General features: G+C 38.3%; 76 protein-coding genes (1 of these 76 cut by a window edge). 41 read left to right on the top strand and 35 right to left on the bottom strand.

The annotated features are described in order from the left end of the window. Nucleotides 1-206: 206 nt before the first annotated feature. Nucleotides 207-974: a YdcF family protein gene (locus D0T08_RS22685; protein ID WP_116985036.1), complete on the top strand. Its 768-nt coding sequence runs from the start codon at nucleotides 207-209 to the stop codon at nucleotides 972-974. A gap of 48 nt (nucleotides 975-1,022) precedes the next feature. Here the strand turns inward: D0T08_RS22685 and D0T08_RS22680 are convergent, their stop codons facing one another. From D0T08_RS22680 to D0T08_RS22670, 3 genes are all read right to left on the bottom strand, one after another. Next, complete coding sequence (locus D0T08_RS22680) at nucleotides 1,023-4,004, bottom strand: DUF2723 domain-containing protein (protein WP_116985035.1); 2,982 nt, start codon at nucleotides 4,002-4,004, stop codon at nucleotides 1,023-1,025. Between the two features lie 189 nt (nucleotides 4,005-4,193). Then, nucleotides 4,194-5,342, bottom strand: a complete 1,149-nt coding sequence (gene dnaJ, locus D0T08_RS22675; RefSeq protein WP_116985034.1) for a molecular chaperone DnaJ — start codon at nucleotides 5,340-5,342, stop codon at nucleotides 4,194-4,196. A 90-nt stretch (nucleotides 5,343-5,432) separates the two neighbouring features. Further along, entirely contained in the window at nucleotides 5,433-5,978 is a 546-nt protein-coding gene (locus D0T08_RS22670; protein WP_116985047.1) for a nucleotide exchange factor GrpE, read from the bottom strand. 149 nt (nucleotides 5,979-6,127) lie between these two features. Here D0T08_RS22670 and nagA point away from each other — a divergent pair, with 149 nt between their 5' ends. From nagA to D0T08_RS22630, 8 genes are all read left to right on the top strand, one after another. Then, the gene (gene nagA, locus D0T08_RS22665) at nucleotides 6,128-7,258 is read left to right on the top strand and encodes an N-acetylglucosamine-6-phosphate deacetylase (protein WP_116985033.1); all 1,131 of its coding nucleotides are present in this window, start codon (nucleotides 6,128-6,130) and stop codon (nucleotides 7,256-7,258) included. A gap of 117 nt (nucleotides 7,259-7,375) precedes the next feature. After that, a complete protein-coding gene (locus D0T08_RS22660) occupies nucleotides 7,376-7,963 on the top strand; it encodes a TetR/AcrR family transcriptional regulator (RefSeq protein ID WP_116985032.1) in 588 nt (195 codons plus the stop codon). A 64-nt stretch (nucleotides 7,964-8,027) separates the two neighbouring features. After that, a complete protein-coding gene (locus D0T08_RS22655; protein ID WP_116985031.1) occupies nucleotides 8,028-8,522 on the top strand; it encodes a PaaI family thioesterase in 495 nt (164 codons plus the stop codon). Between the two features lie 13 nt (nucleotides 8,523-8,535). Further along, entirely contained in the window at nucleotides 8,536-9,282 is a 747-nt protein-coding gene (locus D0T08_RS22650) for an SDR family oxidoreductase (protein ID WP_116985030.1), read from the top strand. Nucleotides 9,283-9,293: 11 nt separating this feature from the next. Beyond that, nucleotides 9,294-9,527, top strand: a complete 234-nt coding sequence (locus D0T08_RS22645; RefSeq protein ID WP_116985029.1) for a DUF2798 domain-containing protein — start codon at nucleotides 9,294-9,296, stop codon at nucleotides 9,525-9,527. Nucleotides 9,528-9,741: 214 nt separating this feature from the next. After that, a complete protein-coding gene (locus tag D0T08_RS22640; protein WP_116985028.1) occupies nucleotides 9,742-10,692 on the top strand; it encodes a sugar phosphate isomerase/epimerase in 951 nt (316 codons plus the stop codon). A gap of 6 nt (nucleotides 10,693-10,698) precedes the next feature. Next, on the top strand, nucleotides 10,699-11,733 hold the full coding sequence (locus tag D0T08_RS22635; RefSeq protein WP_116985027.1) for an Ldh family oxidoreductase: 1,035 nt from the start codon (nucleotides 10,699-10,701) through the stop codon (nucleotides 11,731-11,733). 541 nt (nucleotides 11,734-12,274) lie between these two features. Next, nucleotides 12,275-13,795, top strand: a complete 1,521-nt coding sequence (locus tag D0T08_RS22630; protein WP_116985026.1) for a magnesium chelatase — start codon at nucleotides 12,275-12,277, stop codon at nucleotides 13,793-13,795. Nucleotides 13,796-13,862: 67 nt separating this feature from the next. Here D0T08_RS22630 and D0T08_RS22625 read toward each other — a convergent pair whose 3' ends face one another. From D0T08_RS22625 to D0T08_RS22615, 3 genes are all read right to left on the bottom strand, one after another. Then, nucleotides 13,863-18,467, bottom strand: coding sequence for a T9SS type A sorting domain-containing protein (locus D0T08_RS22625; protein ID WP_158561334.1), 4,605 nt, complete (start codon nucleotides 18,465-18,467; stop codon nucleotides 13,863-13,865). Nucleotides 18,468-18,693: 226 nt separating this feature from the next. Next, nucleotides 18,694-21,324 carry a valine--tRNA ligase gene (locus tag D0T08_RS22620; protein ID WP_116985024.1) on the bottom strand — a complete coding sequence of 877 codons (2,631 nt, stop codon included), beginning with the start codon at nucleotides 21,322-21,324 and terminating at the stop codon, nucleotides 18,694-18,696. Between the two features lie 209 nt (nucleotides 21,325-21,533). Next, complete coding sequence (locus tag D0T08_RS22615; protein WP_116985023.1) at nucleotides 21,534-22,253, bottom strand: head GIN domain-containing protein; 720 nt, start codon at nucleotides 22,251-22,253, stop codon at nucleotides 21,534-21,536. Nucleotides 22,254-22,399: 146 nt separating this feature from the next. Here D0T08_RS22615 and D0T08_RS22610 point away from each other — a divergent pair, with 146 nt between their 5' ends. Then, complete coding sequence (locus tag D0T08_RS22610) at nucleotides 22,400-23,314, top strand: ROK family protein (protein ID WP_116985022.1); 915 nt, start codon at nucleotides 22,400-22,402, stop codon at nucleotides 23,312-23,314. 56 nt (nucleotides 23,315-23,370) lie between these two features. On the opposite strand, the gene D0T08_RS22605 is transcribed toward D0T08_RS22610, so the two are convergent. From D0T08_RS22605 to D0T08_RS22580, 6 genes are read right to left on the bottom strand one after another with little or no spacing between them, the layout of a single operon-like run. Continuing rightward, complete coding sequence (locus tag D0T08_RS22605) at nucleotides 23,371-23,739, bottom strand: DUF805 domain-containing protein (protein ID WP_116985021.1); 369 nt, start codon at nucleotides 23,737-23,739, stop codon at nucleotides 23,371-23,373. 21 nt (nucleotides 23,740-23,760) lie between these two features. Further along, entirely contained in the window at nucleotides 23,761-25,095 is a 1,335-nt protein-coding gene (locus tag D0T08_RS22600) for a DUF58 domain-containing protein (RefSeq protein WP_116985020.1), read from the bottom strand. Then, entirely contained in the window at nucleotides 25,095-26,078 is a 984-nt protein-coding gene (locus D0T08_RS22595) for a MoxR family ATPase (protein WP_116985019.1), read from the bottom strand. The genes D0T08_RS22600 and D0T08_RS22595 overlap by 1 nt, the downstream gene beginning before the upstream one ends. A 9-nt stretch (nucleotides 26,079-26,087) precedes the next feature. Continuing rightward, nucleotides 26,088-27,344: a DUF4350 domain-containing protein gene (locus D0T08_RS22590; protein WP_116985018.1), complete on the bottom strand. Its 1,257-nt coding sequence runs from the start codon at nucleotides 27,342-27,344 to the stop codon at nucleotides 26,088-26,090. Continuing rightward, nucleotides 27,341-28,072 carry a hypothetical protein gene (locus D0T08_RS22585; RefSeq protein ID WP_116985017.1) on the bottom strand — a complete coding sequence of 244 codons (732 nt, stop codon included), beginning with the start codon at nucleotides 28,070-28,072 and terminating at the stop codon, nucleotides 27,341-27,343. Before D0T08_RS22585 ends, D0T08_RS22590 begins: the two co-directional genes overlap by 4 nt. Further along, nucleotides 28,038-29,039 (bottom strand): stage II sporulation protein M, encoded by a 1,002-nt coding sequence (locus D0T08_RS22580; protein WP_116985016.1) that lies wholly within the window; start codon nucleotides 29,037-29,039, stop codon nucleotides 28,038-28,040. Before D0T08_RS22580 ends, D0T08_RS22585 begins: the two co-directional genes overlap by 35 nt. A gap of 106 nt (nucleotides 29,040-29,145) precedes the next feature. On the opposite strand from D0T08_RS22580, the gene D0T08_RS22575 reads away from it, so the two are divergent. Further along, nucleotides 29,146-29,919, top strand: coding sequence for an RDD family protein (locus tag D0T08_RS22575; RefSeq protein WP_116985015.1), 774 nt, complete (start codon nucleotides 29,146-29,148; stop codon nucleotides 29,917-29,919). A 93-nt stretch (nucleotides 29,920-30,012) separates the two neighbouring features. On the opposite strand, the gene D0T08_RS22570 is transcribed toward D0T08_RS22575, so the two are convergent. From D0T08_RS22570 to D0T08_RS22560, 3 genes are all read right to left on the bottom strand, one after another. After that, nucleotides 30,013-31,242, bottom strand: a complete 1,230-nt coding sequence (locus D0T08_RS22570; protein ID WP_116985014.1) for an FAD-dependent monooxygenase — start codon at nucleotides 31,240-31,242, stop codon at nucleotides 30,013-30,015. Nucleotides 31,243-31,383: 141 nt separating this feature from the next. Then, nucleotides 31,384-31,587: a hypothetical protein gene (locus D0T08_RS22565; RefSeq protein WP_116985013.1), complete on the bottom strand. Its 204-nt coding sequence runs from the start codon at nucleotides 31,585-31,587 to the stop codon at nucleotides 31,384-31,386. A 135-nt stretch (nucleotides 31,588-31,722) separates the two neighbouring features. Next, entirely contained in the window at nucleotides 31,723-32,946 is a 1,224-nt protein-coding gene (locus D0T08_RS22560; protein WP_116985012.1) for a 4-hydroxy-3-methylbut-2-enyl diphosphate reductase, read from the bottom strand. A 190-nt stretch (nucleotides 32,947-33,136) separates the two neighbouring features. Here D0T08_RS22560 and D0T08_RS22555 point away from each other — a divergent pair, with 190 nt between their 5' ends. The 3 genes from D0T08_RS22555 to D0T08_RS22545 all read left to right on the top strand — a co-directional run bounded on the left by D0T08_RS22555 (nucleotide 33,137) and on the right by D0T08_RS22545 (nucleotide 38,024). After that, nucleotides 33,137-34,849 carry a capsule assembly Wzi family protein gene (locus tag D0T08_RS22555; RefSeq protein WP_116985011.1) on the top strand — a complete coding sequence of 571 codons (1,713 nt, stop codon included), beginning with the start codon at nucleotides 33,137-33,139 and terminating at the stop codon, nucleotides 34,847-34,849. Between the two features lie 111 nt (nucleotides 34,850-34,960). Beyond that, on the top strand, nucleotides 34,961-37,351 hold the full coding sequence (locus D0T08_RS22550; protein WP_116985046.1) for a TonB-dependent receptor: 2,391 nt from the start codon (nucleotides 34,961-34,963) through the stop codon (nucleotides 37,349-37,351). A gap of 112 nt (nucleotides 37,352-37,463) precedes the next feature. Then, entirely contained in the window at nucleotides 37,464-38,024 is a 561-nt protein-coding gene (locus tag D0T08_RS22545; protein ID WP_116985045.1) for a hypothetical protein, read from the top strand. Between the two features lie 60 nt (nucleotides 38,025-38,084). Here the strand turns inward: D0T08_RS22545 and D0T08_RS22540 are convergent, their stop codons facing one another. Further along, nucleotides 38,085-39,092: a LacI family DNA-binding transcriptional regulator gene (locus D0T08_RS22540; protein WP_116985010.1), complete on the bottom strand. Its 1,008-nt coding sequence runs from the start codon at nucleotides 39,090-39,092 to the stop codon at nucleotides 38,085-38,087. A 274-nt stretch (nucleotides 39,093-39,366) separates the two neighbouring features. Here D0T08_RS22540 and D0T08_RS22535 point away from each other — a divergent pair, with 274 nt between their 5' ends. The 3 genes from D0T08_RS22535 to D0T08_RS22525 all read left to right on the top strand — a co-directional run bounded on the left by D0T08_RS22535 (nucleotide 39,367) and on the right by D0T08_RS22525 (nucleotide 42,373). Next, nucleotides 39,367-40,122 carry an SDR family oxidoreductase gene (locus tag D0T08_RS22535; RefSeq protein ID WP_116985009.1) on the top strand — a complete coding sequence of 252 codons (756 nt, stop codon included), beginning with the start codon at nucleotides 39,367-39,369 and terminating at the stop codon, nucleotides 40,120-40,122. 187 nt (nucleotides 40,123-40,309) lie between these two features. After that, nucleotides 40,310-41,140 carry a 5-dehydro-4-deoxy-D-glucuronate isomerase gene (kduI, locus tag D0T08_RS22530; protein WP_116985008.1) on the top strand — a complete coding sequence of 277 codons (831 nt, stop codon included), beginning with the start codon at nucleotides 40,310-40,312 and terminating at the stop codon, nucleotides 41,138-41,140. A gap of 45 nt (nucleotides 41,141-41,185) precedes the next feature. Further along, nucleotides 41,186-42,373: a glycoside hydrolase family 88 protein gene (locus D0T08_RS22525; protein ID WP_116985007.1), complete on the top strand. Its 1,188-nt coding sequence runs from the start codon at nucleotides 41,186-41,188 to the stop codon at nucleotides 42,371-42,373. 55 nt (nucleotides 42,374-42,428) lie between these two features. On the opposite strand, the gene D0T08_RS22520 is transcribed toward D0T08_RS22525, so the two are convergent. The 4 genes from D0T08_RS22520 to D0T08_RS22505 form a co-directional block, all read right to left on the bottom strand. Then, a complete protein-coding gene (locus D0T08_RS22520; RefSeq protein WP_116985006.1) occupies nucleotides 42,429-44,042 on the bottom strand; it encodes a Na+/H+ antiporter in 1,614 nt (537 codons plus the stop codon). 133 nt (nucleotides 44,043-44,175) lie between these two features. Further along, the gene (locus tag D0T08_RS22515; protein WP_116985005.1) at nucleotides 44,176-46,716 is read right to left on the bottom strand and encodes a TonB-dependent siderophore receptor; all 2,541 of its coding nucleotides are present in this window, start codon (nucleotides 46,714-46,716) and stop codon (nucleotides 44,176-44,178) included. Nucleotides 46,717-46,800: 84 nt separating this feature from the next. Then, complete coding sequence (locus D0T08_RS22510) at nucleotides 46,801-47,793, bottom strand: aldo/keto reductase (RefSeq protein ID WP_116985044.1); 993 nt, start codon at nucleotides 47,791-47,793, stop codon at nucleotides 46,801-46,803. A 77-nt stretch (nucleotides 47,794-47,870) separates the two neighbouring features. Then, a complete protein-coding gene (locus D0T08_RS22505) occupies nucleotides 47,871-48,770 on the bottom strand; it encodes an AraC family transcriptional regulator (protein WP_116985004.1) in 900 nt (299 codons plus the stop codon). A 363-nt stretch (nucleotides 48,771-49,133) separates the two neighbouring features. On the opposite strand from D0T08_RS22505, the gene D0T08_RS22500 reads away from it, so the two are divergent. The 5 genes from D0T08_RS22500 to D0T08_RS22480 all read left to right on the top strand — a co-directional run bounded on the left by D0T08_RS22500 (nucleotide 49,134) and on the right by D0T08_RS22480 (nucleotide 54,443). Next, entirely contained in the window at nucleotides 49,134-50,261 is a 1,128-nt protein-coding gene (locus D0T08_RS22500; protein WP_116985003.1) for a glycosyltransferase, read from the top strand. A gap of 319 nt (nucleotides 50,262-50,580) precedes the next feature. Continuing rightward, complete coding sequence (locus D0T08_RS22495; RefSeq protein ID WP_116985002.1) at nucleotides 50,581-50,985, top strand: response regulator transcription factor; 405 nt, start codon at nucleotides 50,581-50,583, stop codon at nucleotides 50,983-50,985. Between the two features lie 15 nt (nucleotides 50,986-51,000). After that, on the top strand, nucleotides 51,001-52,197 hold the full coding sequence (locus tag D0T08_RS28140; RefSeq protein WP_304465953.1) for a sugar transferase: 1,197 nt from the start codon (nucleotides 51,001-51,003) through the stop codon (nucleotides 52,195-52,197). Between the two features lie 109 nt (nucleotides 52,198-52,306). Further along, nucleotides 52,307-53,224: a glycosyltransferase family 2 protein gene (locus D0T08_RS22485; RefSeq protein WP_116985001.1), complete on the top strand. Its 918-nt coding sequence runs from the start codon at nucleotides 52,307-52,309 to the stop codon at nucleotides 53,222-53,224. An 85-nt stretch (nucleotides 53,225-53,309) separates the two neighbouring features. Further along, nucleotides 53,310-54,443, top strand: coding sequence for a glycosyltransferase family 1 protein (locus D0T08_RS22480; protein ID WP_116985000.1), 1,134 nt, complete (start codon nucleotides 53,310-53,312; stop codon nucleotides 54,441-54,443). 7 nt (nucleotides 54,444-54,450) lie between these two features. On the opposite strand, the gene D0T08_RS22475 is transcribed toward D0T08_RS22480, so the two are convergent. From D0T08_RS22475 to D0T08_RS22425, 11 genes are all read right to left on the bottom strand, one after another. Next, the gene (locus tag D0T08_RS22475) at nucleotides 54,451-55,311 is read right to left on the bottom strand and encodes a beta-1,6-N-acetylglucosaminyltransferase (protein ID WP_116984999.1); all 861 of its coding nucleotides are present in this window, start codon (nucleotides 55,309-55,311) and stop codon (nucleotides 54,451-54,453) included. A gap of 9 nt (nucleotides 55,312-55,320) precedes the next feature. After that, a complete protein-coding gene (locus tag D0T08_RS22470; RefSeq protein ID WP_116984998.1) occupies nucleotides 55,321-56,673 on the bottom strand; it encodes a lipopolysaccharide biosynthesis protein in 1,353 nt (450 codons plus the stop codon). 8 nt (nucleotides 56,674-56,681) lie between these two features. Continuing rightward, nucleotides 56,682-57,923, bottom strand: coding sequence for a glycosyltransferase (locus D0T08_RS22465; RefSeq protein WP_116984997.1), 1,242 nt, complete (start codon nucleotides 57,921-57,923; stop codon nucleotides 56,682-56,684). A gap of 104 nt (nucleotides 57,924-58,027) precedes the next feature. Next, nucleotides 58,028-59,203: a glycosyltransferase family 2 protein gene (locus D0T08_RS22460; protein ID WP_116984996.1), complete on the bottom strand. Its 1,176-nt coding sequence runs from the start codon at nucleotides 59,201-59,203 to the stop codon at nucleotides 58,028-58,030. A gap of 77 nt (nucleotides 59,204-59,280) precedes the next feature. Beyond that, nucleotides 59,281-60,756 carry an O-antigen ligase gene (locus D0T08_RS22455; protein ID WP_116984995.1) on the bottom strand — a complete coding sequence of 492 codons (1,476 nt, stop codon included), beginning with the start codon at nucleotides 60,754-60,756 and terminating at the stop codon, nucleotides 59,281-59,283. A gap of 12 nt (nucleotides 60,757-60,768) precedes the next feature. Then, nucleotides 60,769-62,976, bottom strand: coding sequence for a hypothetical protein (locus tag D0T08_RS22450; protein WP_116984994.1), 2,208 nt, complete (start codon nucleotides 62,974-62,976; stop codon nucleotides 60,769-60,771). Continuing rightward, nucleotides 62,973-63,689 carry a TolC family protein gene (locus D0T08_RS22445; RefSeq protein WP_158561333.1) on the bottom strand — a complete coding sequence of 239 codons (717 nt, stop codon included), beginning with the start codon at nucleotides 63,687-63,689 and terminating at the stop codon, nucleotides 62,973-62,975. The genes D0T08_RS22450 and D0T08_RS22445 overlap by 4 nt, the downstream gene beginning before the upstream one ends. A gap of 371 nt (nucleotides 63,690-64,060) precedes the next feature. After that, complete coding sequence (locus tag D0T08_RS22440) at nucleotides 64,061-65,269, bottom strand: glycosyltransferase family 2 protein (protein ID WP_116984992.1); 1,209 nt, start codon at nucleotides 65,267-65,269, stop codon at nucleotides 64,061-64,063. A 69-nt stretch (nucleotides 65,270-65,338) separates the two neighbouring features. Then, nucleotides 65,339-65,707, bottom strand: a complete 369-nt coding sequence (locus D0T08_RS22435; RefSeq protein WP_158561332.1) for an Hpt domain-containing protein — start codon at nucleotides 65,705-65,707, stop codon at nucleotides 65,339-65,341. Nucleotides 65,708-65,825: 118 nt separating this feature from the next. Further along, entirely contained in the window at nucleotides 65,826-66,515 is a 690-nt protein-coding gene (locus D0T08_RS22430) for a LytTR family DNA-binding domain-containing protein (RefSeq protein WP_116984990.1), read from the bottom strand. Next, the gene (locus tag D0T08_RS22425; RefSeq protein ID WP_116984989.1) at nucleotides 66,512-69,358 is read right to left on the bottom strand and encodes a PAS domain S-box protein; all 2,847 of its coding nucleotides are present in this window, start codon (nucleotides 69,356-69,358) and stop codon (nucleotides 66,512-66,514) included. The genes D0T08_RS22430 and D0T08_RS22425 overlap by 4 nt, the downstream gene beginning before the upstream one ends. A gap of 660 nt (nucleotides 69,359-70,018) precedes the next feature. On the opposite strand from D0T08_RS22425, the gene D0T08_RS22420 reads away from it, so the two are divergent. The 15 genes from D0T08_RS22420 (at nucleotide 70,019) to dapA (ending at nucleotide 91,102) form a co-directional block, all read left to right on the top strand. Further along, nucleotides 70,019-73,120, top strand: a complete 3,102-nt coding sequence (locus tag D0T08_RS22420; protein WP_116984988.1) for a SusC/RagA family TonB-linked outer membrane protein — start codon at nucleotides 70,019-70,021, stop codon at nucleotides 73,118-73,120. Between the two features lie 26 nt (nucleotides 73,121-73,146). Next, nucleotides 73,147-74,580, top strand: coding sequence for a SusD/RagB family nutrient-binding outer membrane lipoprotein (locus D0T08_RS22415; protein WP_116984987.1), 1,434 nt, complete (start codon nucleotides 73,147-73,149; stop codon nucleotides 74,578-74,580). Between the two features lie 63 nt (nucleotides 74,581-74,643). Continuing rightward, nucleotides 74,644-75,120 carry a hypothetical protein gene (locus D0T08_RS22410; protein ID WP_116984986.1) on the top strand — a complete coding sequence of 159 codons (477 nt, stop codon included), beginning with the start codon at nucleotides 74,644-74,646 and terminating at the stop codon, nucleotides 75,118-75,120. Nucleotides 75,121-75,409: 289 nt separating this feature from the next. After that, nucleotides 75,410-75,769, top strand: a complete 360-nt coding sequence (locus tag D0T08_RS22405; RefSeq protein WP_229239028.1) for a cupin domain-containing protein — start codon at nucleotides 75,410-75,412, stop codon at nucleotides 75,767-75,769. A 15-nt stretch (nucleotides 75,770-75,784) separates the two neighbouring features. Continuing rightward, entirely contained in the window at nucleotides 75,785-76,945 is a 1,161-nt protein-coding gene (locus D0T08_RS22400) for an alpha/beta hydrolase (protein WP_116984985.1), read from the top strand. Nucleotides 76,946-76,951: 6 nt separating this feature from the next. Further along, complete coding sequence (locus D0T08_RS22395; protein ID WP_116984984.1) at nucleotides 76,952-78,148, top strand: DUF6786 family protein; 1,197 nt, start codon at nucleotides 76,952-76,954, stop codon at nucleotides 78,146-78,148. 27 nt (nucleotides 78,149-78,175) lie between these two features. Then, a complete protein-coding gene (locus tag D0T08_RS22390; RefSeq protein WP_116984983.1) occupies nucleotides 78,176-80,569 on the top strand; it encodes a glycosyl hydrolase family 95 catalytic domain-containing protein in 2,394 nt (797 codons plus the stop codon). Nucleotides 80,570-80,613: 44 nt separating this feature from the next. Beyond that, the gene (locus D0T08_RS22385) at nucleotides 80,614-82,524 is read left to right on the top strand and encodes a glycoside hydrolase family 88 protein (protein WP_116984982.1); all 1,911 of its coding nucleotides are present in this window, start codon (nucleotides 80,614-80,616) and stop codon (nucleotides 82,522-82,524) included. 333 nt (nucleotides 82,525-82,857) lie between these two features. Continuing rightward, nucleotides 82,858-84,258, top strand: a complete 1,401-nt coding sequence (uxaC, locus tag D0T08_RS22380) for a glucuronate isomerase (protein ID WP_116984981.1) — start codon at nucleotides 82,858-82,860, stop codon at nucleotides 84,256-84,258. 8 nt (nucleotides 84,259-84,266) lie between these two features. Beyond that, a complete protein-coding gene (locus tag D0T08_RS22375; protein WP_116985041.1) occupies nucleotides 84,267-86,798 on the top strand; it encodes a glycosyl hydrolase in 2,532 nt (843 codons plus the stop codon). A 60-nt stretch (nucleotides 86,799-86,858) separates the two neighbouring features. Then, nucleotides 86,859-88,154, top strand: coding sequence for an MFS transporter (locus tag D0T08_RS22370; RefSeq protein WP_116984980.1), 1,296 nt, complete (start codon nucleotides 86,859-86,861; stop codon nucleotides 88,152-88,154). Nucleotides 88,155-88,202: 48 nt separating this feature from the next. After that, nucleotides 88,203-88,643 (top strand): nuclear transport factor 2 family protein, encoded by a 441-nt coding sequence (locus D0T08_RS22365; protein WP_116984979.1) that lies wholly within the window; start codon nucleotides 88,203-88,205, stop codon nucleotides 88,641-88,643. A 111-nt stretch (nucleotides 88,644-88,754) separates the two neighbouring features. Continuing rightward, on the top strand, nucleotides 88,755-89,249 hold the full coding sequence (locus D0T08_RS28015; protein WP_229239027.1) for a serine hydrolase: 495 nt from the start codon (nucleotides 88,755-88,757) through the stop codon (nucleotides 89,247-89,249). After that, on the top strand, nucleotides 89,204-90,034 hold the full coding sequence (locus D0T08_RS28010; RefSeq protein ID WP_310586294.1) for a serine hydrolase: 831 nt from the start codon (nucleotides 89,204-89,206) through the stop codon (nucleotides 90,032-90,034). The genes D0T08_RS28015 and D0T08_RS28010 overlap by 46 nt, the downstream gene beginning before the upstream one ends. Before the next feature lie 183 nt (nucleotides 90,035-90,217). Then, a complete protein-coding gene (dapA, locus tag D0T08_RS22355; protein ID WP_116984978.1) occupies nucleotides 90,218-91,102 on the top strand; it encodes a 4-hydroxy-tetrahydrodipicolinate synthase in 885 nt (294 codons plus the stop codon). Between the two features lie 22 nt (nucleotides 91,103-91,124). On the opposite strand, the gene D0T08_RS22350 is transcribed toward dapA, so the two are convergent. Next, nucleotides 91,125-92,039 (bottom strand): YihY/virulence factor BrkB family protein, encoded by a 915-nt coding sequence (locus D0T08_RS22350; protein WP_116985040.1) that lies wholly within the window; start codon nucleotides 92,037-92,039, stop codon nucleotides 91,125-91,127. Nucleotides 92,040-92,230: 191 nt separating this feature from the next. Here D0T08_RS22350 and D0T08_RS22345 point away from each other — a divergent pair, with 191 nt between their 5' ends. Then, nucleotides 92,231-93,793, top strand: a complete 1,563-nt coding sequence (locus D0T08_RS22345) for a PglZ domain-containing protein (protein ID WP_116984977.1) — start codon at nucleotides 92,231-92,233, stop codon at nucleotides 93,791-93,793. Nucleotides 93,794-93,801: 8 nt separating this feature from the next. Next, the gene (locus D0T08_RS22340; RefSeq protein ID WP_116984976.1) at nucleotides 93,802-94,509 is read left to right on the top strand and encodes a hypothetical protein; all 708 of its coding nucleotides are present in this window, start codon (nucleotides 93,802-93,804) and stop codon (nucleotides 94,507-94,509) included. Between the two features lie 7 nt (nucleotides 94,510-94,516). On the opposite strand, the gene D0T08_RS22335 is transcribed toward D0T08_RS22340, so the two are convergent. Further along, entirely contained in the window at nucleotides 94,517-95,197 is a 681-nt protein-coding gene (locus D0T08_RS22335) for a cell division ATP-binding protein FtsE (RefSeq protein ID WP_116984975.1), read from the bottom strand. 79 nt (nucleotides 95,198-95,276) lie between these two features. Continuing rightward, on the bottom strand, nucleotides 95,277-95,936 hold the full coding sequence (fsa, locus tag D0T08_RS22330) for a fructose-6-phosphate aldolase (protein WP_116984974.1): 660 nt from the start codon (nucleotides 95,934-95,936) through the stop codon (nucleotides 95,277-95,279). Nucleotides 95,937-96,367: 431 nt separating this feature from the next. Here fsa and D0T08_RS22325 point away from each other — a divergent pair, with 431 nt between their 5' ends. Together D0T08_RS22325 and D0T08_RS22320 are read left to right on the top strand one after the other, a co-directional pair. Next, entirely contained in the window at nucleotides 96,368-97,882 is a 1,515-nt protein-coding gene (locus D0T08_RS22325) for a tail fiber domain-containing protein (RefSeq protein WP_116984973.1), read from the top strand. A gap of 10 nt (nucleotides 97,883-97,892) precedes the next feature. Continuing rightward, nucleotides 97,893-98,276, top strand: coding sequence for a hypothetical protein (locus D0T08_RS22320; RefSeq protein ID WP_116984972.1), 384 nt, complete (start codon nucleotides 97,893-97,895; stop codon nucleotides 98,274-98,276). 51 nt (nucleotides 98,277-98,327) lie between these two features. On the opposite strand, the gene D0T08_RS22315 is transcribed toward D0T08_RS22320, so the two are convergent. Continuing rightward, nucleotides 98,328-99,126, bottom strand: the 3' portion of a protein-coding gene (locus D0T08_RS22315; protein ID WP_116984971.1) for a VCBS repeat-containing protein. Its footprint extends 2,507 nt past the window's final position; only the last 799 of its 3,306 coding nucleotides appear in the window; the start codon falls outside the window, past its right edge; the stop codon is at nucleotides 98,328-98,330.

The following is a 99,126-nucleotide window of genomic DNA, read 5'->3' as shown; positions in this document are numbered from 1 at the left end:
GGAATGGCAATGAGGGCAGTTTACCGCCGGGCGGCCCCGTTTGATATTTACTAGACACATTTACCAAAGTTACGCCTCATTGCTTCTCTTCTCAAAACTCATCATACATTTCAGTACATTACCAACAAAGATAAGTGCTTAATTTATCAGTTTCTGTTAAAAACTTGTTAATGTCTGAAATACAACTCCATTTTTAACGAAAAGCTATGTTTCATATTGTCTCAAAGATACTGACTTTCTTTCTGATGCCCGCAGGTATCATCTGTATTTTATTAATTTATGCTATCTCTACAAAAAATCGTACCAAATCGCGAAAAATGGTTATTGCTACACTATTTTTTTTCTACATTTTCTCAAGCCCCTTTATTACCAACGAAATTTTGTTGTGGTGGGAAGTTCCTCCTACAGCTATTTCTACCGTCAAGCCTCATGATATTGGTATTATCCTGACAGGAGGTACTATTAATACCACCCGCCAACCTGCAGAGAATACCTATCTGGGAGGTACAAGCGACAGAATTGGACAAACGCTTCAATTATACAAGCTCGGTAAAATTAAAAAAATACTCATCAGTGGTGGGGAGGTTCCTATTCTGCGCAAAACCACTTCGCGTGAAATAGACCAAATTGCTCGATATTTAATGGTTAGCGACGTACCTAAAGATGATATTTATCTGGAAGATCGCTCTACTAATACCCACGAAAATGCTGTAAATTCAGCTACAATTCTAAAAAAACAATTTCCGAATCAAAGTTATATCCTCATTACATCAGGCTTTCATTTAAAGCGAGCTATCAGCTGTTTCGAAAAAGCAGGTATTAAGATTACTCCTTATGGCTCCAATTACCTTTCGTCCGAGCGGCAATGGGTTCCTACTTATTTTCTTCCGGCCGGTGGCTCAATGGCAGACCTTCAATTAATATTCCGGGAAGTAATCGGTTATATTACTTATTGGATATTTGGCTGGATATAAAAATAGAGGCGTCGTTGATGCCTCTATTTTTATATGAGCCTGAATCGACTAGTTCAGTTTTGAATAATACTTATTATAGATTGCCTCATACCTTTTAGCCGCTTCAGCTTGGCCGTTCCGGTTACAAACATTGGCTATAATCTGCAGGTTACGAAGATTAACTTCGATAAACTGTTGTACATTATCAGGCATCCATTCAGCACTTGTTCTTTGTGCTTTCTCTGTAAAGTATTTCAGATTCTCGTCAGCGCGCTTAGTCATTACTTCTGCAATTTCCATCGCCTTCTTATTATCGCCTACTTCGAAATAATACATCACGTAGTTGGTACATAACTGGTCGTATGGAATCGTATTATCAGGTAAAACCTTATTAGCATAATCTAATACTTCTTTGGCTTTTGCCTTTTTGTCTTCTCTTACCAATTGATCAGTTAGTCGTAAGAAAGCCAGGCGAGCTGTAACGATAGGTACTTTCAGATAAGTTTCCGAATCATAATATACCTTTGGATTGTTCATTTCACGCCATGACATTTTCTTCAACATGTTTTCATACATCACGTCGGTATTTACAAAACCATCGTCTCCGGCAGCTACTCTGAAAGGCATTAGACGGTAAGCATAGCCTTCTAACTGCATATAATCTCTTAAGTTCAGATAATTATCAGTAGCCAAAGTACCTGCAAAATAGATTGGTCTCTTCCAGTTATTCTGGGCAATCATTTCTAATTGCATCAAATCATTTTTCAATAGATCGCGCTTGCCGATATTCCAAACCATCTGGCCAGATAAATATGGCTCGTATTGTTTGCCAACAAAGCCCAATTTCTTCACGTCTTCTACATTATAAGTCAGGAACAAGCTGTCTGATGGCAATGAGTTAATGCTTTCACCTGTTGTCAGAGGAATCTGAATGGCAGGGTCATTTTTCTTTACTAGCTCTAAAAACTCTTTCAGATTAATCGGTTGTTGCAAACGCTCTACAAAAGGAATCTGGTCATTTACCCCACTTAATAATTGATCTGTTGAAAACGAAATTGGTAATGGGTCAGACTCATAGGTTTTGCGTTTCATTTGTTCGCAATACCAGTCTGTACCTAATAAGCTCAGGTTACAAACACGTACGTCAGTACGGAAACCCTCTACCTCTTGCACATACCAAAGCGGGAAAGTATCGTTATCACCACCTGTGAATAGGATGGCATCCTTGGCACAAGAGTTCAATAAGTTTTTAGCGAAATCAACCTGATGGTAGCGATTCGAACGGTCATGGCCTCTCCATGCTTGTGGAAGCATGATTAAAGGTACAACCAATCCAATTGCTGTGGCTGAAATAGCTCTTGTCTGTGTATTTTTGATAAACTTAAGTACATAATCAAATATACCCATTACGCCTAAGCCTACCCAGATAGCCCAGATATAAAATGAACCTACGTAGATATAATCACGTTCGCGAGGTTCAACCGGTGGCGCGTTCAGGAATACTACTAAGGCAACTCCTGTGAACACGAACAATAACAATAACACCAGAGCATCACGCTCACGACGGAAATAATGGTATAATAAACCTAGAATACCCAGTATTACAGGCAAACCATAAAAGTTGGTTCTACCTCGGTTTTCTTTTACAGCTGGAGGCAAGTTATTTTTGGTTTCAGTAATATTGGTTGGGCCAGCTCCTTCAATATCGCTAGAACGCCCCCAGAAATTCCAGGTAAAATAGCGCCAGTACATATAACCCAACTGACGTTTGAACATATACATCACATTAGTAACTAGCGTAGGTTTCTGTTCAGGAGATAAGCCCATCTCCTGACGATAGATAGCCTGGTGGCCTGCATCAGTACTCCACATACGTGGCAATAAGCTTTCGCTGTTTGGCCCCCAGATATAGTTAGGTTTATGGTCGTATACCTCATATTTATCTTTACCCATTTTGTAAATAGGGTCACCGTTTTCGATAGACTCCAATTTACCTGTGAACACCGGGCCATATAATAATGGGCGGCTACCATATTGCTCACGTTTCAAGTACGAAACATAGTTTAATACATTACTCGGATTATTTTCGTTGATTGGCGGGTTATAGTTCGAACGAATCAAGGCAATGGTATAGCTTGAATAACCAATCAAAATAAAAGCAAAGGCTACTAAGGCAGTGTTGGCAACGGCCATACCTTTTTTATTGGTATAGAAAATCGCGTAAGCCAAGGCGCCAATCAATAAAATTACAAAGAACAAACTACCAGAACTGAATGGAAGACCGAAAGTATTCACAAACAATTTTTCAAAACCAAATGCTAAAGAAGGGATACCAGTAATAACTCCGACGTTGATGATAGCCAAAACCACCATCCCTATCAAAAAGGCGATGATACCACCTTTCCACGATACTTTTTTGGTCTTTTTATAATAATAAATCAAGGCTAAAGCAGGAATCGTAACCAAGTTCAATAAGTGAACACCAATAGAAAGACCTACCAGATAAGCAACAAATATCAACCAGCGGTTAGCATCTGATTCATCTTCTATTAATTCCCAACGGAAAGCAGCCCAGACTACAATAGCCGTAAAGAACGATGACATACCATATACCTCTGCTTCAACTGCTGAAAACCAGAAAGAATCAGAGAAGGCATATACCAACGAGCCCACAGCACTTGCGCCTAAAACCAGGATAGTTTCTGTTGAATTGAGTTCCTCTCCCCTTTTACCGAATACTTTACGCGCCAGCAAAGAAATTGTCCAGAACATGAAAAGAATGGTGAATGCACTCGAAATAACCGACACCATGTTTATCATCAAAGCTACTTTAGTTACGTCGCTTCCGGCTAATAATGAAGCCATTCGGCCAATTAATAAGAAGAAGGGTGCTCCGGCAGGGTGAGGTACTTGTAGTTTGTAGGCACAGGCAATAAATTCGCCGCAATCCCAGAAACTTGCCGTAGGTTCAACAGTTAGTGTGTAAGAAATCAATGAAACGGCAAATATTGCCCAGCCAACGATATTATTGAGCCTCTTAAAATTGTTCATTTGATAGTGAATAAATGTATAATTGCTTAGTTCAGGGGGTAAATTCTAATCCCAAATCAGAACGATGGCTCAAAAATAGAGAATTTAGGGCAGAGTTTAGAAAAAATCGCACTTAAATTATGTTAAATGCGGGAAATGGGGAAAACAAAAAACCCTCCTTATTGAAGGAGGGTTGATTTGTCTTATATTTTAATGAAAGAAATCTTTCATTCTATCAAAAATGCTTTTATCGCTTTTGGTAGCTCTTGGCTGGAAGTTTGGTGCTTCCCGGAGTTTTTCGAGCATTGCCTTTTCTTCACTATTTACACTGGTTGGGGTGTAAACATTTACATGTACCAACTGGTCGCCCGTGCTGTAACTGTTTACTTCTTTTAAACCTTTGCCTTTCAGGCGAAGAACTTCTCCTGGTTGAGTACCTGCTTTGATAGTAATCTTTACTCTGCCACCAATAGTTGGTATTTCGGTTTCTTTACCTAATACAGCATCGGCAAAGTTCAATTTCAAATCATAAATGATATTATTGCCATCACGTTTCAACTCCGGATGTTCTTCTTCTTCAATTACTATCAGCAAATCTCCGGCTACACCCCCACGGGTTGGTACGTTTCCTTTGCCTGTCATAGATAACTGCATCCCTTCACCTACCCCTGCTGGAATTTTGATAGAGATTAAATCCTCGTTCAATATACGACCTTCACCAAAACAAACCTCACAACGTTCTACAATTACTTTACCTTCACCCTGGCAAGTATGACAGGTACTGGTAGAAACCATTTGTCCAAGCATGGTACTTACCACTTTACGGATTTGCCCCGAACCACTACAGGTCTGACAAGTCTTTTGTGAATTACCATTCTTCGAACCGTTTCCACTACAGGTATTACAAGAAACATAGCGTTTTACTTTTATCTTTTTCTCAACGCCATTGGCTATTTCTTCTAAATCCAGTTTCAGTTTGATACGTAGGTCTGACCCTTTGCGTACAGGTTGGCCACCACTACCACGTCGGCCACCTCCACCAAAGAAGCTCCCAAACGGACTATCGTCGCCAAATACACTACTGAAAATATCTTCCATGTTCACCCCGGCACCACCGAATCCACTAGCACTACCCATGCCCTGATGACCGTATTGGTCGTAACGTTGACGTTTTTCGGCATCTGATAATACTCCGTAGGCCTCAGCAATCTCCTTAAACTTCTCTTCCGCTACCTTATCTCCCGGATTTTTATCAGGGTGATATTGAATAGCCAGTTTCCGATACGCTTTTTTCAGCTCATCTTCCGTAGCGTTTTTGCTTACCCCTAATACTTCGTAATAATCTTTCTTTTGTGCCATAATGATTGTATATAAATGCGATGAGTAAATGGGTAAAACTCATTCACCATTTACTCATCTTAATACTATTATTCTAATAAATCTAATATCTTAACTACCCACTACCACTTTGGCATAGCGGATTACTTTATCATTCAGAAAATATCCTTTCTCTACCTCATCAATCACTTTTCCTTTCTTATCATCTCCTGCGGCAAATTGTGTGATACACTCGTGTAATTCAACATCAAAATCTGCATCTTTCGATTCCATCGGTTTCAAACCTTTGGCGGCTAAGGTTTTCTGTAGTTTATTAAATATCAAAGCGATACCCTCTTTTAAAGGTTCTACTTCCGTAACACTCTCAAAAGACTTGTTGGCACGTTCAAAATCATCAATCACTGGAATCAATTCTTTGAGCAATCCTTCAGAGGCATTCTGAATCGTTTCAATTTTTTCTTTAGCTGTGCGACGACGGAAATTTTCGAATTCAGCGTATAGGCGTAGGTATTTGTCTTTAGCTTCGGCCACTTGCGCCTCTAGTTGAGCCACTTTATCTTCCCCTTCAACGGTTTCTGTACCTTCTGCCACTGTTTCTTCTGCCAAATTTTCTACTTGTTCGTCGTTTATTTCTTGACCTTCTTTATTCTCTGCCATTTTTAAACACAATTTTATTTTTGCAAAATTCGTCAATTTTTTTGCCAATACGAAATTTACTGACAAGATGGCAGAATTATATGTAATATAAGCGGCTGTCATGAAGTCATTTTTTCCTAACTTGCAAAAAAATCACCACTATTCTTCTTATGCAGACAGCTATTGCCCATGCCACTATTCATACCGGCACCGAAGTACTTGAAAACCAAACGATTATTATTGAAAACGGCCTGATTAAAGCCATAGAGCCTCTGGAGAATTTTGGGTTCGAAAGTACCCGTACTATAGATCTGGCAGGCAAGCAGATTGCGCCAGGCTTTATTGATACGCATATCAATGGTGGCGAAAAACACTACTTTACGAAATACGCCACCGAAGAAACTATACAGGATATTTACGAATCGAGTCTGGCTTTAGGCACTACGCATGTATTGCCTTGCCTGATAACTTCGCCTCTGGAAAATATTCTGAAAGGCATAGAGGCTACTAAAAGTTTCATGCAGAAAAACCCTGATTCGGGGGTGTTAGGTATGCACCTGGAAGGGCCTTTTCTCAATTTAGCTAAACGTGGTGCGCATCTGGCTGCTTATGTAAGAAAACCGACTAATGCTGAACTAGAGGAAATTATCAAATACGGCAAAGATGTGATAAAAATCATGACCATCGCCGCTGAAAACTTCACAGATGAACAATTAGATTTATTATTAGATAGTGGTATAAAACTTTCGTTGGGGCATTCAAATGCTACTTTTAAACAGGCACAACATGCCTATTATAAAGGTATTAGCTTATGTACTCACCTCTATAATGCCATGACCCAGATGGGACATCGTGAACCGGGAGTAGTAGGGGCTACATTCTATAATACTGAAGTATATGCTCCTATTATTCTGGATGGTCATCATTGTCATATTGGTGCTGCTCGTATTGCTTACACAATTAAGAAAGACAAACTATTTCTGATTTCTGATGCGCTATTTGTAGGTAATAAAGTTACCCATTTCCAATGGGAAGAATTTGATGCTTATCTGAAAGACGGGCAATACCGTAACTCAGAAGGCAATCTGGCAGGGGCAGCTATCTCAATGGCAGATGGCGTAAGAAATGCTGTTCAGAAAGTGGGCATCAGCCTGGAAGAAACTATCAAAATGGCTACCATCCGTGCAGCAAAAGCTGTGGGTATGGAACAAAATATCGGACAGATTGCTGTTGGTTTCCCTGCTAAATTTGTTGTTTTTGATGAAAAGCTGAATCATTTCGAGCCATTGCTTGTAAAATAATCTTCTGATTATCAACCGTTTAAATCAATTCAAAAATTCCCTCAATAAAAAATATTAAATAATACTTGCAAAATTATACCGATTGGTATAATTTTGCATCATCAATATGACACTGATATGAGTAAAGCAGCAAGGACAAAAGAATTCATTATTGAAAAAACGGCACCTATCTTTAATATAAAAGGATATGCCGGCACTTCGTTGAATGACATTACCGATGCTACAGGCTTAACGAAGGGTAGCATCTACGGCAATTTCACCAATAAAGATGAAGTAGCTTTAGCAGCTTTTGATTATAATCTGAAATGTGTCGATGATATTATCAGTCAGGAAATTCGTAAGCAAACAACTATACAGGATAAATTATTGGTATATGCCAATGTCTATGAAAACTTCTTGAAATATCCCTTTCCAGTAGGTGGATGCCCTATTTTGAATACAGCTATTGAGGCAGACGATACGCACCCGGCTTTAAAAGAAAAGGCGGCCAATGCCATTAATGGTTGGAAAAGCAAATTGATTTCACTCATTCAGAAAGGTATTGACGCGAAAGAATTTAGAGCCGATGTAAATGTCGAGCAAACAGCCTTGACGATGATTGCGATGATCGAAGGCGGAATCATGATTACAAAACTGACAGGCAAACTAAATTATAGAAAAGCAGTAATGCAATCGGTTGAAAAAATCATCAGAGATTTGAGTTAGCGTATTTAGCTTACGCTTATTTTTTTAATAAATAATATACCGAACGGTATAAAAAGACAAGATTATGACATCTACGAACAGAGAAAGAACTTTCCAATGGGATAATCCGCTGGAGGGTGCTAAGCAAGCCTTAACAATGTCAGGTTTAGAATATTTACAGGCGATGGGTGAGGGCAAAATTCCTTTTCCTCCCCTACTGCATACACTTGATTTTAAGCCTACACATCTGGAAAAAGGAAAAGTTATTTTCTCTTTTCAGCCGCAAGAGTTTCATTATAACCCCATTGGCAGTGTACATGGGGGTGTAATTTCCGCCATTCTTGATTCGGCTATGGGTTGTACTTTACACTCGATACTTGAAGCAGGCTCTGGCTATACAACTTTAGAACTAAAAGTAAATTTCCTGAAAGCTGTGACCAATAAAATAGAAGAACTTCATGCTGTGGGTAAAATCATTCACGCAGGTGGACGAACATCCCTGGTAGAAGCCCAATTAATTGACAAAGACAATACGGTTTATGCGCATGGTGTAAGCACTTGTCTGATATTAAAGTATTAAACAACAAACGAAAATGAAAACAACACAGAATACTATCCTGGTAACAGGAGGAAGCGCCGGAATCGGCTTTGAAATAGCCAGACTTTTTAGTCAACAGGGCAATCATGTAATTATTGTTGGCAGAGACGAAGAACGCCTGGCTAAAGCAGCGGCGATACTGCAAAATGTAACTCCCTTAGCAGGAGATGTAAGTAAAGAAGAAGATGTAGATGTTTTGGTAAAGATACTCTATAAAGATTTCCCGAATCTGAATGTAGTAGTCAATAATGCAGGAAGTGCCTTTTTGAATAACCTACTAGAAACTGACCGTACGTTTGAAAAAGCACAAACCGAAATGCTCACTAATTATCTATCAATCATCAGATTGAATGAAAAGCTTTTACCTTTACTCAAAAAACAGCAAGAAGCCGCGATTGTGAATGTATCATCAATTGTAGCATTTGCACCAAATCATATCTTGTCTACTTATGGTGCCAGTAAGGCTGCATTACACTCTTATACGCTATCGTTAAGATTGTATCTGGCTAAAACACCCGTAAAAGTATTTGAATTAATGCCTCCATTAGTGAATACCGATTTCTCACAGGCTATAGGCGGAGCTAATGGCATCTCTCCCGCGGCTGTAGCAGAAGATTTATTGAAAGCTTTTGAAACAGATACTTATGAAATTCACGTGGGTCGCACGGCTGACTTTTATAAACTATTCCATAGTGCGCCAGAAGAGGCTTTACTGGCGATGAATCCCACTTTACACGCTTAATTAATAAAGATATGAGACAGAGAATAGCATTCGGTTTAATTATGGGCGTTATCACTACCGGAATCATTTCCTTTACGCTCATTAGCGTCAACATAGGTTTTGTTGAGAAGTTTTTGAGCATTTGGCTACGCTCCTGGGCTATGTCTTACACGGTAGTAATCCCTTGTATTTTGCTTATCGGCCCAAAAGTGCAAGCCCTTGTCAATACTACATTCCCGGAAAAAGCAATGGTTGAGGAAGAATAGATTTTCTGCATTAAGCATTTGTATACATGAAGCATGAGTCAATGGTACTCGTGCTTTTTTGTTTTTAATCCTTCTCATATAAATTAAGTGTTCGTTTCACACTTCTATACATGCAAGCGCGACATTAAAGTTCTTATTTGCTTGAAAACTCAATCTTATCGCGTTATCTTTACAACACTATCATTCAATCATATTATACTTATTAAGACTACCAATGGAAACAAACGCTATCTCTCGTAGAAACTTACTGAAAAACTCGCTGGCTGTAGGAGCAGGATTAGGCTTAGGTCTGCCGGAAGCCATGGCAGGTTCGGAGAAAAAAGCTGCACATAATTTTAAATTCAGTTTGAATACCAGTACCATCAGAGAACAAAATCTTGGCTTGATGGGCGAAATAGAAACGGCCGCCAAAGCAGGCTATGATGCCATTGAAGTATGGGTAAGCACCGTTGAAAAATATGTACAACAAGGTGGCAAATTGAAAGATGTAAAGAAAAAAGCCGCAGATTTAGGCATTACCATTGAAGACGCCATCGGTTTTTCTAAATGGATAGTGGATGATGCAACAGAGCGCGAAAAAGCACTGGAGCAAAATAAAAAAGAAATGGCCATGCTGGCCGAAATTGGTTGTAAACGTATAGCAGCCCCGCCTTTTGGTGCTACTACCGGCAAGGTACTTGACCTAAAGGCGATAGCAGAAAGATACGGTAAATTATTGGAAGTAAGCGATAATTTTGGCGTAATTCCTCAATTAGAGATGTGGGGCTTCTCGACTAATCTGCACTTAGTTGGAGAAGTTTTGTTTGCTGCTTCTGAAAGTGGTCACCCTAAAGCTTGTGTATTAACAGACGTATATCATTTACATAAAGGAGGTTCCAATTTTAATAGTTTAAGAACTGCCAGTGGATCGTCTATTCAGATGTTCCATATGAACGATTATCCGGGAGTACCTCCAAGAGAAACAATTAATGATGGTGATCGTATATTACCCGGTGATGGTGTTGCCCCTATTACCCAGATACTAAAAGAATTGCATGCTAAGAAGACACCAATTATATTATCGTTGGAGATATTTAACAAAGAATACTGGAAGATGGATGCTTTGGTAGCTGCTAAATTGGGTATTGAAAAAATGAAATCTTCTGTAGCTAAAGCCATTGCTTAACCTATTATGAGAGATTCGCAGGCGCTCTTACAGTTCAGTCAAACGGTATTACAGCAAGCTGGTTTAGATGAGGAAAAAGCTTTTCATATAGCTGATATATTGTTAGAGGGAGAATTATTGGGACATCGTACGCATGGTCTCCAATTATTACCCGCTTATGTGGCTGAACTCGAAAAGGATTCAATGACCAAAGTCGGTGAAGCTAAGTTGCTCAATGATATGGGAGCAGTTTTAGCTTTAGATGGTAATTATTTGCCTGGCCCATGGTTGGTGAATAAAGCCATTGAAGAAGCCTGCAAAAGAGCAGCGCAATACGGAACGGGTATTGTTACCATACAAAAATCACATCATATAGCTTGTTTGGCTGCTTATTTAGAAAAAGTAGCCCGACAGGGCTTTATGATTTTATTGGCTTGTTCTGACCCCAGAAACAAGACAGTTGCTCCATTCGGAGGGCTTACTTCTGTCTACAGTCCAGACCCTTTGGCGGTTGGTATCCCAACAGAGTCAGACCCGATTATGATTGATGTGAGTATGTCTGCCACATCTAATGGTTTAGTGACTCGCTCACATCGTACTCAGGAGAAGCTTCCTCATGATTGGATTTTAGATAATCAAGGGAATACGACTAACGACCCTGCTGCATTCTTTGCTACTCCTCCCGGCTCGATACTTCCATTAGGTGGACTTGATAGTGGTTATAAAGGCTTTGGCTTAGGCATCATGATTGAAGCGCTTACCAGTGCGCTTGGTGGGCATGGCAGGTCTGAAATGCCAACACTTTGGGGTGCTTCGGTTTACTTGCAAATCATTAGTCCGAAAGGCTTTTCGGGAGAAGAGGCATTTAAGAGAGAAACTGAGTATTTCAAGAATCAATGTTTGAACTCAATACCTATTCACCTTGATAAACCAGTAAGAATGCCTGGAACAAGGGGATTAGAGTTGAAAAAACAACAATTGGAAAGTGGGCTTAATTTACTTCCGGAAACGGTAAATGCCTTGCAAGAACTAGGAAATAAATACGGAGTAGGCTTTAATTAATCAATTTTGATTCGGGAATTTTTTCCACAAAAAAATCCCTTTTGTTTTTGATGAAATAATTTGTGGAAGTAATGCCCCAGTCTCCGGCAATCTGTTTAGAGGACTGATTTTTTCTATCGTATATACATGATATTTTAAACCACAAAATTGATAAAGATATGAATAATTTACTGCGAGGATTATTAGCTGGCTATGGGGCAAAGAAATTAGGTGGCGGTTGCTTCGGCACCATTATCGTTTTCATTATTTTATGGGTCATTTTAGGACAATGCAGCTAAAATAAACTTTACGTATTTTATAGAAGGTTCGGTTCTACTAATCTAGAATCGAACCTTTTTTGTTATTCCTGTTTCTCTTTATTAAAATCAGATATTTTACCGAAATGAAATAACCAGACAAACCATTTCTTCTGTAAATCCGTTATTCTATCAGGGCAGGTTTCATTTTGTCTTGTAAATAACATATTCTGACAACCTCCTTGCACGGTTATGGCAGATTTCTAATATAGCTTAAACTAAAGAAAATTAGCATCATACGCATTATGGGATTCGACAAAAACTTATTAAAGATTAAAACCTTGGGCGAACTGAAAGCCAGTAACTATCGCCCGAAATCCATTAAACAAGAACTTCGAGACAACTTAATCGAAAAACTCAAAAATAAAGAAGTGGTTTTCCCGGGCATCTGGGGATATGAAGACACTGTTATTCCGGATGTAGAAAAAGCCATTTTATCTATGCACCATATAAATTTACTTGGTCTTCGTGGACAAGCGAAAACACGCATTGCCCGTTTGATGGTAAATCTCCTGGATGAATATGTGGCTGTGGTAGAGGGCTCAGAGCTAAATGATGATCCTTTAGAACCACTTTCAAGATTCGCTAAAGACCTGATTACTGAAAAAGGTGATAACACACCTGTCAGCTGGTTATCTCGTGCCGAACGTTATAATGAGAAACTAGCCACACCTGATGTGTCCATTGCTGATTTAATTGGTGATGTTGACCCTATTAAGGCCGCTACATTAAAACTTCCGTATTCTGACGAACGTGTAATTCACTTTGGTATGATTCCGCGTTCGCACCGTTGTATTTTTGTTATCAACGAATTACCTGATTTGCAGGCACGTATTCAGGTTTCCTTATTCAATATTCTGCAAGAGGGGGATATTCAGATTCGCGGATTTAAACTGAGAATCCCGTTGGATATTCAGTTTGTGTTTACCGCTAACCCTGAAGATTATACCAATCGTGGTAGTATCGTAACCCCGCTAAAAGACCGTATTGATAGCCAGATTGTGACGCACTATCCGAAATCAATTGAGACAGGGCGTAGGATTACTGAGCAGGAAGCTATCATTAAAAATGAGCAAAAGAAAATTGCCGTTAATGATATATTGAAAGACCTGATAGAGCAAATAGCCGTAGAAGCCCGTCAAAGTGAATACGTAGATGCAAAAAGTGGGGTATCAGCCCGTATGACGATTTCTGCTTACGAAAATCTTTTAAGTTCGGCCGAAAGACGCTCATTAATTAATGGTGAGAAAAATGTTCATGCGCGTGTATCTGATATTTATGGAGCTATTGCAGCAATCAATGGGAAAATTGAGTTAGTGTATGAAGGTGAGGTGGAAGGACCTGTTTATGTAGCGCAAAGCCTGATTGGCAAAGCGATGCGTACGGAGTTTTTGAAATACTTTCCAAACCCGGAGACATTAAAGAAAAAGAAATCAGGAAAAAATCCCTTCCAACAGGTATCAACCTGGTTTGGCGAAGGCAATGTAATTGATTTCTTAAACGACCTAACAGACCGCGAATATAAAGCAAGACTGAAAACCATTGATGGTTTAGATGAATTGGTTGAAAACTTCCATCCAAGATTAAACGAAAACGACAAGTTATTCATGATGGAATTTGCGCTACATGGTTTAGCCGAATATTCATTAATCAGCAAACAGGCACTTGATACTGGTTTACAATTTAAAGACCTTCTCGACAGTATGTTTGACCCAAATAAAATGAAGTTTGATGACGAGGAGGATGATGATTTTAAGAGGTTCTGATAATAATATTAGATAATAAAACAGCCCAATAGCGCGAACTATTGGGCTGTTTTGTTATAAGCTAACCTTAATTCCCTTTAACAATCTTCCGATTTACAATCTTATTACCCACTTTAATCTTTAGCAAATAAATACCAGCAGGTAATGACTCCAGATTAATTGTTTCGCTAAACATATTACCTATAGTAGTCTCTTCTGATTTCATTATCATTTTACCCTCAACATTGTGCAATTGAAAACTTAATTTCTCAGGTATAACCGTTTCGACTGACAATTGGCAAATACCCTGTGTTGGTACAGGGAACAATTTAATTTTTGCTCCGGCTAACTCCTCGTTACCTAAAATATTAATCCTTATTTCAGCTTTGCCGCTTACTGTACCGACACCACAATCATTTTTGACAGACGCTAATTCGTAGACAGTTGTCTGCAAAGGTCTTACTGCAAATTCAAAAGGGGTGTTATGCGCTGTAAATTCCTGATTATTGGTCAATTTAATTGTCCAGGGCGGTAAAGAAGTAAAATCAACCTTTATTTTGGCTGAATCTCCGTTTATGAGTTCTTTATTGCCCCTAATAGCAGCTGTAGGGAGAATTATTTTTTCTTTCACCGCGATGGAGTTACTCATTACTCCGCATATTTCTTTTTCTATCCAAACCTTATAAGTTCCTTCGGAAGCGGTTTTAATCGTTTGTGTCTGATTATTATCGAAAAGCTGATTGTTTTTTAACCAGGTATAAGTAAAATTACCTTGTTGGGCACTAAAAGTAACACTGCCTTTTGGACATAGAAATAAACTATCTTGATTAGGGATTAGGTTTTGGGGTATTTCTATAATCTCAATATTAACTGTTGCCTTGGCATTACAAGTACCTTGTTTTACTATCAATGTATAGCTACCTGATTTTGTAACTCCTTGCCCATAGTAGCTTCCAATATTTACACCCTCAAATTGCCATTCATATCCAAGTGTTTTAGTTACATAGGTATTATCTATGGTATAGTAAGAGTCAATACTTTTAATTCTGGGGTATAAATAAGGTAACTTATTGTAACAGACGCAATCGGGCTTATCAATTGCTATCTCCAATTTATTAAATTCTACTTTTACAGGATTTGATTCATATACACATCCTAAACTACTTTTGGTTTCTAGCTGGTACACTCCGGATTGCTTAGCCATTAGTATATAAGTGGTATCGTTGGGGATAACCTGTCCATTAAATTTCCATTGATACTTTGGGTTATAAAGCTTATCAAGCGGCATTCCTGTTATAGGTATGCTATCCAGACAAGTAGTCATGCTTGAATTATATGCCAGATTATAATTAATAATTTTATCTTTAAATGCTATTTTCAGCGTATCAGAATAAAGCACACAAGTGGCAGCAGAGTTAGGTATCTTAAATTCTATTGTTGCATGGTAGTTTCCTGATTCTTCAATTGTAAAATATTCATTCGTAATAGTCTCTTTAAAGAATTTATTATCTTTAAAAATACTACACCCTAAAACACTAGTTATACCACTATTTATACTAACACTTATTGATTTTTTTTCTCCAATACAATCTCCTCCCCATGATTCGTATAGGTTTAGTCCCTTAGGCTTTCCTTTTTTAATAACAATGGTTGCAGATATGGCCATACAATCTCCCTGAAAAACTTTTAATCGGTAAGTGCCTTCTTCCTTAGTTTTGTATTCAAAATTATTGGCTGATGGGATATCTATGTTATCTTTTTGCCACTGAAATCTTACTCCCTCAATAGGTTTTGGTGTCCAATCGTTCCACTTAAAGTTATAGTCTAGGTAAGTAGCTGAGGAAAGTGTTACTTCACTACCATCACAAATTTCAGTAACCCCATTTTGATTTGCACCGTAAGGGGATGAACTAATGATCGGCGCCGACAACATATTAAGTGTAACTCTGACTTTTGACGAAATAGCTTCACATGTACCCTGGGTGACTTTAAGGGAATAGTCTCCCGCCTGCTTTGCTAAGTAAAAACTATCAACTGCATTCGGGATATCAACATCATTTAATTGCCACTGATATTTTTTATTAATTATTCTATACCAATTCATATCTAACGGTACAGAATAACCATTGCAAACATTGGCAGTGGCATAATAAGTACCGATATATGGCTTTGAAATCTCACCAATTTTTACTGCAACTCTGTGACTTGAACTATCGCTATCGAGAGATTTACAACCATTTCTTTCTACTCTTACCCAATAATTACCCGACTCAGTTGCATTATAAGAGTAACCATTCGCTCCAGCAATAGCTAGATTATTTTTCAACCACTGAATTTTATCAAATCTGTAGGTAATGGAGTCTAATCTTAGTGGTACGCTAAATCCAGTACAGACTTGTGTAAAGTCGCGGCTAATATGATAAGAGATTACATCATAACGAACTGCGATAATATTTGAACGAACTTTGCTTACAGAGCTTTCAATTATGAGTTTATCAGGCAAGGGATTAATTGCCTTAAACTTGAGAGGGCTTTTATTAGCATTAGCTAGAAAAGTTTTCTCTCCTAAAGAATTAATGTAGTACAAATTAAACTTTTCATCCGGCGAAAACGGCCCGTCTAGATTAAACACTAATTCATTTTCAGCATTGGCACATAGATTTTTTATAGGTTGAAATAAATCTATTGACTTGCAAATACCTTCATTCAATTTAATTTCCGTGCTTATGATTGTTGCACAACCAGTGTTATACGTTAAGGCAGTAGCTGTGTAAACACCATTATGAGCTCTGGTTGCATTTTTAATAGTTAAAACAGGAGATTTATCTACATTTCCTTTCGGATCTAACCAATAACTATATCCGTTGTAAACTCTGGCAATCATTGTAATATTTTTTCCTAAACAATACTCATCTGCCCTTTCAATTGAAATTTCAGGTTTTTCATTTACCGTTATGAATACACTATCTTTATATGTACAACCTATGGTAGAGACCATTAATCTATAAAATCCGGAGTTCTTATCATTAATATTGTTTATCTGAGGATTTTGTAATTGAGACGAAAAATTATTTGGTCCTTGCCATAAGTAAGAATTCCCTTCCGGTGCTTTCAGTTTCAGTGTGTCATTTTCACAATAAATATTCTTTTCCGCCAGACGAGATTTACCCTTTATTTCGATAAAAATTTTATTAGACTCGTAAGAACAATAACCATTATTGGAGACAAGTGAATAATTACCTGATGATGCCGGGAATAATTCATGAGAATTGGCACCATTTATCAATTTGCCGTCCATTTTCCAGGCGTATCCAATACCGTCTTCTTTTTCCACTAAAAGTTTATCATCACAATTAATTATTTGTTGAGTAATTAGATTAGCAGGCACTTTCGTCATTATTACTTCAACTGTATCTGTATATTTTTTGCACCCTGTATTGGCCGGTGTATATATTGCATGATACTTACCGCTTTCTCTGGCTACCAGAAATTGGGGGTTTGATGCGATAGGTAAATTATCCTTATACCATTGAATAGTATAGTTTGAAGTGATATTGCCCGGCAGTCTTAAGACTGGCTGATTGCCACCACACATGTTAATTTTCCCGTTTTCAAGTAAGGGATTCTCCAGGCGATAGCCTTTACCCGAATCAATATCATAAGTAAATGAACCTGAGTTTATTATACAATTACCTATGGTACTGGTTACACTATAGGTAGTGCTTCCAGAGGAGTTAATAGGAACGCTCCACCCAGATTGCTTACTACCATCACTGCCAGACCACGAATGAGTAAACGGCGCATCAGAGTTGGTGAGGAGATTATAGAAGAAAGCATTATTTAATAGAGTCAGGTACTGCGAATTGCAGCCTAATATGGCATTACTTAATTGTATTAAAGGCTTATAAGTAGGTTTGTTAAAATTCACCACTATTCTGTCGGACGAAGTTGCACAACCTCCGGGCATATTAGTTTCATAATAATAAGTACCAGATTCAGAAATATCAATTACACGTTTTCCATCAGTTTTTACAGGCTCATTATTTTTATACCACTTATACTCTCCGAAATTATTAAATCCCGACAGTCTTATATTGGTATTTTCGCAAAGGTTTAAGGTATCATTTGGCTTAAAATAGAAAAAATAACCCTGAGAGAATTGCATCGGGCTCGCCACTTTTTTATCTGCTATAGTAACTTTAACTGGTTTCGAGTTAGATCTACACTCACCTTGCAGAGCTCTGACATTATAAATTCCTGATTCTTTTATACGGAAGGATTTATTGGTAGCACCTTCTATGTCTACTCCATCTTTTTGCCATTGATATAGTACTTCTCCATAAAATATAGCATTAAGATCTGGGGCAAATGTTTCTCCCTTGTCACATATCACATATTCATTCTGTTTAGGATAACTTAGTACATTATAAACTGTGATTCCGAAACTTTCTAATTGATCATGGATTTTACAAGTAATTTTAGGCGACACATATTTACAGCCAGTTGTCTGAACTTCAGCAGTATAAACACCTGCTTCAGAAGTATAAATAAATTCTTTATTCTCATTTGGAATAATTTCTCCGTTTTTCTTCCAGACATATAACCCATTCTGAATTAACTCACATGTTATCCGCAAGCGTCCTCCTTTACATATAGAGCCTTCAATCGTATTATCATCACTCCAAAATGACAAACTAGTTCCAAGTCTAAACCTGAGCTTGCAAGTGTTCTCCTGGGAAAAAGCGATAAACGAATTAAAAAATAGCAGCAGTAAAAAGGCAGTGATTTTCATTAGTCTGACTAGAGTAGATATTCTTAAATAGAACACAGCGTTCATAATACAAAAAAGGTAAATAGTTTCGGCAATATTAAAAATATTATCGCAACTATTTACCTTCCTAATCAGGTATTATTTTCGATTACCCCAATTTCGCCAGCGCTTCTTCCAAAGCCTTGATTTTGGCATCGGCATCGGCTAATTTCTGGCGTTCTTTTTCTATGATTTCAGGCTTGGCGTTTTGTACAAAACGCTCATTAGCCAATTTCGATTCGGTTGATTTTTTGAAACCCAAAGTATATTCTAATTCCTTTTGAAGGTTCGCTTTTTCGGTTTCTACATCAATATTAGACCCTAAATCAATTGTAAATTCATCACCTTTAATCACAAAACTTATCCCTTCGGCCTTATCCTCTACATATTGAATGCCTGAGATATTGGCTAACTTCTGAATCAAACCTGCTAATGCCTCATAGCGTGCCTTATCAGCTGTTTTGATAGATAATGGCAAAGCTTCTTTAGGTGAAATCTGCTTGGCATTGCGTGTATTCCGAACATTAGATATAATTTCAGATAAAATCTCAAAATCACCTAAAATCTCTTCATCAATCGCTCCTACCGTTGGGAATGGTGCGATACAGATAGAATCGTTGGCTTCTCTGATCTTGATATTCTGCCAGATTTCTTCTGTAATAAACGGCATCCAAGGGTGAGCCAACCGCATTAATGCATCAAATATTTCGAGCGTAGCCTCATATGTTTGCTTGTCTATAGGTAAGCTTTTACCCTCTACATAGGCTGGCTTAATCATCTCGAGATATTGAGAGCAGAAATCGTCCCAGATAAGATTATAAGTACTCATCAGGGCATCTGACATTCTGAACTTGCTGTAATGGTCAAGCGTTTCAGCCAATACCTTATTGAATTTCGATTGAAACCATTGTACCGCCTTGGCAGAAGCCGGATTCTGGGTTGTAGTTTCTGAAACCTCCCAACCTTCTACCAATCTGAATGCATTCCAGATTTTATTATTAAAATTTCTACCTTGCTCAATTAGTTTTTCATCATACAATAAATCGTTTCCGGCAGGTGAACTGAATAACATACCTGTACGAACACTATCAGCACCGTATTGTCCAATCAATTCTAACGGGTCTGGTGAATTACCCAAAGATTTTGACATCTTACGACCTTGCTTATCCCTTACAATACCCGTCAAATATACGTTTTTGAATGGATAAGTACCTTTATACTCATATCCGGCAATAATCATACGTGCTACCCAAAAGAACAAAATCTCTGGTGCAGTTACCAGATCATTAGTAGGATAATAATACTTGATATCTTCATTATCAGGATTTTTGAAAGCATCAAAAACCGACATCGGCCATAGCCATGAGCTAAACCAGGTATCCAGTACGTCTTCATCTTGTGTCAGATCATGCTCGCTTAGTGCAAAGAGTTGGTATTTATTGCGGGCTATCTTTAATGCTTCTTTTTTACTAGCTGCCACAATGCAGGTACCATCTGGCATATAATAAGCCGGAATACGATGTCCCCACCACAACTGGCGACTGATACACCAGTCTCTTACATTCTCCATCCAATACTTGTAGGTATTCTTAAATTTCGGAGGAATAAACTGAATGGTATCATCCATTACATTTTTCAAAGCAGGCTCCGATAAATCTTTCATTTTCAGGAACCATTGCAATGATACTTTAGGCTCAATTACCACACCTGTACGCTCTGATGTACCAACATTCGATTTATAATCTTCAACTTTTACCAGATTGCCTGATTCTTCAAGCATTTTGATGATTTTCTTGCGAGCCACAAAACGGTCTTCTCCTACCAGAATCTGGGCCTTTTCATTCAGTTTTCCATCATCTGTCAGAATATCAATTACAGCCAAGCCATGCTTTTGACCCAAAGCGTAGTCGTTCTGGTCGTGAGCAGGAGTTACTTTTAAAGCACCTGTACCAAAATCTACCGTTACATACTCATCCGCAATAATCTTTACCTCACGATTGATAAGCGGGATTCTTACCGTTTTACCAATTAAATCCTGATAGCGCTCATCAGCAGGGTTCACGCAAATCGCTGAGTCTGCCATGATAGTTTCAGGGCGAACGGTTGCAATGGTTACACTTCCTTCATCGCCATCATAACGGATATATACCAACTTCTGCTGAATATCTTTCATGATAACTTCCTCATCCGAAACTGTAGTTTTGGCCTGAGGATCCCAGTTTACCATTCTGTAACCGCGGTAAATCTCACCTTTATTATATAAATCAACAAAAACCTCAATTACGGCATCGTAAAGATTAGGCTCCATCGTAAAGCGGGTACGGTCCCAATCACAAGACGCACCTAACTTGCGTAATTGTTGAAGAATGATTCCACCATATTTCTCTGTCCACTCCCAGCAGTATTTTAAAAACTCTTCGCGAGAAAGGTCACTTTTATTGATTCCCTTTTCTTTCAGCATAGCAACTACCTTGGCCTCCGTAGCAATTGAAGCATGGTCAGTACCTGGCACCCATAACGCTTCTTTCCCTTCCATTCTGGCCTTACGGGTCAATACGTCTTGTATAGTATTGTTCAGCATGTGTCCCATATGTAAGACGCCTGTGACGTTAGGCGGTGGAATCACGATGCAATAAGGCTCTTTGTCAGGATTCGGTGTCGACTTAAAATACTTGTTATCAGTCCAATACTGATACCACTTGTCTTCGATTTCTTTCGGATTGTAGGTCTTGCTTATCATACTTATCTGGTGTTCGTTCGCAACGAACTTAGTTTGTGTATTTCACGATAGTTATATAACTATCTCTATTTCCTCTCTTCAATTGCTAAAAGGAGTGCAAAATTACGATTTTTTTGCCGAATTTATGCTTGGTACGTATATAAAAAACCTGCAAATCTGTTAGCCAGACCTGCAGGTTGAGTCAGGATTGAATATTTAAAATTTATTGTTTAGTTGGCATCAACGATTCTGCCTGAGCCGGAAATTTTACGGCTGATTCTTGGGTCACCTTTAAACCAGACTGTCCCGCTACCTGTAATATATACATCGAGGTTATAATAAGCAGTAGTTTCACAACGTCCTGAACCATTGATGTCGACATCAGAATTATCTACGTGCAAGCCAAAAGATTCAATTTTACCGCTTCCGGTCAAAGTGTATATCGCATTTTTAGCATCTCCTTCAAGAAAAATCAAGCCCGAGCTGCTTAATTCTGCATTGACATCGTTTTTCATATCTACGGCTACATCAATTAAACCACTACCTGATAATCTTAAATCTATGCTTTTACCATAGATTTTGTTATCACTGATAACCCGACCACTGCTTGCCACATCAATGCTATAAATATCAGGAGTCTGAATCCAGATTTTAACTTTTTTACTGGTATACCAGCCACCATTACTATCCAGAATCAACGTATTACCGCTTATGCGGGTAATAATGCGCGGAATAATATTGCTTTCTGCTTCTATCTGAATGTCTCTGGCAGGGCCTTGGGTAAGTATAACTTCGGCAGCAAAATCCAGTTCAATGCGGTTGAAGTATCCGGCACGACGGTATTCGGTCTCAATAATACCGCTACCTGTATCTTCATAAAATACATTACAAGATGATAATCCTACCACTCCCAAAAGGATTATGCCGATAAAGATGAATGTGCGTTTCATAGTAATACGATTTTAGCTTTTTCTAAGTTTTTTTTGTCTTTAACTATTAGATGCTATATGTTTGCATAAAGTTGTCTGACAATTTGTTAATAACATGTTAAAGACAATTCAGTGATGTTTTTCCCTTATATCAGCAATAGAAAAAAATGAAAACACTTTGGGGTGTAGACCTGGGCGGTACCAAAATAGAAGGCGTAGTAATGAACGCCGATACGAATGAAGTATTATTAAGAAAAAGGATTCCAACAGAAGCAGCTAAAGGCTATGCGCATATAATCAGTCAGGTTGCCAGGCTGATAGATATGATTAAAGAAGAAACTAAACTTACGCCTGTTGCTGTAGGTTTTAGTACCCCGGGTGCTTTAGATCCAAGTACGCAGACTATGAAAAACTGCAATACTGTTTGCATGAATGGTCAGCGGATGAAAGAAGATTTAGAAAGAGCACTTGACTTACCTATTGAAATTGCCAACGATGCCAACTGCTTTGCTTTGGCCGAAGCCACTATGGGTATTGTGCAGGATGTAGTACCTGATGCCAAAGTAGTATTCGGGATTATATTAGGCACAGGTGTTGGAGGAGGTGTGGTGATTAACGGACAAGTACTAAATGGGAGACATGGAATTGGTGGCGAGTGGGGACATAATGTATTAGAAGACGATGGCTACGAGTGCTATTGTGGCAAAAGAGGTTGCAATGAAACTGTTTTCTCAGGCCCTTCGCTGCAACGTTATTATGAAAAATTGAGTGGCAAGGCTCTGACTATGAAAGAAATTTACCAGAATTTTAAAGAGGGTAACGACCCGCATGCCACTGCGACGGTTAAATATTTAACCAAATCATTTGGTAAAGCAATTTCCTATATCACTAATGTAATCGACCCTGATGCCATTGTGGTTGGTGGAGGCGTAGGTAATATTGATGAAGTATATACAGAAGGGCCGGAAGAATTGAAGAATTATATATTTAATAGCCGTGTAGTAGAAACTCCCTTCTTAAAACCTAAACTGGGCGACAGTGCAGGTGTTTTTGGTGCAGCAGAATTGGTAAGAGGATATTAAAATAAGGTTAGTTTTTAAGCAGGAGAGCTACCTATTGGGTAGCTCTCTTAGTTATATTACGATTCTAAAGATTTTCCGATTTGACTAATCTGGTCATCGTAGCTGGATTCATTTCCGATGCCCTTTGGATTTAACCCATATTGATTTTCTCCCGGCTCACCATCCTGAAAAAGTAACCAGAGAAAGTAAAAAGGGATAATCTGATACCATCCGTTTCTATCCAGGTCATGGCAACGTTTGGCTCCCTGTGCCCATAAAAACCATAACATAGGTATAATAAAAATAAGCACTACAATAGGGCCAATTTCTGGCTTTGTTACTATTGTAAAAAAAATAATAGAATACAGAATGAAATAAATAATGAGTGTTATTCCATATTCTGTTCTCCGGATTCGGCCATCAAATGAAAAGGGCGCTTTAAACATAAAATTACTGGTTTAGGTTAATTAAATCATTTGTTTTCTTTTAATCTGAATGTATTTATTTATTGTTTCTATACTCAATTGGTGTGGCTGGGTAATTAAGCCTTGGATACCCGCTTTAAGTAATTCTTTTAATATCAACTGATTCTGACTTAAAAAATGCTTACCAATGGTATTTGAATAAACCTCACGCAAATTACTGGCAGGCTGATTAACAAAGGCTACAATCTCTGAATTTTCAAAGAAAACTACTAAAACCAGGTGATATTGCGCAATGGCCTTTAAATATTGCAAATTTCGTTTCAGACTATTGATTGAATCGAAATTCGTAAAAATGATTAGTAAACTCCTCTGCCTGACTTTAAATCGAACGAACTTATACAGTTTTTCAAAATCTGATTCCAGAAAATCTGTCGTCAGGTTATACAACATATCATTTATAGTGCCAAATTGCTTGTATTCGCTTCTTGCCGGCAGATAAGCACAGTTTTTGGATGAAAAAGTTATTAGCCCCGCTTTATCCTTAACATCCAGTATTGATTTGGTGAGAGCAATGGAGCCATTAATGGCATAATCCAATAGCGTTTGCTGGTTGAAAGGCATCTTCATGCTTCTGCCCATATCTAATACCATATAAATATCCTGGCTTCTTTCGGCCTGATATTGGTTCAGCATCAATCTTCCCTGCTTGGCACTGGCTTTCCAGTTGATGTGCCGATAATTATCGCCACTTACATAATCTTTTATCTGCTCAAACTCAAGACTCTGACCAATTTTACGAATATGGGTTGTATTGGTTTCTGAAAAATTATTAACCAGTGCATCCAATGGTAATTTTTTGAATTGCTCAAATGAGGGATAACAACTGATAGAGGCCATTTCTTCAAAAATCATCTTACGGGCCACAAAACCTAAAAAAGAAACACTGCACAGAATGCTTGTATTCTGCCAGGTGTAGATGCCTCGTTGCGTAGGACGTACTTCGTAAATAACTTTCTGGTTAGAAGATTTTTTCAATATCACTGCAATTTTCCATATTCTTAATTGTAGCAGGTCGGGTAGATCTTCATAGATAGTTAATGCCAAATCCATAGCGGAGTTGTTGCTAATCTGTAATTCAATTGAATTTTCGTCGCCATTGCTCAACCTATTGGGCAAAATTCGACGGCTGCTAATTAATTGCGATTTGCTATACAGCAGAATTGTTTCGACCAATACAGTTAAAAACAGCAAGAACAGCAATAGTTTCCCGGCAATAAAACTAAGGTTCAGCACCAGCCCTATACAAAATAGTGCGATGCAGATACCCAAAACTATAAATGTTCTTGGTGTAAGATAAAATGATTTAAAGAAATTCATCAGCGTGGAATCTCTACTTTTGAAAATAGATTATCAAGTACTTCATCTTCATTTACTCCCTCCATTTCGGCTTCCGGTGTCAGGATAATCCGGTGACGTAAGGTTGGTTTAGCCATACTCTTTACATCATCTGGTGTCACAAAGTCTCTTCCTGATAAAGCTGCTTTAGCTTTCGAAGCCAGCATCAAGGCTATTGATGCACGTGGCGAAGCCCCCAATTCAAGCAATTTGTAGTTTCGCGTCGCTTGAATCAACATCGTGATATATTTCAGAATATTATCCTCAATCACTACTTGTCTTACAATCTGACGAAGCTCTTTCAACAATCTGACACTAAGCACAGGTTGCAGATTTTCTACTACATCATTATAGGTTTCATAATTAAAACGTTTCAGCATCAGTACTTCATCATCAGCCGATGGGTAACCAATATTGACTTTGAAAAGGAATCGATCTAATTGTGCTTCGGGCAATCGATAGGTTCCCTCCTGCTCTATCGGGTTTTGTGTGCCTAATACAATAAAAGGTGTATCCATCAGGTAAGTATTGCCATCAATAGTTATCTGACGTTCTTCCATCAATTCAAATAAAGCTGCCTGCGTTTTGGCCGGGGCTCTGTTTATCTCATCAATCAACACAATATTACCAAAAACCGGCCCGCGTTTATATTCAAAATCCAGAGTTTTCGGGTTAAAAACAGAAGTACCCAGTACATCAGAGGGCATTAAATCAGGGGTAAACTGAATACGTTTAAAAGATATATCTAATACCTTGCCTAATAGCTTACTCATCATGGTTTTAGCTACGCCCGGCACTCCCTCTATCAATATATGTCCATCGCTCAATATGCCTATCAATATCAGGTCTATTACCTCATCCTGACCAAAAACAATCTGATTAAGCTCACGTTTAATATCACTCACCGCTTTGGTAACCAGGTCGAGGTCTATTCTATTTTTAAAGATTTCTTCTTCGTTTTCCATTAGTAGTGTTTATGCTTGGTAAAATGCGTTTATTTTCTGGTATACATTCATTAAGCTTTGCTTCGAAATTTCGTCCTGTGATTTAACAGAACTGATTTCATCAAAAATTTCGCGGATACTTTCTAAACTTCTTCCCGTTTTCAAGCTAATTTTTTCTAATTCTGATTCTTGAAAATCTTTGGCGTGTATTTGATGATTATGGGCAAGATATTCAAAAAACTGGGAGATAATTTTATCAGCAATTGATTTATGGTTTTGTTGTTCCCAATAAAGCCCGCTTACTACAGATATATAGGCTCCACTATTATTTTTGGGTGTATTATAAATAGGAATAGGTTTCTGGATTCTTCGATAATAAATCAATAGGAATAAGAGCGTACCCACCAGGAAAGTATAAAATGCCCAAACCAATGGTGGATTCTTGAATATTACCCGTAATACCTCACTCCTGCCTATCCCTGTAGAATCTCTTGAATCATCTTCAAGGCTATTTATGGTCCGGTAATAATCGTCCCATATAATATTATTATCTGCCAGGTTTATTTTGTCGGCTATTTTATTAAAGAGCGTGTAATTATCTTTATAAAGCAAGAAATAATTACTTACAAGTATCGGGTTATTACACAGAAATATACGCCCATATCCACAGGTTAGTTCAAGCATCTGGATCCTGTTTTCATTATCGGTAATAATTGTATCAATGGCCGTTACCAAATCGTTGCTTCGCAGGTAAATAGAATCTAAAACTGCCGTGCTCGGCTTATGCCCGAATAAATTATATTTTGTAGATAAGCTATCTTCTTTCCAGGTAATATTCCAACGGCTTTCAGCTAAATAAGGAGGATAGGCTGTATTCAATTCATCGCTTTTAGGTGAATAATATAAAGAATCGATAAATTCAGAAGTAAGGCCATAAGCTGAGATAAAAACATTATTACCGCTACCCGCAAATTTTTTCAGTTGATGAATGCTTGCACCTGTAGGATAAAAATTAGGGGCAACAATTACATAGGTATTATTGACACTTTCTAAGCTACCATAGCCACTTATATCAAAACGAAGTTTGTTTTCGCTGAATCCACCGCCTGCATTCTGTTTCAATTCATCATAAAAAAACTTGCAGTCGTAAGGTCTATACGAATTGGGGCTAACTGTGAAGAACTTATCAAACTTTTTATCTAAAGAAGAAAAAAGGTCTAACCCGAAAAAGAGAAAAATCACTATTCCTACCAAGATAATACCCACTATCAGTAAGTTTCCTTTCATGCTTTTTTAGTCAAAAAATCTTTAAAAGTTTTTTCAATTCTTTGAAATGAAGGCTCAGAAACAGTAAAATTGCCAAACCATAAATACTCATAATAGCGTGTGCATTGAATAAACAACCTGAGCCTTTCTCTTGAAAAAGTATTTTTCCGGCTTAGTTCCTGCGTATAATCCTGATTGGTTTTATCGATATTAAATTCTATCTGATGAGATTCATTCAGTATTTTCATCACCCATAAATAGTAGTATCTTACAGCCAGACGATAATTTCCATCCTGAATGCATTTTTCTATCTGACTACTTAAATCAACAGTATTGACGGCCTGAATATCCAATTCTTCTGTTGGCACTTCTGCCGTAGTAACAGGAATTTCGGGATTAGTTTTGAATTTAAAACCTTTTAGGTTTTTTAATATAAGATAACAAGCCCCAATAATGGCTAAGCCGATAATAATCCAAATCAGGACTTGAAAAACAGAAGCGATTATTTCACTAATTCTGCTTGAATCGCCTCTTTCTTCTTCCTCCTCCGGTATTTGTTTGGGTACAGGTTTTTGTTCACTCTGAAACTTGTCTACATACCATAGTTTTTTTTCACTTCTCTTCAATGAATCTACATGAGCCTTTGATAAAGTACCTTTATCGGCAAAAGACATCGTGCTCGAGAACAGGAAAATAAACCCTAATATATAAATTTTATCTATGAACAACGTCTTCCAGATATTTTTCATACGGATATTTTTCAGTCAGCTTTTTAGAGTAAATAAAAAAGTACCAGACAACAACCAGCCAACTGCCAATAAAGACCAATGACAAAAACAGCATTACAAGTGTATTATTATTCTGGAAGCCCTGTTTACCAAGATAGGTCACGTAGCTTTCTATCAAGGCAGCTAGCGTAGTAAAAGGGATGGTTCCGATATAAATTTTCACACTTTCTGATAATCCTTTTCTGAAAGCCTGCTTCCGGGTTAATGTGCCCGGGAATAAGAAACTCAACCCTAAAATAAATCCTGCCATGCATTCTAATATCAGGCCCATCAGCTCAAAAGTCCCATGAAGCATAATTACAAATATGGCATCGGTACCTAAATTATTCTGTATGAATAGAGATAAAAATGCACCAACCATTACTCCATTGGAAAAAGTAAAGTAGAAACTTCCAATGCCTAAGCAAATGCCCGAAATAAACAGGATAAGACCTACACGAAGATTATTAGAGAAAATTGACAGGAACATTACCAATGGCGATTCGGAATCATATACGCCGAATGGCTCACCTTTTCTGATATTTTCTTCGGTCATTCGTACATAATCCTGTCCGAGAATACCCTCGATAAAATCGGTATCAATAAAAGAGCAGATATAACCTAAGATGCAGAAAGTAAAAAAAATAGTGGTAGCCACCCAAAGCGCTTTGATATTATGCCCGATAGTAGCCGGAAAATCTTTTACCCAGAAATGATAAAATGGATTTTTATCCTGTTTTTGTTGGAGAAATATTTTTTTATAAACCCTTGATGACAAGGAATTTACGTATTCATTGATTTTACTATGCGGGTAATGTGTTTGAGCGTAAGACAAATCATTCATTAAATCAATGAAATCAGATGAAATTTCATCAGGATCTGTTTTTAAGTCATTTTCAATTTCTTCCCAGCGCTTAAAATTCTTATCAATAAAGGTACTTTCTCGCATAATTTTTTTAGAAACCTCAATGAAGCAAATTAGAAAATATATTTGATAAAGTTATAATTTTCAAAATAAAAAAAATAATTTTATCGGGTAATCGAAGCGCTGTACAATGAAAGCAATTTTTGTTCCGACTTACCTGAATATTGACCTCCGATTTGAATTGGCCCAGGTGGGCGCCCGCTTTGGTGCTTATATCATAGACTGGATCATCAAGTGGTTGTATCTGGTTATTGTCTCTTCTATTACCAATGTTACTTTTCTATATGGGTCGGTATTGATTTCGTTTTTTATTTATATGCCATTTATTTTTTATTCATTCTTGTTTGAATGGCTGAACAAGGGACAATCTGTGGGGAAAAGTATCGTAAAAATAAGAGTGGTAGGAGCTGATGGAAATTATCCGTCTGTGTATCAATGCGCTACCCGCTGGCTGTTTTTAGGGGCAGACATGTGGCTCATCTGGTTATTCGTATTCATTCATCCGGCATTTTATTTTCTGGCCATTTTTAGCCCTTTAATTGGTGGTTTGCTAATTATTTTTAGCGATAAGCATCAGCGTTTTGGCGATATAGCAGCCAATACAGTAGTAATTAATACTAAACAAAAAGAGATTTATATAGAAGATACAATCTATGCTTATGCTACTAAGAGCAAAGGATATGAACCTAAATATCCTGAAATTATGCGTTTATCAGACAAAGAGGTAAACCAGGTAAAATTTCTTTTAGAAAGAGGAAGTGAAACTTTTAATCCGGAAGTGGTGCATAAACTGGCTGCCCACTTAAAGAATATATTGAAAATTGAGAGCAATGATGATGACCATGAGTTTTTGAAGCAATTGCTGAATGATTATAATTATTATGCAATTAATGAAATAAGGTAGGTCATATAGCTCCCCCAACAGCTTTGCTAATCTGCTTAAAACCGTCGGTTAAATCTTTAGGACTTGCAAATAGATACAATAGCTTCAACTATATCATTTATGATGATCCTCTGCTTTTAAATTATGCCATTTGAAATTTGGCAGAACAATTTCCTGTTTACTTTTTTCTTTAGTCTTTGGAGTAAACAAGCTAACCAATTTCTGAACTGGCCGGCTGGCAAAAATACCCACAAAAGTATTTAGTACTGAGACACCAACTGAGGTCTTTGGATACACAATCCAGGGTATGCCTGGTGGTAGTTTCTGCACTTCCTCTACATATGGGCGCATTCGCTTCTCATAAGCCGCAAATGCGTCTTCGTGGTTTTCATGTCTGGCTAATTCACCAGCCAATAGGTAAGCCCCAACGATCGCAAGAGTAGTTCCTTTTCCGGTTAAGGGTGTTGGACAATAGGCTGCATCGCCAATCATCGCTATACGCCCGTCTGACCATCTCGGCGCTTTAATTTGACCAACTTTATCCAGGTAAGCATCCTCAGAAGTATCTAAAGCCTTACTTATCCGGTCGGCTTCCCAACCTGCACCTTTCAACTTGGCTTTGAGCAAGTTTTTCTGCTCTTCAGGCGATAGTTTTTCATAGCCCTTTTCGGCTTCCAGAAACGCGACGGAGGCACGCATAGTTCCATGATTGTCGGGACGTAGCATCAGAACACGGCTTTTAACAGCGGTGTACCAGCGCCACCATTTATTGTCACTCTTCTCGCGGGGAATAGTCAAGTAGGCCATGTACAGTCCCACATAATCAAATACAGGCTCTTTACCAAATACCAGTTCACGAGTGCTTGAGCGTATACCCTCGGCCAAGATAACGAGGTCAAAGGTTTCTTTTTTTCCACTGTTAAAAGTCACATTTACCTGATCAGAGTGTTGTTTCAATTCTTCTATCCAATCTCCGAAGTGATAGGTTACATCTTTCTTTGTACTATCATAAAGAATCTGGACTAAATCGCCCCTTATAATCTCTAATTCCTGAGTCCAGGTAAGTGCCTTATTCTTTGGAAACGAGGCCTTCGGCTGGTTGTCACTCCCAACGAACTGCAATCCTACCTCGCCCGTATGCGCGGCCCGGATGTCAGATTCAATGCCCATTTTCCGAACCACTTTCTGAGCTGGGCCAGTAATATCAATATTCTGTCCTCCTAACCGAAGAGCATCTGAACGTTCGATAACTGTAACTTTAAAGTCCGCTCTCGCCAGCCAGAAAGCCAACGTAGGGCCTGCAATACTTGCTCCTGATATAAGTACTTTCTTCGATTTCGTCATTATATAATGTTCTGAAACAGGTTGACTTTATTTGGTTTACAGACATTAAACTATTTGAGAAGCATTTAGTTTTTTAGTCAGCTATTTTTAGTACAAGACATGCCATTAAAAAAGCCCCTCAGTTGTCTGAGAGGCTCTTTTCTATACACTTAGTTGTGCCCGATGGAAAGTTTTGTTCAGAATTCCCCGATAAATACTTCCAAATTTGTCATAACACCATTTTCTCAATTCGCGTACCTCTCGGAAAGACAATAGTTTTAAGGATTTTTTTAATTCTTTTTCAAACAAACTACTTTCAAAACTTACTTTTTCCAGGATCACTTTCACATAATCTAACATTTTCATAAATCATTAATGGTTAGAATGGTTATAGCGACTAGCAGGTGTAAATTTACTAAATAATTTTTCATTACTACCAACAAAAAACTTTAATTTTTTATTAAAAATAATTCAATTAAATCTTGTAATATTTACAATCTTTTATTCTAACGCCTCTACCACTTCTCTTATTTCTTTTGTAATATTAAAAAAAGATGAAATTTTCAGCATCACTGCTTCCATCACTGCATCAGGGCATGAAGCGCCGCAGGTAAGCAGAATGGTTGTTTTCTCCTGCTCCGGAATAAAGGTAGTTGTAATCTCTTGCTTGTTGTGTAAATCATAATGTTGGATTAAATTCTTGTCTAAAATTTTGTCTTGCGACTGTATAAAAAACGTTGGTAATTTTTCTTCACAAAGTTCTACCAGATGCGAAGTATTAGAACTATTGTACCCACCTACAACTACCGCAAAGTCAGCTTTGTTTTGTAATAATGTATAAGTTGCTTCTTGATTATCGTTGGTAGCATAGCAAAGGGTATCACGAGTATTGGCAAAATGTTTTTCTACTTCCTGTGGTTGAAGTTGGTAGAAATCAGTCATGACCTGCTTCAGGTAATCGGAAATAGCCTGAGTATCAGACGCTAACATCGTCGTCTGATTTACCACCCCTATACGTGCCAGGTCGCTGTCAGGGTCAAAACCTTGCGAATACTGTCCGGCAAAATCTAGATAGAATTGTTCTTTTGGTAATGATTTAATAATATACTTAGCTAACAACTGCGCTTCTGTCATGTCATTAACTACCACGGTGGGTGCATTCTCTTTACTATGTGAAAATGTGGCGCGAGTTTCTTCATGCTTCGGCTTACCGTGTACTACAATACTATAGCCTCTCTCTCCTATCTGCGAGGCTCTGTTCCAGACTTTCTCTACAAAAGGGCAGGTCGTATCATATTTGTAAGGATCAATCTGCAAAGATTCTAACTGTTGCTGAATCTCTAAGGTTGTACCAAAGGCAGGTACTATTACTGCATCATCCGGGTGCAATTCATTCCAGTCTATCAACTGGTTCCCTTTAGTATCCATAAGAAATTTCACTCCCTGCGATTGCAAATCGGCATTCACATCGGGGTTATGAATCATTTCGCTCAGCAAAAAAATACGCTTATCCGGATTTTCATTCACTGTTTTATAAGCAATCTCAACAGCATTTTCTACGCCATAACAAAAACCAAAATGACGGGCAATCAAGAATCTGACAGGACCTAAATCTATTATTGTAGGTGTAAAGTCTTTCTTTAACTTGTCTTTGGCTCGACGTACCTCTTTTATTTTGCCAATGATATTACTCTTATAAATCTCCGGAATAACAAATGATTTCATAGAAATATGATTATTTTAATAATCAATATGATTGAACAAAAGTAAGCCAAATTTGTTAATCATATAGTGTGCCAAATATATACGTACTCTGCCTAATTATTACACAAAATTAAAATATCTGTAAGATAAACTAAGGAATTATCCGTATTTTCGCACCAAATAGCTTAGCTATATAAAAGAACATATTTTAATGCGTTTGAGTTTTATCTTTTTTCTGGGAGTAATATCTTTTAGTTCTTCGGCACAAAGTACATTTACTCCGCTGAATAACGATTATTCGCACTTTATAGAGCGTTACGAAATAAGAAGTGGAAGACTCTCCAATAAATTCTACAGTAATGTAAAGCCTGTCGGTCGCAAAGATCTATTAGAACTTGCCGTTAATTTAGAGCAGGATTCTTCTGCCAAACTTTCGAAAGTTGACCGTTTTAATCTGGCTTATCTACAAAATGATAGCTGGGAATGGCTTGCAGACAACTATCCTTCTGGAATGAATGAAGATAAAGCCCACCAGAACAATACCAGAAAACCATTCCTTAAGTATTTCCTGCAAAAGAAATCTGACTTTTATTATTTCCATAACGAAGATTTTGACATACATATCAATCCGATTTTTCAGTTTGCTTTTGGGGGAGATGATCAGGCAAAAAATTCGCCGTTTACTAATACCCGTGGTATAGAAATACGAGGGAATCTGAATAAGAAACTGGGCTTTTATACCATGCTCACCGAGAATCAGATTGCCTATCCGCAATATGTCAGAGATTATTCAAGGTTATATAATGGTTTCCCTTATGAGGGCTTTACCAAAATTGTTGATAGTGATTCAACAAAGATGATCACTGATTTCTTTTCGGCAAGGGGTTATATTACATTCAAGGCTTTAAAAAATCTGACATTGCAATTCGGGCATGATAAAAACTTCATTGGCTCGGGAGTAAGGTCGTTGATTCTCTCTGATTTTTCGGCACCATACCTGCATCTGAAAGCAATTACTCAGGTAGGACGGTTCCAATATATCAATATCTTCGCACAGGCCGTCAATAAACAAGTGCCAGTAGCTAAAGATGGTACCGAACAGATTCCACCTAAATATTTTACTTTCCATCATCTGAGTGCCAATATTACCAAAAACCTGAATATTGGTTTATTTGAAACCATTATATTTGGGCAACGCAAAATAGGATTTGATGTAAACTACCTGAATCCTATTATTTTCTATCGCTATGTTGAGGGGCACTTAGGCAGCGTAGACAATTCAATTGTCGGGGTCGATTTTAAGTATAATTTTTTACGACGCTTCTCGCTCTATGGCCAATTGGTATTAGACGAATTTAATTTCAAGCATTTCAAAAGAAAAGGCTGGTGGGCGACCAAATACGCTACTCAAATAGGTTTACGCTATATAGATGCCTTAGGTATCAAAAATCTTGATTTACAGGCCGAGTATAATCTGGCTCGCCCGTATACTTACAGCCATAACTCAACTTACAGTAATTTTGTACATTACAATCTGCCACTGGCGCATCCTTTAGGCTCTAATTTCCGTGAGTTTCTGTTCATAGCCCGCTATCAGCCTTTGCCAAGATTAACCCTGAATTATAATTTCATGATGGCACAACATGGTGAAGATTATAATTTTATCAACTGGGGTGGTAATATTCAAAGAAATTACAATCTGCTGCGCCCTTACGATTACAATAACTTTATCGGCCAAGGTAATGAAGCCAATATTCAGAATATAGAAATTGGTGCTTCTTATATGCTCGGACATAATCTATTCATAGACGCGGCTTTTCAGAATAGAAAAGTGAATTATCCTGAAACAGCGACAACCACTACAAGCAATATCTTCTCTATGGGTGTCAGATGGAATATTGGCAAAAGACAGCTATTGTTTTAGGATTTTCATCTACTTTTAATCTTATTTTTACGGGGCTTTCATCTTTTTTTATAATTTTGCAATATAGTTGCATTTATGACGTCGCGATTATATAATCGCATGATTGACCCCATGAAAAGAAGCCTTCTTATATTCTTATATTTCTTATATTCTTCTTCTTTTGCTCAAACAAAAGAAGACACCCCTGCTGCTCCTTGTGATTGCTTCATTCACGGCATAGTATTAGACAATGCTACTAAGCAACCGATTGTAGGGGCGGTAGTTTTTGTAAAAGAACAAAACAAAGGCACTACCACAGATGTAACCGGACATTATCATATTGCCAATCTTTGTCAGGGAACGTATACCATTATCGGCAGGATTGTGGGCTATCAGGATAAAACCTATACTGTCAAACTGGTACATGAAGCCGAGCAGGAAATTAAATTGTCGGAGGGTGAATTACACTTAGCTAATATTGATATTAAAGCCGAAAAGATTGATAACCTGACCCAAACTAAAAATGTACTGGAAAATGCCGCACTTGACCAGACAAGGGGGCAGTCTTTGGGTGAAACTTTAAAACAAATATCCGGAGTAACTACACTCCAAACAGGCAGTTCTATCTCGAAACCTGTTATTCATGGCATGCACTCTAATCGTGTTTTGATTATGAATAATGGGATTCGCCAGGAGGCACAACAATGGGGTAGCGAACATGCTCCAGAAATTGACCCTTTTGTAGCAAAAAAAATTACGGTTCTGAAAGGTGCAGCGGGTGTGCGCTATGGCTCTGATGCCATTGCCGGAGTGATTATGTTGGAACCGGAAGCTTTGCCTGACTCAACCAAAACCGGTGGCGAAGTAAATACAGTTTACTTTACAAATGGTAATCAGATTGTGACCTCAGGCATCCTGGAAGGTGGACTTCGACCTAAAAAAGCAGAAGTGCCTCAATCTTTCGGATATCGTGTGCAAGGTACTTTTAAAAGAGGTGGTGATATCTCTACACCGAATTATAGATTAGCCAATACTGGAGTTTCAGAAATCAATTTTTCGATAGGTGCTAATTATAAACGAAGAAATTGGCAATCCGAGGTTTTCTTTAGTCAGTTTAATACTCAAATCGGGGTGTTTTCAGGTTCGCATATAGGGAATGTGACTGATTTGATTGAGGCTATTAAACGTGGCACTCCTTTAAGTATTTATACACCAGAAACCTTTACTTATACTATCGATCGACCGTATCAGGATGTACAGCACAATTTATTAAAGCTAAAATCTACTTATCAACTACAAAGTGGTAAGCTATCTCTTACTTTGGGTCGACAGTACAATTACAGGAAAGAAGTTGATATTCTACGAGGTGATAAAAATCTGGTTCAGCTTTTTCAGTTGACTACCTATACCGGGGAAGTACTTTTTGAGCATAAGCCTCTGTTTAAATTGTTAACAGGTTCGATGGGAGTGAATGCCAATTTTCAGCAAAACCTGACAACAGGTACTTTGCGTGAGCCCCGTTCTTCTACGGTATTAATTCCCAATTTTCAGAACCTGACAGGGGGTATATTTCTGATTGAAAGAATCGTAAGAAACAGATGGGAGGTAGAAGGTGGCCTTAGATATGATTTCAGAAATCTTGATGTATACAGAATCCCAAGAGGACAACAGATTGTAGTAGAGAATAGCAAGCAAAATGAAAATTTTACTGGCACTTTTGGCTTGAATTTCAGACCAAATTCTCAATGGAATTTTTTGTTGAATCTTACTTCTGCGTGGCGAGCCCCAACTGTCAATGAATTATATAGCGATGGGGTTCATCATGGAGCAGCCAGTTATGAAAAAGGCGACGAAAATCTGAATGCTGAGATAGCTACCAATTTGTCGTTCACGACTAATTATATCACCAAGCTTTTTCAGTTAGAATTGCATGTATATAATAACTATATACGCAATTTTATCTTCCTATCGCCAACCGGGAGGCCTACGCTTACTATTCGCGGAGCTTTTCCCGAATTCTGGTATACCCAAACCAATGCACGTTTCAGAGGAATTGATTTGAGTGGTAATTTTCAGATTCAGAAACATATCTCTTTAAATTCTAAATTATCATACCTGCAAGCACAAGATATTACCCATTCACAGCCGTTGATTATGATTCCACCTAATCGTTGGGAGAATACCCTCCGTTATGAGTGGAAAAAAAGTGGCATTTCATTAACGAATCTCTATGTAGCCAAGCAGAACCGTGTACCTGCTAAAGTAATTTTTAGCGAGATTCCGATAAATGAAATTATATTTAATCAATATGGTGGAGATTTTGCTCCTCCCCCACCTGCTTATACGCTTTGGTCGGCGGCTTTTACTCAACAATTGAAGTTTAATAATAGAACCGGATTAGATGTATCGTTAACGGTCAACAACCTGTTGAATACTGCCTATAGGGATTACCTGAACAGATTCAGGTACTTTGCTGATGAAATTGGGAGAAATTTTGTTATCAGAGCTAAATATTCGTTCTAAAGACCAGTTTTCTAATCGAATATTAATTTGCAATATTGTTGCATAATCAAAAATGAGTTTTTACATTTGCACTATTGTTGCAAATACAGAATCATCATTAAATCTAAAACCCATGCAAAAAAATCGAATTATCGTTTCTGGCTTCCTCATCTTAGCTCTATTATTTTCGATGGTGGCTTGTAAAGACACTGCCGTAGATGTAGAAGAAGAAAATGAAATCATTACTACAGTTAAGTTAAACTTTACTTCGGGTGGTACGACACAAACTTTTGTGTTTAATGACCCCGATGGTGACGGTGGGAGCGCCCCTACTAAATTCGACAATATCAGCCTGAAGCCTAATACAAATTATACGCTTACAGTAGAGTTGTTAGATGAATCGAAAACGCCTGTTGAAAATATTACTGACGAGGTAGAAGAAGAAAGCGACGAACATTTATTTGTGTTCACACCCTCGCCAACAAGTCTTTTGACGTATACTTATGGCGATAAAGATGCCCGCAATTTTCCGATTGGCTTAACAGGAACTGTACAGACCGGAGCGGCTGGTACAGGTAAACTGAAAGTACAATTACGCCATCAACCACCAGTAAATGGAAAAGAAGTAAAAGATGGCACACCAACAACGGGCAGCGATGATGTAAGCTTAGATTTCAATCTAAGTATTCAATAAAAGTTTGTTTTTAATTTATAGTTTAGGTAATAAATCCACAAGCCCATGGTTTGTGGATTTTTAGTCTGAAGAAGTACGAAGATTTACTTCTGTAGGTATTTTTATAGTTTTTATTGTGGCCGTATTCCGTTTATTATCAATTGTATCTAAAAGCATTTCTGCTGCCGTTTTGCCAATTTCAAAAGCAGGTTGTACTACAGTGCTTAAAGGAGGGTCTAGTAAATGTGCTACCTGTAGATTGGTAAATCCTATAAAAGCCACTTGTTCAGGGATATCAATACCTTTGGCTTTTACAGCCGCAAAGCAATCTAAGGCAAGCCGGTCACTAGCGGTAAAAATAGCATCTGGTTTTTGAGTATCCAATAATTCAAAAATCACTTCTCTGGCTTCTTCCGGGGCAAAGCCGCAATAGCGCACCAGATTCTCGTTAAAGGGTATGCCGTGCTTTTCGAGAGCTGCCTTGTATCCCTCCAACCTTTCATTAGTAGTATAGAGCAAAGACGGGCTGGTAATATGGGCAATTCTTTTTCTGCCTGATAAAATCAGGTGTTCTGCTGCTTCAAATGCTCCCTGAAAATTATCAGCAATCACTTTATTAGCTTCAATCTCGTTTGAAATCCTGTCGAAAACTACCAGCGGTACTCCCCTCTTTTGTATTTCCGATAAATGGTTTACCTCGGTGGTTTGTCCTGACAACGAAATCAGAACTCCATCAACTTTACGCCCCACCAAATGTTGAATATTGCTACGCTCGCGCTCATAAGACTCATGGCTCTGAAAAATCACTACATGATAGCCCCTGTCATACGCCACTGCTTCAATGCCATTAATCGCTTGCGAGAAAAAATTATTGGCTATCTCCGGCACTATCACCCCTATGGCCCGGCTTCGGTTTTCTTTCAGACTCAAAGCAATCGGATTAGGGTGATAATTCATCTTCTTGGCATACTCCAATACGAGTTTTTTAGTCTCAGGGTTAATCTCATAGCTACCCCTTAACGCTCTCGAAACCGTTGAGGTAGAGAGGTTAAGCGCCTTCGCAATATCTTTAATGGTTATAGCCTCCAAGATTAATACAAGTAAAATACAATTTTATGATTGGTCAGTTGTAGAACACACAAACAACCAGAAGTATGAACGACAATCAAAGATATTAAAATTATCGGTACCAATGGTATGAACAAGCCTTTTTGGTAACGTTCCCGACAACGATTGCATAAATAAAGTCAATTATTTATTTGTTTCTTCCTACGTTAGTTTTACATCTTCGTAGGTATATTTGATTGATTTTACTAGTCAGATTTCAGGCTTTATCTTTGAATAATTCTATTACTCTCATAAAATGTTTAATCTTTCAGGCAAAGTTGCGCTTGTAACAGGCTGTAACAAAGGCATAGGCAAAGCCATAGCTATCGGACTTGCAGAAGCAGGTGCTGATATCATTGGAGTATCTGCTAGTATCGAATTAGAAAATAGTGCAGTAGAACTCACCGTTAAGGGTTTACAAAGAAATTTCAAGGCGTACCAGGCTGATTTCGGTAATCGTGAGAGCCTTTATGCGTTTATTCGACAAGTAAAGGTTGATTTCCCAACAATTGATATTCTTGTGAACAATGCAGGTACTATTATGCGTAAGCCTGCGGCGGAACACCCGGACGAGTATTGGGACAAAGTAATGACGATTAACCTTGATTCTCAGTTTATTCTGGCGCGCGAAATTGGTGCCAAAATGATAGAGCAAAAATCGGGTAAGATCATTTTTACAGCTTCATTACTTACCTTCCAGGGTGGTATCAATGTACCCGGGTATGCTGCCAGCAAAGGCGCTATCGGAAGTTTGGTAAAAGCATTAGCCAATGAATGGGCATCAAAAGGCGTTAATGTAAATGCCATAGCCCCTGGTTACATTGCCACAGATAATACAGAAGCACTCAGAAATGACCCTGATAGAAGTACCTCCATATTAGCCCGTATCCCGGCCGGACGCTGGGGAGAAACAGAGGACTTTAAAGGCCCGGCAGTATTTCTGGCTTCCTCTGCCTCTGACTATGTACATGGCACTATCCTGACCGTGGATGGGGGATGGATGGGGAGGTAAATCATTGAGTGATTGTGTGATTTAGTGAATGAGTGATTAATTAGCTTAGGGCAGAACATAGAGAAATATTATGGAATAAATAAACAACTAATTATAAATTCAGAGAAATCCTAAAATCAGCTAAATCATAGTTCAGGACAAAATCACTCAATCACAAATTCACTAAATCACTAAATTATTTGAAGATATGCAAGCAAGATATGAAAGTAGCCCTAAGGAAACGGCGGGTATGAATACAGCCGAATTGAGAAACAATTTTCTGGTGGAAACTTTATTTACACCTGACCAGATACATATTGTTTATTCTCACTATGACCGCATGATTTTGGGTGGTATTATGCCTAAGAACGAAGCAGTTGAATTAGGCAATTATGATGAACTGAAATCTGACTATTTTCTGGAAAGAAGAGAAATCGGGATTATTAATGTAGCTGGCAATGGCAAAATTACTGTCGATGGTGAGGCTTTCAATATTAATAAACTAGACTGTTTATATGTAGGCAAAGGTGCTCAGAAAGTAGTTTTTGAAAGTGTGGATAGCAGCAATCCTGCGAAATACTTTATTCTTTCTGCTCCCTCACATGCTGCCTATCCAACCCGATTAATGACCAAAGAAGAGGCTTCTCCGGCCAATATGGGTGCGGTTGAGACAGCTAACCAACGGATTATTTATAAATATATTCATTTGGATGGTATCAGAAGTTGCCAGCTGGTAATGGGTTTAACGGTGCTACAAACGGGTAGTGTGTGGAATACCATGCCATCGCATACGCATGATCGCCGTATGGAGGCTTATTGTTATTTTGATGTACCTGAAAATCATAGGGTATTGCACCTGATGGGGCAACCGCAAGAGACCCGTCATTTATGGATAAGCAACCATCAGGCTATTATTTCTCCGCCGTGGTCAGTGCATTCTGGTTGTGGTACTTCAAACTACTCATTTATCTGGGGGATGGCTGGTGAAAATCAATCGTTTGCAGATATGGACTTTATTCCGATTTCTGAGTTGCGCTAATTCAAAACTTATTTATATGCTTATTTAATTTCAATCTTTCTTACAATGAGACTTACCTCTAAATTGACAATTTTGTTACTTTTTGTTTCTTCAATTCTTTTTGGCCAGAAGAAGATTGATGTAGCAAAAGAATTTGCCTTTGCTGCTCAGCAATATGAAGGCATGCTTAAAAGCCACCCTGATATTACCAAAACGCCACAATCGACCAATCCTGATGGTTCGCCAAGAGATATGCCAACCAGTTGGTGGTGTAGTGGTTTTTTCGGTGGTTCGCTATGGTACATTTTTGAACAAACCAAAGAACAGAAATGGAAAGAGGCGGCTGACAAATGGACAATGGCCGTTGAAAAAGAGCAGTTTAACACAGGCACGCACGATTTAGGCTTCATGTTATATTGCCCTTTTGGTAATGGTTATCGCCTGACCAAAAATCCAAAGTATAAGGAAATTATGCTTACCGGAGCGAAGTCGTTAGCGACTCGTTTTGACCCTAAAGTAGGCTTAATTAAATCATGGAATAACTGGAAAGGCTATAAGTATCCGGTGATTGTTGACAATATGATGAACCTTGAATTTTTATTCTGGGCATCACGCGAATCAGGCAATAAGGAGTTTTCTAATCTTAGCATTACCCATGCGGATAATACCATCAAAAACCATTTCCGTCCTGATAATAGCAGCTACCACGTAATTGCTTATGGTGAAAACGGTGAAGTATTGAAAAAAGGTACGCATCAGGGATATGCCGATGAATCGGCATGGGCGAGAGGTCAGGCCTGGGCTTTGTATGGTTATACAGATATGTACAGAGAAACCAAAGACAAAAAGTATCTGGCACAAGCAGAGAAAATTGCTGATTTCTATCTGAATCATCCGAATTTACCAAAAGACAAAATTCCTTACTGGGATTTCAATGCACCAAATATCCCGAACGAAGAGCGTGATGCTTCTGCAGGTGCTATTACTGCATCAGCCTTATTTGAGCTAAGTACTTATGTTGGCAAAGCAAAAAGCAAAACCTATTTTGATGCTGCCGAAACTATGTTAGAGAGCTTGACAACTCCAACCTACAAAGCTAATTTAGGCGAAAACAACCATTTTATTCTGAAACATTCAGTAGGTGCAAAACCGCTTAAATCAGAAATTGATGTACCATTAGTATATGCTGATTATTATTTCCTGGAAGGCTTGTTACGCTATCAGCGTTTGAAAAATAAGCAGAAATTGTTTTAAGACTTTTTACAACTTTTGCAACAAAAATGCCCCTGAAAAGGGGCGTTTTTTGTTATCACTGATGCTCTTGCAACATCTTCTCCCTCACTTTAAACTCTTCAATATCAATCAATGAATGATATTTTCTGACCAATTCTTCATCAAATTCTGCTTTCAGGTTGATTCTATCGAGTAGTTCACGTTGGTGTTCCAATAGCTGCAGATAGGTGTATTGATAGCTTTTGTAAGGGTGTTCTTCTGTTGGGTCTGTTTCTTCTAGGGTTTGGTTAAATAGTCTTAGCTCTATTCTTAATTTTTCAAGCAGGTCGTTTAGTTGATTATCCTTAGCGCCATCTTCCTCATATTTTTTTTCCAAATGCTGAATAGAATATTGCAGGATTTTCTTCTGGATGAGTATTTCCTGTTCATGCTCTGTCATAGTAGCAAATTTATCTACCATATGCACTCTCTTAATAAGCCAGGGAAGCGTAAGTCCTTGAAAAACCAGGGTTACCAGAATGACAATAAAGGTGATGAATAGAATGAGATTACGATATGGAAACGGCTGCCCTTCGTTGGTAAGCAAAGGGATAGAAAGCGCTGCCGCCAGAGATACTACCCCACGCATACCAGCCCAGCCAAAAATCAATGGTAGTCTCCACCCAGGATTAGCATCTGCCACCGTAATAAACCGGCTAACCCAGTGTGAAAACCAGGAGGCACCTAAAGCACAAAGTACCCGAACAATAATCAAAACAAACGAGATTGCGAGGCCATAGAAAATAGCTTCGCTTAACTTAGTATCTCCCAATTGCTCAACAATTGAGGGTAATTGTAAACCAATTAATAGAAAAACCAAACCATTCATTACAAAAACCAAACTACCCCATACATTTACACCCTGAATACGGCTGGCGTAGGTAAGAATCTTATTTCGCTTGCTTGACAAGAAAAGCCCGCCACATACGATTGCCAATACTCCTGAAAAATGGAAATACTCGGCAAAATAGTACATACAATAAGGAGTGATAAGCGTCAGAACAATCTCAATACTTGGCGTGGTCGGTAACCATCGGTGTATACCATAAAAAATTAACGCAACCAGAAGCCCAATCAGTACACCCATCACTACTACCAGAAAAAAATTGCCTGCTGCCTCTTTAAAATAGAATTGGCCTGTAAGTATAGCTAATAAGGCAAAACGAAAGACAATCAAAGAAGAAGCATCATTTAATAAACTTTCCCCTTCTCCGAGACTTAATAATGATCTTGGTACTTTCAGGCGTCGCATAATGGTCGCGGAAGAAATGGCGTCAGGCGGTGAAACGATACCTCCTAAAAGAAAACCCAATGCCAGAGTAAAATCTGGGATTATTAATACTGAAAAATAGGCAACCACGCAAGCATTGATAATTACTACCAGAAAGGCAAAACTCATAATTACCCGTCTCCACCGCCAGAAGTCTTTCCAAGACACCTGCCAGGCCGACTCGTACAATAGCGGGGGCAGAAAAATAAAGAAAATTAAATCGGGATTGATGGTAACATTTGAAAATATTGAGAAAAAACTGACTGCCAGGCCACCTAAAACTAATACAATCGGGTATGCCAATTGAAGTTTGTTGGCCACCATAACCAATGCCAGGATAATCAGGATAAGGTAAACGTACTCGATAAACTGGTCGTGCATAGTAGAATCTTATTTAACAGCTAAAATTAATAACAAGAAGTTTAAAAATGCTAGTGCCTGAGAAAAAATGGCATAAATAATATGCCCTCAAGTGATGGAGGAGGTACTAAATGAGTAAAATAATTTAATTCAATCAGTTATAAGTAATGGAGAAGTAATAAAAACCACCCACGCTTGGCCCTGCCAGAAAATTGCTATAGTATTTATTCAGCACATTGGTTGAAGCCAGTTTAAAATTCAGTTTCCAGTCAGGTATACGGTAAGATAATTGAACGTCTACATTGTGCATGGCTGATACTTCGCCGGTTGCTAAAGAAGATTGCCAGATATATTTATCCTGAAACCTATAGCTAACAGAAAAACCTACATTTTTAAACAAATCAGGGTTTTGCAGGGCTAGATTGCTTATCCATTCAGGTGTGTTAAAAGCCTCTTCCAAGCCATCCCCTGAATCTTTTCTTTGCAAAGTGGCATAAGAGATATTTCCGACAATCAGAAAGTTTTTAAAGAAGCGATACTTCATACTCATACTTGAGCCATAAGTATGCACTACTGCCTTAGAGTTTGTCCAGAGACGATAACGGCTTTGGGTGTTTCTGTTGTTCAAATAAATAGCAATAGAATCAGGATTCTGAGATTTAGTGATATTGGCCTCAACCTGAGCCATGAAATTGCGGTAACGGTTATAATAGAAATCCACATCAAAAAACAGGCGTTTCTCTAAGAAATAACCTTTATAGCCCAGTTCAAAACTCTGAACTTTTTCGGGCTGTATATAGGTATAATCATTCTTCTTCAATAAACCTGAGTTTTGTTTAATAGCTTCATTCACATTCATCCCTTGGGTATTAACTGCCGATGTTACAGCAGCCTGAAAGGCATCTACTGAGGTTTTAAAATATGAATTTTCAAAAATACCGTCAGACATGATACGTAGCCCTCCTACCCGTTTCACACCTCCACTATTTACATTTGAGAAAGCCTCGAATAAACTCGGGAAACGATAGCCATTCTGGTAGGATACCCTCAAATTGAGTTGGGGCGAATTTGAAAACACACTAGCAAATCGATAATTAAATTGAGGGTCGAAATATTGATTTTTATCCATTCTGATAGATGACACTAATTTTAATTTATCTGCCCACATACTTTTGGTAACTTGTAAAAAGCCTCCTGTCTTATTGTAAGAAATATTCTTCCCGGCATCAGTAGGATTGATAAAATAGTTGCCATCAGGATATACCCAATAATTACGAAAGTCAAACCCGGCAAGTAGTTGGATATTGGTTTTCTCTCTGAAATTGCCCAATAGTTCTTTGGTTAAATCTGCTTGTCCGTCTGTATGAAACATCCACGTACGCACTTGTAAAGCTGCCCCAATATCCCAATTGTTTATCTTTCTTAATTTCTCTATTAATGCATCAAATTCGGCCGTTTTAGGTTGTGTCCGGTTCTTATCAGCATCCAATCTAGCTTGCTTAAGGGCAGTTACGTCAGGCAATCCGTTCAAGACAGAGGTATTAAAGCTTTTGGTAAAATCGGCAAACCATATATCATCCGTCTTAAATGCCCGGTCTATGTTTTCGGCCATCGAACGGATATTATAAGAGTTGCCGGTATTTTCGGTAGTCAGATAACTTCTTAGCTGAAAAGTATTGTCTTTATACTGAACTGAATGCTGTGAGATACGGTAATCTTCTAATCTGAAACGATTGGTGCGTTGGTATAGATTATTCACAATTCCGTATCTAAAGGTATAAACAAGTTCTGATTTGGATGTAGGTCGGAAGTAGACCGAAGCATCAGCTTTAAAATTACCGATACCAAAATCGGCAATTTCTTTTTCATAATAACCTGTACGGGCTACTGAATATCTTTTGCCATTCAGCGTAAGCGTTCTTCTATTAGAAGACTCATTGCCATAAGAGTTAATGGGGTCAATGGCAGGGTTATCTGAACCAAAAAGCATTAAAGACGAATTTCCGTTAGGATTCAAATCTGTCTGATTGTCAGAAATCCAGTCATAACCGCTCAGGTAAAACAGATTTACCTTAAAAGCCAATTTAGAATTAATAACCTTAGCATACCTTAGAGAGCTTTCATTCAATAATTTGGGAGTAGCATTCAAGCTATTCAAATGATTAACTCCATTCTTTTGCTGAAAGCTTAAGCCTTCTTTATCAAAAGGAGATAGGGAATATAAATTCACCATGCCATTCAGTGCATTTAATCCCCATAATGCAGAAGCAGAGCCCAGGATAACTTCTACATGTTCTATATCTAAATCGGTCGGTGTTAAAGCAGAGGCAATAGCTGCTCCAATATGAGGCGCCTGATTATCGATACCATCAACCAATTGTACAAACCGCACATTGGTTGGGTTTGCAAATCCTCTTGAATTATATACTTTAAAGCCCAGACTCGAAGTCATTAACTGAAGACCTTTCACATTTTCAAGGGCATCGAAATAAGAGCTTTGCGCAGAATTCTGAATGGTTTTCTTATCTAAATATTCTATACTTATGGGAGATTTTACGATGTCTTCAGGGATTCTTGATGCCGAAACTACAATTTCATTCAATGCTTTTACGGTATCTTTTTCTATTGATTGTTGGGCAAATGATGATAAATAAGATATGAATACCAGAATGAAAACTGTAACAAGTCTCTTCATAAAAAAGCGTTATATTTTCAGAAATATAACGCTTGAATTTTAAAAAGAAAATTATTCTCGTCAAAATAATTAGTTCAGAGCATACTATAAGCCTGTAGATTTCTCCATCGCTTCTGTATAGCGCGAACCTGTAACCTTTATATGCGCCGAGGCGTTTTCAATTTCCTGTAATTCTTTGGCTGTTAATTGAATTTCGGCAACTTCATTATTCTCGGTAAGGCGATGGATTTTTGTAGTACCGGGTATTGGCACAATCCAGGGCTTTTGCGCTAATACCCATGCCAGAGCAATTTGCGCAGGCGTTGCGTTTCTTTGTTCAGCAAACTGATTCAATAAATCCAGCAAGGCTTTATTGGCTGTACGCGCTTCTTCAGTATACCTTGGTAGTACGTTACGAATATCTCCTTCGGCAAATTTGGTGGTTTCGTCAATTTTTCCGGCTAAAAACCCCTTGCCTAATGGGCTGAATGCTACCAATCCAACCCCCAACTCTTCAATAGTCGGAATAATTTCTATTTCGTGCTGACGTGTCCAGAGTGAATATTCGCTTTGTAATGCTGTAACGGGCTGTACTGCATGTGCTTTGCGGATAGTACTTGCCCCTGCTTCTGACAAGCCAAAATGTTTTACTTTTCCCTCTTTTATCAACTCCTGTACAGTTCCAGCAACCTCTTCAATAGGTACATTAGGGTCAACACGATGTTGATAAAAAAGGTCTATTGCCTCTACTCTTAATCTTTTTAAAGATTCCTCTGCTACCAGTCTGATATTATCAGGGTGGCTATTAACTCCTGAATGTTTGCCTTGAGCCCGATCAATATTAAAACCAAACTTGGTGGCAATTATTACTTCTCCTTTAAAAGGCTCTAAAGCCTCCCCTACTAATTCTTCGTTTGTGAAAGGGCCGTAAACCTCTGCCGTATCAAAAAAAGTAACTCCCTGCTCTACAGCCGTGCGAATTACTTTAATCATTTCAGTTTTTTCGCCTGCAGGGCCATATCCAAAACTCATTCCCATACAACCAAGTCCCAAAGCTGAGACCTCCAGGTTGCTATTTCCTAATCTGCGTTTTTGCATATCTATCATATTTAAAATTAAACTAATGGTATAAAAATTAACTAACCGTTACAATATTCAGTACCTATTTACGAAAATCAAATATTCCGGAATTTCACAGGGCTTTTTTGCACATGCTTTTTGAAGAAATTATTGAAATGAGTTACCTCAGTAAAACCAAGGGCATAAGCAATCTCTGATACATTCCATTTACTCTGTTTCAGCAATATTTTTGATTCCTGCAAAATACGCTCTGTGATCAATTGCGAAGTCGTTTTTTGCGTGATTTCCTTAACTGCCCTATTCAGATGATTTACATGTACATTGAGTTGAGTAGCAAAATCAGATGCTGAGCGTAACTGAATAGCCGGGTGAGCATCATCTATAGGGAATTGTCTTTCTAATAACTCTAAAAATATGGCAGCAATTCGTTGAGACGCATTGATATGTTGTTTATCAAATGCAGAAGATGGCTGCATTTTCATGGCAAAGTGCAATAATTCAAACACCAGATTGCGAAGCACATCATACTTGTGCATATAGTCAGAGTCAATTTCTTCAAACATTCGCTCATAAATAGTGCTTACTTTAGTGGCCTGCTCGTCGGTTAATTCAAAGATATGCGTTCCGTTTGGTTGAAAAACCTCATATTGACTCAGGTTACCAAACTGATGGAAAAAGTGCTGATTAAAAATGCAATAGGCACCACTTCTGACATTATCCAGATGCTCCCATTTATATGGAATCTGAGGATTGGAAAAAGATAAAGCCTGTTTTTTTACCTCAATCACTTGGTCGGCATAGTGTATCTGGCTATTACCTACCACCAGCATCACTTTATAATAATCCCGACGTTTATAAGGAATGGGCTGAGATTTACCGTCAATCAAAGGCTCTAATCTGAACACATTAAAATGCCCTATTTCATTGCGGATATTCTCAGGCAGCCATTCGAACTTCCTTTGATACATTTCTTCAATTGTCTCAACCTTTTCCATGCTTTTCAACTAATAAAGTTTGATTAATCATCCATTCAGGCAAACATTTTATAGATTAAAATCACAATACAAAATTAGTTTGTCCGATAGTCAATTTCTAAACGAAATTCAAACCAAAACTTACGAAAATCAAATAATCCGCTCAACTGAAACTATAATCTTTGGTTCTTAACAAAATATATGATTAAAAATCTCTGATTCAACTGGTTTTCTTTACGAACTATATTCAGACAAGTTTCTTTATAGAGATAATAAAACTTTATGACCCCGTTTGATAACTTTATTAAATTATTGGCATCAGGTTTGTGCATAATTTTTTACTTTTAAAAAATATATACTTACCTATTCTTTAAGTCACCAGACATGCCAGAAAATAAAAAAATCAGAATTCTTCAAACAATCAGACAGGGTAAAATAGGTGGCGGAGAAACCCATGTGCTTGATTTAGTGAGTACACTCAATAAAGACAAATACGAGTCTATCGTGCTTTCGTTTACAGAAGGCCCAATGGTAGATAAAATGAAAGAAATGGGTGTAAAAACGTACGTAATTTATACCGAAAAACCATTTGACAGGTCTGTTTGGGGGAAAGTAAAGGACATTCTGGAAGAAGAGAAAATAGAGATTGTACATGCGCATGGTACAAGAGCCAATTCCAATACTTTTTCTGCGGCAAAAAAATTAGGCATTCCACTATTATATACTGTTCATGGCTGGTCTTTTCATAACGACCAGAATTTTTTGGTAAAGACCGTGCGAACCTTTGGAGAAAAATTCTTAGTCAAGAATGCAAAAAAGACCATTTGTGTATCTAATAGCAATTATGAAGATGGAGCTAAGCGGTTCAGCATGAAGAATGCTACTGTCATTACCAATGGCATAAATCTGGCAAAGTTCGACCTGACCAAATCTTTTAAAGATATAAGAAAGGAGTTTAATATAGCAGAAGATGAGGTTTTGGTAGGTTTTATTGCCCGTATGACCTCTCAGAAAGACCCTTTTACGTTCTTAAAAGCCATTGCCAAAATTCCGGCAGATAGCAAAATAAAATTCCTGATTATCGGCGATGGTGATAGTAAAGAAGCAGTATTGAAGATGGCGGATGAATTGAAAATTAACTCAAGAGTTATTTTTGAAAAATTCAGACAAGATATACCTGATGTATTGCATGGTATTGATATCTTCTGTCTGCCATCTTTGTGGGAAGGTTTGCCTATTGCTTTGTTAGAAGCAATGGCTATGGCAAAAGCTGTGGTAGCTACAGCCATTGATGGCACAAAAGAGGTAATTGTACATGAGAAAAACGGCTTATTAGTACCCGTTATGAATCCGGATGAATTGGCAAATGCACTGATTCGTTTAGCGAATGACAAAGCCTTAAGAGACCGTTTGAGTAGCGAAGCCAGATTGACTGTGGAAAGAGATTATAATGTGGAGCGCATGACCCGGGAAGTTGAAAAAATTTATGATGAATTGTATAAACAACAATAATCTTACTATATTTATAACAGAAACTTTACACTTGATTAAGTGAGGCTGTAATACTGTAAAACCCATCTGTTTACTACTTAGAAAAACGAAATTGTCATACGATTTGGCAAAATAATTGCTGTAAAATATACTGATTGAAAGATCATTTTTTAAAACTGTAATCATAGCAAATAGTAATTCCGGTAATTGTAATTGTCTGTTTATTACCTAGAACCCAAACATTTCTTTTAACTTAATATAGCGGTTCATTTTCATTCAATAAGATTACATATCCGGCAATTAGTATGCTTTTCTACATATTCTCAAAAATATAACGACGATGAACAAAAAATTAAAACTTCTGATAATTGATGATGAGGCAAGTATTAGAAAAGTTTTAGAACATTTCCTGAATAAAGAATTTGAAGTAACAGCCAAGAATGATGGAATGGAAGGCATGAACTGGCTGGAAGCCGGAAATGATACCGATTTTATCATTGCTGACCTAAATATGCCAAACCTAAACGGGAAAGAATTTACCAAAGTAATCAGAGCAAGTAATTTATATTCAGATTTACCAATTATTATACTTTCCGGAACTGACGAAAGTAAAGAGCGTATTGAATGTCTGAACATTGGTGCTGACGACTTTATGTTGAAGCCATTCAACCCTATGGAGGTACACGCTAAAATAAAAGCGATTTTGCGCCGTGTAAAACCAAAATCTATAGTTGATGCCTATTAAACTCATTTTTGGTATATGAATAATACTGTACCCAATACTACGACAATAACAGACGAAGAAAAACTTCCGATTAAGATAATTCTGGTAGAAAGAGACGATAAAGCCGTGGTGGATTTTCTGAAGAGATTCGGTCAGAAGATTCATGTAAAGGTCATGAATAGCGCTGAAGCTTGTCTTGACTATCTAAAAAATACTTACCCGCCTGATGCTGTTGTCATCGGCAGAAGTAGTGGTGGTATAAAATTTCTGGAAACCATCCGTAGCCAGGCCTGGACAAGAGCGCTTCCGGTCATTCTTACCAGCGACCATATTACACATGGTTTACTGAAAGAATTACATGAAAAAGGTGGCGACGATATATATCCAAGCGATTTCAGCAGTGGAGATTTAATTACCCGTCTTGAATATTTTATTAAGCGTCGTCATTACAAAGCGATGCAACAAACCAAGGCAAGTATTCTGGATGTAAAGATTCCGCTCTGGAAAAGATTTATAGATGTTTCTACTACCGGGCTAGCCTTATTATTACTTTCGCCCCTTTTAATAATTGTGGCCATTTTAATCAAACTTGATTCAAAAGGACCTGTTATTTATTTATCAAAACGCGTAGGTGCCGGATATAAAATTTTCAGTATCTATAAATTCCGTACGATGCGCACCGATGCCGATAAGTTGATTAAAAACATGGGCTCGCTGAATATGTACACCAAAAATACGGAAGTGAAACAGGTAGCCGGACTTTGTGAAACCTGCGCAGGTATAGGTACTTGTCAGCAACAATTATATCTGGATGGTGAAATGGTTTGTGAAAAAATGTATCTGACTGAGAAAAAAGAGAAAGTAGCTTTCATGAAATTCCAGAATGACCCTCGTATCACCAGATTGGGCAAATTCTTACGGAATAGCAGTATTGACGAGCTTCCACAGTTGTTCAATATTTTCTTAGGAGATATGTCGTTGGTGGGCAACCGTCCTTTGCCGCTTTATGAGGCGGAAAAATTAACTACTGACGAATACATTGAGCGCTTTGCAGGGCCGGGAGGTTTAACCGGGTTATGGCAGGTAACCAAAAGAGGAAAAGGTAAGAAAGATATGACCGAAGAAGAACGCATTCAACTAGATATTGAATACGCCAGAAACTTCTCCTTCAAATATGATATGAAAATTTTCTTTATGACTTTCCCTGCTTTATTACAATCAGAGAACGTATAAGACTACTTCATTTCCTGTATTGAGCATTATTTATTTCGGTTTACCAGATCTGGTAAACCGAAATAATATAGAAAAACATTTAAGGATAAAACATTTAGTTTAGTCTTTTATGCCAAGCAAAACACCTAAAGTTTCGATAATTACCGTCAATTTTAATGGTACCGCTGTTACTGCCGAATTACTTCGTTCTTTGGAGAAAATCACCTATCCATCTATTGAGGTGATTGTGGTTGATAATAGCAATAAAGAACCCGGGCATCAGCTACCTATTGATTTTCCTTGGATAAAATATCTTGAGACAGGCGCTAATTTAGGTTTTGCCGGAGGTAATAATCGTGGCATGGAAATAGCCACGGGTGATTACTTTTTTCTATTGAACAATGACACAGAAGTGGACCCCGGATTTTTGGAACCGTTGGTTAACCGTATGGAAAGTGACAAAAAGATTGGTGTCATTTGTCCGAAAATTTTGTATTTCGACGAACCGGATACTATTCAGTTTGCCGGATTTCTGCCTATCAATCCTATTACAGGCCGAGGATTCTCTATTGGTCATTTTGAAAAAGATCAGGGACAGCACGATGTGGCCCGACCAACTTCAAGAGCACATGGTGCAGCTATGATGTATTCGAGAGAGGCTTTTGAGAAAGTAGGCATGATGGCCGAGCTTTTCTTTTTATATTACGAAGAGATGGACTATTGTGAAAGATTTAAGCGGGCAGGTTATACTATCTGGTATGAGCCCAAAAGTAGAATCTGGCATAAAGAATCAATGAGTACCGGGAAAGGTTCTACCTTAAAAACGCATTATTACAGTCGAAACAGGCTACTTTATTTACGTCGCAATACCTTCGGATTTCAAAGATTTCTGATGTTTATTTATTATTTCTTTGTTGCTGTACCTAAAAATATGTTGGGATATATACTCAAACGTGACTGGCCACATCTGAAAGCTTTCTGGCAGGGTTTCGTCTGGAATTTCAGCAATAGCTCAAAAGATGTTCATGATAAAGTAAGTTTATCATGAGATAGTTTGCAATTACAATTATCTTTAAAGGAACTTTTGAGTGCGTTTTGTTTTTGTATCTACACAAGTATACTTTGCAAACCAGATGCGTATAGGAATAGAGGCTCAACGAATTTTTCGACAGAAAAAGCATGGCATGGATATTGTCATACTTGAAATTTTACGCCAGTTACAGCAAATCAATACTCCTCACGAATACTTTGCGTATGCTCAGCCTTATAAAGATGTAGATACGCTCCACTCCACCAAAAACGTCAGGGTAAAATTAAGTGGTCCGGCTTTATATCCTATCTGGGAACAATATATCTTACCCCGCGAAATCAAAAAAGATAAAATAGATTTGCTGCATTGCACAAGCAATACTGCTCCTATCAGTACCAATGTTCCCCTGGTGGTTACTATTCATGATATTATTTATTTAGAAAAACAGACAGGTAATAACGGAGTTTTTTATCAGAAACTAGGTGGTATTTATCGGCGATGGAACGTACCTCAAATAGCAAAAAAGGCCTCGATGATTGTTACGGTGAGCGACTATGAACGTAATAGAATTATTGAAAAATTGAATTTGCCCGAAGAAAAAGTAAGAACTGTTTATAATGCCTGCGGCAACCATTTTGGCGATGAATATAGTGCAGAGGAATTGCAGGACTTTAGGAAACGGATGAATTTGCCTGAGCGATTTGTGCTATTTTTAGGCAATACAGACCCCAAAAAGAATTTGCCTAATGTTATCAGGACTTTAGGATTGCTCTATGAAAGAAAGCAATTAGATTTCACTCTGGTTATTACCGATTTTAAGATAGAGCATTTATTGCCTTTATTAAAAGAGCAAAACAACGAGCATCTGCTCAAATATATCATGCTTATTGGCTATGTTGTCAATCAGGAACTGCCCAAATTGTATAAACTGGCTCAACTGTTTTTGTATCCATCGCTGAGAGAAAGTTTCGGAATTCCGATTCTGGAAGCTATGCAGTGTGGCACGCCGCTGATTACAAGCAATACTTCTGCCATGCCTGAAATAGCCGGAAATGGGACTGCGCTGGTAGACCCGACTCAACCCGAAGAAATTGCCGAAAAAATAGTGAGGTTATTAAATGATACTGACATGAGAACAAAAGTGATAGCTTATGGTCTCCAAAGAGTTAAGTTGTTTTCGTGGAAACAGACTGCTGAACAAATAGTGAATATTTATAATGAAATCCTGAACATTTAGGCTGATCCTAGTGCAATTCCTTGTGCTTATACTTCGCCTTATCTAATTCATCTAATAATTCGGTAGATGCTTCCAGGCTGAATTTTCTGGCAAACAGTTTTCCTGAATCAACTAATGGTTTAAAATCCTTCATCGTAAAAGTCTTTGGACTTGCCTTTCCTTCCGACCAGTCAATGTAGCGCATACTGTCGTTTACAATGTCGTTTTTGTAAGGCGAATTATAAAGAATCGTCTGGAATATAATTTCATCAGCTCCCCAGGTTAGTTCAAAAAACTTCTGAACGTCCTGATTCTTCTGTAGGTATTCAACAATGTACTTGATATGCTTTAGGGTCATAGTAAACCATTGAGATCGACCGACCGGAATCAAATTGTTTGGCATCTTACGTCGTGGAGCAAACAGATTCAGGGTTTTTTCAAGTGCATATCTGCCACTGAAACGGAAATTAACAAAATGATACTTTCTTAATCTTGGTAATGCTTCCTGCCATTCAGAATCTATCAATAAGGCATCCATAAATGCCTTGCCCGGATTATGCGCAAAGAAATCATGGATGGATTGTACACTCTTTAAGGGGTAATCCTGGCCACTCAATAAGTTTACGTAATCGTACTTTTTGCGTGAAGCCAGAATTTCATAAAAACTATTGACAGTGGCCTGAACAATGCTATATGCCCCCCAATATACTTTTATGCGGTTATGGATAAAAAAAACATGGCTATTGGCCAACGGTAATAAAGCCGTCATATCTGTCTTTAAATCAACATGAATATAGAAATCGGCGTCGGGGTGCGCTAAACTTTCTATCAATCTTTTTAATTGATCTGGCTTACTGGCATGAGTCAATATTAAATGGGCTATTTTCATAGGTAATTGTTAAGCAGCCTTGTTTTTTAAAAAGACCTGACTGTATAATTGTTTGATTTCATTAAACCCAACTGTAAAAAAACCCAATAGCGTAAAGTCAAGATATTTTTTCAGCCAGATATATCCAAAAATAATACCCGCTAAAAAAGTAAAGAAAGTAGCAATTGCCGTACCGATAATATCCTTAAAAATATACAAACCCAGAAAATCAAAACTGATATTGATCGCTAACATTAATAATACTTTATAAAAATTAATTCTTGGCTGATGAATAATATCTAAGGTAACTCCCATGAATCGGTCAAGCGGATAAAACATGGCAAAAGACATGAAAATACGATAAACTGTAACAGCCTGTGTATCTATATATTTACCACCCCCTAAAATACCAATTGCTAAATCGGCCAATAGTATGGCTATCAAAGAGATGGGTATCAGGCATATAGTCAGTAAGCCACCATACTTCTGCATAATGTTTACCACTTCTTTCTTATTATCTTTATTAAATGCCTCTGACATAGACGGCATACCTGTTGCCAGAAAACTCCGGAGAGGAATCTCTATAACTTCCATCAGACGCATCGGGATATTATACATAGCTACGGCGGCAGGCCCTGCAGTACCCAGTACTATCATGATAATAAAAGTATCAGAACTACGAAGCAGGTTAGAACTAATGGTTGTACCAACACTGTATTTACCAAAATGAAACAATTCGCTGATAGATTCTTTTGTTCGTTTCTTAAAGGTATCTAAATGCGTCCATCCTTTTATTAAGCTATAAATACTCACCACCAACACACATGCTGCATTTATTATCAAAATTTTATCCAGTTTCAGCTCATGAAATATGATCATTGCTAAAACTGTGAGAATAAATAAGCCCTGATTAATTACTCTCAGAATCAATAATTTATCAAAACGTTGCTCGGCCTGTAATACCCACATAGCAATATTTGAGGGTAAACTGCAGAGAAAAGTAATGCCAAACCACTGAATAGTAATCTCAATACCCGGATTATCGATAAATTGTAAAAACGGAATCGCTAATAAATTTAACGCAACCATCGCAGCTGTAATAACAATCCCCAGATACCATACCGAACCTAATACAGCCTCTGCTTTCTCCTTTTCAGCCCCTGTATAAAATTTTATCAAGGCCACCTGTAAACAACCACTTCTGAATGTATCTAATAATACGAAAACCGATTGAAAAAAGAACCAATACCCGAGGTCGTCGGATGGCATAAATCTGAATAAAATACCGGCAAGTACCATTCCTAAAACGGCCATTGCCCCATTGCCAAACAATGATAAAAAATGTCTGTTACGCAGTTTTGATATTATATTCTTTAAATTCATGCGATTAGTTACAGCGATGAAAGGCTTTTAGGTTGAGTTGGGTCTTTTTCGTTTAACAACTGGTCTTGTACTGCAAATATTTTCTCTACGCAGGCCTCCCATGTGTGGCTTTTGGCACAGTTAATGGCAGCTACTTTGTGTTCATGTGTTTGTGGTTGTAAAGCTTTTTCGATGGCTTTCAGATAACCCTCCAGGCCAACGGCCAATTCTACATGCGGCAAGAACATTTTCATGGCCAGCGTTTCTGTAGCTACTGTTGGTTTACCCATCGATAAATATTCATCAATTTTTCGTGGATAATTGCCTATTGTTAAGCCATTAATCACCTGAGGATTCATACAAACATCCATATAATGCATATATGCAGGTAATTCTGTTGTTTTCTTCGATCCTAAGAAATGTACGTTCGGAATTTCGTGTAATCGGCTTTTCTCAAATACAGGGTCTTCGGGGCCTATCAGTACTATCTGCCAGTCTTTTCTTGCTTCGGCAATTTGTTCTAATAATTGAATATCCAATCGTTCATGCGTCAGAAACCCTACATAACCTATTCTTGGGTGTTTAATTGAAGCTAAATCGGTTGGTTCTGTTTTTTCTGAAAAAGCATCGTAGATGTCAGTCTCACACCCTTGCCCTATATCCTGGCTTCTTGAATTATATTTCGCCCCATATTCAGCCAAATAAGCCGAATTAGCAAAAATAGCATCCGCAGCTTTAATGGTTATGGGTTCTATACGAGGCCCATGAAATTTAAAATAGGCCTGCTCAACCAGATTATCCCTGATATAATAGAAGCTCAGTAATGGGCCAAAAAACTCTTTCACAAATGGCCCGGCAAACATCTGACTGTCGTTGAAAACTATACAGTTCTCAGGTCTCCAACCTAGGTTTTTTACTGCCTTTTTTAAACTATCAAAAAAACCTCTGCTGTTTCGCTTGTTCAGAATGTCATATAGTTTGAAATTCTTCAGAAAATTAATTGAACTGCTTATATTCTGTGGTGTATGCAACCAAAGGTTATCAGCAATTTTTTCGGTATTTTCACCGATTCCCAACGCCAGTTTTAACCGTTTACGCCCGTAAGGAGTCCCAACCCTCGTTATAAGAGATTTGATATTGATATCCGGGTTTACATAAATCACAGGCTTGGTCTTACTGATTTCCGCAGCCAGATTTCTGGCATTACTGCCTAAGTTTAGCTCCCATTCCTGCTGGGCAATCAGAATATACGCATCAATTTTTTCTGACATAGCGTTTGCTTTTAGTTTTCAAACCTTTTACAAAACCCCAGAGTACAGCTATTATCCCAACTACTGCAATAATATCCCAAGGCATAGTTAATCCTGTTTAGATGTTAAGACTCACCATGAGGTGTATGAATAAATTGTTTGCGGGCTTTACCAATATGCAACATGGCTTTTAGCATAGAGAACAAAGCACTCGGTATCTGCAGGAATGCCATAAGCAATTTTTTGTTGTACCATTTTATCGGAATACCCATCAACAATGCTAAAACCAGAGCAAAAAACATTCCAATTGTGATGTACAAAAACTCTTTAAAAAAGAATATTGTTAGCACCAACCAGAGGCAAACAACGGCTACGAGCATAACCCTTGGTAGTAAATAAGTTTGAAAAACTTTATCAAAAAAAGCTACATTCCCTCTGAACAATTGCACCCAACCCTCTACAAAATATTTCTCGAAAAACTCAATCTGCATGGCTATCCAGCGGCTTCTTTGTTTGCTGAAAACATCAGTTTTGGCCACCTTTTCGTCATATACATATCGCCCGTCCAGAAAAGCAATGTCTTTGCCTTGTCTGATAATTCTGTATTCCATTTCTTTATCTTCTCCTGACGTATCACCGATATTATGGAGCAAGGAAACGAAGAAATCCCATTGAAAAGCCATACCGCTGCCAATCAAGGCTGATGGTAAACCTACAGCCACGTGACCTCTACGAAAAATATGATTGTTGATTTCTTCGGTGCAGGCATCTAATAAAGCAAAAGGTGTTTTAAAATCCTTGGCAGTTCTATGGCCTTGCACTACCTGATAGCCTTTCTCAAAGGCATTATTAACCGCATGCAAGAAACCGGGAGACATGTGATTGTCAGCATCAAGAATCAGGACTATATCTACAGGGGCATGGGCCGTTGCTTCAACAGCTTTCTCTAAAGCTTTTCCTTTAGTACTTTTCTCAAAACTTACTTCTATGACTTTAATCGGAAGGGACTTTAGCGTGGTTAGTGTAGCCTCGCTGAAAGAGTCAGCGATAATAACTACCTCATACTTATCTTTTGGATAATCCTGCTGAATGGCGTCTTTAGCCGTGGAGATAATTACAGCATCTTCTTTATAACCCGGAATAAAAATTCTGATTTTTCTGAGTGTCTTAGCTTCTGCAAATTTTTCTTTTGAAGCTAATTTACCTGCAATAGAATAAAAAAGCAGATAAGCCACCTGTATAAACAAGTAGACGAGAATAATGTAGAGAACAATGTTTAATAAGAGGTAGAGTACATTCATAGTATTATCAGGTTTTACACAAAAGTGATTACAGGTTATTTATATCTGATTGGCTAAGCCAATCTTAGGATTGATTATCAGGCATAGACCGATTCCTCGCTCTCTGTAACTTCTACTATTTTGGGCTCAGGCGTATCCCATCTCGGGCTCAACCATATCAACGCGAAACTGGTATAGACGATGGCTTCTGACGGCATGGCATTTAGCACCTCGTTACCATAGCTACAAAGCATGATTCCGGCGGCTCCCGAGCATAAAGAAACCAGTTGGTTTTTAAGAATTGGATCACGGGTTTTCCAGATGATTCCGGCACTTTTACCCATAATATACATCATTATTCCGAACCAGATAAGAAACCCAACAATGCCATACATACCCCATATTTTCACATAAAGGCTGTCTGGCGGTATGGTGGAAATGTATTTATTCTTATTATAGATGGTACCCCATGTACCCATAGTGCCTACTCCCGCGCCAAAAGGCTTATTACGTATGTAATCAGCTAGTATTTTCTGGTTAATAAAGCGCACCTGTAAAGAAGCATCTTTAGGGTCTAATGATGTACGCAATCGCCTCACTTCAGCATTCTGATTCCCTATGGTGGTATATTTCAGAACTCCTAAAGCTCCTCCGCCCACTATAGCTCCTAAGAGCAGAATTTTTATCTGCTTACTCAGTATCAGAAAGGTGAAGCCCCCTCCTACCAGGCCAAATAAAGCACCCCGTGTACCAGAAATAAGCATCCCATACATAATCACCAATCCTGAAATCGCATAGATTACTTTCTTTTTCTTCGTATAAGGACCAACTGCCAGAATGATACACATAATGGCAATCTGCGCCTGAGACGCTCCAAACTGTCCGGCATCTGAATAATAGGAAAAAACACGAAGTTTCCCGAATAAAACGTGTGTTTTCTTAGGACCTTCTTCCAACCATCTGTTTTCAGCAGCATCAACCCCAAATTTCTGTTGCTTCACCCCATAAATGGCTCCAATAAAAGAGAGCACAATGATAATAGTCAGGAATGTATTAATATCTGACTTTTTATAAAAGAGCAAGATAGCCAGTGGGATAGTTAATATCCAGTATAGCGTTGCCGACCGCATTTCGTACACCCAACCCAGAATACTGGGCCTCTCGGGGTTGCCCAATTGCAGTATAGTAATCACAAACCATACGACTGCTGTCCAGAACAAATCGTTATTAATATACCTGAATTTGAACTTATCACCCCTAAAGAATAAGACCGCAAATAGCGTTAGAAAGAGCAAAGCATCCGTACCTAAACCAGCCTGCAATCCCGGCACATGTTTACCTATAGTGGGCATCAGAAAAACATAGACAATGTAAGTAAACATGCCAATGCGGGGTTTCAGAAACACTAATGTTACAAAGCCTACTATGAATGGTAATACCAGGAAAATTACACCTATAGCAATACCTTTTTTGGCTATCAGCCAACCACAAGCAACCGTAAAAAGAACAATGGGTATCACCCAAATATTCTTTATAATGTTCCGGTTAGTAGTATAAAAGATATTGCTTTCCATTCGCGAGACTACTTATCCTCTATAGACAGTTTTTCTGTTACCAAATTCAAATTTTACTATTTTCTTAATAAATGATCTGAGTGCATTGCGCTTCTTTGGCACTTCACCGATATATTCTTCTGCAAAATCTGTTTCTACACCATTCAGAATAAACATCGGCTGGCTTCCGGTTGTCTGGGTGAAAATAGATACCATTTCTTTATCTTTTTTATCCCAGATACGATTGGCTCTACAGACCAGAATAGAATGATTGAGTGGTGGAAAAACCCCCGGCTTTATGACCATTTTCTCTAATGCCGGAAACTCTACTAATACAAAGTCTTTTTCTTTTCTTCTGACCAACTCTCCTCCCGGCATTTTCATTAATTCAACATCTTCGTGTTGCTTGATAATCTCCTGCTCGCTTGCCCATTCTAACTGATGCGCAGCCAAGCTAAGAGGCATACTGATACCCAATTGACGATACTCGGTATTAGATAGCAACAATTGTTTTTCGACATGATAATTCAGATCTAACAATTGTCTTTCCAAGATATCTATAATGGTACTCTTGCCCTCTCCTTTTTGCGTACTGATAAATCCTAAATAGATTGTATCCTGACGACCATCAATCTTAGCAAGTACATGTTGCAGTAGTCTTAAATCAGCTTGTCTCAAAAAATCAGGATTATCATTCAATAATGGATAAATACCTAATAGAGGTAAATTGACCATTTTTTTGGCCCTTGCTGGTTCTAATAGCGTTTTATTAATAAATGCTCTGCCTATAACGACTGCCAGAACCAAAACAAAACCTACCATAAAACCTACTATCACTAAAATAATACGTTTCGACGGATTAGGTTTTAATGGCAAAAACGGTGGGTCAACAATATCCAGTTTAGAAGTAAGCTCCGTATTTTGCTGAGAAAGTTTTGCCTGATTGAGGTCATGAAGCAGTTGGAGATACTCTTGTTCAGACACATTGATTTGTCTCTCAATCTTTTTGAGAATGGCACCTAAAGGGGCAAACTTCCGGTATTCTTCTGTAAATTCTTTCTTACGTTTGTCCATAACGGCCAGTTTTGCCTTACTTTGCTCGAAAGCAAGGGTAGTTCTTAGCCATTCGTCCATTACGTTCTTTGTCGGAATTCCATTCGGAGTATTTGTTTCCTGATTCAGGCTATTGAGCGATTTTCTAATATTACCTTCGTAAGTAGTTGCAAGACTCCTCAAGCTATCTAATTCTCTCTTATTTGAGCCATCTTTATTGACAATTTCACTATTAGCAATTTTATTATAAACGTCTGAAAGTTTCTGGCGCTGGTCAATTATTTCACTGCCATAGATAGACTGATATGCACGATTTTTGATACTTTCATTTACTTTATCCAATGATTTGCTTGATGCCAACTCGTCCATTTCCAGGGCATGATTCATGGCATATAAATCTTCTCTTTCTCCTGCTACAGCCTTGGTTTGCTCGTAGTAGTTGATGATGTCGTTATTCTTGTGGAACTCCAGAAAGAGTTTTTCTACCGAATCAAGCTTGATAAAGGCTTTTCTGGTCTGTGTCTCAAAATAATCTACTACTGAGGTAGTTTGCCCGCCTTTAATTGATTTGTATTTTTCCATGAAAATACTCTCCAACAACTCCAATGTCCTTTTACAGATAAAGGGGTCGTTGGTTTCGTAAGATAGTTTTACTAAATCACTGGAGTTAATCCGGCTAGACTCAATTTTGTTTAAAGCGTCTAAAGAATAGAATGGTTCTTTAGAATTCAGAAGCTCATAAATGAGATTATCATCACTACTCTGCATCAATTTAACTATCGCAGCGCGAGTTTCAGCCAAAGTAGGCTTTACTATGATTTTTCTTACACTATCCGGAATCTGCTTACTTAATTCGTCGTAAGCATTCCAGGTCATCACTTCCGGATCGTGTTTTTTAAGGGATAAATGTTCTGCTAATAAGGATATGGCTACCTCTTGTTTGGTATCTCTTGACTGGATAAGCGTCAATAGGTTATCAAAGGCATTGCTGGTAGAAAAGAAGTCGGCCTTTATTTCTCCACTCAGGCTGTATCCTGACGCAATACCCGTATAAATGGTTGATTCTGAAGCATATACTTTTTTCTCCTTTCGGGTAAAATAAAATATCGTCACAGCCAATAGTATAGGTACTGCTATCAACCATTTAAGATTTTTAAAAACCAGATTAAGAAAATGCAAAAAACTCATCTTACTCTCTTTAATAATGATGCTAAAGTTGTCCCTGTAAATGTCTCTAATTGCAAAAGATTAGTCTGAAACAAGTTTACGGTTTGTTCATACTCTACCTTTGCCTTGTTGTTCATTTCAAGTACTCTTGAAAGCTGTTCAACAGTCAACTGCCCTTGTAAAAACTCTTTTTCTGCCAAATCATAATTCAATTGTGCTGATTGCTTATTGTTTGTGCTGATTCCTAATAATTTCTGAGATAATTTTAACTCCTGATACATCCTGATTACCTCTTGTTTTACCACCATTGTGGCCGTTTCTCTTTCATGACCAAAGACTTCCATCTGCATTTGTGCTGATCTTACCAGGTGTTTCCGGTTAATGACAGTGGTTATTGGTAATGATATTCCTACCCCTAAATTATAAAAACCGGTCTGGGTGGTAGTAAGCCTGTTAAAATTAGTAGATGCTGTAGCATCTGCTACTGCTGCATAATTGGTACCATAAGCATAGCTTGCCTGTAAGCCCAGTGCACTATAAATAGAGTTCTTATTTATTTTCAGATTGGCTTGCGCTAATTGAATACTTTTATCGAACTTTTTTACTTCTCCTGAATTTTTTAAGGCTGCATCAATCAAAAAAGGTAGTAGTTCATCGGTAGCAAAGGCTTTTGCTAAGGTAGCATCAACAGAAGTGACCTGGGCATGTACCTCTGTTTGTGTATAAATAAGCATATATACAGCAATTATTGCTGTAAAAAATCTCTTAAAGCACGTCATTTTATTCCTAACGATAGTTTGTCGTCTAACAATATTAGCTAAGCCCGGGGGCTTACCAGGTAGTTCTTCAAATATCATACCTATTCTTATTTTTGTAAGAAATACTTATCAAAAATTAAAAATTTTCTATCATATTCTTTTGAGCAACTCAATAGCGGAGTCTAAAGGGGCAGCAGGAATTCAATAAAAAGGAGGAAAATCTTGACTAATTTACAGCAATTGATTTAAAATCAAAGATTTATTATACATTTTAACACTTTTCTAATAAAAACAGCTACCAACGCATTAGTAACTGTTTTTTCTGAAATTTATTATATCAAACGCTTTTATTGCGCACGTTTGGCTTTTTCCCATATCCCTGAGGTAATACCATTGCGATAACGATTGTAACCTCTGATAGCACAATAGTTCATGAATGAAAAGTAAAACGGCACAAAAAGCAGCTTTATTCTGATCTTCTGATTTTCGAGCCAATAGCCAATAATGGCTAGTAAATAAAATAACACCTGTGCTACAAACAAGACTTTATATAAAGTAACAGGCTCGTTCATTCCCTCTATCAATACTAAAGCCAGATTTAATGCAAAAATAAGCGGCAGGCAAAAAGGTGCTACTGCCCATCTCATAGCTCTATGCGATACATATTGAAAAGATAACCATCCATACTTAAAAATGTTCCATAAAAATCCGAGACGAGCAATTGACTGGAATCCCCCTGCTGCAATACGGATTTTACGTTTCATTTCATCCTGAATAGAAAACGATGGTCGTTCGATAGCATAAGCTTCCGGCTCATAGATTACCCGGTAACCATCGGCTGCTACTCTTAATGAAATCATGAAATCATCCAGCAAAGTATCTTTTTCAACCGTACCATGCAAATTTGTTCTTACGGCAAATAATTCGCCTGCTGCCCCTACTACTGAATACAGCTTTGTATCCAGTTTTTTCAGGAAAGACTCATATTTCCAGTATAAACCCTCACCTGCTCCTGCGGCTGCCTCACTATCATCTACCTGAATACGTTTCTCGCCTGCTACTGCTCCTACCTTTTCATCTTTAAAATGGCGAACAATATTTTTAATAACTGATTTATTCAAGGTAGTGTTTGCATCCGTAAAAATAACTATTGGTGTCTGGATAGTCTTAACGGCCATGTTCATGGCTTCTATCTTCCCTTTGCGCTCATTACCACCAATGATTTTCAGGTTTGGATAAGTAGACATCAGAGACTGAATGTATTCAGTTGTACCGTCGTTGGAGCCTTCGGTTACAAACAAAACATCTATCTTATCTGCCGGGTAATCCAGGCCAAAAGAATTTTTTACTTTCGCTTCAATACAACTCATTTCGTTATAAGCAGGTATTGCTAAGGTAACTCTGGGTTGAAAATCGGGGTCGTTTGGCGTAGGAAATGAGATGCCCAGTGCTGTTCTGATTTTAACGAATATCCAGGCTAAGATACCATAGCCTACATAGGTGTAAATCACTAAGCCTATGCAAATCCAGAATAGAATTTCAATGGTAGTTTTCATTCATTATAATATAAATAGTAGGAAAGCAGAAGTTATCAATAGAATATATGCCTACAACTCGCGGATTCATTAAACGTAGTCTTCCATTCGCTTCAATTCTTCCTCAATTACCAGTTTTGCATGATTGACATCCACGGCGATCTGTTGGTATTGAGTCAGCAACTCTCCATGCGCAGGGCCTGACTTAGCAAAAGTTTCAAAGGCCTGAATCTTAGGGTGTAAAAAAGTAAGCCCTACCATCGAAAAAGATGGTTTAATCTGATGCGCCAAGCGGCCTACTTCAGCGTAATTTTTGCTAATGATTTTATCATACATTTCATTCCACACCGGAATACTCTCTTCCAGAAAAGAACTAAACATGATTTGCACGATAGTCAGATCGCCACCATAAATTTCGTTGATGTAATCAGCATCAAGATGAGCGTTAAACTCAAACATACGATTATAATTTTTTAGGTAAGAATAAAGCAAAAAAAGTACCATTATATTCTTTTCATGAAAAAATATTTAGGTAGTCTCGAGCGGGTTTTACAGCTATTTACGTTGTCAATACTAATTAAAGCATATTCAAGCGGTTCATTAATTCGGGTTTATTGGCCCGGCTGATTGGGATTACTTTCTTGGCTATAACCAGGTTATTTTCTTCTATATCAACGATTTTATCAAGATGAACAATAAATGAGCGATGTACGCGTAGAAACTGACCTCCTAATTTTTCTTCCAGGTATTTCATGGTAGTATGAATAATATAGGAGTTGTCATGAGTAAAGATTTTTACATAATCACCGATGTTTTCGATGTATAGAATATCTGAATAAGGCAAACGAATATACCTGCCCTCTGATTTTACATAAATCTCTTGCCGTTGTGTTGAAACCGTGGTTTTGCGGGCGTTAAGCTCTAATATTTTATCAACAGCCATTTTGAATCGTGGCAGCATAATAGGTTTTTTCAGGTAGTCGGTAACCTGATACTGATAGGCATCAAACGCGTACTCTGTCTTAGTAGTGGTCATCACTACTTGCGGTATTGTAGTCAGATTTTCTAATAAGTCAAAACCAGAAAGCCCTGGCATCTCTACATCAAGCCATATAACGTCCACTTTTTCTGTCGATAAGAAAACCAAAGCATCTTCGGCATTCTCAAAAACAGAAACTAAGTCAAGCGATTCATGTTGCTCGCAGAGTCGCTGTAATGATTTTCGGGCCATTACTTCATCTTCAACAATGATACATCTTAATTTCATGTTCGCAATTTGGCTAATTCATTTTGTATTAGTGGAAGGCTTTGATTAATATCCTCAAAAATATTTTTCCAGGTTTTCAATAAAGCGTCTTTTTCGGGTGCTTGTTTGATATTTTCTTCAAAATCAAGCATTCTTTTTTCTAACTCTGTCAATCCTACCATTGCTAATGTAGGTTTCAACTTATGTACAGCTTTTGCCAGATTCTCCCAGTCGGTTCCATTAATTAAACTTTGCAAAGTACCAAAATCCGGTACAACCTCATCCAGAAAGGTATGGAACATATCTGCGGCATATTCTTTATCGTCGCCGTACATTTCGTTCAGACAAGCACGGTTCAATTCTATTTTTCCACCTGTACTTGAAACTACCTCTTTCGCCGGTGCTTTTTTAGCATTCAGATACTCCTGAATCGTACCCAGAAGATGATTAGGCGTAAAAGGTTTTGATATGAAATCGTTCATACCCACAGCCATTGCCCTGTTCTTCTGATCAATCATTGCTGAGGCTGTCAGCGCTACAATAGGGGTCTTCTGGTTTGGATTTTCAGTGTTCCGGATATGAATAGTTGCTTCGTAACCATCCATATTCGGCATTTGAATATCCATCAGTATAATGTCAAAAACTTGTTCTTGTGCCAGTTCTACAGCCTTTTTCCCATCTGGTGCTATTACAAAAGGGATATTCCATTTATTCAATAAATTGCTGATATACTTCTGGTTCATAGCATTGTCTTCAGCCACTAACACCTGAGTTACGTTTAAACCCTCAGCCGACGGAGCTTTCTTTAATGTATTAATACCATCGGGTACTTTCTGTAATGGCAAGGTAAAAGTAAAAGTAGAACCCTGACCCTCACGACTTTTTACTGAAATTGTTCCACCTTGCAATTCAACCAGTTGCTTCGTAATTGTCAGTCCTAAACCGGTTCCTTTGTGTTTATTCCCGTGAATGGTTACCTGCTCGAATTTCTGGAATATCAAATCTAATTTTTCTTCCGGAATACCAATGCCGGTATCGGTTACCTTAAACTCAATTAAGGCATTATCTCCTTCTTCCTTTTTAACCTTAACCGCTATATCAATCGCCCCCTCCTGCGTGAATTTTTCGGCATTGCCTACGATATTCAGTAAAATCTGATTTAATAGCAAATCATCCCCCATATAGTTACCGGAAATTTGTCCGTCAAGCATCAGGTCTAAAGTAATCGGGCGATTACCTATTTTGATTTTAAATACTTGCTGGGTAGTACGTAACAAACCGACCAGATCAAAAGGCCTTTTCTTTACTTCTATTTTACCATCTTCTATTTTGGCCATGTCTAATAAATTAGCAATGAGTCCGTAAAGAAAATCGGCAGTGGTTTTTAGTATATCAAGGTATTCTTTTTGTTGCTGACTTGGGCGTGTATCAAATAGCAAATGGGTCATTCCGATAATGGCATTGAGCGGCGTGCGAATCTCGTGGCTCATATTTGCCAGAAACTGCTTTTCAGCCTGACTAGCTTCTTCGGCTACCTGTTTGGCCTTTTCGAGTTCTTGTTCTAATTGCTTTCGGGCTGTAATATCATAATGAATACCTATCGAGCCTATTGTAGCGCCATATTCATCAATAATAGGTGTGCCACTAATGATTGCCCAAAGCGGACTTCCGTCTTTTCTTACCAACTTCATTTCGTATGAGCTCCCTTTACCATGGGCACGCTTTTCTTGCTCTGCCTCCAGAACAGCTTCATAGTCTTTCGATATAAATAATTCTGGAGCAATTTTACCTACCAGTTCTTCTTCAGAGTAGCCAATCATCTGGCAAAAACGGTCATAAGCGCGTATAATTCGCTGGTCGTTGTCTACTTCCAGGAGTCCTAACTCCATATTATCCATAATTTTACGGTATTTTTCTTCACTCTTACGAATACTTTCGGCTGATAAGTGTCTTTGAGTAATATCCGTGTATTTCCAGAGATTACCACGATAGTCTCCTTCTAAAAAAATCGGGATATAATCTCGTTCTAATATTCTTCCATCAATAGTAGTTAATTTTTCTTCCACTACTATTTCCTGTTTGTCCAATAATTGAGCCATTCTGCGCACAAAGCCTTCGGCATCGCTGAAAGAATGACTAACCTGCTCTAATGATTCTAAATAATTGGTGCCTATTAAGGCTTCGGGAGAAGAGGTAATGCCGAAAAAGTCGCAGAATAACTGGTTGACTAAAATCACTTTTCTGTTCTCATCTTCAACCAGCACTGCCTTTTGCAGATTTGTAATCAAAGCCGCTAATCGGCCCTGGGTGGTACGAAGTATGTCTTCGGTGTTTTTCTTTTCGGTTATGTCACGAGCAACAGCAGAAAGTTCGACAATTCTATTGTCTTGTTTAAGAAGATGCACGCTCTGGCCAATCCAGACAGTTCTGTTATCCTTGGCCAAGACAGGAAATTCTATATAAGTACTTCCCTGCTTCTCCTTCATCATGTTCAAATAAAAATTCACAAGCGGTTCTCTATATTCAGGTAAAACTAATTCGGTGAAATGTTTCCCGATTATTTCTTTGGCTTTAAACCCCAATACTTTTTCAACAACCGGATTCACAAAAGTAAAATAGCCCTCGGGTGTGATTTTGTAGATAATATCATTTAAAGATTCTATGAGTTGTTGGTGGCGATTTTCACTTTGTTGCAGAGCAGCGTCTCCTTCTTCTATCTTACGTTCTAAATTGGCATTCGATTTACGCAATTGTTCTTTCACCTGACTCAACTGCATACTCTGTTCCTGCAGAAGGGTTTCGGCTTTTACACGTGCCTCACGTTCTTGTTCAATCTGTTTTTTAAGAAGTTCTATTTCTTCCATATATCGTTTTACAATCACGAAAAAATGCGACTCAACAATCCACAAATATGCTTTATATCCATCACTCAATCATGAAGAACAGCATTTAGGCTGACGAACATAAATCTTGCAAATTTTTAATTGATTGATAGCAGTTTAGAAATATATTGAGAATACCAAAATTATCGTGCCATAGATTTTCATCAGAATATTATCAGGCTAAGAAGTCTATTCTGATGCAGCAAAATTTGAATAAAATCTAAACAGAATTATTTATCTTGTTAAATCTTGATGGTGTATACTCTAACCCGAAAGGTTGCAATAAGTATGCCTATTTTTTCTGAAATGAAAATATATTTATTATTTGGGCTATTTCAGGTTCTTTTTAATAAACTTTTAATTATACTACTCGAGATACCTCTTTAAAATTTGGCTCAAACATAATTTTAGTGCAAAGCAAATAGTTTTAAATTCGGATATAAATCAACTAAGAAAAGGCTCTCACTATCTTTCGCTTTTATCTCTCTTTATCTCAAATTTATCTATACAAACTGCCGTTTCATAACTAAATCTAAAAAGTAAACAAGCTTTTACCTACCTATATCTCGTTGTAAAATATGTAAATGTTACAGATAGAATTCTTACATTTACTATACTAAAACCAAATATATTTACATTTTCATGAAAAAAAAGCTACACAAACTGTATTTTTTGCTATGCCTTTTGCTTTCTTTACGCGTATCCGCACAGAATACAATCAGAGGGAAAGTTACATCTTCAGATGATGGCACGGCAATTCCGGGTGTCAATGTTACAGCTAAGGGAAAAAACGCAGGAACTGTTACAGATGCTAATGGCGAGTATAGCATCTCAGCAGTAAAAGGAACTGAATTGATTTTCAGTTTTGTGGGTATGGAAACCCAGACCGTATTGGTACAAGACCAACCTACGATTAATGTGGTAATGGTTTCTTCTGCTTCAGCCTTAGGTGAAGTGGTGGTTACTGCGTTAGGACAAACGCAGGAAAAACGTGCGATTGGCTATTCGATTCAATCTATCAAAGCAGACGAAATCAGGAATTCCGGAAATCAGAATGTGGTAGGTGCACTGCAAGGTAAGATTGCCGGGGCAGTTGTAACGGGTTCTGGTGGTGCGCCGGGGTCGGGTATCAATATCATTTTAAGGGGGGTTACTTCTTTGAGTGGTAATGCTGACAACCAACCGCTTTTTGTAATCGATGGAATTATTATCTCCAACTCAACCAGCGTGGGAAATCCATTGCCAAGTGCGGGTAGTAACTCACCCGGGGCGGGTGAACAGTTTGCCAATACCAACCGGGCAGCCGATATTAACCCGGACGATATTGAAAGTATTTCGGTGTTAAAAGGGCCATCAGCTACTGCATTGTATGGGTTGCGTGCATCGAACGGGGCTATCATCATCACTACCAAAAGAGGTAAATCGGGTAAGCTCGGTATCTCCGTTTCATCTTCTATCAGTGCCGATGTTTTGGGAAAATCACCCTCTATTCAAACTACTTTCCTGCAAGGCAGATTAGGTGAGTTTATTCCCTTAGGACCTGGCAGAACGCCTTATCAGTCTTTTGGCCCGGTTTTAGACCCTCAGAATACCACTGATAAAATCTATGATAACTTCCGTGGATTTTATAGAACAGGGTTAACCAATAACAACAATATTACCTTGACCAAAGGCGGCGACAAAGGTAATATCTATGTGTCGTTAGGCCGTAGCTATCAGGCAGGTATTATACCAAATACCGATTTCGGACGGACGTCTGCTAAAGTGGCCGGGTTATATAATATTACTAAAAACTTTTCGGTTTCTGCTTCGTTCAATTATATTAATTCAGGTGGTAAGCGCCCACCGGCCGGAGATAAATCTATCTTTAGTGCCTTGGCTTACTGGCCTAATACGTATGACGTAAACGATTATCTGAACCCGGATGGTACTCAGAAGAACATTCTTCCTGGCTTTACCGATAACCCTCGTTATCTGGTTGAAAAAAGCCCACGTATCGATAAAGTAAACCGTTATATAGCTGATGTTACCTTAAACTATAATATTACAGACTGGCTATCCGCCAAATATCAGGTAACTTACGATACTTATAATGAAACCCGAAGCCGTCAGGTTGATAGTACTTTCGACGTAGGTATCCAGGTAAAAGGCTTCTTAGTAAACGAATTTCTGAATTATCGAGAGCTTAACTCAAACTTGTATGTAACGGCTAAGAAAGATTTCAGTGATAGCTGGAGTGGTTCGTTAATGGTGGGTAATTCATTAGTAAACAGCGAACGTCCTGATAGTTATTATATTCGTGGTGAGGGTTTTAAGGCTCCTTTTACAAACGATTTGAGTTCTTATAGAAACCAGCAAAAGCGTTTCTATTCACCAGCACATTATCGCATAGCCAGTTTCTTTGCCGATGCTAAGCTAAGTTATAAAGACATTTTGTATCTGAATGCCACCGGACGAAACGATATTGTATCTACCTTACCACAGGCTAATAATTCGTTTTTCTATCCATCATTTAGTGCGGGTTATGTCTTTACTGAGCATTTTGCCAGCAATAATACTTTGTCTTATGGTAAGTTGCGTGCTTCGTGGGCACAGGTGGGTAAAGGAACAGACCCTTATGTATCGGGTAGTTATTTTGATATTACTGATAACTTCCCGTTTGCTAATAATGTGCCGGGCTATTTCCGTAGGTCAACTACTGCTGATCCGAATCTGAAACCGGAGCGCACGACTTCGATTGAATTAGGAACAGAGCTACGTTTCTTCAAAAACCGCTTCATGCTAGATGCGACTTATTTTACAATGGATAGCAAAGACCAGATTGTAAGAGCTCCGGTTTCTAACGTATCAGGTTATTCTTTTTACTATACCAATATTGGTCTAATTCGTAATCAGGGGGTAGAATTATTGGCTACAGCCAAAATTATCCAGAGCAAAGATTTCACCTGGGATGCATCCTTAAACTGGTCGAAGATGTCGGGTAAGGTTATTGAAATGCCTGCCGAATTGAAAGAAATTGCTTATTATGATAACGTAGTCGGTAGTTTAAGAATCCGTGAGGGTAGCAAAATTGGTGATTTGTGGGGCTATGATTATAGAAGATCTCCTGATGGACAATTGATTATTGATGCCAATACGGGTTTCCCTATTACAAGCACAACCCTGACCCAATATGGCAATGCTCTACCAGATTGGTTAGGTGGTTTAACTAACACTTTCAACTATAAAGGCTTGAGTTTATCTGCTTTATTGGAATGGAGACATGGTGGCGATGCTATCGACTTAGGTGAAAGAAATGCCCTACGAAGTGGTTCTATTAAATTGACCGAGAGACGCTACGAAAGAGTGGTTTTCAATGGTGTGGTAGAACAAAAAGGTGCAGACGGTTCGGTAACTTATGCCCCTAATACCAGAGAAGTATTTTTAGATGATGCCTTATACAATCCATCTACTTCAACGCGTTTTAATAGCTGGTCGAAATTAAATATTCAGGATGCTTCATGGATTCGTCTTCGTACGGTTAGCTTGAATTATTCACTTCCGCAAAGTCTGATTGGTAAATCCGTTTTCAAAAACGGCGTAAGATTCAGCTTTACCGGAACGAACTTATTCCTGAATACACCATTCCGTGGGTATGACCCGGAAGCTTTGTCCTTTGGTTCAGGAACCAACCTGATTGGTTTTGTGGGAAGAAACAACCCTGCTACCAGAAGTTTTATGTTTGGTGTATCAGCTAATTTCTAATCCACTCGTTTAAACATTTTATTGCAATGAAAAAAGTACATTATTTATATACACTCTTAGTGGCCGGGTTCATGACCATCCTATCAGGATGTCAGAATTTTCTCGACGTAAATGTTGACCCAACTCTAAAATCTGATGCCACAGTACAGGAGCTTTTATCAACGGCTCAATTTTATACCAGCGAGGCCAGTTATCAGCAAGCCTATTATGCCGGCCAGTATGCCCAACAATTAGGTAGTAATTTAGGTACAAACGGCACTGACGCCTATTATGAGTCTGAAAATGCCTTAGGTTGGTCAAATTTATACCTGTATGTGGTTCCGCAGTTGAATCTGATTGTTCAGAAAGGAACAGCCGACAACAATCCTGCTTATGTAGGTATAGCCAAAACTTTACTAGCTTATAATCTGGGTTTAGCCACAGCTAACTGGGAAAACATCCCTTTTTCGCAAGCCGACCAGAAGAACTTCTCTCCTGCTTATGATAGCCAGCAAACGGTTTATACATCTATCCAGAAATTACTGGATGAAGGTATCGCTGAATTAGCTAAAAATTCGGGTACAAAACCGGGTACTGATGATATGATTTATGGCGGTGATTTAGGAAAATGGTCTCGTCTGGCTTATTCATTGAAAGCCCGTTATGCCATGCACCAATCCGTTTTGAATCCACAGACTGCGTCACAGACGGCACTTACTGCTTTGCAGAATGCCATGACAAGTAATGCTGATGATTTTCAGTTACAGTACAATTCAAAAAACCTGAGCCCGTGGTATAGCCGTGTGGCATTGGCGAATAGCACCGGTAACTTATCAATCACTTATGGCAGCACTTTTGTTGATTTAATGAACGGCAAAGTACAAGGCATTGTTGACCCTCGGCTACCAATTGTGGTAAGTTTGAAAAACGGACAAACTACCTATTCGGGTGTTGTTCCTGGTTCAGGAGCAGGTTCAACAGTAGATTTCACTACAAGAGCCTGGCATTCAAACGTCAACTCACCGATTGTGATGATGACCTATGCCGAAGTAAAAGCTATAGAGGCTGAAGCAAGATTTTTGGCTAACGGTGGCTCTATTACTTCTACAGGAACAACAACAGAAGCCTACAATGCGTATCTGGAAATTGCCAGAGCTAACATGCAGAAACTTGGGGTAAGTGCTGAGAATATGAATACATACTTAACGGCTGATGTAGTGAATGTAGGTGCTGCAAATCTTACATTGTTGAACATCATCCGTGAGAAATACAAAGCTATGTTTTTGATTGGAGATATCTGGACAGATGTAAGAAAATACAACTATCTGGATTTCCCGATGCCTTTGAATGTTAATCCTGATTTGAACGGACAACGTATTCAACGCATGAAATATCCATCTTCTGAATTAACAAGAAATGCCCAGAATGCAGAAACTAATCTGAAACAACCGGGAGTAAAGATGTGGGTATTTACTAAATAAGATTGCCTGCCAGTTCAGTAAAGCAGGTTTTGACAACTTTAATAATTTTAATTTTCAAGAGATATGAAAAATATAAGAATAGTATTATTCACTTTATTGGCGCTTTCAGCAGTCTTCATGACAGGCTGCTACAAAGAACCCGATTTATTGAGTGAAATAAGCACAAGCAAAGGCAAAGTAGCACAGATTTCGGTGGTTTGGATAGGTACAACCCGTACGATTACTGCCAATACTTCAGTAGTGACAGGTTTGACAGCAGCTCCGGGCACTAATACCAATTTTAATATCGAATTTACCTCAGAAGTACCTGTCAAAGAATTCAGGGTATATTGGGCGCCTACGGCTTCGGGGACACAAACGTTGGTTGCTACCATTCCGGCTGGTACACAAAAGTATGATGCTACGTTGAGAAACTATGTATTGGCTGTACCCATTACCGCACAGACAACAGCGAAAACGGCACGCGTTTTCTTTGCTGAAATTGTGGCAGAAAATGGTCTGGTGTCGGCTCAAAAGTCAGCTACGCTTACTACAAATTAAGAGTTAGTTAATGTAGTAAAACAAAATAGTTTCCAGAAAATCCTGATAGCCCCTCAACTATCAGGATTTTTTTATTAGAGAATGAAAGACTTTCCGTATGCTTTTTGGCAGATTTCTTAGATATTTACAATTCAATTAAACCTAAGTGCAATTTTGGCAACGTTCCCGATAACGTTTGCATAAAAATATCAATTGGGGTTAAATATTTTCTTTAGAAATAATAGGTACTTTTACCTTGCCGTAAAAGTATACTATAGTCGATTCACTCACCATCTATTAAGCACAAACCTTGAACTCTTTCGTACATACCGTCTTTGAAAAAACATTAGTTGAAGATAACGAGCTTCCCTGGGAAGTAGTCAACGACAAAATCAGGCGAAAAATCATGTCCTATTCAAAGGAAATTATGCTGGTAAAAGTCGCTTTTGAAAAAGGAGGTATCGGTACTATCCACAAGCACCCACATCTGCAAATCAGCTATATTGCCAGCGGTGTTTTTGAAATCACGATTAATAATGAAACTAAAACCCTGAAAGAGGGCGATGTATATTTTGTACCATCTGATGTTTTGCACGGAGCTGTTTGTATGGAAGATGGTGTGCTGATTGATGTTTTTAATCCAATGCGGGAAGATTTTATTCAACCATAAATAAACCTCACTCCTATGAAAATCTCATTTTTCACCATTTGTCTTTCTTTGGTTGGTTTCGGCGCGTTCAGCCAGTACAACCCTGAAAAGCCTGATTTGATGCAGGGGAAATTCTACACCGAAGAACAGGCTGTAAAAGTACATGAAGATTTAGCTAAACAATATACAGATAAAAAAAGCTGGGAAAAACACGCCGCACTTATCCGCCAGGGTATTCTGGAAGGCTCAGAGCTAAGCAAATTGAAACTAAAGAAACCATCAAATATTACTATTCACAGTAAAAAAGAACTCAATGGCTATAGTGTTGAGAATGTTTCATTTCAGAGTCTGGATGGTATTTATGTAACGGGCAATCTTTACCGACCTTTGAATCATACGGGAAAAATGGCCGGGATTCTTTGTCCGCATGGTCACGGCCAAGACCCGCGCTTCAAAGAATATACTCAGCAACGTTGTGCTACCCTGGCACGTATGGGAGCCGTAGTATTTGCTTATGATATGATTGGCATGGGAGATTCGAAGCAATGTGACCATAAAATCCCGAAAGCCGTAAAAGTGCAATTGGCCAATGGTGTTGCCGCTTTAGATTTTCTACTAGCCCTGCCTAATATAGATAAAGAAAGAATTGGTATGACCGGAGAATCAGGTGGTGGTACGCAAACCTTTTTATTGGCTGCCATCGACCAGAGAATAAAGGTATCAGTGCCCGTAGTGATGGTATCGGGCTTTTTCTTCGGCGGTTGTGTTTGCGAGAGCGGCATGCCTGTTCACAAACGCCCGACGCATACCACTACTAATGTTGAAATAGCTGCTCTGGCCGCTCCTCGCCCCATGATTATGATTTCTGACGGTGGAGACTGGACAAAAAATACACCTGAGTTGGAATATCCTTTCGTCAAAAGAATTTACTCTTTTTATGGCGCAGAAAACAATTTAGAAAACGTACACCTACCTAATGAAAAACATGATTATGGCATTTCGAAACGTCTGGCAGCCTATGATTTTTTAGCTAAGCACCTGAAATTAGACATCAATAAAGTGAAGGTAAACGGCAAAGTAGACGAAAGTGTCAATACAGTTTTAACCGCAGCTGATTTAAAAGTATTTGATGAGAAACATCCATTGCCAGCCAACGCTCTGGTAGGAGACGAAGCAGTAATGAAACTGTTAAATTAAACCTGGATGAAAAAACTACTTTCAACCCTATTGGTATTATCAGTCTGGGCTTGTAATACCGACAAAAAGACCCAAACAACTATGAAATCGGAGGAGACTTTTGGTTACGATTATGATTTTCTGAAAAAGTATAAAGAAGTAATATTATTGGAGCAAGATAGCATGAAAGTAGCCATTGTGGGCGATTATCAGGCACGTGTCATGACCAGTTCAGCCAAAGGCATGAATGGTTTTAGCTACGGCTGGATTAATCATGAGGTGATAGCTTCGGGAAAATACACGCCACATATGAATGCCTTTGGCGGAGAAGAGCGCTTCTGGTTTGGCCCTGAGGGTGGGCAGTATTCAGTCTACTTTAAAAAAGGAACAACATTCGACTTTGCTAACTGGCAAACCCCTGCTGAGATAGATACAGTTTCTTATGATTTGGTAGAGAAACAAGCAAACAAAGCCGTTTTCTCTAAAGATATGGAACTGGAAAACTATTCAGGCACTAAATTCAAAGTAAACCTGAATCGTGAAATTAGTTTGCTGAATCAGGCTGATGCCGAAAAACTATTGGGAGTTTCCTTGAAAGATTTGGACTGGGTTGGTTATCAAACCAAAAATGTAGTAAAAAATACCGGAACCGAAGATTGGGATAAATCGAAAGGGGTACTATCTGTCTGGCTTTTGGGTATGATGAAGGCTTCTCCACAAAATACCATTATTATTCCGTATCAATCAGGTAAAGCCGACCAGATTAACGATAGTTATTTTGGCAAAATAGCGGCTGAACGATTAATAAAGAAAGATGATATATTGTTTTTCAAAGCTGATGCGCAATCGAGAGGTAAAATCGGTATTCCACCGCAAGCTTTGAAACCTGTTGCGGGTAGCTACGATGCTGAAAATAAAATTCTGACGATTCTTCAGTTTGATTATAACGGAGAAACAGACTACGTAAACTCAATGTGGGAGATACAGAAAAATCCGTATAAGGGCGATGCCATTAATGCTTATAATGATGGCAAGAATGATTCTGGCTCACAAATGGGACAATTCTATGAATTAGAGACTTCGTCACCTGCGATAGCCTTAAAGCGTAATGAAAGTTTGACCCATATGCAGAGGACTTTCCATTTTGAGGGAACCGAAAATGCTTTAGATGCCATCAGCAAAAAGCTATTGGGTATTAATTTATCTGAAGTACCTAAACTCTAAACTAATCTAAAGGTAATAAACCCGGGCATGAAAAAATATAAACTACTACTACTACTTTTTACAGTTACAAGTTTAAGCTACGCACAACCTGATAAAACGCTATGGTATAAGAAACCTGCGCAGTATTTTGAAGAAACGCTGGTGTTGGGAAATGGCAAATTAGGAGCTACCGTTTTTGGTGGAGTGCAATCTGACAAGATTTACCTAAACGATGCCACTTTGTGGTCGGGTGAGCCCGTGAATGCGAATATGAACCCGGAGGCTTATAAAAATATCCCTGCTATCAGAGAGGCTTTGAAGAATGAAGATTATCAATTAGCAGATAAACTTTACCGCAATATACAGGGCAAATATTCTGAGTCTTTTGCGCCGTTGGGTACTTTATACATCAATTTTGCGAATCGGGACAACGCACAAAATTATTACCGTGAGCTAAATATTGGCGAGGCAGTTTCCAAGACTACTTACGAGATTGATGGGGTAAAGTACACCAGAGAATACTTTGTTTCTCACCCTGACCAGGTTATGGTGATTAAGTTGAGCAGCAGTAAACCTGGCGCACTCAATTTTGATATAAAGTTTAATAGCCTACTCAAAAACAGGGTATCTGGTAATGATAATCTGCTAACAGTAAACGGTTATGCACCTGTAAAAGCTGCCCCGAATTATGTGAATATCCCTGATGCAGTAGTATTTGACGAAACGAAAGGAATCCGTTTTACAACTTTAGCCAAAATCAAAAACAATGGCGGTGGTGAAATTGTGCACACAGATAGCACAGTAGGTATCAAAAACGGCACCGATGTACTTCTTTTTGTAGCCATAGCTACGAGTTTCAATGGTTTTGATAAAAACCCCGCTACCGAGGGTCTTAATAATCAGACAATAGCTGCTGCAAATCTGAATCAAGCTTTCGCCAAAACCTATACGCAGTTAAAAAACGCGCATATCAAAGACTATCAGTCATTCTTCAATCGGGTAAGTTTAAATCTGGGAGCTACGCAAGCCCCCAATTTACCAACAGATGAACGTTTAAGGCGTTATGCCGAGGGGAAAGAAGATAAAGTATTAGAAGTCTTATATTTTCAATATGGCCGTTATCTTTTAATTAGTAGTTCACGTACTAAAGGTGTACCTGCCAATTTGCAAGGTATCTGGAATCCTTATATGCGTCCGCCGTGGAGTAGTAACTATACTACCAATATCAATGCTGAGGAAAATTATTGGCTGGCAGAAAATACTAACCTATCTGAAATGCATACTCCGCTATTAGGTTTTATCAGAAATGCCTCCGAAACCGGAAAGATTACGGCAAAGACTTTCTATGGTGTGAATGGCTGGACAGTAGCGCACAACTCTGATATATGGGCGATGAGTAATCCGGTAGGAGATTTTGGCAAAGGCGACCCGGTTTGGGCTAACTGGACGATGGGTGGCACGTGGTTAAGCACACATTTGTGGGAGCATTATATCTTCACGAAAGACATTAACTTCCTGAAAAATGAGGCTTATGATCTTATGCGTGGCGCAGCACAGTTTTGTCTGGAGTTTATGATTGAAGATAAGAATGGGCATTTAATAACTTCCCCTTCTACCTCTCCTGAGAATAAATACGTCAATTCTGCAGGATACAAAGGCGCTACGCTTTATGGTGGTACCGCCGACCTTGCTATGATCAGAGAATGCTTTGAGCAGACTATCAAGGCTTCTAGAATACTGAATATTGATGCTGAGTTCAGAGGGAAATTAGAACAGGCATTGGCCAAATTATATCCTTATCAGATCGGTAAAAAAGGGAATTTGCAGGAGTGGTATTATGATTGGGAAGATGAAGACCCGAAACATCGCCATCAATCACACTTGTTTGGTTTGTTTCCGGGCAATCATATTACACCTGAAAAAACACCATTACTAGCCGATGCCTGTCGCAAAACTTTAGAAATTAAAGGCGATGAAACAACCGGTTGGTCAAAGGGCTGGCGGATAAACCTCTGGGCAAGGTTATGGGATGGCAATCATGCCTATAAAATGTATCGTGAGCTATTACATTATGTAGAACCTGATGGCGTAAAAACCAACTATGCCCGTGGCGGTGGTACTTATCCTAATCTATTTGATGCCCACCCCCCTTTCCAGATTGACGGGAATTTTGGAGGTGCCGCTGCAGTGGCTGAAATGCTGGTACAGTCAGACGATAGTCAGATTCGATTACTCCCAGCTTTGCCTGATGATTGGGCGAATGGTTCAGTAAAAGGCATATGTGCCAGGGGAGGCTTTGAGGTCTCCATGACCTGGGCGAATAAAAATATCAAGACCTTGACGGTTTTCTCTAAAAAAGGTGGAGAAACCTTGCTTATTAATGGTAAAAAATCAAAAAAAGTTAATCTGAAAGCAGGGCAAAGCTTAAATGTGATATTATAGATTTGCTACGAATGTTCAATTATTTATAGTTTATTATCTTGATTATGAATACGAAAAAAATTCTTGCTATACTTTCTTTTGCCAGCTTGACAAGCTTTGCACAAAAACCCTATTCGGTACAAATGGCCGAATCATTTATGACATGGCATAAAGACTCTATTGCTGTTAAACCCAATAGACCTGCTGCGTGGGATTATGAGCAAGGACTGATGTTAAAGGCACTCGAAAAAGTATGGTACCGCACCGGAGACGGTAAATATTTTGAGTATATCCGTAAAGATTTAGACCGATATGTGCAGAAAGATGGCAGCATCCGAACTTATCCTTACAATGATTTTAATCTGGATAATGTACCTACCGGCAGAGCATTATTGATGCTTGCCCAACAAACTCAACCTGATAAAGATAAGTACATCAAAGCAGCTAATTTGTTATGGAAACAAATTGAAAATCAGCCTAAAACCAAAGAGGGCGGTTATTGGCATAAGCAACGCTATCCATATCAAATGTGGCTAGATGGCCTGTTTATGTGCGAGCCTTTTGCAGCCGAATACAGCAAGCTCTTCAATAAGCCGGAGCATTTCGATGATATTGCCGGGCAATTTGCTTTGATTGAAAAGTATGCAGTAGACGAACAGACCGGCCTGGTGTATCACGGCTACGATGAAAGCAAAGAGCAAAAATGGGCTGACAAGAAAACGGGTCTTTCACCTCATTTCTGGAGTCGCGCGATTGGTTGGTATGCGATGGCTTTGGTTGATGTTTTAGATTATTTTCCCGAAAATAATCCTGAAAAAGTGAATCTTATTAAATATCTGAAACGCTTAGCCCCTGCTTTGGTAAAATATCAGGACGCAAAAACCGGGGTGTGGTATCAGATGACTACGCAAGGCACTCGTAAAGGCAACTACTTTGAGGCTTCGGGTTCATGTATGTTTGTATATGCCCTGGCTAAAGGTGTAAGACAGGGTTATTTAGATGCAAAATATCTGACGGCAGCAAAAAAAGGTTATGCGGGAATCTTGAAAGAATTTGTCGAGAAAGAAAAAGATGGTACTATCAGCCTTAATAAAACGGTTAGCGTAGGTGGTCTGGGAGGCAACCCTTACCGTGATGGTTCTTATGAGTATTATCTGAGCGAACCTATTCGTAAAAATGATTTGAAGGGCGTAGGGCCATTTATTTTTGCTAGTGTAGAAATGGAAATTGCTAATGAGAATTCATTAGGCAAAGGTAAGGTTGTAGCAGTAGATGGGCATTTCAACAATGAGTTCAGAAAAGATCTGAATGGAAATCAGGAGAATTTCCATTATACCTGGGACGATCACATGCACTCGGGTTTCTGGTTATGGGGTACTATCTTTAATGAATTAGGTGCACGAACAAATACTATTAAAGCTGCCCCCACCGCCGAAAATCTAAAAGATATAAATGTCTATATCATTGTTGACCCTGATACCAAAAAAGAAACAGCCAAGCCTAATTTTATTAAGCCAGATGATATTAGAACTATCAGCAATTGGGTACGAAATGGGGGTGTATTAGTCATGATGGCGAATGACACTGCTAATTGTGAACATAAAAACTTCAATCTTTTGGCCAAAGAATTTGGTATACAGTTCCTGCCTAAAAACATTAATATGGTTCAAGGTACGCAATGGGAACAGGGCCGCCTGGATATTCCGGCTAATAATCCTGTTTTCAAAAATACCCAGGCTGTTTATATCAAAGAATTAGCCCCGCTGGCATTAAGCGGCACGGCAAAGGCTATATTAAGTGATAAAGGAGAGGTAATTATAGCTGTAGCCAAAGTAGGCAAGGGAACTGTATTTGCCGTGGGTGATCCCTGGTTGTATAATGAGTATACTGATGGTAGACGTATTCCAATTGTGTATCAGAATTTCAGTGCGGCTAAGGATTTGGCTACATGGTTGTTGCAGCAGAGTGCGAAGTGATGATTTAGGTTATAATAGATTTTAGAAAATCATATGATATTAATTTTATTAATCCCGTAGGGATAATATATCGTTTTTAATATATCGTCCCTATGGGATTACAAATCAATAACAAATATCTTTTTACCAATATACCATCCCTACGGGATATTAATAATTACTAGCTTTCTTTTCTCTAATGTCAAAATAGTATTAAAAAAAGAAAAATTAGGGCAGAATAAATTAATTGAAACTAAATAGTTTTGCTGAATCAATATTTCACTCATTATTAAGAGCAGAGCAAAGGACTGAAAATCCTCGTGTCATTCTATAAAATTTAGCCTTTCAGAGAGCATGAAACCGTTTTTAGACGAAGATTTTTTATTGCAAACCAAAACTGCCCGCACGCTCTATCACGAGTTTGCGAAAGATATGCCTATTATTGATTATCATAACCACTTGCCTCCTGACCAGATATTGTCGGATAAAGTGTTTAAGAATATCACAGAAATATGGCTTTATGGCGACCATTATAAATGGCGTGCCATGCGTACCAATGGAATCAATGAAAAATATTGCACGGGAGATGCCTCTGATTATGAGAAATTTGAGAAATGGGCAGAGACTGTGCCTTATACGATGCGTAATCCATTATATCATTGGACGCACCTTGAATTACAACGCTATTTTGATATAAAAGATACTTTGAGCCCTAAAACTGCAAAGCAGATTTATGATATCAGTTCAGAGAAAATCAATTCTCAGGAATTTTCGGTACGCAATCTGCTTCGTAAAATGAATGTAAAGGTGGTTTGCACAACTGATGACCCGCTTGATTCATTAGAATTTCACCAGAAATTAAGAGAAGCAGATGATTTTGAAATAAAAGTACTTCCTGCTTTCAGACCAGATAAGTTTATCTTGATTGATAACCCTAATTTCCCGGCTTATATCCAGAAATTAGGTGCAATAGTCAATTTTGAAATACAGTCTTTTGAAGATTTATTGAAGGCGCTTCGCCAGAGAGCCGATTTCTTCGCTTCACAAGGTGGTCAGATCTCTGACCATGGCTTAGAGCAAATTTACGCCGCCGATTTCACACCTGAATCAGCCGATAGTGCATTTAGAAATGCTATTGCAGGTAAAACTCTTTCAGAAACAGAAGCAAACATTTTCAAATCGGCTATTCTACATGAATTAGGTAAAATGTATGCCGAATTGGGTTGGACGCAACAATTCCACTTAGGAGCATTGCGTAATAATAACAAGCGCGCGATGCGTATATTAGGCCCTGATACAGGTTGGGATTCTATCGGAGACTGGTCACAGGCTGCGGCTTTATCTAAATTCTTAGGTAAACTGGATGAATACGACCAATTGGCTAAAACAATTATCTATAACCTGAATCCCAGAGATAATGAGTTGATTGCCACCATGGTGGGTAATTTCAACGATGGATCGATGGCTGGAAAAGTACAGTTTGGCTCGGGTTGGTGGTTTCTTGACCAGAAAGATGGCATGGAGAGACAAATCAATGCGCTATCGAACATGGGTCTTTTGAGCCGCTTTATCGGTATGTTGACGGATTCCCGTAGTTTCTTGTCGTTCCCTCGCCATGAGTATTTCCGTCGTATTCTTTGTAATATCTATGGTAATGATATTGAAAATGGTGAACTTCCTAATGATATTCCTTGGATTGGTGAGACTATCCAGAACATTTGCTATAATAACGCCAAAAACTATTTCGGTTGGTAATCGATAGAATGAAACGCTTTATTTTCCTTTTTTGCCTGATTGTTTGTCAGGTTTCGGCGCAAGTATCTACAACCAAGCCCTGGGCTTATTGGTGGTGGATGGGTAGTGCCGTTACAAAAGAGGGAATCCGGCAGAATCTACAGGAATACGCCAAAGCAGGTTTCGGTGGTATGCATATTATTCCGATTTATGGCGTAAAAGGGGAAGAAAGCAAGTTTCTGCCATACTTATCGAAAGAGTGGTTGGATATGCTTGATTTTACCTTGCAGGAAGCTAAGAAAAACAATCTGGGTATCGACATGACTTTGGGTACAGGCTGGCCATTTGGTGGTAAAAATGTATCGGCACAAGATGCTGCCCAGGCTTTCAAAGTCGTAGAAAAAGATGGAAAGTATACACTCACCTTTGCTCCTACCAATCAGAAAGTAAAGAGAGCGGCACCTGGAGGTGAGGGACTGGTAGTTGACCATTTTAATAAAGCGGCTCTTGAGCGTTATCTGCAAACTTTTAAAGATGCTTTCGGGCAAAAAAAGTATCCCGTTCGTGCTTTTTACAATGATTCGTATGAAGCATATGGTGCTAACTGGACAGCTAATTTCTTTCAGAGATTCAAAGAGTTAAGAGGGTATGATTTGCAGACTCATCTGGATGTATTATCCAAAGAGAAAGCGGAAACCGAGAGAGAAAAGCTTATCTGGGGTGATTATAATGAAACGCTTTCAGATATTCTTCGGGATGATTTTACTAAAATATGGGTTGGTTGGTCAAAGCAGCAAGGTAAAATTACCCGTAACGAAGCGCATGGATCACCTGCCAACATTCTTGATTTGTACGCCATAGCCGATATTCCGGAAACAGAATTTTTTGGTAGCAAGCCCTATGATATTCCTCTTTCCAGGATAGACCCTGATTATGAAGAAAAACGCTTTGGTGTACCTGACGCATTGGTCGTGAAACTGGCCTCATCAGTAGCTCATATTACCGGCAAAAAGTTAGTTAGTTCAGAAACAGCCACCTGGCTTGCCAATCATTTTAAAGTATCGCTTTCACAGGTCAAACCTATTATAGATGAGTCGTTCATCGGGGGGGTAAATCATATTTTTTATCATGGTCTCCCCTATTCACCACCCAATGAACCATTTCCGGGTTGGTTGTTTTATGCCTCAACCAATTTCAATCAGCAGAGCCACTTTTGGGAATATCTACCGCAGTTAAACAATTACATTGCGCGCTGTCAGGAAAAATTGCAAAACAGCAAACCTGATAATGATATCCTGATGTATTTTCCTTTCTATGATGCGTGGCAATCGGTGGGTAATAAAGCTAAAACGCATGCCATCGATGTACATGCCATTATGAAAGATGGTATGTTAAAGTCAGCTTTTGGCGATGCCTGCAAAGAATTAATTAAGCATGGATATAGCTTTGATTTTGTTTCTGATCTGCAATTGAAAAATTCTCAAATCGGCAATAAACAACTGATTACACAAGGGAAACAGGCGTATAAAGCGATTGTAGTTCCACTCATTCAATATCTTCCAGTAGAAACATTGGTTTATCTGGAAAAATGCAAAAGTGCAGGCATACCTGTGTTTTTCATTAACCAATTACCCAAATCTACCACAGGTTTTCATAATTGGGATACACGCCAAAAGCAATTTGAGCAGGTTTTATCCAAATTGGGTAATACAGTCAGCCAGAATATTATTGAGAGTCTGAAAGTTGCTAAAATCCGACAGGAAAATATGGCTGAATTGGGTTTATCATTTATTCGTAAGAAAAACTCAAATGGCACGGTTTACTTCGTCAGCAATTTAGGCAATCAGTTTCAGCAAGGAAATATTCAGTTGGCTACTTCGGCGCAAGCGGTTAGGGTATATGATGCACTTCATCAGAAAAGTACCTGGGTAATTGTCAAACGAATCAGTAACAATTTAATAGAAGTACCTTTATCGCTTTTTGGTGGGGAAAGTGTATTTATTGAAGCCTTTAATCAAAAGCCAGCGAATGTAAAAGTTTCTGCCTCTAAAATAGTTGGTGAATCGATTGCACTAAAAGGCAACTGGAAAGTAGATTTTGTAAAAGGGCAACCTTTTATCCCAAGCTCATTTCAGACTGATAGTCTGCAATCATGGGTAAATCTGAGTGATTCAACGGCTCAGTATTTTAGTGGAACTGCTCATTATCAATTACAATTCAGTCTGGATAAAAATCAGATAAAAAATGGCTATTTAGATTTAGGAGATGTAAGAGAAATGGCAACTGTGAGACTCAATGGCAAAGACTTAGGCAAATACTGGTCTCTACCTTTCCGGGTGCCATTTACGGCAGATATGCTAAGCAGTACGAACAAATTAGAAATAGAAGTAACCAATTTATCGGCTAACCGGATTAGGTATTTAGATAAAACAGGAGTAAATTGGAAGAAATTTTATGACACCAATATGGTGGACATCCGTTATCAACCCTTTAACGCAGCTAAATGGCAACCTGTTCCGTCAGGATTGTTAGGCCCAATAAAATTAGTTTTTGAGAAATAAATCCATCACTGAAAGGAAAACCTCCTTTCCCCGAACCTAACGTTTTTAACCCTATAAACTATGGAAAAAATTGGAAAGTATCGTTGGACTATCTGTAGTCTGCTTTTTATTGCCACCACTATTAATTATCTCGACCGGAACGTAATTTCTTATTTAAAACCTTACCTGGCTGAAGCTTTTAAATGGTCGCCTGAACAGGAAGTGAACGACTATGCTAATATCGAATTAGCTTTCAAATTTGCTTATGCCTTCGGGATGTTTTTTGCAGGTGGTTTTGTTGACAAATTCGGAACAAAACTAGGCTATGCCATCGCAACCGGACTCTGGAGTGTAGCGGCTGTTGCTCATGCTTTTTGTACAGGTACTTTAGGTTTTATCGTAGCCCGTATTTTCTTAGGAGTTACAGAGGCCGGAAACTTCCCTGCTGCTATTAAAGCGGTAGCCGAATGGTTCCCTCAAAAGGAAAGAGCACTGGCTGCAGGTTTTTTCAATTCAGGCACAAATATCGGTGCTATTATAGTACCATTATCTGTTCCTGTAATTGCCGAAACAATGGGTTGGCAGTGGGCATTTATTCTAACCGGGGTCATTGGTTTTGGCTGGCTTATTTTATGGTTTATTTACTATGAAGTACCGGAAAAACAAAAGCGTTTATCAAAAGCGGAATACGACTATATTCAATCAGATAAAGCAGAGCCAGTTTCACAGGAAAGTGTATCCTGGGGAAAACTTTTAACTTATCGGCAGACATGGGCATTTGCTATTGGTAAATTCCTGACTGACCCTGTTTGGTGGTTCTATCTTTTCTGGTTGCCGGACTTCCTGATGAAACAATATGGTCTTTCTAAAACTGAAGTGGCCGTACCTTCTGCCTTGGTTTATATCATTGGTAGTTTCGGTAGTATCTTTGGTGGTTGGCTGCCTTTAAACTTTATCAATAAAAACTGGCCTGCATTTAAGGCTCGTAAAACCAGTATGCTTATCTACGCCTTTGCCGTATTACCAGTGTTATTCTCTCAGTATCTGGGTGCAATTAATATGTGGCTGGCTGTTTTGGTAATCGGTATTGCAGCCTCAGCTCACCAGGCATGGAGTGCGAATATTTTCACCACAGTATCTGATATGTTCCCTAAAAAAGCTACCGGTTCTGTAACTGGTATAGGTGGTATGTTTGGTGGTTTAGGAGGTATCCTGCTTACTTTTCTGGTGCAAAAGAATATGTTTGTTTACTATACCAGAATAGGCCAGATACAAACCGGATACTTCATTATGTTCTGTATCTGCGGAGCAGCCTATCTTCTGGCATGGTTGATTATGCACCTACTGGTTCCTAAAATGAAAAAAGTAGAGCTGTAAGACAGATTCGAGAAATATTATATTATTCAACCTAAGAAATTATTCAGCATGAAAAAGTTAATGGTATTAGGGATTTTCCTATTAGTTAGCCAATTCTCTTTCGGACAAGACGTAAAAGCAACGATTGAAGACTTGGAAAGAAAACGCTTTGCGGCACAGGTAGCTAAAGACGGCGATTTTTTAAATAAAATCTTTGCTGATGATTTAATTTATGTGCATTCGAGCGGGAAAATGGATAATAAGGAAGCCTATGTTGCCTCTGTTCTGAATGGTACAAGCGTTTATTCAAAAATAGATATAGAGGCCATCTCTGTTAGAGAGTACAATAAAGGGCAGACAGCGGTAGTGAACGGAACAGTTCTTGTCACTCAACCACCTGTGAATGACAAACCTGTATTTTTGCACTTGCGTTATCTGGTTGTTTATACCAAAGACAGTAAAAAAGGCTGGCAGTTAAACTCGTGGCAGTCTTCGAGATTGCCCAATTGATTCTTATTTTATTCTAAGCAAAATTAACAGTGGTTTTACTACTTCTAAAATTAAGAGAAGTAGTAAAACCTTTCTTATTATTCAGAACATCCCTATTTTACCATAAATCCCATGAAAAGACTAGCTTCTTTATTAAGCTTTCTAATACTTTTTCTGCTGACAGGAGTTAATGCACAAATACCTCAGATATTAACGCAAGCCAAAACGCCAGAAGAAGTAGGGTTTTCGAGTGAAAGATTGAAAAAACTGGATGCCCATTTTCAGGATATTGTAGACAAAGGTATTGCTCCTAATATCGTTACTTTGATAGCTCGCAAAGGTAAAATTGTGCATGAAAAAGCCTCTGGATATAGTAATTTAGAAAATAAGACTCCATTAAAGAAAGACGATATTTTTAGAATTGCTTCTCAATCAAAACTCATTACTACTGTTGGCTTGATGATGCTGTTTGAAGAAGGTAAATTCTTTTTAGATGAACCTATCTCTAAATATATTCCATCGTTTAAAAACGCTAAAGTATTAGTGAGCTATGATGAAAAAGAAAAGATAGGAGCAAGTATATTACCAGACCTGCCAAATCAGCCATTACTATCCGTCAGTTATTAAGCCATTCGGCAGGTATTCCTTATGAGCATCCCCTGCAGGACTTGCCGGAATATAAAGTACCCTTCTTCTGTTCGGTAGATAATGATATGCTGCGCGATGTGGTTGATAAAATAGCTGGCCGCCCCCTCTTATCAGACCCCGGCACACAATTTACCTACGGCTTAAATACCGATGTGATTGGCCGTTTGATTGAAGTATTGTCAGGCCTATCATTTGTCGAGTACTTACGCAAAAAAATACTTGACCCTCTTGGGATGAATGATACTTATTTCTACTTGCCTGCTGAGAAGACCAATCGGTTGGTGGAGTTGTATTCCAAAGGCAATATTGGTGATAAATTGACACTACATACAAACGACACTTATCGCAAGTTTGCCATAACCGGACAGAAAACCTATTTCTCAGGTGGCGCAGGTTTGGTAAGTACGGTTCAGGATTATGCTAAAATTTGCCAATTCATACTGAACAAAGGAGAGTTTAATGGCAAAAGATTGTTAAGCAGAAGTACGGTAGATTTAATGGCAAGAAACCAGATTGGTGACAGCTTTGTGTGGGACAGACAGGATAAATTTGGTCTGGGTTTACAAATCATTACACCTGACTCACATTATGGCGATAATGCTTCGCCAGGCTCTTTGACATGGGGAGGTATGTATTGTTCTGAATATACTATTGACCCCAAAGAAGATTTGATTCTGTTGGTATTTACCAATGTGCATCCTTATGCCCATTATTCTGATATTGTGCGTAAATTCAGGATTCTGGTTTATCAGGCACTTTTGTAATTTACTATACGGAACAAATTTTTTAAAATTATCCTAAAAATGCCCTTAAACGTTGTTTCTATGGACGGAACCTTTTTGTAATTTAAAAAGTGGCTGTTGGTTATGAACTGCCTTATCGTTTTGCAAAGTCCGATTTTCTGACGAACTTTGCCCATCTAGATAATCTCTATTATTTCAATAAAAATGGCACATCCGTTACAAGGAGTAGGTGTAGCTTTAATAACACCATTTGATGAACAGCACGAAGTTGATTTTGACGCTTACGGCAGGCTGCTCGATTTTACAAGCACAGGCGGGGTAGATTATTTTGTTGTGCAAGGTACAACAGGAGAAACCTCTACTACTACAGCCCAAGAAAAGACTGATTTATTAAAGTATACAAAGGAACATAATCCGAAGAACCTGCCGATTGTTTATGGTTTGGGCGGTAACAATACCAAAGCAGTTTTAGAAACTATCAAGGCCACTGATTTATCTGGTGTTACAGCTATTCTTTCGGTTTGTCCTTATTATAATAAGCCTCCACAGGCCGGGTTAATTGCGCACTTTACAGCGATTGCTGATGCCTCTCCGGTGCCCGTTTTATTGTATAATGTTCCGGGGCGTACGGTTATCAGCTTACAGATTCCGACGATTGTTGAATTGGCCAAGCACCCAAATATCATAGGTATAAAAGATGCCAGTACTATCGAAAACGCTTTGGAATTAGCCAAACGCTGTCCTGAAGATTTCCTTTTATTATCAGGTGATGATAATCTGGTTACAACCTCTATCAGCGTTGGTTTTAAAGGGGTTATTTCGGTAATTGCCAATGCTTTCCCGAAAGAGTTTGGGGAGCTGACCTGGGCTGCTTTGAATGGTGATTATGCCAAAGCTGCCGATCTACAAAAGAGATTTGTAGATTTTGATACGCTGCTTTATACAGAATCAAATCCGGTCGGTATCAAAAAATGCCTTGAAATCAAGAAAGTATGTAGTTCAGAAGTACGTTTGCCTTTGGTAAAAGCTTCTGATAGCTTAGGTGAGAAATTGGAAAAAGCCATGATAGCCGAGGGTTTCTGGCAATAATCCATTAATAAATAAATATTTATTATTTCAAAGGTGAGTCAATCTCACCTTTTTCAATTTTATAGGTAGTAAGTGCTTCCCGAACTGAAATATTGATTTCAAAGCCCAAAATAAGAATCAGGGCAATGAGATACAACCATACCATCAATGCTATTAGCGTACCGATAGAGCCATAGAGCTTGTTATAAGAGTTAAAATTAGCCAGATAAAATGAAAAAAGGTTGGTGGCTAAAATTCCCAGGAAAGAAGCTATAAAGGCACCCAAATTGAAGAATTTTAATCTTTTATGAACCGCGGGAGCAAAATAGTAGATAACACAAATACCCAGAAAGAAAATCAGGAAGATTCCACCATAGCGCACCACCTGAAACAAGTAAAAAGTAAAGTTTTCGTTCAGTAGTCCTTTAGCAAACAAGAAATCTATGATTATTCTACCCACAACCAGGATAACAATAGCGCAAACCATCACAATAATTAACAATACTGTCAGAAAAAGGGCTATTAGTCTGGCTTTCAGGTAATTGCGTTTTTCTTTTACCTGCAACGCCATATTAAAAGCGCGCATGAGTGCCATCATGCCATTGGTAGCAGCAAAAACTGTAAAGAAAAACCCGAATGATAGTACATCACTTCGTTTTCTGCTTACAATATCCTGTATAGTTACTGAGGTATTTTCATAAATCCCACGTGGCATGGCATCTTCCAGAAAATCCATAATCAACTTATCAAGATGATTGATGGGGATAAAAGGGATAAGTGTAAATAAGAAAATAATGCCCGGGAAAACAGCCAATAAAAAACTATAGGAAACTGAAGCTGCGCGTTGGTCAATATCAAAAGTTATAATTTTTTTCCAGAGAATTGTCAACAAATTATAGAGTGAAACAGTTGTGTTCCATAGATAGATACTTTCAAGAAAGGATTGAAGTCGTTTCAAATCAGGGCTTCTTTGGTCTTTGTTACAAAAATACAAATTTACTTGTTTTCACTAATCACAATGCAGATTTTCATGAATCTTACGATTTTGCAATCTACACAAATTAAGAAAATTTAAGCGTGCGTATAGGCAATAAAAGTTCGTATTTTTGCATTGTAGCTTTACATAATTTTCACAAAACTGATAATCTAATGCGATATAACATACTCTGGGCAGACGACGAGATAGATTTACTAAAACCATACATAATTTTTCTGCAAGGCAAGGGCTACGATGTTACACCGGTACCAAGTGGAGCTGATGCCATTGACAAAGTAGAAACAGAACGCTTTGATGTAGTTTTTTTAGATGAAATGATGCCCGGTATGACAGGGCTGGAAACGCTTTCTCAAATTAAAGTACTCAAGCCTAATTTGCCCATAGTAATGATTACGAAATCGGAAGAAGAGCGGATTATGGAAGATGCTATCGGCTCAAATATTGCCGATTATCTGATAAAGCCGCTTAATCCAAATCAGATTTTACTTTCAGTTAAAAAGATACTTGAAAATAAACGCCTGATTTCTGAAAAGACTAACCTGGGATACCAGCAGGATTTCCGTAATCTGGCCATGCAGTATAACGACCGTATCGGGCATGAAGAATGGGCTGAAATCTACAAGAAGCTTATCTACTGGGAGCTTCAGTTAGACCGCTCAGAAGATAAAAGTATGGAAGAGGTTTTTGGCATGCAAAAAGCGGAAGCCAACTCCAATTTCTGTAAATTTATTGAAGAAAACTACGAAGACTGGCTTAATGACCCTAAAGTCGATAAACCGATACTTTCGCACCAGTTAATGAAGAAAAAGGTTTTTCCTTTGGTGCAGTCAAACTCTCCACTCTTCTTTTTACTGATAGATAATCTTAGATACGACCAATGGAAAATATTAGAAGAGGTTATTAGCGGCTATTTCAACGTAGAAGAAGAAATTGATTATTATGCGATTCTGCCTACAGCTACTTCTTATGCACGTAATGCTATTTTCTCTGGTCTGATGCCATCTGATATGGCTCGCCAACACCCTGATTTATGGGTGAACGACGAGGGAGAAAATGAAGATGCACTCAATAATAATGAAGCAGAATTTCTGAAACGCCAGATTGATAAAACCCGCCTGAATATCAGTTTCTCCTATCATAAAATCTTAAATATTAATCAAGGGAAAAGTCTGGTTGATAACTTCAATAATTTATTAAAAAACCAGCTGATAGCCATTGTCTACAACTTCGTGGACATGCTTTCACATGCTCGTACCGAAATGGGGATGATTAAAGAACTGGCACCCGACGAGTCTGCTTATCGTTCCATTACAAGATCTTGGATTGAACACTCGCCTTTATTAGATTTATTGAAGAAAATAGCTGAGAAAAAAGGTCGGTTAGTGATTACAACCGATCACGGGATGATTCGGGTAAAACATCCAAAACGAATTGTAGGTGACAGAAACGTAAATACGAATTTACGTTATAAACAGGGTAAAAATCTAAACCTAGATGATAAAGATGACCATGTGCTGGTAGTCAGGAAACCTGAATTATTTATGTTGCCAAGGCCAAACGTGTCAACAGCTTACTTCTTTACAATGGAAGATTATTTCTTTGCCTATCCGAATAATTATAACCATTATGTGAGCCATTATAAAGACACTTTCCAACATGGAGGTATCTCGATTGAGGAGATGATTGTGCCGTTTGCTTATCTGACTGCGAAATAGTAACAAAAATGAGATTCATACTTTGTATATTTTTTTGTACGAGTTTATTAGGGGCTGTTGCTCAACAAACGCAACAGCCTACCTATATTGAAGATAAATATTCTTACTTTATTGCCTTGAATATGGGTAATGCAGTAGGGAATTATAAAAGTATATTAAAAGAAGGGAATAAAGCAGGCACCAAATTTGGTCTAACAGGTGGTGTTCTATTTAATCCTTATAGTCGCAAGAAAGCTTCACCAGTTTTCTATGGCGCTGAAATTGGTTTTCAAGGAGATGGCAGAGAAGATCCGATTACTACTTACAGCGGAGATTTCCGTGTGAGTAATACTTCTTTCTGGCTGAATGGTTTAGCACGTTATCGCCCTGTTTTATGGAGTTCAAAAATCAATCCCTATGCCGATGCTTTTTTCGGTGCTAAATTTATTCAGACAAGCCTGGTAGAACAATTGAATGAAGAAGAGTCAGAAACCCTGGAGCGCTGGACTAAAGTAACGCCCAATTACGGCTTAGGTATTGGGCTAGGTATTAAACTGTTTGGAAGCATGAAAAACAGCTATCTGGATATAGGAGTCTATTATCAACAGGCAGATGCTACCAAGATTGTAAAGCCAAATACAGTAGAGATTGATAGTAATTTTGAGTATAAAAGTAAGCAAGTGCTCACTGCTACGAATCAATGGGTAGTTAAGGTAGGTATTACAGGCTTCAACTAAAGGAATTTTAGAGACTCTCTGATAAGTCCTGTACTAATCCTTTATCGCAATATAGCGTGCGGCGTGGAAAGCGTTCTATCAATTCAAAATCGTGGGTAGCCATTAATACAGCTGTATTCGATTTCTCATTAATATCCATAAATAACTTCAGAATCTCCACCGACATCTCGGCATCAAGATTACCTGTTGGTTCATCTGCCAATATAATTTGTGGTTGATTCAGCAAAGCGCGGGCAATACCTACTCTTTGCTGTTCACCTCCGGATAACTGGTGAGGCATCTTTTCAAGAATATTAGGCAGATTAACTAAGTTCAATACTTCGGTGATTCTCACGCTCATTTCTTCCTTATCTTTCCACCCCATGGCTTTCAGATAAAATATGAGATTTTTTTCTATATTTCTATCACCTAATAACTGAAAATCCTGAAAAACTATGCCGATGTTTCTCCTTAAATGCGGTATTTGAGAACGCTTTAAGGCATGAAGTTCATAGCCTACTACTTCCCCTGTGCCCTTTTCAAGCCAGAGGTCGGCATATAATGTTTGTAAAACTGAAGATTTTCCACTACCTGTTCGACCAATCAAATAAACAAATTCACCTTCGTGAATAGTAAAATTCACTGCTGATAACACCAGTTGATCGCGTTGGTAAATATAGGCATTCTGCAGAGAAATGATGGGCTCCATGTATCGGCATTAATTATTTGTCAATATTAAGCAGTTTTCGCCATATTCAGCAAAAACTGCTTAATATTAATCAAAAAGCTTATTTCTGATTAGCTTTAGCGTGATCAGCCAGGAATTTAGCTAAACCGCTATCAGTCAATGGGTGATTCAGTAAGGCTAAAATGGCTGAAAGCGGGCCTGTCATTACATCAGCACCGATTTTAGCACATTGAATGATATGCATTGGGTGGCGAACTGAGGCAGCTAAAATCTGTGTTTCGTAGCCATAATTATCATAAATCAGACGAATGTCTTCAATAAGATTCATACCATCTGTTGAAATATCATCTAAACGACCTACGAATGGTGATACATACGTAGCTCCGGCTTTTGCAGCTAATAGGGCCTGGCCTGGTGAGAAAACTAAAGTACAGTTGGTTTTGATACCTCTTTCTGAAAAATATTTAATAGCCTTGATACCGTCTTTTATCATGGGTATCTTTACTACTATCTGCTCATCTATTTCTGCTAATTCTTCTCCTTCATTAATCATCTCTTCGTATTTTGTCGAGATTACCTCTGCGCTTACATCACCGTCTACAATCTCACAAATCGCTTTGTAGTGACGCATCACGTTATCTTTTCCGGCAATACCTTCTTTTGCCATTAAAGATGGATTGGTGGTAACACCATCAAGCACACCAAGGTCTTGTGCTTCTTGTATTTCTTTGAGGGAGGCGGTATCGATAAAAAATTTCATAGAACATATAGCCCCATATCCGAAAACCGGAAGATTTTGTTAGGAACTTTCATGCCTTTGGGGTTTAGCTACATGAAAGTAGTGGTATATTTGAACAATTGCTATGAGCCAAAAACAAAAAAAGGCAAATTCACCGCTCAACCACAATACCCTTGCTTCGGTCAAGACCTGGGGGATTCAGCAGGAGCTGGTAATTTGCCGCTGCAAAGGTAAGAAACTTTTACACTCCCTACAAGTGGTTTCAGAAAAAAGAAGAATGCGAATGTATCAATACATACAAAAATACATAACCACTTGCTAATTTTTTATAGATAAAATGCCCTCAACATATTTAAACCCATAAAAAAATTATATCTTTGACACAATAAGTAATCTTGCATTAACTTATTGATTGTCACCTAATTAATTAAATACCATAAAACTAATCTATCATGAAAATAACCTCTCCTATTGTGTCAGGTTGTGTCTTTTTTCTATGCCTGATGACGCTCTACGAGGCCTTTCCCCAGAGCGCAAAAAAGACAAAAAAAACTACAAAGGAAACTTCCGGATACATTGTACCAAAGGTTTATGCGCAACGAAAAAGCCCTGAACAATTCCTGAAGGACCAGTTAGGTCAGAAAATCGAACTGAAAGAACGCAGTATTGCCGATCAGGTAATTCCTGACGATTTGATCGTTCAAGGCAGTGGATGCTTTGGTTTTGACTGTATTAATAATGAAAATTTTGGTTTTAATACTATTCGCTTAAAAGAGAATAACTTAAGAATTGGCTTTGATGATACCAGTGTTGGTACATATCCGGCTAATGACTGGGAAATAGAAACTAATGAAAGTGCCAGTGGTGGTACAAACCATTTTGCTATTAGAGATATAACCGGAGCAAAAATTCCTTTCAAAATTATGGCCGGAGCATCAACAAATGCTCTCTTTCTGGCTTCAACTGGAAGGATCGGTTTGCGGACAGACAACCCTGTATTAGATCTGCATATCAATACTAGTAATACGCCTGCTATAAGACTTGAACAAAATAACTCAGGCGGTTTCTCAAGCCAAACCTGGGATATGGCAGGTAATGAGGCTAATTTTTTTGTCAGAGATGTTACCGGTGGCAGTCTTTTGCCCTTCAGAATAAGACCTGGCGCTCCTACCAGTAGTATAGATATTGCGGCTTCTGGTAATGTAGGTATAGGCACTGCATCTCCTCAAAAAAAGTTACATGTCAGCAAAAGTACAAACCCCGTTATAAGAATAGAGCAAACAGGTTCTATTGCCCGCCAATGGGATATAGGAGTAACCGACTCAACTTTTTTTGTTAGCCATGCTGACACTCTTATACCTTTTGTAATAAAACCCGGTGCTCCTAATAGTAGTATTGACATTGCTACTTCTGGTAAAGTTGGGATTGGCACCGCAAGCCCTTTAGCCAAAATACATGTCGAAGGCACTGCTTTTATTAAAGATACTCTATATGCATTAGGGCCAATTATGCCTGGTTCGATTATTTCACCATCAGATATTAAACTGAAAAGAAATATTGCGGATATGAGTAGTATGTCGAAAATAATCAGTTCATTAACTCCCAAGACGTTTTATTATAGAACTGATGAATATCCGAATTTAGGATTTTCGAAAAATCTACAATATGGTCTTATTGCGCAGGAAGTTGAAAAGGTTTTACCATCTTTTGTAAACCCAAGTACAGTTCTTGGCAAAGGGGAAACATTTAAAACGGTAAATTATGTCGGACTCATTCCTATTCTATTACAAGGCATAAAAGAACAGATAGCTGTTAATGAACAGCAACAAGCAGAGATTAATGTCCTAAAGGCCAAACTGGCTCAGTATGAAGTTTTAAATGCCCGCTTAGAACGATTGGAGGCTGTCTTAAATAAAGCAGCTATGTTAAGTAAAGACGAAAAAGAGAAAAAAGCCGACAAAAAATAAATCTGAAAAAATGAAGACTATCTATACCATCATTATTCTGTCTTTTCTAAGCCTGCCTGCATTTTGCCAAAGTATTGATCAAAATGGCCGCACGCTCGAACAGCAAAAAATCACTTCTGTCGCGCCTGTACAAGAAGCCTATTTACAAGAAGATGTTTCTGCTAAAACAATTGCGTCATTCAAATTAAAATACGCACTGCCAGCAGGAAAAACTTCAGGAGAAATAGTTTTGTTTCATCCTAAAGTTGATCAGGTTCTTAAAAAAATCAGTTTGACTCAGCAACAAGGTTCAGTTGAAATTTCGACGAAAGATTTACTTGTTACAGGTGTCTTGGCAACCCTATATGCAGATACTACCCCTTTACAAACCAAGGCTATTAAATTAATTGAATAAAGAGAAAACTCATTCAAAAGTTCGATAGCATGTAAATACTATCGAACTTTTTTATTTCCCTTTAAAAACTTTCAATGGAGCGTTATTTTGAGACAATACATAGAGTTTGTTTTTTGAAGCGGTTTTCAAGGCAATTATATCTTTGCAATCTCCATCTGCTACAAAACCTGTTTTGTCATAAAGTGTAGGTTTAAAGTTTCCTTTACCATCTCCCATGAGAATAAGCCCCACAGAAGAATCATATCTACCTGCAATAGGCTCTGCATCATAGGCATTCCCTACTATCATTATATCTAAATTACCATCATGATTGACATCTTCTACTAATAAGCTTTGAACAGGTGCCCATAGAGCTATTTGTGGCAAAGGTTTTAAAGTAAATTTTCCATTCCCCATATTTTCAGCGTACATGCTTTCCTGCATATAGGCTTGCTTAATTATGGCTTGCTTCATTTGTAAATCTGTCAGCACCTCTTTCATGGTTGCTTTGGCATAACTAGCATAGTTAGGGAATTTTGTCCGGAAAGAGGGTAATTGCCGAAGCAAATCGTCTCTAGTCGGAATTGGATGCTCCCTGCCGTTGATATAATAAGATGGAATACCATCCCAACGGCCATTATCATCATAATCTGCCCCATATACTTTCAACGGTTCCTCCAATGAACAATGATAACGGGAGTTTAAACCCATATTGCCTAATACTAAATCTATGTCTCCATCCTTGTCAAAATCTCCAGCAGATAATGCATTCCAGAAGCCATCTGAATTTGGAAATGTATCTAGATTACTTAATTTGCCTTTATTATTTTTAAAGATGCTGATAGGCATCAACTCCCCTACCACTACTAAA

Source organism: Emticicia sp. C21 (assembly GCF_003418935.1).
GTDB lineage: Bacteria > Bacteroidota > Bacteroidia > Cytophagales > Spirosomataceae > Emticicia.
This window is presented reverse-complemented; position numbering and strand designations above follow the sequence as displayed.

Excerpts from the sequence above, each read along its gene's own strand:
- D0T08_RS28015 (WP_229239027.1), top strand. The coding sequence starts at position 88,755 with ATGAAAAGACTAGCTTCTTTATTAAGCTTTCTAATACTTTTTCTGCTG.
- D0T08_RS22325 (WP_116984973.1), top strand. The coding sequence starts at position 96,368 with ATGAAAATAACCTCTCCTATTGTGTCAGGTTGTGTCTTTTTTCTATGC.
- D0T08_RS22620 (WP_116985024.1), bottom strand. The coding sequence starts at position 21,324 with ATGATAAGCAAGACCTACAATCCGAAAGAAATCGAAGACAAGTGGTAT.
- D0T08_RS22440 (WP_116984992.1), bottom strand. The coding sequence starts at position 65,269 with ATGAAAACTACCATTGAAATTCTATTCTGGATTTGCATAGGCTTAGTG.
- D0T08_RS22450 (WP_116984994.1), bottom strand. The coding sequence starts at position 62,976 with ATGAGTTTTTTGCATTTTCTTAATCTGGTTTTTAAAAATCTTAAATGG.
- D0T08_RS22545 (WP_116985045.1), top strand. The coding sequence starts at position 37,464 with ATGCAAAAAAATCGAATTATCGTTTCTGGCTTCCTCATCTTAGCTCTA.
- D0T08_RS22445 (WP_158561333.1), bottom strand. The coding sequence starts at position 63,689 with ATGCTTATTTATACACAAACAGAGGTACATGCCCAGGTCACTTCTGTT.
- D0T08_RS22685 (WP_116985036.1), top strand. The coding sequence starts at position 207 with ATGTTTCATATTGTCTCAAAGATACTGACTTTCTTTCTGATGCCCGCA.
- D0T08_RS22425 (WP_116984989.1), bottom strand. The coding sequence starts at position 69,358 with ATGGAAGAAATAGAACTTCTTAAAAAACAGATTGAACAAGAACGTGAG.
- D0T08_RS22570 (WP_116985014.1), bottom strand. The coding sequence starts at position 31,242 with ATGACGAAATCGAAGAAAGTACTTATATCAGGAGCAAGTATTGCAGGC.
- D0T08_RS22560 (WP_116985012.1), bottom strand. The coding sequence starts at position 32,946 with ATGAAATCATTTGTTATTCCGGAGATTTATAAGAGTAATATCATTGGC.
- nagA (WP_116985033.1), top strand. The coding sequence starts at position 6,128 with ATGCAGACAGCTATTGCCCATGCCACTATTCATACCGGCACCGAAGTA.
- D0T08_RS22585 (WP_116985017.1), bottom strand. The coding sequence starts at position 28,072 with ATGAAAAATATCTGGAAGACGTTGTTCATAGATAAAATTTATATATTA.
- D0T08_RS22605 (WP_116985021.1), bottom strand. The coding sequence starts at position 23,739 with ATGTTTAAAGCGCCCTTTTCATTTGATGGCCGAATCCGGAGAACAGAA.
- D0T08_RS22510 (WP_116985044.1), bottom strand. The coding sequence starts at position 47,793 with ATGCAAAAACGCAGATTAGGAAATAGCAACCTGGAGGTCTCAGCTTTG.
- D0T08_RS22525 (WP_116985007.1), top strand. The coding sequence starts at position 41,186 with ATGAGACTTACCTCTAAATTGACAATTTTGTTACTTTTTGTTTCTTCA.
- D0T08_RS22395 (WP_116984984.1), top strand. The coding sequence starts at position 76,952 with ATGAAAAAACTACTTTCAACCCTATTGGTATTATCAGTCTGGGCTTGT.
- D0T08_RS22390 (WP_116984983.1), top strand. The coding sequence starts at position 78,176 with ATGAAAAAATATAAACTACTACTACTACTTTTTACAGTTACAAGTTTA.
- D0T08_RS22590 (WP_116985018.1), bottom strand. The coding sequence starts at position 27,344 with ATGAAAGGAAACTTACTGATAGTGGGTATTATCTTGGTAGGAATAGTG.
- D0T08_RS22460 (WP_116984996.1), bottom strand. The coding sequence starts at position 59,203 with ATGAATGTACTCTACCTCTTATTAAACATTGTTCTCTACATTATTCTC.
- D0T08_RS22515 (WP_116985005.1), bottom strand. The coding sequence starts at position 46,716 with ATGAAGAGACTTGTTACAGTTTTCATTCTGGTATTCATATCTTATTTA.
- D0T08_RS22475 (WP_116984999.1), bottom strand. The coding sequence starts at position 55,311 with ATGAAAATAGCCCATTTAATATTGACTCATGCCAGTAAGCCAGATCAA.
- D0T08_RS22645 (WP_116985029.1), top strand. The coding sequence starts at position 9,294 with ATGAGACAGAGAATAGCATTCGGTTTAATTATGGGCGTTATCACTACC.
- D0T08_RS22465 (WP_116984997.1), bottom strand. The coding sequence starts at position 57,923 with ATGTCAGAAAAAATTGATGCGTATATTCTGATTGCCCAGCAGGAATGG.
- D0T08_RS22505 (WP_116985004.1), bottom strand. The coding sequence starts at position 48,770 with ATGGAAAAGGTTGAGACAATTGAAGAAATGTATCAAAGGAAGTTCGAA.
- D0T08_RS22370 (WP_116984980.1), top strand. The coding sequence starts at position 86,859 with ATGGAAAAAATTGGAAAGTATCGTTGGACTATCTGTAGTCTGCTTTTT.
- D0T08_RS22670 (WP_116985047.1), bottom strand. The coding sequence starts at position 5,978 with ATGGCAGAGAATAAAGAAGGTCAAGAAATAAACGACGAACAAGTAGAA.
- D0T08_RS22480 (WP_116985000.1), top strand. The coding sequence starts at position 53,310 with ATGCGTATAGGAATAGAGGCTCAACGAATTTTTCGACAGAAAAAGCAT.
- D0T08_RS22650 (WP_116985030.1), top strand. The coding sequence starts at position 8,536 with ATGAAAACAACACAGAATACTATCCTGGTAACAGGAGGAAGCGCCGGA.
- D0T08_RS22660 (WP_116985032.1), top strand. The coding sequence starts at position 7,376 with ATGAGTAAAGCAGCAAGGACAAAAGAATTCATTATTGAAAAAACGGCA.
- D0T08_RS22600 (WP_116985020.1), bottom strand. The coding sequence starts at position 25,095 with ATGAATTTCTTTAAATCATTTTATCTTACACCAAGAACATTTATAGTT.
- D0T08_RS22455 (WP_116984995.1), bottom strand. The coding sequence starts at position 60,756 with ATGGAAAGCAATATCTTTTATACTACTAACCGGAACATTATAAAGAAT.
- fsa (WP_116984974.1), bottom strand. The coding sequence starts at position 95,936 with ATGAAATTTTTTATCGATACCGCCTCCCTCAAAGAAATACAAGAAGCA.
- D0T08_RS28140 (WP_304465953.1), top strand. The coding sequence starts at position 51,001 with ATGAATAATACTGTACCCAATACTACGACAATAACAGACGAAGAAAAA.
- D0T08_RS22320 (WP_116984972.1), top strand. The coding sequence starts at position 97,893 with ATGAAGACTATCTATACCATCATTATTCTGTCTTTTCTAAGCCTGCCT.
- D0T08_RS22340 (WP_116984976.1), top strand. The coding sequence starts at position 93,802 with ATGAGATTCATACTTTGTATATTTTTTTGTACGAGTTTATTAGGGGCT.
- D0T08_RS22520 (WP_116985006.1), bottom strand. The coding sequence starts at position 44,042 with ATGCACGACCAGTTTATCGAGTACGTTTACCTTATCCTGATTATCCTG.
- D0T08_RS22630 (WP_116985026.1), top strand. The coding sequence starts at position 12,275 with ATGGGATTCGACAAAAACTTATTAAAGATTAAAACCTTGGGCGAACTG.
- D0T08_RS22385 (WP_116984982.1), top strand. The coding sequence starts at position 80,614 with ATGAATACGAAAAAAATTCTTGCTATACTTTCTTTTGCCAGCTTGACA.
- D0T08_RS22365 (WP_116984979.1), top strand. The coding sequence starts at position 88,203 with ATGAAAAAGTTAATGGTATTAGGGATTTTCCTATTAGTTAGCCAATTC.
- kduI (WP_116985008.1), top strand. The coding sequence starts at position 40,310 with ATGCAAGCAAGATATGAAAGTAGCCCTAAGGAAACGGCGGGTATGAAT.
- D0T08_RS22565 (WP_116985013.1), bottom strand. The coding sequence starts at position 31,587 with ATGAAAATGTTAGATTATGTGAAAGTGATCCTGGAAAAAGTAAGTTTT.
- uxaC (WP_116984981.1), top strand. The coding sequence starts at position 82,858 with ATGAAACCGTTTTTAGACGAAGATTTTTTATTGCAAACCAAAACTGCC.
- D0T08_RS22485 (WP_116985001.1), top strand. The coding sequence starts at position 52,307 with ATGCCAAGCAAAACACCTAAAGTTTCGATAATTACCGTCAATTTTAAT.
- D0T08_RS22470 (WP_116984998.1), bottom strand. The coding sequence starts at position 56,673 with ATGAATTTAAAGAATATAATATCAAAACTGCGTAACAGACATTTTTTA.
- D0T08_RS22345 (WP_116984977.1), top strand. The coding sequence starts at position 92,231 with ATGCGATATAACATACTCTGGGCAGACGACGAGATAGATTTACTAAAA.
- D0T08_RS22335 (WP_116984975.1), bottom strand. The coding sequence starts at position 95,197 with ATGGAGCCCATCATTTCTCTGCAGAATGCCTATATTTACCAACGCGAT.
- dnaJ (WP_116985034.1), bottom strand. The coding sequence starts at position 5,342 with ATGGCACAAAAGAAAGATTATTACGAAGTATTAGGGGTAAGCAAAAAC.
- D0T08_RS22500 (WP_116985003.1), top strand. The coding sequence starts at position 49,134 with ATGCCAGAAAATAAAAAAATCAGAATTCTTCAAACAATCAGACAGGGT.
- D0T08_RS22410 (WP_116984986.1), top strand. The coding sequence starts at position 74,644 with ATGAAAAATATAAGAATAGTATTATTCACTTTATTGGCGCTTTCAGCA.
- D0T08_RS22595 (WP_116985019.1), bottom strand. The coding sequence starts at position 26,078 with ATGGAAAACGAAGAAGAAATCTTTAAAAATAGAATAGACCTCGACCTG.
- D0T08_RS22655 (WP_116985031.1), top strand. The coding sequence starts at position 8,028 with ATGACATCTACGAACAGAGAAAGAACTTTCCAATGGGATAATCCGCTG.
- D0T08_RS22575 (WP_116985015.1), top strand. The coding sequence starts at position 29,146 with ATGAAAGCAATTTTTGTTCCGACTTACCTGAATATTGACCTCCGATTT.
- D0T08_RS22420 (WP_116984988.1), top strand. The coding sequence starts at position 70,019 with ATGAAAAAAAAGCTACACAAACTGTATTTTTTGCTATGCCTTTTGCTT.
- D0T08_RS22555 (WP_116985011.1), top strand. The coding sequence starts at position 33,137 with ATGCGTTTGAGTTTTATCTTTTTTCTGGGAGTAATATCTTTTAGTTCT.
- D0T08_RS22680 (WP_116985035.1), bottom strand. The coding sequence starts at position 4,004 with ATGAACAATTTTAAGAGGCTCAATAATATCGTTGGCTGGGCAATATTT.
- dapA (WP_116984978.1), top strand. The coding sequence starts at position 90,218 with ATGGCACATCCGTTACAAGGAGTAGGTGTAGCTTTAATAACACCATTT.
- D0T08_RS22375 (WP_116985041.1), top strand. The coding sequence starts at position 84,267 with ATGAAACGCTTTATTTTCCTTTTTTGCCTGATTGTTTGTCAGGTTTCG.
- D0T08_RS22610 (WP_116985022.1), top strand. The coding sequence starts at position 22,400 with ATGAAAACACTTTGGGGTGTAGACCTGGGCGGTACCAAAATAGAAGGC.
- D0T08_RS22580 (WP_116985016.1), bottom strand. The coding sequence starts at position 29,039 with ATGCGAGAAAGTACCTTTATTGATAAGAATTTTAAGCGCTGGGAAGAA.
- D0T08_RS22615 (WP_116985023.1), bottom strand. The coding sequence starts at position 22,253 with ATGAAACGCACATTCATCTTTATCGGCATAATCCTTTTGGGAGTGGTA.
- D0T08_RS22640 (WP_116985028.1), top strand. The coding sequence starts at position 9,742 with ATGGAAACAAACGCTATCTCTCGTAGAAACTTACTGAAAAACTCGCTG.
- D0T08_RS22635 (WP_116985027.1), top strand. The coding sequence starts at position 10,699 with ATGAGAGATTCGCAGGCGCTCTTACAGTTCAGTCAAACGGTATTACAG.
- D0T08_RS22535 (WP_116985009.1), top strand. The coding sequence starts at position 39,367 with ATGTTTAATCTTTCAGGCAAAGTTGCGCTTGTAACAGGCTGTAACAAA.
- D0T08_RS22400 (WP_116984985.1), top strand. The coding sequence starts at position 75,785 with ATGAAAATCTCATTTTTCACCATTTGTCTTTCTTTGGTTGGTTTCGGC.
- D0T08_RS22495 (WP_116985002.1), top strand. The coding sequence starts at position 50,581 with ATGAACAAAAAATTAAAACTTCTGATAATTGATGATGAGGCAAGTATT.
- D0T08_RS22550 (WP_116985046.1), top strand. The coding sequence starts at position 34,961 with ATGAAAAGAAGCCTTCTTATATTCTTATATTTCTTATATTCTTCTTCT.
- D0T08_RS22430 (WP_116984990.1), bottom strand. The coding sequence starts at position 66,515 with ATGAAATTAAGATGTATCATTGTTGAAGATGAAGTAATGGCCCGAAAA.
- D0T08_RS22435 (WP_158561332.1), bottom strand. The coding sequence starts at position 65,707 with ATGTTTGAGTTTAACGCTCATCTTGATGCTGATTACATCAACGAAATT.
- D0T08_RS22415 (WP_116984987.1), top strand. The coding sequence starts at position 73,147 with ATGAAAAAAGTACATTATTTATATACACTCTTAGTGGCCGGGTTCATG.